Source organism: Legionella genomosp. 1 (assembly GCF_900640215.1).
Classification (GTDB): Bacteria; Pseudomonadota; Gammaproteobacteria; order Legionellales; family Legionellaceae; genus Legionella_C; species Legionella_C quinlivanii_A.
On sequence record NZ_CAAAJH010000015.1, the window covers coordinates 1 to 94,348 of the forward strand.

Here is a 94,348-nt window from a genome sequence, read left to right on the forward strand (position 1 = left end):
TTCTCAAGCACTCAAATCTCTTCAAGCGCCCACACAGTTTGTCTTCATCTTCTTAATCAACTCGCCCCGAAGGCGTGATGCGTATTCTACGGATTTCGCTTCCCTTGTCAAACACTTTTTGCAAAAAAGTTTAAATTTCTTTTTTATCACCCTGCTTTTTTAAGAAGCACCCTGGCAATTCTTCGCTTACCCACCTGAATAATAAAGCTTTTTTCCATTTCCATTAACAATGCCGCATCCGCCAGACGCTCACCATTTAACTTGACTGCGCCCTGTGCGGTCATTCGAATGGATTCGGAAGTACTTTTTGTTAAATCGAGTTGCTTTAAAATCTGGGCGACACTTAAAGGCTCTGAACAGATAATGATTTGTTCGGGTAAATCATCAGGAATTTCATTTTTGCGAAAACGCTCAATGAAAGACTGTTCCGCCAAATCGGCTTGTTCCTTATTATGGAAGCGTTCAATAATTTCCTTGGCCAATCCGATTTTAACATCACGTGGATTATAGCCCTCTTCAACCGCTCGTTTCATTTTTGCGATATCGGCAGAGGATTTAAAACTTAACAGATTAATATAACGCCACATCAATTCATCGCTAACCGACATAATCTTTCCAAACATACTATCGGCAGTTTCTTCTATACCTATATAGTTGTTTAAAGATTTAGACATTTTCTTAACACCGTCTAATCCTTCTATTAATGGGGTCATCATAATGACTTGCGGCTCATGGCCGAAATGTTTCTGCAATTCCCGGCCCATTAACAGATTAAACTTCTGATCCGTACCTCCCAGTTCAATATCTGCTTTAAGCGCTACTGAGTCATAGCCCTGTACTAATGGATAGAGAAACTCATGAATGGCTATCGGCTGTCCTGTACTATAACGTTTACTGAAATCATCGCGCTCCAGCATCCTGGCCACAGTATGCGTGGCGGCAAGACGAATCAGGTCGGCTGCGTTCATTGCCCCCATCCATTGAGAATTAAAACGAACGATTGTTTTCTCAGGATCAAGAATCTTAAATACCTGTGCTTCATAAGTTTTGGCATTCTCAAGTACTGCCTCCTGGCTTAAGGGCATGCGTGTGACATTTTTTCCTGTCGGGTCACCGATCATGGCGGTGAAATCACCGATCAAAAAAACAACCTGATGCCCAAACTGTTGAAATTGCCGAAGTTTATTCAATAATACGGTATGGCCTAAGTGTAAATCAGGAGCAGTCGGATCAAATCCTGCTTTAATGATCAGAGGTCTATCTTTGAGCAATTTTTTTTCAAATTCCTGAACAGGAAGGATTTCTTCACAGCCTCTTTGCAGTTCGGCATTCATCGATTCATCAATAATCATACAAGTAAAACCTTTTTTAGTGATTGACCTAAGTTGTTCCAGCGAGTATCTTAGCCCGGTTATTGTGTTCTCGCTAGAGGATGAATAAACAGGACAGCTTTTTAGGCATGAATGCCCCAGTTGGCGAACCGTATAACAGAACAGATTATATGTTCAGTGGGTAACCAAATTTTAAAAAACGTGCGATTATTATTTCGCCGTTTTATTGGGATGGTAATAATAAACCTAATTATCACTGTAATAATAATTTTAACATCACTCTAGAGGTTAGCAGTAGCAAAAGGCGAAACATGGATCAACGACCCAATGTCTCAATAAATAATACAAACAAGCCATCCAAGCTGTTGGCTCTTATCGCATTGGCGATTGCATTTGCCTTGCCTTTCATATTGGTCAAGACATTTCCACACAAGATTAAGCCACCTGTAAGCAGCAAATCAACGACCTTATCTGAACTTGAAGAACAGGAAAAAGATATTCCTGATGAAGAGGAAGTTCCGGTTAATGAGGAAGAGCAAGAGGATACAGAAGAAGCTGAAGGAGGCGAAACCATTCCAGCGCCCTCATCTATTATAGAGAAAGCGGAGCATATAGAGAAAGCTGATCCGCCGAAAACCAGTCTGGAAGCAGCTAAAAAACTGGCCGAGGTAAAAAAACCGGAAATCAAAACGGCTAAACCGAATAAGCCCGTGGCTTTACCCCCTGAAAAAGATTGGAAAATCATTAAAACCCGTCCGGGTGACTCCCTGGCACTGGTATTCAATCGCGCCGGTGTAAGCCAGAAAGTGTTGCAAACGATTCTTCATGATAATCCGCATACCTCGGCTCTCACCCGATTGAAGCCAGGGCAGGACATTCAACTTCAAATTAAGAATAAGGTTCTTGAGCGAATGATGCTTCCTTTTACCAGCACTCAGTTTCTGGTGATCTATCGTGACGGCGCCCATTATAGAAGCAAAATCGATGCAAAGAAAATGAACAGCCATAATCATTTCGCAACTGCCGTCGTGAATGGCTCCCTTTATGGAACGGCCAAACGTTACAATATCCCGCCAAAACTGGTTAAACAAATGACCGATATCTTTACCTGGGATATCAATTTTGCCAAAGATATTCGTGCCGGGGATCGATTCACTATTATTTATCAGGCGTTTTATATCGATGGCAAACAAGTCGGAACTGGCGATATTGTCGCGGTATCTTACAAGAATCGTGGAAAAACATTTCAGGCGGTAAGACATACTAACCGCGATGGTCAGTCTGATTATTACACCCCCGAAGGCAGAAGTCTGAAAAAAGCATTCAACCGCTATCCGGTCCGTTTCAGCCACATCAGCTCTTCCTTCAGTCTTTCAAGGTATCATCCTATTTTACATTATCGACGAGCCCATAAAGGCGTCGACCTCGCTGCGTCTATTGGCACACCAATCATGGCCACAGGCTCAGGGAAAATTGAAATTATTGGCCGCCAGAATGGCTATGGCAATATGATTAAAATCAAGCATGACAAAAATTACAGCAGTGTGTATGGCCACATGCTACGATTTGAGAAAGGCTTATCACGCGGTGATTATGTCAAGCGCGGCCAGGTGATCGGTTACGTGGGCCAATCCGGACTTGCCTCAGGCCCTCATTGCCATTATGAGTTTCATGTCAATAATTTTCCCCGAAATCCTACTACCGTTGACTTGCCCAGAGGTTTGGAAATTTCCGCCAGAGAAATGGCAAACTTTAGGGCAAACACCAGAACCCTTCTTGCACAATTAAAGATGTTTGAAGAGGCACAGCTTGCAAGTGCAGCTAGAAAAAACAGTAACAATAAAAAAGCATAATCAAGATTTAAGGACAAACGAATGAAAAAAATGTTGTGGGCGGCCCCACTGGCTTTAGGATTATTGACTTCATGCGATACATTCGACAAACCTGATGTGATAACCGATGATGCCGGATATCCTCATTACACTACTCCCTACCAGGACGATACCCGCGGCCAGAATGCTTTTCCAATGACCTGGAATACGAACGGTAAAAAGCTGTTTGTGTTTGATCCCAAAGCCTATGCCTGGGCAGCTTATGACGCACAGGGTAATCGGGTGATGACTGGCAGCGCTTCCGGTGGTATGGATTTTTGCCAGGATATTGATGAATCATGCCGAACCGTAGTAGGCACATTCCAGGTATTTAATAAAAAAGGCGCTGACTGCAAATCCAGTGAATTCCCAATTGCCAAAACTCCAGGCGGCAAAGAAGGTGGCGCTAAAATGCCCTATTGCATGCACTTCCACGACGGCTATGCCATTCATGCAGCCTATGAAGTACCACGCCGCAACTCCAGCCACGGCTGTATACGCGTTTTGCCAGGAGCGGCCAAATGGCTGAATCAGAACTTTATCGATGTAGGCACAACGGTGTTGGTTCTGCCCTATTCCAAACCAGAGAATTGATTGTGTTTTTGGCTGGGTATAGATCCAGCCAATTTCTATCAAGTAAAGAGATAACGACAAACGACAATGCTGGCAATGATCCCGGCCAAATCAGCAAGTAAACCGGCGGGAATAGCATGTCTTGTTCGTTTGATCCCTACCGCACCAAAATAAACGGCAATCACATAGAAGGTTGTTTCCGTACTGCCCATCATAGTTGCCGCAGTCTTGGCAATGAATGAATTGCCGCCGTGATCATGGATCAGTTCCGCCATTAAACCTGTTGATGCACTGCCGGAAAATGGGCGAATTAATGCCAGGGGTAATAAATCAGTAGGCATGCCCAGCTTGGAAAGTACAGGGGACAACAGACTACTCAGCAGCTCAAAGAAGCCAGAAGCGCGAAGCATACCAATTGCGACCATCATTGCGATTAAGTAGGGAATAATGCTGACACTGGTTTCAAAACCCTGCTTTGCACCATTGATAAACGCTTCAAAAACGTCGACTTTTCGCAGAGCTGCATAAGCCGGTATTCCTACCACGAATGCAAGAAGCATCCAATTGGATAGTTGATTAGCAAAATCACTCATGAGAAACACTTAATTTATTTATTCGGTAAACAGGAAGTTTGGCAAGCTGTTTGACAGCTACAATACCCACTATCGTTGAACAAGTAGTAGCCAAAAGCGAACTGACGATGACAGAGCTGGGATGCAAAGCACCATTAGCAGCCAGAAAGGCGATTGCCGTTGCCGGAATTAACTGAACACTGGAAGTGTTAATCGCGAGAAAAGTACACATCGCATTACTGGCTTCCTGTGCATGTTCATTCAACCGTTGTAACTCTTTCATCGCCTTCAATCCAAAAGGCGTTGCGGCGTTGCCAAGGCCCAGCATGTTGGCGGCAATATTCATCACCATAGCGCCCATCGCCGGATCATCCACAGGGACTTCAGGAAATACAGGTTTCATGACAGGCTTCAATAACCTCGCCAAACGATTAACCAGACCAGACTCGGTGGCGATATTCATTATCCCCAGCCATAAGGCCATAATACCGGTTAAACCTATCGCAATTTCAAAACCTAGCTTGGCAGAGTCTGTCACCGCATTGACCAGTTGATCCACTCGCCCTTGAATCACCGCAACGCATACTGAAAGCAGGATCATTCCGAGCCATATTGCATTTAGCATAAATTTCCCTCAAACTGTTTGCCTGCTACACTTACATTACTTCAAGCGAACTATGGCTTCTTTAAAAAAATTGATGCTTTTATCCAGCTGTTTAACGCTGACCTTTAATGTCTTTGCTATAAATGATCTTCCCCAAAAAGAGTTAGACCTAAGCATTGAGAAACTATATCACACTATCCCTGACATCTCTAAATTAAACATGCAGGCCCGTTTGGATAAACTAAGCAGCTCTTTTGTAGGAAAACCCTATATTCTCGGTTCGCTTGGCGAGGGAGATAACGCTTATTTTGATCAGATGACACTCTACCGTTTCGATGGTTTTGATTGCGAAACTTTCGTGACTTCGGTTTTGGCTTTCGCACTTGCAGATAACCCTCCGGAGTATAAAATCTGCCTGCAAAAATTAAGATATCAGAATGGTAAAATTGGTTTTATTAATCGAAATCATTTCACCGCCCTGGACTGGAATACCAATAATCAGCAGCAGGGGTATGTAAAAGACATCACGCGCAATTTTACTGATAAAAACAATCAGCCAGTGTACAAAGTTGCTGAAGCTATAGTAGATAAGCCCTCCTGGTATCAGCACTTAAGCAGTAAATCCATTCGTTTAAACTCTCCCGACACTAAAGAAACCGAGAAGCGCTTAAGCAGACTTAAACAGCGGGGCAGCAAGCTTGCTGTGGCCAAAGAACAGATTGATTATCTGCCTCTAACTGCTTTATTTGATGCCAAGGGTGTCCCCAACCTTCATCTTTTCAAGCAGATTCCTGATGCAGCGATTATCGAAATTGTTCGACCGAACTGGGATTTGACACAGGCTATTGGCACCCATTTAAACGTTTCCCATCTCGGATTCGCCTTCTGGAAAGGTGATCAGTTAATTTTCCGACAAGCATCCTCCAATTTTGGAAAAGTAGTTGATGTGCCATTAATGGATTATCTTAAAGAAGCCTTGCCGAGTCCCACTATTAAAGGGATTAACGTACAGATTGTTTTACCAGAGAAGCCCCTGAATGCACAGTGCTTGGCAAAATAGCAGGCGGGGCTATATGAAAAAGTACGTTCCGATAGCAATAGTACGGTTGTAAGGCAAATTATAGAACTCGATATTCAGATTAGCCGAGTAGTTTCGCATCAGAAACGCAAACAATTTCTCCTGCCAGTAGAAGGTCAGTGTTTTGATTCGTTTGGATGCCATTACATTTGGGATCTCAACCAGATAAGTTGCAGAATCAACATTCAGCTCATAAGGCAGCAGTTTTTTTTCATTAAGGGCTGACAGGGCATGAGGAATGGAAATATTGTCCATAAATCCATAATGCAGGGTCAACTGGCAGATTTTTTCATCAAGCTGGGTCAGTTCAAAGCGTTTGCTGTAGTGAACTCTGGGCTTATTTTCCACCTGATAATTCACAATCAGAATATTCTCAGGAACTGCAAGACTTAGTTTAAGAAAATGTAAAAAGCTGCCGCCACTGCGATCATAAATGTCGGTCAGAAAAATTGCAGTAACACCCGGCAGATGATTCAAACTTTTATAATGCAACTGTTTGATTATCTTTAACAAATCGCCTTTCTGCATGTAATAGTGTTCCTTGAGATGCTTAAGACCCGTACTCCAGGTGTACATGACAATGGCAACCAATAAGGCAAAAAATACAGGGGCCCAGCCTCCGGTAAGAAACTTATGTGAATTGGCTCCCAGAAATGCGAGGTCAATGATTAAAAACCCGGTGAAAACCAGGGCAATGCGCAAGATTGACCACTTCCATACCGTGCGAGCCGCATACACCACCATTGTTGTTACTAATAACATATCCAGATTAACCGCGATCCCATACGCATTGGCCAGTCCGTCAGTACTTCTGAAGAAAAATAGCAAGGCCATCGTACCGATTAGGAGAAAGAAATTCATTTGTGGAATGTAAATCTGCCCCTGATGTTCGGATGAGGTCTGCACAATCGGCAGTTTAGGATACAAACCCAGTAGAACTGCCTGTTTGGTTAATGAAAAGGTAGCCGATATGACAGCCTGGGATGCGATAACTGTGGCCAGCGTGGAAATAATCAGCAAAGGCATAAAAAACCAGGAAGGAGCCAGCAGATAAAAGGGATTTTCTATTGCTTCAGGATGCAGGAGCAGATTGGCGCCCTGGCCAAAATAGTTGAGTAATAATCCTGGAAGCGCTACAAAAAACCAGCTATAGCGAATTGGATTTTTACCAAAATGGCCAATGTCTGCATACAGGGCTTCTCCGCCTGTTACTGCCAGGAAAACCCCTCCCAATAGCAAATACGCTCGCCAGCCATTTTCATAAAAGAACTCATAGGCATAGTAAGGGTGAACTGCCTGAAGCACTTGCGGGTATTTAAAAATCTGCACTAAACCTAAGGCGCCAATCGTTATAAACCACAGTAAGATTAGAGGACCAAAGGCAGCACCGATGCGCCCTGTTCCTTTGGATTGCATTAGAAACAAACAAATCAGAATAGTGGATGATAATAAGGTAATATAGCTGTCAAATTTGGGCGACAATAGCTCGAGGCCTTCCATCGCACTGGTAACGGAAATTGCAGGGGTCAGCATGCCGTCCCCAATCAACAAGCCCGCAGTAAAAATCGCAATGAGGTAAAACCAGTGCCGATGCTTGCTCTGTTGCTGTTTGAGCAAGGCAAGTAATGCCAGGCCTCCACCCTCGCCTTCATTATCCGCGCGGAAAATAACAATTAAATATTTTATTGAGATAATGATAATCAGCGACCAAAAAATAAGCGATAAAACGCCAAGCACATCAACTCGATTGATTGGCAGATCACCCAATGTTTCCTTAATTGCATACAATGGACTGGTTCCAATATCGCCATACACGATGCCCAGGGCAGCGAGTGCAGTAGAAAACGTTACTTTTTTTTCAGTCATTGTTCGACTTTTTTAATTAAGGAAAGGATAACTATACCCAAACTCCTTGCTTCTGCGTAGTTTAATCAAAAAATTTTTCCTTATTTCTCAAGGAAAGCACTTCTGCTCGTTGCGAAATTGCAAGGGATCCTTAATAATGGAAAAATTGTTCTGTTCAGGATTAGGAATGCCTTTAATGCGAAATGCCCGGCGTTTGGTTTTTGCAGGTCTGCTGGCTTTTGGTTTGAGCAGCTGTTATCAGCCTCCCTATAACAATTTTAAGCCTTATAATCGAATGTACAAAGATACCGCTACGATTGGTGGGTTTGGAACTGTCGCAGGAGCCGTTGCTGGTTCAACCTTAACTGGAACAGGGATTGGCGCTGCCGCCGGCATATCCTACAGTATTTACAAAGACAGTCGACGTTCACTGCTGAAAGCACTGGAAAGAGAAGATATTCAGTATATCCAGTATGGGGACACGATGACTTTAATCGTTCCCACTGATCGCTATTTCATGTTTAACTCGCCCAAGCTGAATGATTTGTGTTATGAAGGATTGGTAAATATCGTTAAACTGCTTCGATGCCATGTTAATTGCTCAATTTATGTAGCGGGCTTTACAGATGATATTGGCTCGCGAGAACATAAAAACAATTTATCCCAGGCACGTGCCGAAGCGATGTTAACGTTCCTGTGGGCAAATGGCATTCCGGCGCAGCAGTTAAATGCAGAGGGCTATGGCGATAAACATGCGGTTTCAGATAATAAGATTATTCATGGCAGCGCTCAGAACCGCCGCCTGGAAATTCAATGGTTTAATTGCTCTGCACTGAGTCAACCTGCTGCTGCAGCAACAAAATAACTGACATGGAGTGTTTCTGATGGATTGATTATGATGAACTCAAGATTTATTGGCGGTATATTACTTATTGTAGGAACATCAATAGGCGGCGGAATGCTGGCCTTACCGGTAGCGAATGCTGCAACCGGATTCTGGCAGTCTTCTCTTTTCCTGCTGTTCTGCTGGGCTTTAATGACGCTTGGCGCTCTGTTTATTCTTGAGGCGAATCTTTATCTTCCACCAGGCAAACACATGGTTTCTATGGCTGAGGCCACTTTGGGGATTCCTGGACTTTTAGTTGCCTGGCTTAGCTATCTTTTTTTATTGTATTCCTTGCTTGCCGGCTATATTTCGGGGGGCGCAGATGTATTTTCAAGCCTGCTCAGCTTTATTAACATTCATCTGCGCGAATGGCAGGCCATTGTCTTATTTACTTTCATCTTTGGTATGATTGTATATGGCGGCATCAAAAAAGTGGACCTCTTCAATCGTCTGCTAATGTTTGGCAAATTGGGGGCTTACTGCCTTTTGGTCTTACTCATCGCGCCTCATGTAAAACCTGCGCATCTGGTATCAGGAGATTATCGATTCATCACTGGTACGGTGATGATTCTGATTACCTCATTCGGATATGCGATTATCATTCCTAATCTGCGGGATTATTTTAATGATGATTTAAAGACGCTGCGCAAAGTCATTCTAATCGGTTCCTGTATTCCTCTGTTTTGTTACCTGGCCTGGGATGCCATTATCATGGGAACTGTACCTACCGAGGGTAATCAGGGCCTTGCCGCTCTTTTACATGATGATCATACGACCAGCACTCTGGCCGATATATTAAGCAGAACCGTCAATAGCCAGTTAATCACTTCCATTTTTAATTTTTTTACATCTATCTGCATGCTAACCGCCTTTCTGGGAGTATCGCTCTGTTTAATCAGCTTTCTGGCCGATGGATTCAAGGTAGAGCAAAAAGGACGTGCCGGCCTAATGCTATTTATACTGACATTTCTGCCCCCGCTGCTCCTGGTTATTTACTCTCCAGGTATCTATATACGCGCTCTTAATTATGCCGGCATTTTTTGCGTCATACTGCTTCTTTTATTGCCCGCGTTGATGACGGTTTATGGTCGAAAACGCTATGCAGGGCGTTATACTGTTCCAGGAGGAGCAATCACTCAGTGGCTAGTAATTATTTTTTCCGTTATTTTAATGATAAATGCAATTTGGCAATTACTCAGTCATTAATCTAAAATCATAACTTAACGCCTAAGGCATTAAAGGAAGGCTTAGGCTTAGGCGATAAGTTTCAAACAAGAGCGCAATGGATAGTTTTTTCTTTTGTTATGGCAAAGAACACATTGTTTATGGAATAATCCTATTGACATTGCATCCATTGTTATTTAACATTTCTGAATGAAATTTGATCAATATGGATAAATTAGTGACCAACTCAAAATTACTCGGCGGAATTCTTCTTATTGTAGGAACTTCTATTGGTGGCGGTATGCTGGCTCTCCCAGTGTCAACCGCTGAAGTTGGATTTACCAATTCCATCTTTTTTCTAATACTCTGCTGGCTCATTATGACTGTGGGGGCTTTCCTGATTCTCGAAGTCAATTTGCGGCTCCCTCCCGGTAGCAACATGGTATCTATGGCCAGGTCAACCCTGGGCTTGCCTGGGCAAATTATTGCCTGGATCACTTACTTGTTCTTGCTTTACACGCTGCTGGCAGCCTACATATCAGGGGGCAGTGATGTATTAAATGGCATTTTCGCAAGGCTAGGCATCGCTTTTCCCAGTTGGATTACTTCATTGATTTTTACTTTAGTATTCAGTCTGGTGGTTTATGCAGGGATCCGTGCGGTTGATTATGTGAACCGTGGATTGATGTTCGGCAAACTCGGGGTTTATCTGTTATTAGTGGCTATTATCAGCCCGCATGTGGATACCAGCAGTTTAAGCGGCGGCTCAGTGAAAGCCATTACGGGTAGCCTTATGATTCTGATTACCTCATTTGGTTTCGCATCAATAGTACCCAGCCTGCGCGACTATTTTAATGAAGATGTTGCTTCTTTAAGACGAGTTATTTTATACGGTTCACTAATTCCCCTGGCTTGCTACATTATATGGGATGCGGTAATTATGGGTGTCGTATCTCGTGACGGTGATGAGGGTTTATTAAGTCTGATGACAACCGAACATGCGACTAGCGGCTTAACTAATGCGCTGAGTAGTGCAGTTCATAGCCAATGGATCACCGGCTTTTTTGGCTTTTTCACCTCCATTTGTATGGTTACCGCATTCCTGGGAGTCTCAATCGGGTTATTTGATTTTCTGGCTGATGGCTTGTCCTTAAAGAAATCCGGACTTCAAGGTAAAGGGACTCTGGCGCTGACTTTTCTGCCTCCCCTTTTCGTAGTGCTAATCAATCCAGGAATTTACCTGCATGCCTTGGGTTATGCCGGGGTTTGCTGTGTTATCTTATTATTGCTTATGCCCGCAGTAATGACCTGGAGTGCGCGCAGAATTGATAACTCAGACAGCCTGCAAATTGTGCCCGGCGGCAATGCTATGTTGAGTTTGGTGGCTTTGACTGCGATTTTTTTACTGACCATTGCGTTTTAGAGTTTGGTAGGCGATACTTGAGCCTTTTGGACTGTGATTTGAATAGTTTATTCGATCTGAAAGCTTATGGTTAGATATCGTCCCTTTCTTAAATGGGCAGGCAATAAATACCATTGCTTAAACCATATACTAACTCATCTGAAACCAGCAAGGCGTTTAATAGAACCCTTTACGGGTTCTGGGGCCGTGTTCATAAACTCTGTATATGACAGTTACCTTTTAGCAGAAAATAATCCCGACCTGGTTCATCTTTATCAAATGGTACAGAATGAAGGCGATCGGTTTATTAGCGATTGTGCCGAATTGTTTACAGCGGAAAACAATGTGGAAAGTCTCTATTATCAGTATCGTGATGAATTTAATCACTGTACTGACATCAAAAGACGCGGTGCTTTGTTCTTATATCTCAATCGGCATGGCTATAATGGCTTGTGCCGCTACAACAAGAGCGGTATTTATAACGTACCCTTTGGACGCTATAAAAAACCCTATTTTCCAAGAAAGGAATTACTGAATTTTTATCAGCAAAGTCAGAAAGCTGAATTTCTTTTAGCAGATTTCAGAAGTACTTTTGCTCAGGCAAAAGCGGGTGACATCATTTATTGTGATCCCCCCTATGTTCCACTTTCGAGGAGCTCCAATTTCTCCTCTTACACCAGGACTAAATTTTATGAGCGGGACCAGATTGACCTGGCTATTCTGGCTAAGCAAAGCGCAGAACAAGGGATTACCGTACTTATTTCAAATCATGATACGGAATTTACTCGTCATCACTATAAAGAGAGCCAGATTATCACCCTTGAAGTTCCCCGTATGATTAGCTGTAATGCCGAAAACAGGCAAATGGCTAAGGAACTGATTGCGGTTTTTGACGGTTATTCCAGCTAAAGCCCAAAGCTGTCATATTGACCAGGACCTTTCTTGCATGGCAACCAGTAAAATTCTGGTTGCCAGCTTCGCCTATTGAATAGTTGAGCGAAAGTCCTTCATAAAGAAAGCGAGAATCATCACCATTAGCAATGAAAGCGGCAGAACTGAAAGAGCAAGCTGATAATCCACGATGCTGTAGATATGCTCCCCTGCGACCACATGACTATCACCAAATGTATCCAGTAATTTACCAACCAGGGGCTGAAACACCACACCGCCAAGAGTGACAATCATGTTAACTGCTGCAAATACAGTGCCGGATAATTTGGCGCCGCTATTTTCCTTACCCATAATAAATACAATAATCTCTGTCGCGCTGAATACACCATAGAGAAAGAGCAGAATATTTAAGGTGGTATACGATAGGCCTGGATAATACAGCACGATGCTAATGCAAATAAGACTTAAAATAGCACCGGCCACCAGAGGAAACACCCTTCTGCCACTAATATCAGAGAAATAACCGGCTATCGGCGCACCGACAGCCCATCCCAGAAACATAGCTGAAACGGTTCTTGCCGCCTGCACTTTTGTGAGGTGATGAGCCTGTTCGAGATAGGTTTTCCCCCATAATTCCCCAAATACAGACAGGGAGGTGTAAAGGCAGGCACCTACAAAGCCGATAAGCCATACTTGCGGAGAAGATAAAACATGCCAGACATTCGCGAAAAACTCCGGCCACGGTTGCTTGTTAGCGATATGTCCCTGAGGGCCATCGCGCACGACCAGGAAAGTAATTACACTAAGTACTGCGCCAATAATGATCATCATCCACAATACATGCATCAGACCTAAGGACACTGCCATATCGGTGATTTTCACTTCGCCATACACTAATCCGAGCATGCCAAGAGTAGTGATTAACCCGGCAACCAGTGAAAAATAACGACGGGGCAGCCATCGCAAAGCCAGAGACAGGACGCCCACAAAGGCAAATGAGGAGCCAAATCCCACCAGAAAACGACCGCTGCCCGCGATGAGCATGGAAGAGGTGTTTGTGAACATCCATGAGCCCAGAGTACAGCAGAGGCAGGCGAAGGTTAACAGTCTGCGCGGACCGTAGCGATCCATCAGCATGCCTACAGGAAGCTGCATCGGTGAATAGGCAAAATAGTAAAAGGCAGATAATTGGCCAAACGTGGTAGCTGAAATATGACCAAAGGCAGCACTAAGCTCGCTTTGCAATGCGCCTGGTATAATTCTCAACACAAATTCATAGCAGTAGAAGAAAGCTCCTACAGTACAAATTAATATTCCCAACAGGGCTTGTCTTCTACTAATTGATTCAATCATTTGTATTCGCATAAGTTTCTTTGAGGAAAAAAGTCAGGATAGCTGCGATTATTATTCCAAGCGGAATAATGGACAGCGCAAACTGATAGTCATCCGCTGTATAAAGCTGCTGCAATTTATCAAGCGATAAGGTGTCAATATTGATTACGCCCGCATGTGAAGCGAAACTCATATCCAATAGCTCGCCCACCAGCGGCTGCAGGAACATGGCCCCCAGCATAACAATCATGTTGGTCATCGCCATCGCTGTACCCGCTGCTTCAGTCGGGCTTAATTCACGGCCTACTGCAAACACAATACATTGCGCGCTGTATAAAAGACCCAGCATAAACATCAGGACACTGATGCTACCCTCATTCAAGCCGGGGAAGTAGAGCACAATCATCATAATGATGGCAGCACCCGTTGCTCCAACTAACATCGGCAACTTGCGGCGTTTGATTTTATCAGAGATGAGCCCCATAACCGGCGCACCGATTGTGAAACCTAAAAACAGCAGGGAATTGGCAAAGTCCGCCCCTTCCTGAGTGAGTCCATGGGCGTGTTTCAAATAGGGTATGCCCCAAAGTTCAGCAAATACAGTGGTAGGCAGATAAACCAGGCAGCCAAACAGACCATTAATCCAGATTTGGCGATTGCGCGCAATAATACCCAGGTCAATCATACTTTTACGGAAATTATCAACCGTTCCGCTACGTCGCTGGTGACTCTTCTTATCCTTGATACCGAACCATAGAACAAAGATCAACGCAATGCCCACATAGGCGGTCAATTGCACGGTATACTTCCAGCCCATCTTAATAACCAGAATACCCAGAAGATTGTCGCCAATCATGGCACCAATTGTACCAAGAGCAGCGGCCATACCGGATACCATTGCCAGCTTATCTTCAGGCAACCAGATAGTCGCCAGTTTTAAAACGCCGACAAAGGCAAAGGCGGAACCAAAACCAACCAGAAAGCGACCTGTTGCCGCTACCCAGAAGACATTGGTTCCTGCAAAAATAAAGGTACCCATTACGCAGATAAAACAGGCGATGGTAATTAGAAGGCGTGGACCGTAACGATCCAGCAACACGCCGACAGGAATCTGTAATGGAACATAGGCATAGTAGTAAAACGCAGATAACAAACCAAAGCCGCTGGCGGACAAATTAAAATGTTCGCGCAAAGCAGGTTCCATAACACTCGGTGATATTCTTAAAAAATACTCGTAGCTATAATAAATAGCACCAAGACCACAAATCAACCAGGCACTCAATAAATACCTTTTATCATTTTTACTACTCAAAATGAGCTCCTTAACGACGGTTAAGCACAAATTTCAAAAAGATGGATTAACGCTTTTTGATCTGACTAACGCCACTTGCTATTGCTGCTTTTGCCACAGCAGTGGACACTTGTTCTTTTAAGCGAGGATCGATAGGCTTGGGAATAATGTAATGAGGACCAAATTCCCAACATTGATCAAGCCCGGGATAGTTATCCTTCACCACTTGAGGTACAGGTTCATGCACCAGCTTCCGAATTGCTTCGACTGCCGCCACTTGCATGGCCTGATTAATACAGGTTGCTCTGACATCGAGAGCACCACGAAAAATGTAAGGGAAACATAGGACATTATTAACCTGATTAGGGTAATCACTTCGGCCGGTTGCAATGATGATATCATCGCGGATGGCATGCGCCACTTCAGGTAAAATCTCGGGTATTGGGTTGGATAAAGCAAAGATGACCGGTTTCGGAGCCATCAGGTTCAATAAATTACCGCTTAGTAAATCAGGTTTTGCAACACCGATAAATACGTCTGCGTCAACCAGGGCATCCGCCAGGGTTCTCGCTTCCGTTGTTCTGGCAAAGGCAAACTTATAGGCATTTAAGTCATCTCGCCCGGTATGGATTACGCCTTTTGTATCCAAAAGGGTCATATTTTCTTTATTAGCGCCTAAAGCAACTAATAATCGCATGGAAGCAATACCTGCAGCACCTGCACCAATACAGACAATACGCGCGTCTGCCAGTTTCTTATTCTGAAGTTCCAGGGCATTCAATAAAGCAGCCGCCACTACAATGGCAGTACCATGCTGATCGTCATGAAATACGGGGATGGATAATTGTTCAACTAAAGCTTGTTCAATTTCAAAACACTCAGGGGCTTTGATATCTTCAAGATTAATACCGCCAAAAGTCGGCGCGATTCGTTTGGCCGTAGCTATAAAGGCCTGTGGATTTTCTGCGTCAATTTCAATATCAAACACATCGATATCAGCAAAACGCTTGAAAAGGACTGCTTTTCCTTCCATAACGGGCTTGCTGGCTAATGCGCCTACATCTCCCAACCCCAAAACAGCAGTGCCGTTGGTCATAACTGCAATTAAATTGCCTTTGGCTGTATATCTGAAAGCATTTTCCGGATCTTCTGCGATCGCCAGTACCGGCTCTGCGACTCCAGGTGTGTATGCTAAGGACAAATCCTCCTGAGAATTGGTCGGCTTGGTTACATAAACCCCAAGTTTTCCAGGAGTTGGAAATTCGTGATATTCCAATGCGCGTTGCTTTAAGACCTCTTTATCCAAAATTCTCACTCACTTTTCGGGAAATCGGAAAAAATCATATAGAAAAAGCAAGAGAAAGAACAGTCATTCTGCAAAAAAAAGGCGCATAGTGTTGCGCCCCCTTATGGATCCTGTAATCTCCACGTTTCTCTTAAATATTCTCAGCCAATTATTGTTCACGTTTCTTATAACGATCCAGGAATTTCTGAACACGTCCTCCAGTATCAACCAGTTTTTGTTTACCGGTGTAAAAAGGATGGCAATAAGCACATACTTCAATATTTAAAGGCTTGCACAGTGTGGAACGAGTTTCAAAACTGTGACCGCAGCTACAGGTAACTTTAACTATTTCGTATTGGGGATGAATAGAAGCATTTGTATCACTACTCACTTTGGCATTCATATCACTACTCACTTTCATTACGGTATCGCCACCTGAACCTGAAAGTCAGGCACCATACCCAGTTATTTAAAGACTGTGCAGATTACCAGAAATACCCGCCCAAATCAATTTTAACGTATAGTATAGACCAAATTCAGAACGGCTTGAGAGAAATAATTGATAGAATATTGAATTAAATTTATCCAAGGATTAACCCGCTCCTGTCAAAAATACAATCTCAATTTGCTTTAGCCTGATATTTTTGCCAGAGCTTCTGCACAGGACCACTGCTGTTTAACAATTCATCAGTACATCCATCGGCAATAATTTCCCCCTGCTCGAGCAAAATAACGCGATCAAATTGCGGCAACAGATGCAGACGATGGAGAGTGACTACAAGCGTTGCCTCGCGGTATGTCTCGATAATACCCGAAAGAATTTGCTTTTCAGTGGGCAAATCGACACTTGAAGTTGGCTCGTCCATCAGAATGAGAGAACTGAATCGCGCCGCAAATAGCCCTCTTGCCAGGGCCAGCCTTTGCTTCTGCCCTACCGATAAATTAAGTCCTCTTTCACGTATATCGGTTAACAAACCTTTCGGCAGTTTTTCAAGCACAGGTTTGAAGCAGGCCAGCTCAATTGCTTTATCAATCACTTCCCGACTCGTCTCAATATCCATTGTTATATTAAATTCAATCGTGTTTTCAAAAATTTCCGGCTCCTGAGGGATTAAAGTTGTTATCGCGTGAAGCGGCTCCAGGGAATGAAAACTAACCCCGTCGATTTGAAGTTCAACCGTTTGCGGGTGATATAAACCTGACAATAAATGGAGCAGCGTACTTTTTCCCGCCCCGCTTGAACCTATTAATGCAATTTTATCGCCACGTTTAATATCAATGCTAATAGGTTGAGCAGGCATTTTTTTATTAGACTCAGAATGAGTAAATGTTAAATTTTTAATCGATAAACTATGCCATTGCTGAGCCAGGGCTTCTCCCGGTACCGGATGGGACAGAGCTTCAAGATCCTGAATAATCGGTTGAATACTCTTTACATCTGTATCCATGCGAACCAGATCGCTATAGTGCATACTCAGCGCATAAAACACTTCAGCCAGATCCCACTGATAACGAAAAATCATTACCACCGTTCCAATCAAAATGCCATCAGTGGTTTGCAAATGATAAACGATATACACAATCAGAATAATCGACTGAACCACGGTCAGAAGCATGCCCATAATGAACCACTTCAACTCGTTGACGACCGACTCCTTCCTGAAAAATGGCCAGATGGCTATGAGACGCTGGGAGAGGTTATTGCGTGTAAACTGAGCCAGTCGAAGCGTTAAAATAGTTGTAATATTACTGATATAGTCAAAAAGACCAGCGCCCACATGATTCTCCACCTCATTTTCTGATTCATAAAGCGGAATTAGTTTGCGATCAAACAAGATCACCATAATGGCTGCGGCTAGACAGGCAAGAAAACTGAATACTCCGACCGGCAAAGAAAGCCAGAACAGGAAGACAATAGACACCAGAAACTTGATAATCGTCTCAATATAAATAAATTGTTCTTCTGCAAAGCGTCTAAGGGCTGTCGAGGCGCGATTTAACCGGGTGATAATATTTCCTGAATGATGATCCTGATGCCATTTAAGAGGTAATTCAGTGAGCTTCTCATAAATTTGCAACTGGAACGCCTGCTGTATGCGAAGCGCAACCCGTCTCTCAACAACCCGCGCCGGGCCATGAAAAAGCCAGAACAAGGGAACTAGCAGCACTCCCATGATCAGCCAGTACAAGACTTCCTGTAACCGCCCAGGCTCAAAATGTTGCAAAACATCAATGGTTTTTCCAAAGGCATAAGGACTTAAGCTCATACAGGCCTGGGCAATAATATAGGCGATGTAATATCCGATAATAGCTCGGCGCCAGGTCTGGCCATGCGCCCAGACGGTTTTAAGCAGGTTAAAATAGGGATTTTGCATGCATGCTCTCCGCTTGGCGATTCCTGAAAACACTACCTTGAGCCACTATAATAAGTTATTTTTCACCGAAATTGAGAACCAAGCTATTGTCTCTGTCATTTCCGCGCAGGCGGAAATCTATCAATAATTTGGCATAGTGCGGCAGATGAAATAGATTCCCGCCTGCGCGGGAAGGCGTTGTTGCGTAAATGAAGATAGGTGCATAAAACCGTCTTTGCGAGCGTTAGCGAAGCAATCTAGCTCTTTACTTTGTTCAAGCTTCGATCTGGATTGCTTCACTTTGTTCGCAAAGACAACAGATTTGCTGTTTGGTTCTATTTACGCAACAATGCCGCGCGGGAATGACTCAGTTTGCACCCAAATTGAGGATAATTTTGCAGGATACCTGAGGCCGAAAGGAATTGGATTTATAGATTTTTACAATTATATTCCGGATGCATCTCCATTATATTTTTATAGATTTGCAAACTTAAATCTTTGATGCCATCCCCTTGCGGCGAAGAAGGATTGCCCTCACCCGCTTTGCTATTTAGCGCGACGGCCACTGTCAGATTACTGCATTCACTCCATATATAGGCCACTCGATAACCGAGGGTGCTGCCTTCGTAAGCCCAGAAACGGTTTTCCAGTTTTGGCTCATAAAAATATCCGACGCCTAAGCCAAATCCATCTTTTTGTTGGGCATCGATATTTGCAATCTCCTTGCCGCCAGGAATGGAAACTACTGTCTTAAGTTCTCTCAGGGCTTTCTGGCGATAATTTTCACCAAACATTTTGCCATTGTACAGCGCCTGCACCCAGTGAATTACATCGCTTATATCGGATACAATCGCACCGGCAGCTCCCGCCCAGGATAAATTATTTTTAGTGATATCAATTAATTTTTCTGTTTTCTCATCATAAGTGTATCCATGCGCCATCAGCGGTATTAATTTTTCCAAAAGCACCTGGCCGTTTTCTCCGGCAGGATAGTAGCTATTCATTAACAATAAAGGCGTTAACAAACGCTTTTGCAGTTGATCTGCAATTTTCGTATTGCTTACTTTTTCCACAATCATTCCCGCGAGGATATAATTGCTGTTGGAATAATCAAAGTGGGTTTCGGAACGCGGAGCAATCGGTTTAGCGGGATCAGCATACTGTAACAATTCAGCATCTGACCACTGACGGGTCATGTCTTCTTCCATAATTTTATCGAATTGCTCATTAGCACTGTAATTCGGAATACCACTGGTCATATTCAATAAATCTTTTATTTTTACATCCTTCCATTGAGGATATTGCGGTAACCATTTGCCCACGGGATCTTCAATAGACAGTTTGCCCTCGCCCTCCAGTTGTAATAGCAGGGCTGCTATAAACGATTTGGTTATACTGCCGATTTCAAACAAGGTTTTTGCAGTAACTGGTTTATCAAATGGCGCCTGTCCTTCATTGCCGGCATAAAAGCTCTGAATCGTGCCTTCCTGAGACCCTATTTTCTGCGGCAGAAAGACGGCAACAGCAATCCCCGTTAAATGCTCAACTTTCCCTCTTGTGGCAAGATAGTTATCCACCGTGGATTGAATTTTCTGATGGGCAAAATGGAGTGGTTCGGTGCTGGCGGCACTCAGGGAAAACGATGATAAACTCAACAATGCAGAAACCAAAATCCTTTTCATAAGCATTAATTCCTCTCAAATTTATATTGATACCTTTTTATAAGATGCGCGCAGGCTCAGGAGCAAAAATCCAATTCCTCTCTCGCCAGACTAAGTGCCTGGGTTCGCCACACATCCAATAATCTGACATTCTCCAGACTTTCCTGAAGCGTTACTCGTTCCAGTAGTTTGGCAGAAGGCTCAATAATTAATGTATTCATCGTATTAATCTGATAGGTATAGGCAGACAATGGACTTGTCAGCTTTATTTCCTGCGGCTTCTCCTCATTAGACCGATAAACACGGAAAACCTGCTCCCCATTGTTCGGGAACCAGGGATTGCTAAGCATCTCCAGTCGTCCTTTAGTACCCCAGATAGCAAATTGCCAGCTCATATCCAGGTCATCAGAAACAGTGATGGCAGCCAGGGATTGATCGTCAAAACTTAGAATAGCTGATGAGCGAGTATCATTATGGGAATGGTTCGCATTCCTTATTCCAATTGTTTTCAAATTGACTACATTAGCCATTGATAAATAGCGGATCAGGGACAATGGATAACAACCCAGATTAAAAATAGCTCCACCTGCTACAGGGTTAGCCAGATGGGCTATTTTGGCTGTGTAAACTGCCTGGAATAATTGAACATGGCCAATCAGGTTCTGCTGCAAAATGGATTTAATTTCCTGTATCAGCGGATGACAACGATACATAATGGCCTCCATGCAAACCAGACCCTTTATTTGCGCAGTGGCCATTATATCGAGCGTTTCTTCTTCATTGAGGGCCAGGGGTTTTTCACACAATACATGCTTACCAGCCTCCAGGCTTTTGACTGCCCACTCTTTATGCAAATGATTCGGCAAGCCTATGTAGACCGCATCAATCTCCGGATCAGTCAGTAAATCAGCGTAATGATTGTAAGGTTTGGAAATGAAAAATTCTTTGGCAAAGTCTTTAGACTTCTCCGCGTCTCTCCCGGCAACCGCGATGACCTGTCCATTCCTTGATTCAGCAATAGCCGCTGCCATATGCTGAGAAATAGAACTTGTACCCAAAATTCCCCATTTAATTGTGTTCTGGTCCATGAAAATTGACTCCTTATCAATCTAATCCCATTCAAAATATTCGTCGATTAACTTTTCAATCGTGGTTTTATCTTTCTTTACCAGTTTTTGCTGCGGTTGTGCAAAGTTAAATGTTTGCAAGGCTTCGTCCAGTGTGACGAAGGTATAACCATGTTCACGATACAGGTTAATAATGTCGGGCAGCACATAAGCATTCAAAATATTGGCATGAATTAATAGAATCTGTGCCTGATCTGTTTTATGGTTATAACGATTATTTTCTTCGGCAATCAAAGTCTGCTTCCAGATGAACTCCAGATAATCATATTTCACTTCTTCCAAATAGGCTCTTCGGTCATCCTGCGGCACCGATAAAAGTCGCTGGTTAAATATAAAGTCTTTGCTGTCAATAGTAATCGGAGCAATTTTATAATGCTTCGATGCGAGGTATTTCAATACCTTTTCCTTTTTTTTCTGTTTTCCCATCGCCAGATAGGGATAGCGGAAGTATTTAGGCTCTGTGAGCACCGGCGCCAATATCTTGTCGGCCTCCTCGATCTCCTGGATATACCTTTCAGTCTTCACCTTATTTAAATTAATGTGAGACATGGTGTGGTTACCCACCCCAAATCCCGCATCGCGGAATTTATGAAGCATCGGCCAGTTGTCCTGTCGCACATTCCCAGCAATTACGAAGCCCGTGACTGGAATCTCATTATCCTTAACAAGCTTGATAATCCGGTCCAGGTGAAAATTTTTATACTCGCCTACAAAAGGCAAGTCATCGATGGTAATCGCTATTTGACGCTGCGTGTAACCAGAGGAAGTAAACACCATTAAAGTTATTAAAATTTGTAAAACTATTTTCATAAATACTATCATTGATTGAACCGCCTTGGCGGCATGTCGTCAAACCTTAAAGAAAATGCAGCGATCCCGTTGCCGGATAACCGGGGACCTGTCATCGGTGCCATAAGGTTAAGGAATTTGTCATTCCCGCAGAGGCGGGAATCCATTCGTCAACTGGCATTATAGCTAGCTCAGAGCTGGATCCCCGCCTCCGCGGGGATGACAGTTTAATATAACTTAATAGCAAGTCCCGGCCCGTAACGAGGCATGCCGCAAAAAAATAGCATTTCCCCTGTGCAGAAATAACAGGCGTTAAGAGCAATCTCTTTTTCAGGATTATGAAATGATAACAGCTAAGAAGCCAGCAAACAAATTGAATACATGAGTTTTCAGAGCAAAGACGCCATTTAGTTTTCGCTTTGTATAATTTCCAACACTTTTTCTTGCGGCAAGACATTAAAAGTCTTGCGAATTTGCTCGAGAGGCTGGTCCATTACTTCCCAGTAATCCCAGTTATCAAACAAATCGATGTTCATCAGACTTCCTCTTTTTAAAGCGAGGAATTGCTCCTCCGGATTAAAATTACCGGTCATGCGCGGGACATCAATGGGAACGGTTTTAACGCCTAAATGGAACTGGCTGATAATAAACAATAAAATCCAGGGTCTGCCCACATTTCTAAATCCGGCTGTGAAAGAGGCCACTTTAAGCTCACCGGCAGGTGTCGTGTCGTAACCACCAACAACATGCGCCATGTCATGATAGGTCATCATCACCGGAGTGCCGTATTTTTCTCCCGGAAATATAAACTGATGCTCATCATAAAATCGCCAGAACTCCTTTCCCAGCGTACCATCAGGAAATTCTTTTAATTCATGGTATTTTTTAGCGAGTTCGGCATCCTGATAAAAACCCTTCATTCCACCCACAATTTTATAAATCCCTTTGAACTTTTCTTTTGCCCAGGCCTTGGAGATTGTTTCACCAATATACATATGACGAACGACATCAAAGGCATAAAGAACTCGGTGCTGGTTAGCGAGCTTTTGCAGAGCATCCACTAAACTGCTATCGACCTGAAGCGCTTTTGTATAAGCTCGTACCAGATCGACCTGCTCCGCTTTAGGGGTTCCATTTACTGTAGAGACAACCACCATTGCCTCAGCAAATTGCTTCCTTAATGCAGGATCAATAAATTGCTGCGCCAGCTCTTCGGGTTCAACCGACTCGCTGAGTTCCTCTAAAGGAAAATGGGTATCGGTAATGAATTTTTGAGCAGCATCGAGGGTTCTGATTTGAAGCTCCGTTAACTCCTTAATTTCAGGATCGGCCAGCATTATCGCTCTGAGCACTTTCAGTCCGGATTTCGCTTGCTCAGCGGAAGGTTTTAACAGGCGCATGTCTGCCTCTCCAATCTCTTTATTACTAAGTTATAGACTTATTTTGAGCAAAAATCGATACGGTTCATCAGTTTACTTGCCAGTGAGTCAGACTAAAGCTAGGATGAAATTAATTCACCGATTTCTGAGGACAGAGTAAGGATATGCCACTCATTGAAACGCAGCATATTAATGCAAGCCATGAAGATTTTTCAGGTAATAACGGCATTGGCCGATACATTTTTCTGACCGGCTCTGATGAGCGGGCACGAGAGCTCAGTGAGCAATTTGAAGAGGTAGTTATCAGAAAACATCCCCGACAGCATAATTTTTACATGGGAAAATTACTAAACCAGGGCAAGGCGATTGATGTCGCAGCCATTTCCACAGGAATGGGAGGACCTAGCGCCGACATTATTATTAATGAACTCATTATGCTCGGCGCTCGGCGGTTGCTTCGTATCGGTACTGCGGGCTCACTGCAACCGGATACTATTCATGTGGGCGATATTGTTGTGGCCACTGCAGCGGTTCGTGACGATAAGGCGTCCTGGGATTATATTTATAGAGAATATCCGGCGATTGCTTCCATGGAATGCCTGATTGCCGCCCACCGCGCTGCCAGGCTTCTGGCTCATCAATTCCCTGTTCATTTCGGTATTGTCCATTCTAAAAGCTCGCTGTATGCGCGTGAGTTTCACTATTCATTCATGGAAGAGAATGATCAGTATATGAAAACCATGCATTTGGCAGGTATTCTGGCAACCGAGATGGAGTGTGCGCAGCTATTTACCTTAAGTTCATTAATGAGTGCTAAATTAATTAGTACAGAAACCAATCCAATTCCAATTTTTTGCGGCTGTATACTTGCTATTGTGGGGGATAAAACCTCATTTTCTGATGATAAACAGAAAATTAAACAAAGCATTGATTTTGCAATGAGCTTCGGATTGGAAACCGTGAAAGCCCTCTCCATTATTGATCAGGAAACACATCACGATTTTTAGCACCCGTTAAGCTCTTATTTGACCATTTCCCCAGACCAGCCATTTGTAGCTGGTCAGGGCATTTAGGCCCATGGGCCCTCGGGCATGCAGCTTTTGCGTACTGATGCCGATTTCCGCACCCAGACCAAATTGCCCGCCATCAGTAAAAGCGGTAGACGTATTGACGTAAAGTGCTGCAGCATCCACCGTCTGCAGAAAATGATCTATTACGTCGGAGTCTTCGGCAATGATCGCTTCGCTATGACCTGAACTGTAACGATTAATATGTTCAATGGCCTTTAATGGAGAATCCACTGTTTTAATCGACATTTTATAATCTAAAAACTCCTGTCCGTAATCCTTATCTTCAGCCCTGTGAAGCAAGTGTTCCGGGTAAAATGGGTGCAGACTTTCAAAGCTTGGCGAATCCGCAAAAATTTCTACTTCATTTTTTGCCATTGCTGCAACAATTTGCGGAAGTTCGAAAAGCCGCTCAGCATGAATGATGAGTGTATCCAGTGCATTGCAGACACTGACTCGCCGGGTTTTCGCATTGTAAATAACCGGCACAGCTTTTTCCAAATCACCACTTTTATCAAAATAGGTGTGAACAATCCCGGCACCAGTTTCAATAACCGGGACGCGCGCATGCTCTCTTACGAAATCAATCAGGCTCTGACTACCACGCGGGATACATACATCGATATAGTCATTGGCATTGAGCAAAGTCGGCAATACTTCCCGTTCATTAGGGAACAAATACACAACATCTTCGTCCACTTCGTTTTCTCGCAGCACTCTCTTGATAATTGAAACCAGCATGCGGTTGCTATGCTCCGCCTCCTTCCCTCCTTTCAAAACACAGGCATTTCCAGACTTGAAACATAAGCCAAATACATCAATAGTGACATTGGGCCTGGCCTCATAAATGACCGCCACCACTCCCAGAGGAACCGAGACTTTTTGAATTTTTAACCCATTCGGTCGTTGTTTCTCCTCAAGGATCTGATGCAAGGGGCTTGGAAAATCAGCTACCGCGATGACATCATCAGCCAGAGAGTGGAGTCGTTCCTCAGTCAGCAATAATCGATCGTAACGCGGGTCCGAGGAGGACATTTGCAGCAGATCCTTTTGGTTTTCAGATAAAACCTCGGGAATCGATTGCCGTAAAGTGTTAGCCAATGAATGCAGAATCGCGTCGATTTTAGCTTCGCTCAAAGCCGAAAGTTTTCGGCTTGCCTGTCGCAGTGTTTTTAATTCAGAAATAATATCCTGCTGCATTTTAAATCCCCTCCCTACGTGTCGCGACTTTATCGGCATTTAGACTATCAATGACAGATTACTAAAAAATATGTAAATGGTCATAATGAATAAATTCGGGCTTGCCCTTTTGGCCCAGAAATTCTTTCAATTTTTTCGCGTCATAGCGGGCAATGCCAATGCCGACTTTCATATGCTCGAATAAAATTTCGACTAAATCCCCTTTCCTGAATTCGCCAATACAACTTTCAATCCCTACAGGCAGCAGGCTAATCACTCGACTATTGTCTTTAAAAATCTCAAATAAGCCCTTATTAATGCATATCGCCCCATGCGGCTTTTCCGCATTGTAAGCGATCCATCGTTTTATGTTGGACGCATTTTTTCGTGGTAAAACCCTGGTGCCGATAGTTTCGCCTGCCAGAATTTTTAAAAGAATATTTGGCTCATCCATACTGGCAATGTGCGTGGCGATACCCAGTTTTGACATTTGCGTGCAGTGGACAACTTACCAGCCATTCCCCCGCGCCCCATCGTGCTTTTGAGACTGGAAACTCTTGGCCAATCATTGTCGTTTTTAATTTCAGAAATAAGACACGCCTCAGGACTGTCCGGATGATGACTAAAAACACCTGCAATATTACTCAGAATAATCAATTTATCAGCATTTACCTGTGCGGCAATTAATCCGGCTAATTCATCATTATCGGTAAACATTAATTCCTGAATCGCTACACTGTCATTCTCATTAATGATGGGAATAATATTGCGGTGATTTAACAATTCTCTGATTAACCGGGCAATATTTAAATAATGCTGACGGGTCTGGAAATCCTGTTTGGTTAACAGCAGCTGTGCTGTAAGTAGTTGATGTTTGCCAAAAAGAGAAGAGTAGGTTTTCATCAGTTCAGGCTGACCAACCGATGCCAGTACCTGTTTTTCAGCAATGGAATGCCCGTATTGGCGGGCCAGATAATCTTTACTTATTTTTCGCCCCGCGCCAACTGCGCCGGAACTGACCAGGATGACATGATTTTCCTGCTCCTGCAGGTGAACAATTTGTTCAACCAGATGCAGAATGACAGGCTCGTTGGGCGTTCCATCGTTTGTCAGAATGCTTTGTGTACCAACCTTAACTACAATAATCATTTAAAATCCAGGGAGCAATATACCTGCTATTGCATCTCATCAAATCGCTGCTTAACGGCATCAATATTGTTCACTGCCTGGAGAATGACATCGTTGAATTGTTCTAACTGCTCTTTATTCTGCTGCTGAAAACTTTCCTTTGTCACGCCTTCCTCCAACACCATCGATACCAATCCCCTGATACTCTCCCGCGCCTTATCAATTTCACTCAGAAGTGTTTGGAGAGGAAGCACCAGCGCATCACCTTCCGCTATAACAGCAAGTTTTTGCTGAACTTCCACAGCCATGCTCTCTAATTTGCTATCGAGATTGACGATATTGAGCTGTGCGTCGCTATCCATTAGATTTAAAAACAATTCGGGTTCCTGCTGTTCATCGTTTACCATACCTGCTCCAGATTACCTAAGGATTGCTTCACTTGTCGAGCCTATAATTAAATTTTATTATTTTTTCTTATATCGTAGATGAATTTCTTACTCTTCACAAATAATGCTATCATGCCCTTTTTTTAAGCATTAAGAAAAATATGTTGCTTGATGGATTATTTATTATCGGTATTGGAATTGAAGCCATTACTGGCGCTCTGTCAGCGGGCCGCAAGAAAATGGATTTTTTTGGTGTGATTGTTATCGCCTGTATCACCGCCTTAGGCGGCGGCACGGTCAGAGACGTACTCTTTGACACCTATCCACTCACCTGGGTCACCCATCCTGAATACCTTCTTTTTACTGCAGCATGCGCGGTTATGACCATTTTTATCGCGAATCCCTTACTCAAAATTATGAAAATATTTTTAATCCTCGATGCCCTGGGATTATCCACTTTTGTTATTATTGGAACACAGAAAATTTTAGCCAGCGGTTTCCCACCCCTGGTAGCGGTCATTGGCGGTATGTTAACAGGAGTCAGCGGGGGGATGCTTCGGGATATTTTATGCAATGATATTCCACTGGTATTAAGAAAAGAACTCTATGCCATGATTGCGCTGGCTGGGGGTTTGCTTTTCATTGGTCTGGAGCATTTTAAGGTGCCCGTCAATATCAATATTGTGACTACCTTTATGAGCATATTTACTGCCCGCTTACTGGCTATTTTTTATCACATCGAAATGCCTAAGTTTGAAATAATGGGGACAAGAAGAAAAGGGAACTAAGAGGCCGGGCTTTGCAGCCCAGCTCCATTATTATTCTTCACGTATACCGTGAATAATGACTTCTTCCACCGGCACGTCTGAGTGACCCATTTTATTGCCCGTTTTCACCTTGGCAATTTCATCAACAACATCCATGCCCTCTACCACTTCACCAAATACGCAGTAACCAAAACCCTGGGCATTTTCCGCTTTAAAATCAAGAAAGCCATTATCGACCACATTAATGAAGAACTGTGCGGTGGCGGAATGGGGATCCATTGTTCTTGCCATCGCGATGGTACCGCGCTTGTTAAGCTTCGCTGTTTTCGCTTCATTCTTGACCGGGCTGTTAGTCTTTTTTTGTTGCATATCAGCGGTTAATCCGCCACCCTGAATCATAAAGCCTGGGATAACGCGGTGAAAAATGGTGTCGTTGTAAAAACCACTGTTTACATAATTTTTAAAGTTTTCCACCGTCTCAGGGGTTGTATCTGCGTGTAACTGCAAGTGAATATCACCCTTGGATGTGTTGATAATAATCATGAAATCTCCTGTTGAAATAATTTTAATTGCGAGTTTCGTTAAGAATCAGATTTCGCATTTGCGTGCAAACTTCGTGCATGACATGCACATTATGAATGCTGGCCAGTGCGGTGAAAACATTGGATTTCTGTTTAAACAAATGATGCAGATAAGCTCGTGAATGCGTTTTGCAGGTATAGCAAAGGCAATCTTCCATGATCGGAGCCAGATCATTGGCAAAGCAGGATTTTTTGATTTGCAGCCGATGATTATCATACTCACTGGCAAAACGCAGCCAATGGCCATCTTTAACAATTTTACCAGAGTATAAGGCTCCATGTCTTGCATTACGGGTGGGGGCTACGCAATCGAACATATCGATTCCTTCCGCTACTACATCGAGCAAATCCTGGGGCGACATGCCAACCCCCATTGTATAGCGGGGTTTATGTTCCGGGAGATATTCTCTCACCCACTGGATGATCTCGACTGTTTTCTTCATATCGAAACCCACGGTTTCACCACCAATAGCGATACCGTCCAAATCCATACTGGCTACAAACCTTGCACTTTCAGAGCGCAGCTCCTGGAAAATACCGCCTTGAATGATCCCGAAAAGCGCCTGTCTGGCACCGTAGCGCGAAGCAGGATATTGCTGGTGATAATCAATGGACTGCAAAAGCCAGCGATGTGTCCTTTCCATAATATGGCGTACTTCTTCAAAGCTGGATGCATCAGGTGTGCATTGGTCAAAGGCCATGATGATATCCGCGCCAATTATTTTCTGGGTTTCCAGGGACATTTCCGGTGTCATATGAATCAGACGGGAATCCCCCGGCAATTGAAAATGAGCACCCTCTTCATCAATACTACAGATTTCCTTGTTTTTGGAAAGGCTAAAAACCTGAAAGCCGCCGCTGTCTGTCAGCATCGGGCCATCCCAACCCATAAACGGATGCATGCCGCCCGCCTGTTCAATAACTTCCATACCCGGAGCACAAAGCATATGATAGGTGTTACCGCCTAAAATAATCTGGCTGCCTGCTTCTTTCAGCTCTAAAGGCATCATGTTATTAACGCCTGCGCGAGTGCCTACCGGCATGAATACCGGGCTTATAAATTCCCCATGAGGAGTGGACACGCGAACAATACGCGCATTGTTGCGGGAATATCTGGCAATTACTTCACAATTAAATGTTGACATGAAAACTATCTAACCTGTTATATCAATTCCCAATAGCGCATTTCAATGGAATAAACACTATTTCAATTTAAATTCCAATTTGCCGACATTATACGTCAATCGTTGGGAATTTATGCAAGTCTGATTTTATAATGACTTTTCATTCAGATAATAAATAATCATTGATCCGATAATAATGAATAAAAAATATAGAGCAGACCAGGCTGGCATTGATAAGCCCAGCCATTGCCAGTTCACTTCAGCACAATCACCCGATCCCCAGAACAGGGCGTGCATCACATCTTTCAGTGGGAAATATTTCACCATCACATCAAGCCCGGGCAAACAGGCCGGAACCTGATCAGCAGGCAAAGACTGAAGCCATAATTGCCGGCCTGCAAAAAAAAGCCCGGCGCCGGCAAATACAATCTGCAGCAATTGCATTTTCTGCACTCGCAAAATGGCCTTGATAAATAACATAGCAATACCGATGCAAACTATAATGAGCACGCAAATCCGCTGCATAATACAAAGTGGGCAAGGCTCCATACCTTTTATATATTGAAAGTACAGAGAAGCACCAAAAACGAGCAGGCTAACCAATAGCAATACATATTGAAGCTGTTTAGGGTTTATCAGTTTCATGATGGCGGCAACATATATTGAATGGCTTCTTTCATATCCTGTTCTGTACAGGACTGGCATGTGCCCTTAGGCGGCATTGCATTAAGACCTTTGATAGCAGAGGCAGTCAAGCCGTCGATTCCCTTGCTTAAACGAGGTTTCCAATCGGCGGCGTCATGCAGTTTGGGAGCCCCGGCAACACCTGCCTGATGACATACTGAACAGAATTGTTCAAACGTCTCCTGGCCTGGCTTTTTGGCAGCCGCTTTTTCTACCGCCGGTGCCGTTTTCTGAGTTGAGGCACTCCCCGCATCCTCCTCAATATCCACACTGCCTACCGGCTTAATCCGTTCCTCAATCTGCTGACGATCGAAATCCTCGAGAGCCCAGCTTATCGGGCAAACCGTGAATAATAATATCCACAACACATAAGGCATGCTGATTCCTTTTATACTTAACTTCCAAAATGATAACGCCATATGCCAATGATTTCCAGTTAGGAAACAGGTGAAACTACTGATTAAACCCTTTTCATGTCAGGCATTTTTTATAATAATTAGCCCCTCATTAGCACAGATAAGATTAAATTTGATACAATCTCCTCATTAACGCGTTATTGTACATTTAGGTTAGCAGTCATGAAGTCATACTTAGTCGCAGCATTTTACAAATTTGTTTCTATACCCAACCATGAAACCCTAAGAGAACCTTTGTTGGATAAAATGGTGGAACATGGCATTAAGGGCACAATCATTCTCGCCCACGAGGGCATTAATGGTACATTCGCAGGATTGGAGAATGAGGTAGAGGCATTCATTGAACATTTGAGAAGCTATTCCGGCTTTGATGATCTTCACTTTAAAAAAAGCTATGACGAGACTAATCCCTTCGACAAGTCCAAAGTTAAATTACGCAAGGAAATTGTATCCTTCGGAATTGACGATATCGATGCAGCCACTCAAGCGGGTATTTACGTAAAACCTGAGGAGTGGAACCAGCTGATTCAGGATCCTGAAGTACTTACTATTGATACGCGAAATGACTATGAAGTCAGTCTTGGCAGTTTTAAAGGCGCAATCAATCCAAAGACCTTAAACTTCAGAGATTTTCCTGAATACGTGCAGAATAATCTGATGCAGGACAAGCACAAAAAAATAGCCATGTTTTGTACTGGCGGTATCCGTTGTGAGAAATCAACCGCTTATCTTAAGAAGCTGGGCTTTGAACAGGTTTATCATCTGGAAGGCGGCATCCTCAATTATCTTGAAACCATCCAGGAAAATTCCTTATGGGAAGGCAGTTGTTTCGTGTTTGACAATCGCGTTGCGGTCAATGCAGACCTCGAACCTTTGGAAGAAGGTACAGTAGATCTTGAATGGAAAAATAAATGCCGGCAACAGGCATTGGAAGGGGAAGAATAATTTCCCAGATTTTTCAACCTGCCGCTGAAGCATTCTAAAAACTTTACTACCTTATTCCCACCAATCCCGCTTTGCGCGGGACTGACATCTATACCCACCGAGTTCTTAATATTTCATTAAGGAAACCTCTCTAAAATTACCTGACTTCCATGCTTTGAGGTATCTCATGTATTCTGATTCTTTTCCTAAACTTCGCCAAAAGTATAATTTCGATAATTTTGAAGAAATCTTTGAGGCGCTCGAAACTCATTTTCATGGGCTTTTCAACCTCCCGGTTTTGGAAGAAGAAATCAAACATAAACGAAAAGGAAGTTATACAGAATTATTTGACAAAATCATCTCTCAGCTCAACTCCAGAAAACTCTTTACTATTGGCGAAATCAGCCAGACCATTTCAGAAATTCTTCAATCAGATCAATCCGTGAGGAAGTGTTTTCTGGAAAAAATGGTTTTTGTGCCTCCTTTTGAAGGAAAGCCCTCTCTACAACCAGGCTTTTTGGAGAAAACCGCTACCGGACAACTAAAACCAGCGGAGCCCGTCACCTACCTGGATATGCTGCGATTAACTGAACACATTAAACACCGAGCCGCTCATAAAGGCAGGCATTTCGAGTTCAATGTATTCAATCTTTTGAATATTCAGTCCGAAAACGCACAGGCAATCAAATTACGTAATAATGCGCTCATCGTCAATTTTAATCGAGATCCCAAAGGCCTTGCTAAATGGGGTGTTGTTGATCTGCGCAATAAAATGAATCCTCAGATTTATTGTGAAACTCCTCTTCTTGAAGAAGAGAAGAAGGAGCTGGAAAAACGACTGGCCATTGAATTTCAGGAAGTGAGTGCGAGAAAAGCAGTCAATCTCATTTCAACGGGCTATACTGCAATTGCATGGCTGGATCAGAATATCAGTAAGACCTGGCTTTTTGACGTATCCTCCGATTTCAATTTTTTATTAGGATGCTATGTATTTACCCAGTTTCGTGGAGATGATGACGTAAAAGGGGTGCAATACAGCTGTCATGAGCAGGAATATGAGCGCTTTTGTACCGAAGAATTTAAAAAATTAAATAAAACGCTTCAAAAAGAAATTCCTCATGGGAAATGGCATGGCTACCTCCCCATAAAACTAGCGGCCATTTCCGCATTACCTAATGTTGCTGGCAAACCCATCACTCCCAACAGTCTGGTCGATGTCATTCGCATTTTTGGCGAAAATCAATATGGAAGAAATGAATTCGATGCGCATTGGGAGCCTGCCTATCGCTCAAATATTCCCGGTTTAGTTCCAGCCATGACTCGATTTGGCTACCCTCCTGTTCTCAGAATTGAAAACGAATTGACTACATTGGTTGTACCTGACCACATTGATCAATACTCTTTTCAGCAAGAGCATAAAAAAGCTTGCCGCGAAACCGAAACCAATGACGTTTTTTTTAATTACATGGGGCTTAATAGAAGCACACAGATTATTCCTCAAAGAGATATAGCAACTGCGATGGTACTCAATACCTTTCGCGGTCAGTCGAAGCAGCCAAAACTGAAAATTCACTTGCCAGCGAAGTTTAATCTGAATCTGGAAGAATCCTTACTCATCAAGAAACAAGTACAGGATAATGCACACATCACTGAGTTGGTAATTAATGAAGCAAATAACTCACTGAGTCAATTGCGAGAGGAGTTATTACCAGTTCTTGGCCGTAACCGCTGGCTTAAGGAATCCGGATATTTACCGCCAATGGTCGACAACTACTGGCAACGGGTCGCACGTTTCTGGTTACTGCATCTGAATGAAGCAGATGATCTGGCTGCCAATAAAAAAGAGCATAAAATATTCAAGCAGTGTATTGAAGACATGGGCGTCAAAGGACTATCCGAAGTGCTGTCTTTTTTGAGAGATTCAGATCTCAGTGAAAATCTGCTGAGCATCTATGGCCGCAATCGTCCCTTATTCTATCTCTCCTGCCAGCAGCATGAAGTCAGGGAATATCTTGCCCTGTTATCAGATCATTTACGTAATGGTTATTCCTTTCCCTTTAATCAAATCAGTGCAGCCTACCAGCCAGGCAATGACAAAGCCTATATTGCCTTGCTTGAGCACATTAATGAAAAAGACTGTTTTGAACAAATTAATCTGGCTCAATGTCTGCGTCATAAACGCGAATTCGCGACTTTTTTGAGTGAATTGGCGAGAGCCGCCCAGAGAGGCCGCTGGACCGGACTGATTGTCATTCCCGAACTTGAGGGAGATAAGACCACCACCGAAGAATATCGTGAGCTGCGTTCCCTTTATCGTCAATTGAATAATGTGATTCTTAATAACCGACACCTGAAACAGGGGGCGATGCTTTCATTGCAAATCAGGGAGAATAGTCGTTTCGATCACGCCAAATCAGATAATGCCTTCGCTGAACCCAAAGCCCTCCACCCATCGGCTGAATCAATTAAACTGCACTTTGACGATGCAGATAAAGGCCCCTGGCCTTTGCAGCGAGGCAGCGGTGTGCAATTGCAAATGCAACAGCAGCAGGAAATTCAGCAAAACCGCCAGATACAACAGGAACAACAGCGAATGGGTCTTCAGGTAGTTGAAGAAGTTATTACTGGTGAGCTGGTCACTTATGACAATATCGACCGCTTACTGGGGAAATACTATCAGGACTACATCGCAGAAAATCAATGTGATGTTAAACGTTATGCACCACTTGGTACACCTGAAGAAACTCCTTTGCAGGCGTTTTTCCATACCTGGATTAATGCAGAGCCCAGAGTCAAAGCCCCGCATGTAATATCGGCCATGACTCTCGATGCGGCAAAGGTGATGCTGCGTCATCATACGCGCCTATCTTCTGGTCCCAAAACAAATAACACACCGAAAGGTATCTACACTCAGCGCTCCAAAGATGGTCAGCTGATTCTCTGTTACAATATTGAAATGGGCTATGTCTGCGGCGTACCAACCCCGCTTACAGTTGACTTGCAAGTAACTAAACCCGTTCAGGAGTTTTGGGAAGGAGACTTTCGCCAATTCAATATTGATTATTATCTTGAACACAGGCCCAAACTGGAAACTGCAGATGATTTCCAGCCTCTCGTTCTCTTTGAAGTGTTGCAGCCTGAAAAAGACTATTCCGAAGAATGGAAAACCTTTTCAGTAAAAAATCCTGAAATAGCAGCAATGGTGAGAGACGTTCCCCGTGTCCTTCGACACTGGCAGGTGTTTATTCAAGCCTGGCAATACGGTGGACCTCAGGCCATCACAGCATTTTTCAAAGTAAAAGAGCAGGATCTACTACTAAAACTTCCTCGCGCCTGTGACATTTTATTCTCCCGGCAGCCTGAGTTGGCTGAATGGACCAAAATGTGGGCTAAACGCGGGCAAGCGGATATCAGCACCCTCCGCGCTCTTGGCCAGGTTTATTATCGTAATGGCGAGGAAACGCTTGGCTTGCTGATTGCCAAGTTTCGCCAGATTGAGAACCAGTTAGGAATACAGTTTTTCGATGCATTTCACTCTGAGGTATTAAGTAAAGCTGAAAACTATAACTTCTATATTAGTTCTGCTTTCTTCACTGCCATTGACAGCATGATTGAACATTTGGCTCCCGCCAGAGCCCAGCCGCACAGAGAAGCCTGGCTGGGCTTTTGCAGTAAACATTTAAATCATGTGCCTGCTGAACACACTGAAGTACTATGGAAAGCCTTTGATTATCTGGTCAAAGAACTCGCCAAGATGGATCTTTCTTTATCTGGCGATGAGTTTTCGCAGCTTGAACCGCGAAATATGCTGGTCGAAGTCGATCGAATACTCGATTCTCTGCGCAGCCTTCCTGCCCAGGAGGAAAAAACGCGCTTTTTAAAATCGCTGCATAAAATGGATTTAACCCATGGCGGCGTGCACTATGCTATTCAGCAAGAACACTTCAAATATTTTGATGAGGAGCTTAAGTTATCTCATTTTAAACATGGAAAGCCAACTTACGCCCCGGAATTATCTTCAATCTTCAGCTGGACCTCAAATGAGGCAGCCTTGAATATTCGCAGGACGTTAGCGTCACGCGCACAATTCAGCCACGAAGATTACAGTCTCATTAGTGAAAAACTCGCCAATAATGATTTGCTATCGCGCCATCAGCTGCTCTGGCTTCTTTATACCCAATATGACACGCGTCAAATGCCTGCCATCGTTGATCGAGTGCAAAGCCTTCCAGTCCCCTTAGTGACCAGTATTGCCAGCCATTTACATGAAGCTATTTTTCGTTTGGGCCATGCTCAAATCAACATTACGCTCAATACTCTGGATGCAGCCAAGGACATTTTACAAACCCGGCGGGGACAGGCTTTACTGGCAGCTTACCCACATGGAAATTTCCTGGAGGCCCTGGATTTATTGATGGAAGGCGGCAATCAGGCAAAAATGCAGGATTTGCTTAATCTCTTTGAGATTAAACTTGCTTCTAAAGCCAGTTATCCTCAATTTCTGCAACTGGCTGCCTACAAAGCGGCTACCTTATTTGGTGCCTTTACCGAAAAGCAATTACGAGACTTTATACAAGCGACAGAGGGTTTAACTTTAGCCGTAATGAATGAGCTGGATTTGTTATTAAACCATTTATTCTCCGTTAATTTTAATCAGGGTAACCCCCAGGCATTGCATCAGCCGAAAAACTGGGATGATTTTCTCAGGACTATCGGGGAAATGAACAATAGACCGGTCAATCGTACAGCGATTCGTCAGCAGTTTATTAGCAGACTTTCTGATCAGAACATTCTATTTAAATACTCACGCTCAGGAGAGTTTCGCAATCTTGTTGAAGAAGAACGTCCTGCAAAATTAGGCCTGTTCGTCGATCACCAGCATCGTTTGTGGACTTTTCTTAAACACCATATTGTCATTCCCACCCAAGGTGATGCCACAGAAGCTTTACAACCGCTGATTGCTTTTTTTACCAGCTTACAGTTAAACCGCACCTATTTGAATGAGGTGGAGCCTCTGCTGGCCATCCTCGAAAAAACAGCGAAAGATCAGGTATGGAGTGCCAGTTACTTCAGTAAGATTCTGGATGTATTAAAACCTGAAGATGAACAGGTCCCATTTCCATTGGATATGTTGCAGGTTATTCTTACTGACGAACTATTAAAAGCAAAACCAATTGATAATGCGGAAAAAGATTTTCCACAGGATTTGATTATTCCTTTAAAAGGCATTCTGAAGAACACCGTTTTCAGCCGACCACAGCAAACAGCGCTATGCCAGCTAGCTCTGCATGAATATCAGTACGCGCGCACTACCAGCCTGCTGACCGAAGCCATCAATCTTTTATCCTCCGAGCAGCATGCTGCCAGTCGTGATTCAGCTTTGCAAATATTGAATAGCAGCCTTAATAAAGTGAGCATGGAAAATCGTTTTGCCAAACTAAGGCAATTATTGAACCATCCTATGCCCAACCAGTCTGTGAAAGAGGCCTGGCACAAATCTACAGCGCTGTGGCTAAAGGCGATAGCGGCAGATCCTCGTGAAGAAAACCTGTTCAATCAGGTCATGGCAAAATGGGGCGACGAGCGAAGTGCTGAGCGTGCCCTGGTATTTCACATTATCGCCTGGAGTTGTCTGCAACCCGGTTTGCGTGACAAGGAAGTCTATGAATATGAACTGGACCGCAAAGCACCTAAACTCATTGAGCGCTTAAGCAGATTGTCCCTGGATGAGCTGACTGTTCTGGCGGCGACTTATCCCAAACAGCCATCACCTGGTGCGGATGATTTAATACGTTTGCTCAAACGAGCCGATATAAGCCATGATTTTAAAAAGGAATTATCTAACTTTCTTAAAAACCCTCATCCAGAAATACGACCAGACCACAGCCATGTGCCTAAAACGCGCGCAGCTGATTTGCGGCGCATGTTTACTTCAACCCGGGTTACTGACGGAAAGGTCAATCGTCCTTTGACCGCAACGGAAATTGCCAGAATCAGCCTGATGTTTGCTGAATTAAAGCGGCTGGAAACCGGCGAAGCTTTTGTTGAGGGTTGCAACAAGGCGATTGCGGATCTGAGCCGGAATGAATTAGCTGAAGCATTTCATCGCCTGTGTAAGAGCCCTGCGAGCGATAGCCGACAGGTGCAGATATGGGCACTGGAATTTCATGCTCTTGGCTTAACTACCCGCAAATATCCGCACATGGCTCAGCAATTCGCCTTGATTGCCAATGATGTGGCCGTCACCTCATCCAGCCGGGTGCTGCGCTTGGGCACTGGTGAAGGAAAAAGTCATTTCGTGGCCATGCGCGCCGCCAAAAAAGCAGCGCAAGGACAAACTGCCACCGTCTTTACCGCCAAACGCAGTTTGGCTGAGCGGGATTTGGAAGATTACCAGGCCTTTTATGACTACTTAAATATAAGCACTTCGACAATCACTCCCAAATCCAGTCGAGAGAGTTATACCGGGGCTCAGGTTCATTATACAACACTGGGAGATCTATCCCTGTTTCTTGATGAACAAAGCTTCCAGGGCCAACCGATTGATATTGATCCTGATAAATCGGAAGGCTTGGGCGATGAATTCGATGACACTTATTTTGGTCAAGGCCGGAAAATGGCATTTAACTATGCCCGCCCAACCGGACGTACTCCTAAGCAAATGATTTGGTTTTACCGGGCATTAAATGATTTCTATGAAGCGTATAAAGACCGCTTTAAAATAGAAGAAATCACCAGGGAAAGTGTCGAGGCATTATTAGAATTTCTGATTGAAAAAGCGCAGGATGATGAAGAAAAAACTAAATACCTGGTTTTACTGGCGCGTGACGGTTTACAGTTGGTCAGCTGGATTCAATCTGCTCATGAAGCCATGTCGCTGCAGCGTGGCGAAAAATATTCAGTTCTGGAAGACAATGTGCCGATCGGCGGCGCTTCTTATCTGTTAAAAGAAATTGTTCCTCTTACAACCAACAATCATAAAGCGACTGGCTCTACCTTTAGCGCAGGAGTTCATCAGCTAGTAGCAACGAACCTCAACGAAGAAGCGAAAAAACAGAATGAAGCTCAAAACTATCATGTGCTTCCAGAGAGTCATATTATCAGCTCACAAGTCGCCTCGACACTGATACCCCGTTTATGGAAACGCTGGGAAGGCTTCACAGGGACAATTTCCACTTCACAAGCGCAGGCATTGAATCAGGAACATGGAACGCAGGTATTGCATGTATCAACCAATCAAAGCGATTTACGGTACTGGCATAATGCCAGATTTTATCGAAACCAGGAGCAGCGGATTGAGGCCATGTTGCAACAGCTCAGGCTTTGCATGGCAGAAAAGAAATCGGTACTTTTTGCTTGTAAAAACGATAAGAAGGTTCTTGAAATCAAATCCATTCTTAGCGCGCGATTAAGCAAAGAGGAATTGGAAAATCTCCTTTTCTATACCAATGAAGATAAAGAAACCAGCAGCGAAGTGCTTGCCAACAAACAAAGGATGGAAGAATGGAAGGGAGGCAAAAAGCAAAAAGGGATCGCTCTGGTAGCATCAGGCTTTGGCCGTGGTGATAACGTCGGCGTTGAAGCCGTATTTATTTTCGATACCGGCGATGTCAATGATTTATTACAGACCGGTGGTCGTACCGCTCGAAACGGTGAAGAAGGTCAAGTGTTTCAGTTTTATCTCGAAGACGAGCTGCAACAGGAACGCGAGCAGTTATTGCGAATTATTGAGGCCACACCAGGACTCGAACACGGCAAGATCAAAGCGAGTTTACAGGAAGTTCCTGGTAATTCTGAAAATGAAAAACTGTTTGAGCAGGTTATGCTTTTACGTGAATATGTATTTACCTTGCAAAATGCAGCCACACAGGGTTTTCGTACAGGCATCGCTCAATTTTCCGGTTGGGGAATGCACCTGATTTCCACTTTCATTGATCCGGGACAAGCCTCAGATTTTACCAGCATGCTGACTCGCCATCTCAATAGTCTTGAGAAAAAATGGCTGAGTATTTCCGCCTTGAATCACTTAACTTCTTTAGAAAAGATTCGTCTTATCGAAGAGCGAATTGGTGAAGCGGCCAAAGATTTACAGGCGAATTATGAGGAGTTATTGGGCAAAGTGAACATCACTCCCTTCAACTTCACACCGGCTGCGGAAATTACTTTGCTTATTCAGCTGGAACAATTCCAACCCGCTGACAAGAGCACTTATAACATGGCTAATCTGGGTGCAATCCTCTCTGCCCTGCCAGTTGGCACAAAGAGCCATGAGATTCTTAACAGCATTCCCGAACAGCTGGCAATCCTGGCAGCTCAAGCGGATATTTTAGAAAGCTTCACCCATGATGCTCAGGAATTCGTGAGTATTGAGCAGTTCAGTGAACAATTAAAAATCCGCGTACAGCAAATAACAAAGGCCTCCCCAATACATGACCAAATCAAAGCCGGCGGCCTGCTTACTCCCAACGCGGATGATATTTTAAAAGCTGTGTCATCCGAAATCCGCCAGTCATTTGTACGCTTAAGTGGAAAACTACACCCCTCGCTACAACACATCCTAAGCCAGTGGATGACTGGACCTGGTCTTCTGGAAGATAAGGACCGCGTAGGCCGGATCCTGCCTCTGCTCAAATATTTAGGTCAGTTTTCAGAATATGAACAACTGCGCTGGGGTACGCTGTATTTGGAAAACATTGATAATCTGCTTCATGATACTCCGATGACCGATATGTCAGACCGCTTTTCCGGTGGAGCAATGAGTTATGAAGACAATGAAAGCCTCTGGCATTTGGCGCATAGCTTCCCCAATGATGAAGGAAAATTGTTTACTCAACTGAAAGAAGCGACCCAGAGTAACTATGTTCAGCGCATTCGAATGCTGCGTCACTGTGAAGACTTGATGACTCAGCTGCCTGAAGAAGATCGCGAATTATTTCTGCAGCAGTTTGCCAAAGTCATGCAACAGTTTTCTGAGGGCGTTAACTGGGATTCATTTAACACCCTGGTAAAGAAAACCGAACGCTGGTGGAATCTTAATGAAGGTCAATATCGGGCCGAACTGCGAGCCCTGTGGAGCTCCCTTGCCGAAGGCATGACAAACGCAGCACTTCCGGTGATTAGCAGTCTCCTGAACGAGCAAGGAAAAGGCTGGTATCAGTGCTTGCAACTAGCGGTTATCTCACCTGAAATGGCGGCCAATTTGCAAGTTTCTGACCTAAAAGTTTTAAACCAGCTGTGGGTTAGCAAACACCATTTCTCTCCAGAACAGCAGAAACAGTCGGCTAACGTGATCAATCAGATGTTGGCCACCTGGAAATCGGAAGCAAACGTCAGAGACCAGGCGGGGCCGATGCTTAAGAGCTATCAACAATTCCTGGAGGCCGCAGAGCAGCAAGGCCATACCGAACCCGGCAATGCCTCGCTCTGGTATTTATCCAGCCTGCAAAAAATGCCCTCTGTCCAGCAAGAGTTGGATCGCTTTGTTCTCAGACCGCCATTTAAGCTGCAAGATTTGCAGGCGCAGTTTGAGAAACACTCTTTTGACGAAGCCGGAATCGAGATTTTACTTCATAAAGCAAACGAGCAATTGATGAGTCTGGAAGACTTTAGTCTATGCTGCCAATCTTTAGCTGAAATTCGCTGGTCTAAACAAAGAGAAAGTAAAGAAAAGCTAAGACAAGGTCTGCAAACCTATACTCAATTTTTGCACTCCGCAAAAGCTCAGGGTCATTCCAATCTGGCCGCAGGTTCGCAGTGGTATCTGTCAATGCATGAACAAATGCCGATAGCCAGTCAAGAGTTAATCCGCTTTACGAATAATCCCCCTTTCAGCCTGGAAACATTACAGGAAATTCTTGCACAGCATTCATTTAGTGATGCCGGCTTAAAGCATCTGTTGCGCCTGGCTAATCAACAACATATGACTGCCGAGCTGTTCAAAATTTATTGCCAGGTCCTGGGCTCTATCAACTGGTCATCACAGCAGGAATCCAGCGAGCAACTCAAAGAACTCTTGCAGGCATTAGAACAATTCCTGCAAAGAGCAAGGCATGAAAGGCACAGTGATTTGGTAAAAGGCGCTCAGTGGTTTGTCTCGCTATTCTATAAGATGCCTGCTTTAAGCAAAGAATTGCAATCCCATGCAACCAATTGTTTATTCAGTCTCGAAGATTGGCAGACCGCGATGGGAGATCTCTCAATAACCCAAACAGATGTCAGCGCCCTTTTGAGGCTCGCCCGTCACTTAAATCAAAACCTCAGCGACTTCTCGGCTTGCTGTCAATCATTGAACAGCATCAGAAAAATTGTTGAAGAAAGCTCTCTTCTCAATCTTGGCGATAAAAAAGCCTTTGATCAGAGCTTGCAAACATTGCCTGCAAGTTCCTTAGCTATTTTGCTCAAAGCATGGAGCAGCTTCCAGGCCAATATTCAGGCTAATCCAGCCAGTCTGATGCAATCGCTGCATTATGCTAAGAACAGAAACATTAGAGACAGGGAATTAGAGCCTCTTTTAAGGGCATTATTCATGGCGGTGGGCAGCGAACCTAAATCCAGCCAGCAGGAATTGGCTTACATTTTTGAAGGAGTTAATCGTTTTCAGCAAAACAACTCTGTCGAAATTGAAAAACTGAATGCTATTCTGCAAAGCACCAATAAACTGCCTCAAGAACAATATTTGCACGATAATCTGGCGGTCTATCTGAGCGATACTCCTGATGAGCAGCAGGATGCCGTAAAGGATATGGCTGAGTGGTTTTACAAAAAAGCCTCTGACTGCCGTGGTGACGTGGAGTTGATGAAAGAAAATGTTCGACAGGAAAGCTGGTATCAATTTGATAACAAAACTGCCAATCAGACTCGTAACCGCGTGATGTGGCTGCATATGCTAAATCACCAGGCCTTCGTCAATGCCAGACAGAATGAGACCCGACGCATTAATTGGTCCGACAAGAAAAATGAAATGCTTTTGGAAGATGGCCTTAAACACTATACTCAGGAAAGCAGACGGATTTTAGCGCAAAAGCCCTCGAGCAACTTGCGTCTGGTGCGCGACCTCAGTCCGGTGCAGCAGCAAGGCTTATTCCAGATAGCCAATGAATTAGCAATTATCGGCAAACCCAATCTGGATTTAAATGCTCTTCATGGCAAAAAAGAGAGTAAAGCTTTATTAATCGATCTCGAAAAGAACTTGACTCTTCTGGGTAAACAATACAAAGGAGCCTGGTTTAAATCTGAAACGCGTGATCAACAAATCAATTCTTTGCTCGTAAGACTTAATAATAAAGAAGCAGCAAGCTCCAATCGCTACATTGAACTTCTGAATGTTCTTCGCGAAACCCGTAATAACATACTCGATGATGATATCGCGAAAAATCAGCAACGAAGCGGACGTAAACTCAATCAAAGCGGGCATAGCCGCTTGTTAAGTACAATAAACCAGATGGAAGATCAAATTGTACGACACTGGGTACAGGATACTACGGTGCTGCAGGATTTTCAGGCTTATGAAGTTCGTTGCAAAGAAGATATTATCGAGTTGACGGCTAAACTTGAGACAATGGCTAAAGATTATCTTGATGATATTTTTTCCAGAAACGGCTTTATGGACAGAACCTTTTGGAAAACAGCCAATGAAAAGGAAAATCTCAATGTATCAAACCTGAGGAACAAACTTAATCAATTTATCCGAACCCATGAAGGGAACCTGAATGATTTGGGCGGTGAAGAATTAGCCGGCTTAATTCAAATATTAAAAGAAGAGAAATTTTCCAGCCATTTGCAAACGATAGGTCAGGAAATATTAAGCCGGGCCGAGTCTTTAAGTGCCTATCTCATACAACGAAAAGAACAGCCACATCCAGCTCAGGAACTGGATAGAGGTTATGCCGGTTAAATTTTGGATTAGAGTTTAAAGCATATACCCGTCCTTTGCGAAGGCAAGGACAGGCATTGCTTGACTGGCTGCTTTAAAATTACCAAATTCAATCAGGTTAATTCTGGCTCATCTGTCCCATCCCTAGCAGCTTAGCGCTCTTGGTCCCTGAGAGGCCTCCTCACCTTCCTGAATCAACATCTCCTCTGCTCCCAAGTCAGCCATTTTAGCCGGTGGAGGTACATCTTTTCCTGACAAATGGTATTTTTCGGCCACTTTCTGTTTAATGGATAACTGCTCTGGAGTTAATACGTATTCCCCCTTGAAAAAGAGAGCTCTTGTTTCCCTGGTAAATAATGAGTCAGCTGCGGCCATGTCCAGGGAGTAATAACGGGGATCTCGATGACTGCTCGAAGGCTCCTTACTGCTTTCTATAAATTGCGCTCCTTTGGAGGATAACTGAGGAGCGATATCTTCATTAAGGGTCTTTAAGGCATAAAAGGGAGGCGTTTTCCCTTTGGCATTACCCACATTCACCAGCCCTCTATTTTGCTCCAGACAAGCAGTAGCCAATGCCAGGTTCTCTGCTTTCTCTGCCTCATTCAAGCTGCTTCGTCTGGCAGTAATATGTAAAGCAGTATCCCCTGCTTTAATACAGCCCAGGTGATCTTTACCATCATTGACTTTTACAGATTCACTGATTGAACTATATGAGCTGATGCTAGAATATGTTTTCATTCTTACGCTTGGAAAAACAGGCGTTTGGGCCTTCGCTCCTGATTTAATCAGCAGTGTAGCAGTAGAGATATGTTTATTTAATAAGGCTTGTTTAATAGCAAGCTCACCCGCTTGCCCGGTAAAATCAGCCCCTCCTGCTTTCAGTTTTTCAAGCATTGCATTATCGCCCTTCTGAGCGGCGTAGACGATAGCGGTAAATCCTGATGCGTCTGCGATATCAGGATTGGCTCCATGAGTTAACAAAAGCTCCACTTTGCCTAATTGTTTCTGGATAACCGCCTGAATTAAAGCGGTCTTTCCTGAATCGTTTTTAGCATCCATTATCGTATGATTAACCCGACGGCTCTTATCCTCAGCTTCAGGGTTAACTATGGATAAGATAGTGGTTAATTGCGAAGCAGTGATCTTCGTATTGTTTGACGCAGCATGAAGCACTGTTTCCTTGTTCCCGGTTAATTTTTCCAGATGAAGACCTTTTAGCAAACTGCGCAGCTCCTCTTCCGTCAGACTGTCAGCCTGCTTGTGGCTTACAGCCAGAAATGCGGCAGTCTCCCCTCGTTGATTCTGCAAATTTCTGTTGTAGTCGTATCGCATCAACTCCCGCAGGATGCCTAAATCTTCTCTATGTAAAGCATAGTGAACGGGAGTACTCAATCCAGGGAAGGTATGAAGGCCTTTTGATGCAAAAGAAGAAGCTTTTATAGTAGCCTGATTAGTATTGATACCATTCGCCAAGAGCATTTTTACATTTGGGAGGCTTCCAGCAGCAACCGCATAATGCAAAGGGTTTTCACCCTGCGTGTTCAATGCGTTAAGCGTCTCTTTGCTCCAGATCAAGACATTTAAATCCACATCAGCCGCAGTTGCTGCAAAGTGAATAGGCAATTCACCCTGTTTGTTAGCTATTGTGACGGAAGCCTTATGATTTATCAGCGTTTTCGCGGCTTCATAATGATGCCCGCGGGCCGCAAAAAGTAATGCAGTATCCCCAAGGTCTGTCTGAGCATCAACCAAGGCTGCGTCCTTTAACAGCTCATCCATAAGTTTACTATTCCCAACTCTCGCTGCGCGATGAAGTGCAGTTTCTCCCTTGGGATTTTTGTCATGAACAGGCATGACCGTAGCTTGCGAAGCCGCAGGTGCTTTCCGAAACAGACTTAACATAGATATCCTTAACTATTAAAAAACTCATTATCTTTTGAAACATTCGGAATGGCAATCAGGAATGTTATTCAGTTCTTTTTCATTAGGTGTTGCATAAAGCGCTTACGCAGGCATTAGATGCGAAAATGTGCTTGTAGGTGCGTTTATTCTAATTTGACAAGCAGTCAATGCTCTGCCAATCTTATTTTTAATAAATTCTATGGCCTTAAAAAAATCCAACTCCAAATCTCAAAGGGAATTATCATGACCAAAGTCCATGCCTATGCAACCAGAGAAAAATCCAGTCAACTTTCTCCTTTCGAATATGATTTAGGTGAAATTGGTGCAGATCAAGTGGATATTAAAGTGGAATCATGCGGCATTTGCCATTCAGATCTGGCTATGATTGATAATGAATGGGGTTTCAGTAATTATCCGATTGTTCCTGGTCATGAAGTCATAGGCACGGTTAAGACTGTCGGAGATCATGTTAAAAATCTGAAAATCGGACAGCGTGTAGGCCTGGGTTGGTTTAGTGGAAGCTGCATGCATTGCCATCGTTGTCTCAGTGGTGATCATAATCTTTGTGGAACGGCAGAACAAACGATAATCGGACGACACGGTGGATTTGCAGATACGGTGCGTTGTAACTCAGAATGGGCAATCGCATTACCCGGTGCGATTGATGCTAAAAATGCCGGTCCATTATTCTGCGGCGGAATTACTGTATTCAATCCTATTGTGCAATTTGAAGTGCGCCCTACTCATCGCGTAGGCGTTATTGGTATTGGCGGGCTAGGTCATTTGGCATTACAGTTTCTCAACAAATGGGGATGCGAAGTTACAGCCTTTTCGTCTTCACCTGGCAAAGAAGCAGAAGCCAAAGAGATGGGCGCGCATCATGTCGTTAATTCAAAAGATCCAAAAGCAATTGAAGCACTTGCAGGACAGTTTGACTTTATCATGAACACCACTAATGCTAATCTGGATTGGTCAGCCTACATTAATGCGCTTGCTCCACATGGACGCCTTCATACAGTTGGTGTAACCTCCGCGCCTATTCCTGCACAATCAATGCAACTGATTATGACTCAGCGCAGTATCTCAGGCTCCCCTCTCGGCAGCCCCGCTACCATTCAAGACATGCTGCAATTCTGCGCACGACACAACATCATGCCCATGACTGAACACTTTGCAATGAAAGACGTGAATAAAGCCTTGGATCATCTCCGCTCAGGTAAAGCACGATATCGTATTGTTTTGGATAATTAGAGTCTGTTGACATCTGGCCGATGATTAATTCTTCTGCCTTTGATTTATATGTCATGGGTGCAGCATTAGTTCATCAATTGCCACCAGACAGGATATACAAACTTGGTAAAACGAGGTGATGAAGCAACTTCGATGAAGGCAAATACCGAAATTGTATTACCCCTGAAACTTGAGAGTAAAAAGATGATTCTAATAAGGCATTAAGAGACTCATCTGCCAGACATTCGTTTTTTAATACACAATATGCTTAATTACTTAGCCACTTAAAGTCTGATCTGAAATTTTGAGAATTATTTCCATTAGTACTTTGGGGTCTAACCGTAGAATATCCTCATTAGCGATCTTAACACTAAAGTGAAAAGGAAGAGCAGCTAACTCAGGTATAATATCCTGGTCAGCTCCATGGCGAGTGCGAAGTTCATTATTGATGATCTTATAAAATTGAACAAGATCCTCTAACAGAGCGATTCAAAGTTCCATCCATATAAGTTTTACCAGAAAGAGTGTGAGTGAGTTCATGCCATAATACGACCAATTAAATGAATCTGAGGCTTTGAGAGAGGATAACAATGATTATCCTCAATTTTATCATGAAAATGCACAGTCTCTTTACGATTATCCATATTAGTGAATGATAATTTATATACCAAAAACGATCCCGCAGCATAAGCATACCTGCTAGAGATCTCAAGCGTATCTCAGGTTTTGATCTGAGAAAAAACTCTTGCAAACGCAATAAATCAACTTCTTTATTAACTGATGTTTTTTTGATAAATAACTCTGCCCGCTTAACCAAACCAGGAGCCTCATGATTCAACAACGAGACTGCAGTCACACGTGCTTTCAAAGTATCAACCATATCTGCAGGGTGGTATGATTCATCTACAATTTTTTCTTTGAATTCGCTAATAATCAATTCTGGTAATAGTTTCACGGTAAAATCCTACAATAATCTGGGTAATAGTGAACTTTCCACAGAACTAGCAGCAGTTATTCCACCGTAGATAGCTTCTTCTTTATTCATCAAATAAGCCCATAATTTATCACCATATGAAAAATGCCACCATTCTTGTGGATAGTTAACAAATTCCTGTTCATACATGATTTCAAGTAGGATTTTTCGATTTTTTTTTGCCTCATCAGAGATATGCTGCGAGGATGTATGACAAATTTCAGGCGCCACTTGACTCCAATCTTTAATTTCCATACCAAAATCAACTACATGACCAGTTGAATCAATCACCTCCAAATCGACAGCCCCACCCGTACTATGAGGGGGTACGTTAGGATCGCCATTAAAAAATTTTACAGGAGCTATTAATAAACTAGCTTGTTTAAAAAGCTCTTCCTCCGCTTGTACAGAATTTTTCAGTTTTAAAGATTCATAAAATGAATCAAATAGTACTTTTTGAACATTTAAACTGCGCAACCCCTCATAAATTCTAAATTTCCAACCATTGGGCAAATTATTTTGGGCCTGACATAGTTTTTCATAAACAGTTTTCCGTAGCCTTGTGTAATCATTCTTGGTTAGAGGCGTATCAGGAGGAGGACCATAAGCCAACTCGCTTTGCTCTTTTAAATCGATAAGCGGTTCATTATTTTCACAAATGGGAATATTATTAATTTCTTTTTCATTAATATTGAATTGATTAAACACATTTATCTCTAATTCCTATGGCCCTATCATCCATGAATAAACACCTGCTCAAGGGCAACTTTATTAATCCTGAATAATCAAGGTTAATAAATATTGAAAAGGTTCTAGTCGTATGGGCGCCACCAATCTTTGTCATAAGTAATTTTCATAACATAATCCATCGACTCGAAGGGCAAATTGTTCAAATCCAATCGATAATCTCTGTTTTCGGTAAATGCGCTGCTAACTTGCGCCCTATAACGCTCGAGGCTATGCTGAAATTTTTTCGGCTGCCATTTGAATTTTATAGTTTTTGATTGTAAAAACTGCACAAAAATATCCAGTATTCTAAATTCCGGATTGCATTCCTCAAGCCAGAGAATTTGCCTGTCATCATGGGCTTCATTAAAAATATATTGTCCTTCACTATCGCGGATAAAGCTGAAAGAGCCATAAACCAAGCCTAATTTTGACATCAGCAAACGCAATTTCTTTTGTAACTCTTCAGGGGCTTCATAAGGCTCAACTTCAACTTGGCCTTGAGCAATCGTCTGCCAATTTAATGCAGAATTTTCAGGAGAGCGATCTACAAGTTTCGCGGCAACCATAAAATCACCAAAGCAATTAACTACAATCTCATAATCCTTCTTAACTTCCATCTGGTAAATCCCGGGAGTCAATTGCAGAACCTTATTGGGAGGTAATCCCAAAAATCTGACTTGTGATGGATTAGTCATTTTGATTTGCTTTTCTTCATGCCAGCAAGAAGTAGTCAAGGGCTTATAAATGACTCCAGTCTTATCTTCGTTGTGAATGACAAAGTGACGAATCTCCAAAGGATCATTCGAGCATAAGGTGTAGGGTACCAATAGCCCACATTCCTGAGCTAATTTTAATTGTAATAATTTGGAACGTGCTCGATTAGAGGCTTCTTTACTATTCACCCACCAGGCATCATCATTCAAGTTTTCAAACAAAGAATCATAAAACAAGGCATTTTCTTTCAGAGTGAACTCATAATCATCAGCATGCAAAGCCTCCCGTGGAATGAATGTTCTAATTCCGCGCCACCATACCACATCATAGTGATTATTGAGGACCGACTCATAGCAATCCGAACAACGCCACTCATATTCCCCTTTTTTGATATACACTGAGTTGGTCTGCCGAGTGGGGAAATCAGCTGGATAGAGCAATCTCACTTCATGATTAACACGCTCAAGAGCAAACTTCACAAACAAGGTATGGGTATCATTCAAATCGGTGGGAATTAAAAACTTCATTACTTCTTCCTTAAAGCTAATTGTGACAATTTATATAAAATAAAAATGACTGGAGGGAGGAAAAATCATAGTCAACATCTTCTTCTGATTATCCCTGACCCGAGCTTCCAACAAATGACGAAAACTACGCCGATCACAACGCCGAGCCACTTTCATCAACGCTTCATCATCAATCGTTAAAGCCAACTGATACGCCAAAACACGCTCTGGTTGCTCATCCATATTTTTTCTCCTTTAATTTTTAAAACGAGGACAGTTTAATACAGAAGAATTATTTTCAAATTTAATAATTTGATACGTAAAATTTTATGATAAAATATCCTCCTAAAATTGTTGGGCAAAAAAGAACCTATTTATTATGGATAATATGAGTAATCTCGAGCTGGAACGATTGTTTTGGCCCGACATCAAACAACAAATAAAAAAAGTAAACAAAGAATTTTATGATTTAGTCGAGGAAATCAATCCTGGTACAGATTACCCAATCTACAAATTATATTTCCCATACGGAGTATTAATTGGAGACGAATTAAGCCAGTTTATTGCCATAAAAAATAAGAGCTTACTTAGATTAAATTCATCCCAATTACCCGAACTTTTAAAAAGCGAGATCGGTTATGGTTGTAATAGTTCACCAGTTGCCATGGTATTAGATAAGTCTCTAGAATGGTATGTTGATCTACCCCAGAAAAAAATAACCATCCCAATCCGGATGCAAAAACCTGGCGATTTTTTTAGTTATACAAAACTTTTAGATGTTAACGGAGCTCATAATTATTCCCCAATGGGCGTTTTATCTGTTATGTCAGGTGCTCGCACCACATTCATGCTGCCTAGTATTGGTTGCCAGAATAAGTTAATAAAACTAGGAAGAGAATTAAACATTAAAATTAAATCACCACAATTTTTATATAATCAATTTGATTTATTTACCACAATACTTAATAAATTAAATAGTACGTGGAGGTCTAGTATAATTTATTTCTCTGAGAAGTGGGTGAATAGCATTAAATTGGATTCCAAATGGTATAAAATTCAGAGATATTTTTATAAACTTTTCGCGGCAGACGCACTCTATCAGAAAAACTTACCACACTATCAAACGGCCTACTCTCTTTTACTAGAAAGAACAAATCAAAAACCTAATCCATATTTAATGGACACCTTCAAGCATTTAATGGATATCATGGCTGGGGAAATGCCAGGATTTAAACCTCTAACTGACAATCGGTTAGTTCCAATCGAAAACCTACAAGATGTTTTCCTACAAGTATATAAATTAAAAAATACTGTCCCTACTGTTATGGGTCCCGATTATTTTCATCTTAAAAATTCTTCTGCAGAGCCTATTTACTATTCTCTGCAGTTTCCAACCACTAGAACATTCTCACCAGCCTCAAAACAATCTAGCACAATGTCCGCCTTGAGAGATTTACAAGATATTAGCCAAGAGCTTATCATGGAGTTAGTGAAAGAAAATCACTTTTGCTCCAATACCATAATTCAAGATATTGCTAAAAGTATCGATATCTCTTTTTTTCACAACTCCAATGATATCGACGGCGAAGTTAATGGTATAGAGACGTTATTAACTTCTGATCCGAGATTTCAATTTTCGTCCCTTACTCAAACTACCTTGATTCCATCCAAAGATTCAAAATTTTTTCGTGGGTGTATTAGGTTTTCTCATAAATCCCATATAGATTGATATTAGATTTATAATAGTTCAGCACCAGCAGCCCCCCCACAATTCCAAGGCAAGAGGACATGCCCCATAGATGGCCATAGCTATAATTTTGAATAATAATTCCGGAGCAATATGATCCGCATACCTTAGTGAGAGAATATGTAGCTTTATACAGACCTATTATCTTCCCCCTTTTATTCTTTGGAGCAAAACCAAATGCAACGGACTGAGCATGAGTTACTGTCAAGATCTCTCCAACTGTCAAAAAAACGATCGAAAGTAAGACAATAAGAAACGTAGGCGAAAAATTAAGAGTTAAGAACGAAAGAGCAAACAATGCCAACCCAATCGCAATTGAGAGCACTTCATTTTTTGTTGAAAACCGAATAATAGTTTTTTGAAATAGTAGTATAATTAAAGGATTTAAAGCCATTAAAAACCCGGTACTTATGTTACCAAAATTTTCATCTAAGTAAATTGGGAATCCTATACGATGTGAGGCAAACAACAATCCAACAACCCCTATCGTCCCTATTCCAAGTAAATAAAGATAATTGTTCACCAGAAAATTATCCAAGTGACTACTTTCGTATCCTTTTTCCTCGAAATTAGTTTGTGAAAATGGCTTTATCAAGATTGCTATAACAACAAGGGTAATAGATATGGCAGCAAAAATTACACTGTAATACCCATCAGTACTATAGCCCATTAATATTGCAGCTAAGAACATCCCTATATTTGATATGATGTGTTGGTCTGAAATAATTTTTGTGCGGTTTTGTTGATCAATGTTAAATTTTGAGTTGAGAATGTAATTACTAGAGGTAACATATAAATAACTCCCAAACCCCATCAGCATCATGATAATCAAAATATGCTCATATTTCTGGAGAAAAATCAGTGAAAACAGTGCACTTCCCTGAATTAATAAACCTATTCTTAAATTGTAGGAAGCATTAAATTTATCGCAAAGAAATCCACCTATATACCCACCAGCTATATTACCTGCGGAACCTAAGGATAGAGCCAGCCCAATTTGAACAGGATTTAACTGAGCATGACCATTTAAAAAAAGCGAAATATAGAAAGCGGTACCACCACAAACCGACTGTATTGCATAAATAAATAGTAATTTTCTTGTAAGCAAGCAATAGCGCATATAATTCCTTGTACTATAATGCAATATTTGGATATATATAAAGTGTTGAAAGCCTATTAAAAACTCCATTTTCAAGTTCAGAAATCGTAGTTTTTTGTAACTTAGGTGAGAGGTGTGGATACAACGAAGCTTCATAAATAATACAAGGATGCTCCTTTTCATATGAGGTGAGCAATTTGTTTTTAAGTTTGCGGAGAGATGAACTATTAAAGTTATTTATGGTGCCCGGATCTTCCAGTATGCCTATTTGCCAGATAATTAGGTGGTTTGTTGGATCTAATGAACCAGCTTTTTTCAACAACTCATTGGCTTCTATGCAATAGCACCCTGAATTGGAATCAATTTCAAGATCAGCTAGCAGACAATCAAAAGAAGAAATGCCAGGTTGTATAATAACCTCTACAATCTCTCTATCTATTTTCTTTAGTAAATAATCATTGATGCTCGATAATAATAATGGATGACCATATACAACAAAGGCAACGTTATTATAATTTTGCAAATAAACTTGTACTTCTTCAGCTATTTTTCTATAACTTTCGATACGCCTATCGGATGAAAAATAAATATCATTTAAAGAAAAGACCTTTTTCGCATTCTTCTCAATCCAATTTAATATCATTGGTTCATTTACTAAAGATAATACTATTGCGGCTTGTTGGATTGCGGCTATATTTTCTTTTGTTAAATGAGCAACTGATTTAATCCCTGCCCCCAATATTATTAATTTCTGTTTGTTCATGAATGCATATATAATTTTAAATAGAAAATGTAGAATCCATTTGTGCATCAGGGAACAGAGATGAGCAAGAAATTATCTCTCTTAGTTGATTAGAAGGTATAAATTGATAATCTATTTTATAGAAGGCCTTAATATTTGCTAATATATCCGAAATGGAAACATTCTCAAATGCAGACAATTCCGCCAGTTGTTCAAAATAATTGCAATTATCCATAATTTACTTCTTAAAGTTACTCCCCCCGAATCCTATCACTTCATTCATTGAAAAACCAGAAAAAGTAATTTCACATTAATCATGGTGCTCTGTGTTTAGCTCAAAAGGTGCACTTAAACACCCGACAGCCCAAGCCATTACTTACCGCCCTATATCAAAATCTATTAAATTGCGTCCATATTTAGTTATTTAGATACCTCGATGATTTACATGTCCATCAAAAAGGGTGAGCTTTAATTCGCCATAACGCTCTAAATTTTCGCTCATATAAATTTTTTCATTATTGTGAAGTGTAATTAATAAATGACTTTTGTCTTTCATAAAGATATTTGAACCTTCAGTGAGAAACCAAGTATTTTTAAGTTCTCTAATTGATTCGATATCAGTAAGCAAATACCTCTTGATACGTCCTGAGAAAAACCTAACTTTTATTGAGTCACTATAAATACATACTTTCTGTGCAGTTTTAGTTGCAAGAAATATTGTTCGCAAGCTAAGTAAGATCATAGCTGTAGCTAAGAGCATCCCCCAAATGATCATAATACTCTCAATAAAAGTCAAACTGCTCACAGAGAAACTAACAATCCCCCCTAAAAAGAAAAGAGTAAAGAACATACTACATGGAATTGTCAGCCAAATTTGCCTCCCTTTTTTACCATAAACATGGTCGACAAAGTTTAATTCCTGTTTGCCTTGTTTCAGGCTCTGATTAGTTTTTGTCAATAAAATAACTTTCAGCTCGCTGTATCCTTCTATATTATCCCCTATATAAACTTTCGATTTAGGCTTTAATAATAATTCCATATGTTCACCGCCAACCTTAAAAATAGGTGACTCGGTAATCAGCCAATTATTTTTTAAATAGGTTACCTCCAATAGTGTATCAATGTGGAAGCGACTCTTATGTCCCAAAAAAGATCTAAAATAAAGGTAATCTCCATGCACTATTATTTCCTGAGCACTTTTAAAAGCGAATATTAATGCACAACTCACTCTGAAAAGAAAATAAGAAAATATCGCCCCCCCTATCAACTCTCCCAAAGCCTCGTCAACTCCTCTAATGTGTATTAATGAATTCATACACAAAGTCAGTATAAATAAGATGAAAAATAAAGCAGGAAAAAATACCCATATCAAAAAACCTTTTGGTCCAAGGCTTATATCAATAAACTTAAGATTTTGTTTGGTGATATCTGTCATACACCTCTTCCCCTATTTTAATTAATGGCGTTTCTGTTTGAAATCTAAACATCGCTGCTGTAATTACGGGCATGCCAAAAGTCCAGGCAGCTCCCAGACCTGTAAAACAAGCGTTGATTATAACTTTAGTTACACTTACAGGTTTTCCAGTTTTGTAATTATTGATTTTCTGATTAGTGTAACTTATGCCTCCGCCTGCGAGAACATTCATTGCAGTGGCAGTGGATCGACTAGGGTTTACTTTGTATCCAACTGCCAATCCAATAGCTGAAGCCAGTATAGCTGTTTGTATGGGATGCTCATCCCCCGTTGACACAGCTGCACCATAAGAACTCCCACCAGCTATAGCTGCATTTGCTGAGTGTCTTATGATAGTTGCTTTATATGTTGAAATCACTTTTCCAGCCTTAGTTTTACTCAAAAACTTAACTGTTTTGATGAGTGGTTTGGCGAGGGGAATTAGGGATAGAAGAGCCATACTGCCGTTCATTTCCTGGAGACTTACCATGTCTCGGCCGGTGTAAAACTCCATGCCTCCTTTAATTTGGCCTACTACGGGTATGAGATCAATTCCAAACGAGACGACATCTTGGCGCCAGCTGGGAGTATTGTCAATTGGCTCAGGCTTTAAATCTCGTAATATGTCATAGAAGTGGGATCTGACGTTGTATTCTTTTTCCAGGTCGTTCAGGCCTTGGGTTAAGCTGTTGTATCTATCCATTACTGAGTTCTTTCCATAATTGTATAGATCCGTGAGAGTGTTTCTTAAGTCCAATTCGTTGTTGGTTGCCAAGGATAAGGGATCTGTCGGTGGAAGAATAGATTGGGCGGTTGAATTTTCGTTGAGATTCAGAAGAATACTCTCTCCATTGTCGAGATAGAGGGATTCGATGCTGTCTTCGGGGCTTGGACTTAAATCCTCTGTGTTTAGCTCATTACTCTCAGAATCTTGAATTGCTGATTTCATAATGCCCTGACCTATGCTATCTCCCAGATTGTCTTCCAGTATCTGCAAAGTGTTGATGCTTTGGCCGGTCAGAAGGGCGTGGCTGCCTTGATTTAGTAATGAATTAAGCTGGGTGTTAATCATTTCCGTTTTATCGATTGCTCTTAAGGCATTACTGACCCTCCCCCCTGCCTCTCCTCCCATTAGACCTGCTGTTACGCCACTGGCGGCCAGCCGTTGCCAGTCGAAATGCTTTTGCTGGTTGGCAGCGAGCGTTATTCCCTGGCTGAGTGCATTTTGACTCATCATTTCTGCTGCAGAGGAAAAATTAAATAGCGCAGGCGACTTGTCACTTAAAAAGCCTAGGGCATCTTTTGCTAATCCATCCATTTTCATGCCGCGCATTAAACCGGCACTTGCCATTGTGGCCAATGCGGTGGTCAATGCAGCGCCCCAATGCATTCCTTCCTGTAAACCGGCCATACTGGCAACGCCCTGGCTGGCCATATTGCCAATAAAACCGGCACTTAAGCTTGCTCCTAAACTGCCCCCCAGAGAAGATCCGCCCCACAGAGTGGATAATCCCAGTTTAAAGATACCTCCCAGGCCGTTAATCGCCAGGGCAGAAGGGGCGAAGATACTTGCAACGGCTGCCGCCGCTAAAACAGTAATTATGGTGCCGACTACTGCAGTCAGTACTTTGCCAAGTAATTTATGATGCTTTCTTTGAACAGGGGATGAGTCCGTTGATAAAGGCTTGGGCATGGGTGCTGTCGCACTGGTGTTGCCTATAAAATAATCTTCTGTGAGCACGTTGTGCGTATCTGCACTATTATGCTGATTGGAGAAAACAGGAGGCAGGACCAGCCGCTGTCCTGCGTGCATTTGTGAAGAACTTCCCGCCCGCTCCTCACGACTGGTGATGCCATTGGCATCTGCAATTAAATACCATAGGCTGCTATCGCCATAGACCTGAAGGGCGATTGACTCCAAAGTATCTCCTGCACTTACGGTGTAACTTCCTAAATTATCCTGAGGACTATTGGGACTTATTACATCATTCGGCTCGTTTCGGACTTGCATGGATTCCGCAGTCGTTCTGCCGTTCTGAAAAAAGGCGTTGAAATTTCCATAACCAGCGAGGGGGTTCCATATCCAGGGGTTGGTTTTTTGTGCAGGATAGGCGCTGCCTTCCGGAGTAAAACCGCCATAGACTGTCAGCGTTTGCCTGCCGGTGGTGGCATCCTGTTTTATATCCGCAATGTGTTTCCCATTCACACTGAGATAACTGGTTTTACCGGTTTGGTCTTCCCGCGAGCGGATGCCGTCCACAGCACTGCTGGAGTAATGTGCGCTGTTGGTTCTGCCGCTGGAGTCGGGCTGTTGATCAATCGCGTCCTGTAGCTGACCATTGACATCATAAATCCGCATGCTCAGACCGTGGGTTGAAGCCTGATTGTCAATGCTCAATGTAGCCCGATCTTCCGAGCGGCGATAATCATCCCACCAGTCAAAACTATATGCATGCGTGAGTGTATATCCCGCATTTTGCCCCTGTTTCTCCACCCGCAGCATTTCTGCAGTCAGGTTTTCTGCAACATCATAATAGAACTTGTTTTGGCTCACTAGATGCTCAAGGTTTCCTACAGGGCGGGTGGTAGTCACATAATCCAAAAAGCCGTTTTTATAACTCGAGCGATTAATCTGGGCGACATTTCCCTTCGCATCAAAGAGGCGATCCTCAATGATTTGTCCCGCCTGATTATACTTTCTTGACTCCAGAGTTATATTATCTTTTTGTGTCCATTCCAGTTGATTGCCTTTATTGTATCCATATAAATAATGATGCAGGATCCCCTCCTCATATTTATCCGCACCGGTTAAATTACCAGCGGCATCATAATCAAGAAGGCTTCCGTGATCTTTATCAATTTGTATATTGCCCTCGATCAATTTTCCTTTACTGATTTTAATGCGATTATTTTCATCATAACTGTAGTATTCATCACTACTGGCTTTTTCATATCCTCCGTAGTTAGCGGTGATAAGACTATGCCTTAAATTACCGGCCGCATCGTATTGATAATCGATTGATAACAGGCTTTTATCCTGCTGCGGGAAACGGCTATCCACATCATCGGCATGGGCTCGCCTGACAGAAATTAATCGCCCAAGACTGTCATATTCATAATGATCAGACTCAAGCAACCAGCCGTCCTTTCCTGGATTGATGCGAGAGCTTTGTTTGCTGCTGACATTTCCCTCATTGTCATACTGGTAATTCAACACCTCGCCGCGGGTGTTATCCACGTATTGTTTAAGACTTCCATCGCCCTGGTAATGATAGTCTATCGAGCGTCCAGAACCCGACTCAGAAAGCAGCAAACCGTTACGGTTATACCGATAAGTGGTCTGGTGCTGCCCCAGATCAGTATGCGAAATCAGTCGCCCATCCTGATAGCTCCAGCTTTGAACATGGCCAAGCTCATCCGTTTCGGCCAGTTTATGACCGGCATCGTCATAGGTCATTGATCGCCAATACCCCAAGGTATTTCGTTTGGCAATTAAATTTCCCAATTCATCATAAACAAACAACGAAGCATTGTTTTCGCCATCTGTTTGCTGCAGAAGCTGACCCGCCTCATCGTAGAAATATTGCTGCTTACTACTCGATGTCTGAATTCCGGTCAAACGATTCGCCTTGTCGTAAAGATAAACCGTAGAGCCGCCCAATTCATTGATGCTCTCTTTCAGCCGGCCAAAAATATCATAGTGTTTCTGCCTCAGCCCTCCTTTCGCATCTCGTTCCTGTATTACATTCCCTGAGGCATCCAATACTTTTGTTACCGTATGTCCATTGGCATCCGTAAAACCAATCAATCGACCCAGGCGATCGTAGGCATAGAGCAGCCGAGGATTGATTAATCGACCGACACCATGTTCATCATAGGCCATTACCTGGGGAAGCTCCTGTTCAGTGAGCTGGTTTAAGCCGTTATACTGGTAATTCGTTTCATAGCCATTGGCATTACGATGGCTTAACACATTTCCCCAGCGATCATAGCTATACGTCTGATTTATGGTTTTCAGATGGACACTATCGTTAATCGTTAGCGGATTTTCTGTCGACTCACGGCTTTGCGCCAGCAAATTGCCCAGTTTGTCATAGAGATTATTCTGACGCTGAAGATCAAACTCCCAGGATTCCGTTTGAAAAGATCGCGCAGTTTCAAACTGTTTATCCGACAGATCCAGGCCATCTTCTCCGGCAGCCGGACGAAAGGCGTTGGTAGAGGTTATGATTTGCGTCACTTTGTCGCTCAAATCATAGATGAACAATTGATAATAGCCCGCGGAGTTAGTGCGCCATAAACGCCCCGCCTGATCGTAGTCATAATGGATATTAAGTTGTCCATTAATTCCCTTATGAGCCACTTCGCCAAACACATTATATTGGCTATCCTCACAGGCCCAGTCCCCATTGGCTTTTCGAGTAGCCGCTCGCAGCAAATGGCCGCCGGCATCATAAAAATAGCGTTTGTCAATAAGCCGCTGGCTTCCGTCAATCTGGGAAAGTAACTCCCAGGCACGGGCTATATTCCCTTGTTCATCATAGCTATAAAATTTAAGATGCCCCATCGCATCCTGCTGCAGGAGCAATTGATCATTGCTGTCATAAAAATCAAGCGTATGGAGGTCATTGGCTGATGCTGCCGGGAGAATAAAACCCTCACTGTCGAGTTTGGCTCCATTCGCATGTTGAATAGTTTCGATAAGATGCCCAAGGCCATCATAGGTATACGATACAGCAGCACGCCCAGACTGTGTTTGCGGGCCCATTTTGGCTTTTAACTGCCCAAGCGCATCATAGCTGAAATAACTGCTCTGCCCCTCGGCATCGGTCATTTTTACCAAGTGCCCCATGCTGTCGTATTCGTAGGAATTAACAATATCCGCGGTTAAATTCACCAGTTGCCCATTGCTATTCAACTGTTGATAAGTCACCTGACGTTGTGTTTTTTTCTGGACTCTTCCCAAAGCATCATATTGATATAGAAACACTCGATCCAAACTGGCGTTTGCCGGTGGTTTAACATCAAATTCATCAAAATAACTGGTTCGCTCGGCGTACTCGGTTTGCTGGCTTAATTCACCAAAGGCATTGTATTGATACTGGGTTAAATAATTTTCAGCATTTAGTTCTCCAGTGAGCAAACCATCTCTATCGTAGTATCGACGGCTGGAAGCATAGAGTCCCTCGTGCAGCAAAACAGCGGTATTGATGACTTCCCCGAAGGCATTGTATTGATAACGGGTTGTTGGGGTAGAGAACTCATAGCTGCGGCTAGACGCGTTGAACGACCGCATACTGTCTTTTTCTGTTTTAATTAGCCGATTCAGCCGGTCATACTGATAAAACTCATGGCGATCCAGGACGTTGGTTTTACGAGCATCAGCAAGCAGTGTACCGTTTACCTCACTACCGGGCTTGAGGTAAATACCTGTGGCATATGTGGTTTTTCCAGCCAGCTGGCCCAAATCATTGTATTCATACTCAGTTAAAGCGCCCAATTGATTCAATGAAAACCGCAGATGTCCTTCGCGATCATAGGTAAAATATTGCCAGTTACCAGCCCGATCAGACTGAGCCTCGACCTCACCGAAAGCATTATAACGAAATGTTTCGTTCAAGGTTTTCCTTAGTTCCTGCCGGTTCATTGAGCCGTTTAAGTCGGCTTTATTGATGGCTACATCGGGATAACTGATTTGTACACAATGATTGTTTGCATCAAAAGTATATTCACGAATTTGGCAGAGTCCTTCTGCATCCTTGACCGTTTTAATAATATTTCCAAAGTTATCGTACAGGTTTCGAGTTATGATCGAACGGCGCTGTGATTGATAACCCAAGGCGACATCGACTTCGGGGGAAATGGTGGTAATTAATTGATTGGACGCATCATACTCGTAACACCAGATCGCTCTATTCGCTTCTGTTTTGGAGATGAGATTGCCATTCGCATCATAGTCATATACTGTCTGCTGATTTTCGGCATCTGTTTTATTCGTCAGGCGCCCGTTGCTGTCATATTGATAAGCTGAGGTTCGCCCCTGGATATTTTGCAGCGCCAGCGCCAAGCTCTCTTCAGAATATTCTGATAGATTGAACCTGGCGGCATAGCTGGTCTCGGAGATAATATTTCCAACCGCATCATATTGTCGGCCAATAACACGTCCCTCGGCGCTGACTCGATAAATTTCCCGGCCAGCCGCGTCAAACACTGAACGAGTAATACGATCATGACTATCTGATTTGAGAGCAGACAGCCAGTTTTCATCAAATACGCTGCTTATTGGTATTGCAAAACCCTGCGTGGCAATAAGATTACCCAGACGATCATATTGATATTTAACGGCAAAGCCTTCAGCATTTAACTCAGCAAGCAGTCGGCCTGCCTGATCATAGCTATAACGGCTGGTTTGATCAGACTGCGGATTTCTGGATATCGATTTTTCAATCTCAGCCTGATTGAATTGATTCAAATTGAAGAGAAAGCGATTGGCAAATCGGGTTTTAGAAACCACTTCGCCAGCTTGATTATATTTAAACTCAGTCAGATGATGTTCGTCATCCAGCTGATAACACAGGCGGTTTAAACTGTCATAGGCCAGATGCTGTACCCGACCAGCTTCCGTTTTTCCAAAAACCGGAATGATCCCGTTCTTTAAATCCTCAAGTGATGCCGGTTTTGCATAACGTATTATCCGAGTGGCATTGCCTTGCACATCATAAGTGTATGCAGTCGCATAACCCATTGGATCAAAGCTTAATAGCACATGTCCATCGGAATCAAATTGCTTGAAGCTGTAGCGATCCGCACTACTGCTTTTAAGCAGCAGCCTCATGTCGTTTTCTGTAGCCGCAGCATTTAGCCGTACTTCATTGTCATATTGGATAGTGCAAATATTGCGGCCATTCTGATCATATTTAAACTCAGTGACACAACCCCGCGCATCAATCTGGAACCGGCATTCATCCATGACATCATAGATCCAATAACGGGTATTGCCCCGAGGATCAGTTTCACTGCAGAGATTGCCCTTGGCGTCGTAGGTATATTGCGTCACCAGGGACAGTCCCTCAGGATCAATTATTTTTTGGGTACAGCGTCCTAAAGCATCCCATTCATAGGCAGTAATCTGGTTTTTGCCGCCGGAATTAAGGATTGTTTGCCTGGTCAGCTGATTCTGACTGTCATATTCATACTCGGTGATTAAATTCAAACCCAAAGGATCAATGCAACTACGAATACAATTTCCAGCATTGTCGTAGCGGTATTGTTTAACAATCTGATCAGGGCCAATGACCTCCAGTTGACGACCTATACCATCAAAATGATAGCGAGTGCTGAGATTCAAACCCGCAGGATCGATGGTTTTACTCAATACTCTTCCCGCCGCATCATAACTGTATTGCGTAATACGGCCGTCTTTTGATTCCTTGATTAATTGCCCGGCGCGATCATAGGTATAAAAAGACTGAAGACCCAAGGGTCCATTTTTTTCGATTAATTGCCCATTCACATCATATGTGAAAGAGGTAATCGCACCATTGAAATCAGTAAAGCTAATTTTGTCGCCAAAGGCATTAAATTCTGTCTTGACTTCTCTGCCTTTATCCGGCTGTCTGATCGTTACGCTGCTGTTGCTGTCATCATATTCATAAATGGTCCGCAGCTGATCAAATTCATACACTACCCTTGAAAACGCGTCATAGCGCATGGTTTTCTCTTTACCTTTCGCATTGATGACGGCGGTGCATTCCCCTCGCTGGTTGTATTTATAACTGGTCTTATTTTGATTGGCGTCAACTGCGGTCATCAGTCGTCCAAAACGATCATAACTCCAGGATTGCGGTTTATAAATTCCTGTGACACTGTCCTGTTGTTGAACGAGAAGCCCTCTCTTATCATAGAAATAATTAGTTGTGAGCGGGGATTTTCCCTGTGCATCCTGAATCAGTTGTTCCACTTCGCCAAAGGCATTGTAGCGGGTCGCTGTTTCCAGGCGAGAACCTTTACAGGTTCTGATAACTTGTCCGAGATGATTGTATTCATACTCAGTTACTTCATCTGCGGGATCTTTGTGCAATGTCAGGTAATCGTGTAAATTGCCAGCATTCATTTCAAAAGGCAGATTTTTAAAATGTTTGCTGTATTGAATGTAACGTGTCAGATTCCCAAAGTCATCATATTGCTGTTCCCTGATTTCCCCGTCCGCATTGAGAATAAACGCCAGCCGGCCCTGCTCATCGTAAACATAGCGTTCTGTTTGCCCAAGCGCATTGATTTTCGTCAGTAAGGAATCATTATTACTGTAACTATAATGGATAGCATGCTGCTGCCAGATAGCGGCAATTTCCTCTTTTGAAAGCTCGATATTGCGCAATAGCTTTTCGCCTTCTGCACTGAGACTTGCTATCAGTCGACCTCGCTCATCGTATTGATAACGTGTACCGCGGATTTGATCCCGGAAACGATCGAAAGCTCTTTTTTCGAGCATTAAGCCGCTATTGTCGTAGAAATAATTTAAGGTTAAACCGCCTGACTGATTTTCCTCGATTAATAACTGCCGTTCGTCATAGCGATAACTGGTTATCCTGTCTTTGGGATGACAGTTGGGTTTTTGATCCTCCCAGGATTTATCAAAGTTCAAACGCAATGGCTTGGATAAAGCGGTAAAATATTGTCTTTTTTCAAGCAGCATACCCGCGTTATTGTAGTAATAGCTGGTGGCAAAGCCTTCGCTATCAATGTCCGCTTCCTTTAAACCCGCCGAATTATAAAATGAGTAATTAACGATATCTTTGTCGGAAACAGCCGGCTCAATATCCCCCCAGAATTTCAGATCGCTGGTAATTGCCTTGTTGTAAAATTTACGAACTTCAATACAGTTTCCCAAGCGATCATACTGATAGCCGATTGCAGCTCCCTCAGCATTAACTTCAGCCTGCAAACGCCCGGCAATATCATAATAGTATCGGTAGCGCCGATCATTAGCATTTTCAACCGGGGTTATCCTTCCCGATTTTATGGCATCAAACAAATTAGTTATTGCTATACGCTCTGCATAGGCGATTTTTTCAGTCAATTGGCCTTGTGCATCGTAGCGATAACCAATAATTGCCCCGGTGGCATCAACCTGATAAGCAATTTGATTGTATTGATTATAAAACGTCCAGTTATAGCGATCTTTACTTGAGTGAGTAGGGCGAATTAATTCCAGGTTAAGACCGCCAAGCTCCTTTTCATTTACTTTCTGGGCATATTCGATGGACTGAATCAAACGGCCCTCGGCATCGTAGCGGTATTCCTTTAAATGATGATTATTATCGACTTTAGCGCAAAGCAACCCTGCCTTGTCATAAAAATACCAGCTTTTTCGCCCCTCCCAATCGGTTTCCGAAGTCAGACGTCCTGCTTTATCATACTCAAACCGCTGTACTCCGAAATCACGGTTATTAGTACCCAGCTGCTGCTTTGACAAAAGAAGCCCGCTTCGATCATAGAGATAAAGCGTTTTTAGACCCCTGCTGTCTGTTTGAATTATTCGCTGATGACTGTCATCATATTCATACTGATTGATAAGACCCAAATTATCTCTGGAACAGATGAGACGACCCAAATCATCATAAAAAAAATAGGTTTTGTTATCACCCCATTCAGTGGGTACTGTTTTTTCAATCAAACGTCCACGTGCATCATATTGATAGTAAGTTCTTAATGCATTTTGCTCAAAACCGTTTCCTGCAGCGTCCACTGATTGATAGTGGATTTCCTGCTGCAGTTGTCCGCGCCAGTCATATTGATATTCGACCAGGCTGATTTGTGCGGCAGTCTGGCGCTTGCTCCAGGACTCCAGATCACTTAAATCAGGCTGTCCTGAATCCGAAAGGCTTAAATCAAAAGCTGATTTTAAATAGACTCGGCGATTGAGGCATGCACCCGCCTCGTTATAGCGATATTCAGTAACCGTTCCATTATCAGAAATTGCAAAGCGCAAATGCCCCTTCGAGTCATAGATATAATGGGCTGTCGCTGTTTGTCCTGGATGGTTATTTCCGTTAAATATGGATGATTTGCTTTCAGACAAGAGGCGATGCTCGGCGTCAAAGGTTCTTTGAATAATCTGTCCATCAGGCTCCTCGGTACGTATACAGTCTCCTGCCTCATTATAAATAAAGTTCCATGCCAGTCCGCCCTTCACAATGCGACTCAGGTAATTGCCCTGGTATTGATAGCTGATTGTATTATTGTCCGGACCTCTGATTACTGTGAGACGATCCTTATCATCAAATGAATAGCACCACATTTCCCCCAATTGATTGCTTACTTTTGTACAGCCCGGCTCATAATCGAATCGAGTTATCCTGCCCTCTCCATCGGACATACTGCTTATCCGGTTCTGCTCGTCATAGCTGAAATGCAGCGCACAGCCATCGCTCTGTCGGATTGATTCGATGAGATCGGAATCATCCTGATAATCGTAAGCCACCCAGGAGCTCTTGCCATCGTTCTGATCCTGGATAACTAATCGAAGACGGCCAGAGTCGTCATAGCTATAGTGGAGGTGATGGACTAGCAAACCCTGATCATAAAAACTGATATCCTGTAGTAATCCCTGCTGGAATTGCCAATGGATATTTTGCTGGCCAGTGCAATCAAATATATCGCTTAGCTGGCCATCTTTATACACATAATTCAAGCGATGCCCATCCCGATCGCTCCAGGCTGTCAGCAATCCTTCCGTATTGTATTCACAACTGACTGCGGATGCGCCTTGAGAATATGACCATCCACTGCCCGTCCATTGTATCCTTTCAGTACCGCCGTCCTCGGGCAGATAGGTCTTGCTCGCCGAATCAAAAACAAAGCGAGTGTGATGGCCATCCTCACCGATACGGGTCAGGCTCCCACCCGCACTGTTTGGCTCGCCATTGATAATCAGATGAGTTTGGGTATTAAACAACCAGCGATCTGCTTTTTTTCCTTGAGCGTTATAGGTTGAAAATAAGTTGAAACCGATTCCCTGACTCGCCAGGAAACCATCGGATTGTTTTAATATCAGATTGCCATTGGCTGCATTGATATACAATGAAAGGCCGTTCTGGCCAAAAATAGCATTGCCCTGTGGACCGTAAGCACCTAATTGGCTCAAAGAGGAGCCTTGCAGGCCCAAGCCTGTACCTGTAAAAATCTGCGACATTTTTTTTCCTTTTGTCTACAAATTGTTTGCGATGCAAGATTTGCCTTCCAGACTTATCGGACATCGCCAGCATCAGAATACCAAACCGTTAAAAAGGCCTGGATTTTCCAAACTGGGCTAACAATACAGGGAGGTACTATTTTTAATAAAAGAAGAGATAAAGTTGAATAGAAAAACGTGATAAAGAGGACTTGCAAAGCTCATGATTGTTCCTAATTTCCATAAACATATCCGGTAACAGCGGCATGATAATGAAAGTATTTTTGGAAATCAATTCTGAAAAAATGCCCAATCAGGATATAAAATGCCACTGTGATTACAACAGATATTTTATGATTATTTAAAGCGCATATTTGGCCGATTTAAGGTAATTCCGGGGGCTTATTTCCAGGAAGAACTCTGGTTACATTTTTTTCCTCTGAACTCCAGAATGTTACATTGATGACAGAGGATATTTCACTTGCCTTGGCATTGACCACTTCTTCTGATTCCTCAATCACTGGTTCAGGCGCCCCTTTAGAATCGTCCGTTAAACTATCATCTGAAGGCGGGAAAAAACTCAGGATGAACCCATCGTTAACGTCCTGATTATCACGTAGAAAATCAGCCTCCTGTTGGATAGCGCTTTGCTCTTGCAGGGCATATTCTTCTTCAGAGAGAAGCAATTGCTTCTTGATAATATCCCCGATGTGATCTGCGGTGTAATGCGAAGCCTCATAGCCGCCGTGGCCGTCATAAAGACCAGACATCCCGTAAAAAAAGGCGTATTTACCGCTGCGTTTCACAATTTGAACCGACACGGATATGTTGTCCCGAGATCCCTTGGCAAGAGCCGTTCGGGTGAGATAGCTGGCTATTTCTATAGGATCACAGCGTCCCGGTTTGCCCTTGTTCAATGCCTTTAAGCAAGAATCTAATAATTCTTCATGGCTCTCTTGCGTGTCATACTCAGCCGCATCCGTAAACCCATCACAGCTGCTGATAAGATGTACACTGTATTCCTTCGGAATATCCCCCACATAGGTAATCATTAAATCAGGATCAGGAATAATCCCTTTAACGTCTTTATCGCCAAAGGCTCGCGAGATAGCTAATCTGCCCTGCACCCGCCCTTCCTTAACATCGATGCATGAGCCGGCTGCGTAGATCCTGTCTCGCTCTGATTGCACCTCGGGTTTATGGACTCGTTGATTGAGCCTGCTAACACCAACAAGCTCCCCTTTTTCATCATAAATAGCGATAAAAACTGCTGCATCAGCGACTAGAGCGCCAATCAGATACTCCCCGTTAAAAATGGTGGTTACAGCGGTAGTTCCGCTTTGATTTATTTTGTTTAAAATTTCCAGGTTAATGAGACGATAAGAAGTCCATAAGCGTTGTGCTATTTGGAGCGGTGTCAGATCCTCAAATATGGATGGCTCGAAAACTTCCCAGGCTAAAGCATCCTCCTGTTCATTTCTACGACCCTTTATTTCGTCATATCCAAAGCCATAGAGTATACTTTCACCTTGGCTATTGGTTACAGGTCTTGAAACAATCCTTTTCTTATCCAAGTCATGCATTTAGCTATCTCTGTGTCCATTGTTTAATATATTATACCAAATTTTAAACATTCAATATTGGCGAAAATAAAATTTTTCCAAATGCATGAGGCGGTGAGATAAGGGCATTGATATACTTCAAAATACGCTTCCATTCTGTTTTGGTTCATTTATGAAAGAAATTGTACTGGCCACTTCCAACCAAGGAAAAATTAAAGAAATTCAAGCTATCCTTTCCCCTCTTCAATGCTTAAGCATGGCTGATTTTGAAATCGAAAGCCCTGAGGAAAACGGTTTAAGCTTTATTGAAAACGCCTTGATTAAAGCTCGTCATACCAGCACCCAGTCAGGAAAAGCAGCATTGGCGGATGATTCAGGGCTGGTGGTTCCTGCACTCAATGGTGCGCCTGGTATTTATTCCTCCCGCTATGCGGGAGAAGATGCAACGGATGGCGATAATATCCAGCAGCTCTTGCACAATATGAAGGATTTGAAGCAAGAAAAACGACAAGCGTATTTCTTTTGTGCTATTGCTATCCTGCGTTTCGCAGATGATCCCGTACCTCTTTTAGCTTATGGCAAAATCGAGGGGCAGATCATTTTTGAACCCAGAGGAAGCAAGGGATTTGGTTATGATCCAATATTTTATATTCCAGAGCAGCAGTCCACCGCCGCTGAATTGTCTCCTGAAATAAAAAACAAAATCAGCCATCGGGCACGCGCCTTATCTCAGCTTCGGGATCAGCTGAAGGAGCTACTATGATTACCAGCATCCAATCATTCAATGAACTCTCAACCCAGGATTTATATGACATTCTGCAATTGAGAAATGCTATATTTATAGTGGAGCAGCAATGTCCCTATCAGGATCTGGACTATAAGGATCAACAGGCCTTACACCTGTGTATGCGCGAAGGCCAGACTTTATTAGCCTATGCGCGAATTCAACCCGACTATGATGCCAATATCTTAAGTTTTGGCCGTATTGTCACTGCCGCAATCGCGCGAGGCCAGGGATTGGGGAAACAATTGCTAAACAATGTCATGGATTATCTGCAAACTCATTTTGCCGGCAAAATGGTTCATATTCATGCGCAGTTTTATTTAAAACGCTTTTATGAATCTTATGGATTTTCGAGTGAGGGAGAACCTTTTGATGAGGATGGAATCCCGCATATTTTAATGGTCAGATCACTATGAATGATGATGAACTATTTGAGAAAGCTTACTCGCTTCATTATGGGGGACAATTGCCGCAGGCGATTACCCTCTACGAGCAGCTGCTCAATATCAATCCTCAGAATGAGCGCGCCCTGCAGTATATAGGCTTAGCCTATGCACAGTTGGGCGATATGGCCAATGCGGTGCTCTTCATGAAGCAATCCCTGCAATTAAAACCTGATAATCCGGTGCTTCTTAATAATCTGGGCAATGCATATAAAAATATACATGATTTTGATCAAGCCATTTCCCATTACAAGGAAGCACTTCATTATAATAATGAGTATGCCCAGGCCCACTGTAATCTGGCAGGTGTCTATGCTATCCAGGGAGATTATCTTCAAGCGCTCGAGCATTATCGCCAGGCTGTTCATGCCGAGCCTGATTTTATACTGGCTCACTTTAATTTAGGCTTGTTATTACTAAAAAATAATCAGTTAACCCCTGCAAAAATTCAATTTAAAAACGTCCTGGCATTGGATCCTTCTCATGTTGAGGCGCAATTCTATCTGGGCGTACTGGAACTCGAAGCCAATCGACTGAAAGAAGCAGAACATGCTTTTCAAACCGTTTTACAGGAAAATGAAAATCATGTGCAGGCGCTGACTAATTTGGGGGTGGTCGCCTTGAAGCAGAATAATGGACAGTTAGCGGTTGATTATTTCACACGTGCACTAACTATTGATAATGATCACATTGAAGCACGCAACAATCTGGCCGCGACATTTATCCATCACGACCGCTTCGAAAATGCATTAATGCATTATGATGTTTTGCTGCAACAGTTTCCTGATAATAGTGAATACTTATACAACTCAGGCGTTGCGCAAATGGCTTTAGGTCATTTAAACGAAGCCATTGCTCATTTTGAAAAAATTCTCGAAACAGATCCTCGTCACTTTGCCGCTCTTAATAATCTCGCCGCTATTTATCTTCGTCTTGAAGATAAAGAACGGGCCAAAAAATTACTGCAGCAGGCCTTGCTTGTCAAGCCGGAGGATAAATCAAGCCGGCATATGCTGAATGCTTTGATGAATAATCAACGAGCGGAAACAGCGCCAGAATATGCGGCCAATTTATTCAATAATTACGCGCTTTATTACGATCAGCACCTAAAGGATTATCTTGGTTATTCTTTACCAGAACGAATTCGAAAATTCCTCAAAGAGGCCGATATTCAGATTGTCGAACGGGTATTGGATTTAGGTTGTGGAACTGGACTTTCCGGAGCCAGTATTCGTTCATTTTGCCAGAAACTTATCGGCGTGGATATCGCTGCAAAAATGCTTGCTCAGGCGCATGAAAAAGGGATCTATGATCAGTTGGTTGAAGATGAAATTATTCATTTTCTGAAAAAAGATACAGCCTTGTATGATTTGATTATTGCTGCGGATGTCCTGCCTTATTTTGGCGATCTTTCCGGGCTATTTGAGCTAATCAGTCAGCATTTACTCACAGGAGCCTATTTCATTTTCAATACCGAAATCTGCTTCGAACCGCCCTGGCAATTACAGGCGAGCGCACGTTTTAGTCATCATCTGGACTATTTAAAGCAATTAGCCTTAAAATCTCATTTTCGCTGGATAAAGCAAGAGGAAATAGCCAGCAGAAAACAGGAAGATAAACCACTGTTGACCCGTCTCGTTATTCTTCAAAAAGAGGAGGCACAAACGTAACTTCCCAGGTAGGTCATCCTGAGCGTAGCTAAGGATCTCAAACTGCTTGGAACTGAGCCAGATTCATGAGATCCTTCACTGCGTTCAGGATGACGTTTAAAGGATGGTTCAGGATGACGTTTAGAGGATGGTTCAAGATGACGTTGAGAGGATGGTTCAGGGTGACGTTGAGAGGATGGTTCAGGATGACGTACTCGGGGTGTCGTAAAGATATTGTAAAATTCTGCTGCTCCTGTGAAGTTGAATTGGCTTTTTAAATATAATTTCAAACATTGCTAATCAAGTTTAAATCAGGATGCCCCATGCCAGAAGCCCAGCAAAAGACTACCCCAAGCCTGAACGAGAAGGCCTCAAGCTCCTCCATCACCATGGTTTTACAACGATTCAGGAAAAGTGAAGAAGAAAAAGAAGCGGCCGCGGAGTCAGCCAAAGTACGCTGCAAGACCTGTTTTAAAGAAATTGCGCCAACTCCCCGTTGTTTTGGACATGGCGGAGGCGGCGGTGGCGGCGGGGCTGAAGAGTCATCAGAGAATACCAGCAGCCAAAACCTTGAGTTATCACTGACAAATTTATCTCCCTTAGCCGATGATGAAGATTTCCTGGTTGAGTTTACTCCAATAGAGAATAGTGAAGAAGCTGAGTCAGATGAGGAATTATTTGATCCCGAGGTAATTGCTGAGTTAATCGAGCGAGGCTTATTGCTGGTCCATACTGATCCTAAATCGCTGACGCTGACCATCAAGCTTCAATGCGAGCCAGATGCTTTATCTGAAAAGCAAAGAAACGAATTAAACAAGTTTATGACCGCAGTTATTAAAGAGTTCAATTCATTTAAAAAACAGCATCATTTAAGCGATGATTGCATCCATCTGGTTGAAGATACGAAAAAAAATATACTCTCCTTACGTATTAATCTTCCTGCCCGCTCTTTATACGATGCCTTTATTCAACAGTTAGCGAACAATCTCTTACCGGTCCCGAGACCCGCGGTAATCAATGAGAAATCACGCGAGGAAAAGAAGGGTTTAGTTTTATCGCCATTGGCAATGGAACCCAAACCCGATCTGAAGAAGGACGACGTAGAGCAAGACGAAGAAAGGGCAGAAGATAAGCTGACAAACTTTAATCCCTCACCTTTTTCAGTCGACTGTAAGCCCTGGTAATCCAGGATTTACATTAGTTTCTGTGAACCAATTTTAATTGTGGCTGCAAATAGCTAAGAGAGGGCAATGGTGCTGGAGTTGCTGGCGGCCTTCCCTTCTTTCTCCGGCTTTCTGCGTTTGGGACTCGTCTGTAAAGGGCTATCCCAATGCCCATCGCTTTCAATTTCAATATCCCCGGATTCCCTTTTAGCATCCACCCCCATTTTTGCAGTCATCTTTTGATAAGAGCTTGAGGGAGTATTCTCTTTATTGGCCGCCTTCCATAAGTCACGGTAAAATTGGCAATTCCCTATTAACTCCTCATGGGTTCCCTCAGCTATGACCCTTCCGCCGTCGATTACAATAATCCGATCGGCAAAATCTCGTGCTTCGCTCAATTCGTGCGTAATCATCAAAGCCGCATAGGGCTTGAAATATTTCTTAAAGGCCTCCATCACTTTTCTTGCTGAGCTAGCATCCAGAGCAGATGTAATTTCATCCAGGAGAAAAATACCGTCCCTATTTTTCATTAAGCCGCGAAGGATAGCGATCTTCTGTTGCTCGCCCCCTGATAAGCCCTGCCCCTGGTCACCCACATCCGTGTCCAGTTTACTGGACAAGCGATTTAAGAGTTCATCAATACCCAATAATTCAGCCAGGTTGAAGATTACAGTATCCACATCCTCCACCGGCTCCTGAGCACCAAACAGGATATTCTCTTTGACTGATCCTTTAAATAAGCCCGCCTTTTGAGAAAATAAGGTGATAAAAGCCTGCCGCGCCTTGAGACTTATACCATCGACATCCTGCCCATTAATATAAATAGAGCCTCCACTTTGTGTGGAATGGCCAAATAACAAGTTGAAAAGGGTACTTTTACCCCCGCCACTGGCACTGACAACCGCAACCCACTCTCCTTTTTGGATCCTGGTTGAAATCCCTCTCAATATTTTGCGCTCTTGCTCATTATCCTCGTTTTTGGGATATCTAAAGCGAATGTCTTTAAACTCAATGGCGGGATGATCGTTTTCAGTTAAGTCCAGTTTTACATCAGGATGTTTGTCTATTATCTGTTTGCTGTTATCTATAAATTGACCATAGACCGTTTGTAAGTCTGGCATTAAAGACAATAGACGCGTGAAGGCCGCCCCAAAATCGGGAGCCATCTGGCATAATTGATTGAGATAGCCAAGGATGAAGATAAAGCTTTGAGGGCTAAGCGCTCCTTCTCTTAGCTGATAGGCGGCATATACAGCACCCAAGAGCATACCTGTTCTCGAAATTGCAGTATATCCCTGGCTGGTTCTATGCTTTATTTTATCCATTTTAACCAGTGCTTCACCGAAGGTTTTGTTCGCCCCTGAAACAAGCGCCCTGGCGGCAGCTTTTTTATCAAAATTGTCTATTATTCCCTTGTTGGCCAATGCGCCAAGAAACGTTTCCCATACTTTATTATTTTTCTGTATATATTCTGATTTTGCCTCGACTATAGTGTTCACTCTGGTAGCAGCAAAAAGCCCACAGGCAGTAAAAATGGACACAGCGCTGATTCCCAAAGCCGCGGAGTGAGTCAATACTGCCATGAGGGCGCTTCCCAGAATAGCTATATCGGCGGCACTAAGCGTCTCGCCAAATAGAGCTTCAATCAACTCTTCAATCCCCATGCTTTTTTGAATAAGCTGTATCTGAGGATATGAACCGAGCCGAATGCTCTCTTCAAGAGTAAGCCCTACTTGTCTTTCAGTTGCTTCAGTGACCACCCGTTCAAAGGTATCGGCACGGGGCCCTGTGAGAAGTATTTGCGCCTGTGTTTTAGCAAGTCCTCCTAGAGCATAAATGCAGGTAAGTGCTGCAACAAGGGACTCAACTGAATACTCTACACCCATTATTTCAATTGATTTTTCATCCGTGAACGATGCTTCGGCAATTTTCGCGAACAAAAAAGAACTGGACCCATTTGCAAGCGCCTGAATCAGATTCATGACTTGCGCAAGACTTATGTCTGGAAGATTTTTTCCAGTACAAATATAAGAAATGAAATAGGAAAATGCACCCCAGAGTGATGTCTTTTTTTCAGGAGCAGGAGCAGACTTTGCTCCATCCAGAATGGGATTGGATTCTCCTGAACTTTCAGCCTGAGGGGGATTATTTTTCTCTAAATTATTTTCAATGTCGTCATCGAGTTCATCAATGAGATTAGACTGACCGCCTAACTTAACAAACGATTTGACCCATTGCATAATTCGCATACGCACTCCTGACTTGCCCCCCTATCTCCTGGGAATGACATTATAATGACCTGTGTGAACAGCAATAGTACCTTGCCACAATTGATTTGTAAAAAAAATTGGCATTACTTTCAATTAGCTCCAATTCCATGATTCACTGCGGCTGATTTCGGACTATACTTCGTTTAAACAACAAGGACAGGATAGCTATGAAAGGTTTTTTTGGACCAGCGAGCTGGGAAACACGCCTTCGACAATTGCAGATCAATCCTGATGAAATCAATGAGCGCGATCTGGAAACAATTGTCAATTATTTTCGCAGAAATATTAAAAGTGATTTACAGCCCCAGCAAACTATCACCGCCCTTAAACACTTGTATGAAAGTTATGAGCGAATAAAAAATAAAAACGCTTTGGATGAAACCCTTGATTTCGATTCATCTCTGATAGTATTCAGCTATGCCGCTAAAAATGGGATGGATCGATTTCTGATACAGGCCTGGCCGCACAGTAATAACGAGGTCAGGAAAAACTGCCTGCAACATGTGAATAACTTTAATAATTCAGCGCTGCATCTGGCTTCAATTAATGGTCATCCTCGGGTCATACGGTTTCTGCTGCAACTGAATATGTCAGCCATGCAAGCGAATATGGCAGGTAAGCTGCCAATCATGCTGGCTTTGCAATGCCACAATATTGCCATGCGACAAGAGTGTTACCGAGAGTTCTCTCATACCTTGCCTGAAATTGTTCAGCGATTGGATGCTGCAGGTGAAAATATCCTGTTCTATTTGCTGCGAGCCCAAATGGAGGATGAAGCATTGGACGCGCTTCAGAAAAATCCGTCGGCATTGCAAGCAATCAATGATGAAGGCGAAACATTACTGCATGTGGCCTTGTTACTTGGATTAAAAAAAATATATCAGCCCTTGTTAAGAAATAGAGCGATGGTTGAACATCGAACGCTTCACAATCAAACTATTCTGCATTATGCCGTAGCCGGAGGTTATGCTGAAGCAGTAACAGCGGTGTTAACGGGTAAATTCAATTTAATTGATAAGCAAGACCGTAAACTCAATACCGCTCTCCATTTAGCTGCCGGGCAAAGCAATGGAAAAATGATTGAACTACTTCTTGCACATGGCGCAAGAACCGATTTATGCAATGAGCATAATAAGCTGGCAGCGGATCTTGCATCCAATGAGTATCATCATCTGTTACAAAATAGAACACCCGGTATGAGTATCCATTAATAGCAAACCTGAATCCGTATTCTACACTGTAGTTAAGGGAATGAATCGGAGTATGTATGCTCACACCAATCCAGACGTCCGGAAAACTGGCCGAAATAAACACACTGAACTCGCTTATCCGTTTGTATGATCAGAAAAGATCAGACAGGCGGGAACAGGCTATGCTTCTGGCGCAGATACATACTTTATCTGAAACAGTTTTTATAGACATGCAAACGAAACATGACCCTAACTTTGTGGACAAAGATATCGATAATTATCTTAACTGGTATTCAAGCAGCCTGGTGATGGAAGAGTTCGCATCATTTGAAACAAGCGTTTTCCCTGGAACCTCTGGCGAAAAAAGCGTTCTGGAATTGGCGCAGCATCCCACACCTCTTCCAACCGTTAAAGAGTGGACGAAGCACACAACGCCTCGGAATTTTTTAGCTGCAAGGAATGAATTATATGCAAAAATAGACCCTTTACTGCTGGCGGTCCATCAGCAACGTGCAGGGCAGCATGAGAGTGAGCAAGCGAAGATCAGTTACTACAATGCCCTTGAACAACTAAAAAATCATATACTGCTTCAGCTAAACCACCCTACTGAAACCAGTAGAAAGCCAATTGCCCAGCATCGGCTGCGTAATTTATTGAGTGCCGTTCTTTTTGAAATGAATTATATTTTTGAAACCCTGGAAGATAAAAAAGTTGAGTTCGAACATCAGAAGCATGTGGCAGCCGACCTATTGGGCTTCCGCTCTCCTCAGAATCGAGCACTGCTGGAGCTATCAAAACAATTATCCAGCAACCAAATGGATATTATACCTGGTTTTGAGACTAAGCGATTGGGGCCTCAAGGGGGTGGCAATAACAAAAACTGGGTAACCACCAATCTGGAAACAGGACAATCTTATTTAATCCGCGTGGCTGACGGGAATGATTACAAACCCGGTCTGATTAACCAACTACGCCGGGATCCAGAGATTAGCAAGTTTCTTACTCAGGATTATTTGCGTGCCGTCACCCCTTTATTGGCAATGGGGAACAATAATCTGATCACCGTATCTGAATTTTGCCAGAATGGTGATATTTTACGATACCAATCCCGGCACGCCAAAGCAACGCCCGAACTTTCAGTGAGCATGGCTTTGCAAAGAACTCAGGAGGTTGCGGAATTTGTTGCTCTGTTGGCGAAGAAAGGCTATGGTCATCCGGATATTAAGGCAGAAAACTTTTTAGTCAATGACAAGTTGCAGCTGGCGGTTTCTGATATAAAATTTATTCGCCCTTTAAAATCTGATGGCACATTGGAAAAATATGAAGAAGTGAATACTACTTATTCTTTTGCCGCACCCGAATATCTTAGAGATCTATCAAGCAATGTGCATATAAGCATGGATAAATTTTCCAGCTATCAGCTGGCAGTCATGTTATACGACTTACTGACCATGCAGCAAGGCGATGAAAAATTATCCTGGGCCTCAAAACTTCAGCTTGCAGGCTGTGACTCAACGGTCAGTAATACAGCGGATGCCCTTGACTTTACAGCGGAAATTTTCCAAACCGAGCCAGGAAAGGCAGCTAGAGAACTCATTCAAATGAGCTTGCAGGCTAATCCAGACTTACGACCCGGAGCTAATGATTTTATGAGTTACTTAAATCAAATTTCTCTTATTCAAGACTCAGAAATAGCAGAGGATTTACCTGCAAATATGAAGCCGACAACAGCGCCTGCGAGTTTGATTATGAAAGAAAATCTGAATCACTTAAAAAATCAGGGTGCTGAGCAAAGCCTCTCATACGAGCACTCAAATAAAACTATGTAATATTTTAGTTAGGGCGAAAGTGTATGGTCATAGGCCTTTTCGCCGTGCTCAATGATATCCACCCCTTGAATTTCTTCCTCGGGGGTTGAGCGGATGTTTATCAGCTTTTTCAAAGTAAAGAGAATCAATGCCGTGCCGATTATGGAGATGGCAATTGCAACAATGACTGCTATCAACTGGTAAACTATCAGCATAGCGTTTCCAGCCAGTAAACCGTCCTTACCAGCGGAATTCATAGTTACCGTGGCAAATACACCGGTCAGAACAGAACCAATCACACCCGAGATGCCATGACAGACAAAGACATCCGCCGCATCATCGACCGTCTCGAAACGATTGAGGAAATCCAGGCAAAACTGCGCAATGATTGCTGTAATACTGCCAATAACGATGGCGCCCATAGGGGTAACGAAGCCCGATGCAGGCGTGACAGCAACAAGGCCAATCACCGCGGCAGCTGATGCGCCAACTGCAGAGGGCCTTTTTCCCCGCGCCCATAATAGCAATGTCCAGGTTGTAACCGCGGAGCTTGCAGCCAGCATCGTGGTAATGGCTGCGCAAATAGCTAAATCATTGGCAGCAGAAGCTGAGCCTGCGTTAAATCCAAACCAGCCAAACCATAACATTGAAGCACCAAGAACCACAAAAGGGATATTGTGGGGACGATTTTTTTGCTGCGATAAGCCAATTCTTGGTCCAAGAATAATCGCAGCAATCAATGCAGAAAATCCGGCACTGATATGAACCACGATTCCGCCGGCAAAATCAATTGCGCCAATTTGTGCTAACCACCCATTAACACCCCAAACCCAGTGCGCCAAAGGAATATAGACAAGAATGGTCCAAAAAAATACAAACAAAATGTAACTGCTGAATTTCATTCGCCCTACCAGCGCACCGGAAATTATGGCCGGAGAGACGACTGCAAACATCATTTGAAATAACATAAACAGCGGGATGGGAATAGGCAAACTCTTATTTTCCGCAGAAAATAAACCCGCGAGTCCCAGATAATCCATATTTCCCAGCCATTGATTACTCCCGCCGTAGACTAAAGAATAGCCAAAGACCGCCCATATAAGCGGGATGATCGCCAGACAAATAAAACTCATTTTGATTGTATTTAATGTGTTTCGTACTGGGCTTAAGCCAGAGTAAAAAAAGGCAAGGCCAGGCGTCATTAGCATTACCAGAGCACAGGATATTAGCATCCAGGCTATATTTCCATGATCCATAAAATATCCTTATAAATGAGGGCCCTGCTTACTTATCTTAGCCGGTTCCCTGGATCCCGCGAACAAGTCGCGGGACGTAGGAGGTCTTAAGAACAATTAAAACGGTAACTCCAATGCCGGATTAATCTGGTTTATCTGTTTACGAAACAGCGTTTTGATTTTTTCCAGAGCATTTTCATCCTCAGCCTCAAATCTTGCAATCAGACAAGGTGTGGTATTGGAAGCTCGCAATAAACCCCATCCGTCCGCAAACTCCACCCGTAAGCCATCAATCCCAATAACGCGCCCTTTGGGAAATTCTGCTTTTTTTTCAAACTCCTGCATAAACAGAAATTTGTCTTTCTCTTCCATCGGGATTTTAATTTCCGGCGTATTGACACTTATCGGGATTTGCGCAAACTGCTGACTGGGGCTTAGCGGGCTTTGACTTAAGAGCTCCAGCAAGCGGCAGGCGCTGTATAAAGCATCATCAAAGCCAAACCAGCGATCTTTGAAAAATAAATGCCCGCTCATTTCACCAGCCAGAATAGCGCCTTTTTCTTCCATTACTGATTTCACAATCGAATGGCCCGTGGGACACATTTGCGCCACGCCGTCACCCTGTTCAATAATCCGGGTTAGAAACGCAGAACATTTCACATCAAAAACGATGGTCGCATTTTTTGTTTTCTTCAATAGATCGCGGGCGTAAAACATCATCAGACGATCGGGCCAGATCATTTCTCCTGTTTCGGTAATTACACCCAGACGATCCGCATCGCCATCAAAAGCCAGGCCAATATCAGCCTGATGCTTTCTGACCGTATCTTTTAACTCTGCTAAATTTTCTTCAATGGTGGGATCGGGATGATGATTGGGAAAATGCCCATCTACCTCGCAATGCAGAGGAATCACCTCACAACCCAGGCGCTCCAGAACTTTGGGAACAAGCGGGCCTGCGATACCATTGCCGCAATCCACAACTATCTTGAATGGTCGAGCGACATGCACATTTGAAACAACCAGATCGGCATAGGCATCCAGAATATTCAGGAAAGAGCTTTTTCCCTGCCCCTCTATGAACTGGCCATTCTGGATGATTTGGTATAAATCCATGATTTCAGATTTGGTCAGCGTTTTACCCGCCAGGACCATTTTAATCCCATTATACTCAGCTGGATTATGACTAGCGGTCACAATGAGGCCCGAATCTGATTGCGGCAGATGAGTGGCATAGTACAGCACAGGACTGGATACCGCCCCGAGTTCTATCACATCGATTCCACTGCCAAGCAGGCCGCATTTTAATGCTTCTGCCAGGCGCTCACTAGTCAGGCGCCCATCACGAGCAAGAAAAATACTGCTGCGATTCAAAGCTTTCATGCGTACGCTGAGTGCTTTGCCAATGCTATAGAAAGCATCCTCATTAAAGTTTTCATCAATTACGCCGCGAATATCGTAAGCACGAAATACCAGCGGGCTTACTTCTTTTTCAACATAAGGCATCAGCCTCTCCCCGAGCTGCCAAAACCGCCCTCACCTCGTGGGGTTTCGATAAAAGCATCCACCAATTTAAACTGGCACTGAACAACCGGCAGGAAGACCAATTGGGCAATACGTTCACCAGGATTCACAGTAAAATGCTCCTGATTGCGGTTCCAGCAGGAAATTTTTAATTCCCCCTGATAATCAGAATCAATAAGCCCCACGAGATTACCCAGCACAATACCGTGTTTATGCCCTAAACCAGAACGAGGCAGGATAACAGCCGCCAATTGCGGGTTTGCGATGTAAATAGCCAGGCCGGTAGGCAAAAGAACCGTCTCACCGCCAGCAATTTGCAAAGGTTCATCGATACAGACCCGTAAATCAAGACCAGCAGACCCTTCAGTAGCATACGATGGCAACGGGATACTGTTCCCAAGACGGGGATCCAGGATTTTAAGTTGAATTGCGTGTTCCATCAGTTATCTCCAGAAACTTCAGATGAGGCGACATTTTGAAGAGTTGAAGCCAGGATTGCAATAAGATCAGCCGCCAATCGCTGTTTATTGTTCAAAGGCAAATGGATTTCTTCTTTTTGCGAGATAACCACCACCTCATTTTCCAGGCGATCAAACCCTAAGCCGTTCCCCACCTGATTTGCTACAATTAAGTCAAGCTGCTTATTTTTTAACTTTTGTCTGGCATTTTCGATTAAATTATCGGTTTCTGCGGCAAAGCCCATCACCAGCCCCGCCTTTTTGGACTGCGCAACACTGCTTAAAATATCCGGATTAAGCTGTAATTCAATGACTGGCTTTTGGCCCTGCTGTTTCTTGATTTTTTGCGAAGCCACGGCAACAGGCGCATAATCAGCCACAGCGGCGCATCCGATAAATAAAGTTCCAGGTTTTAAATGCTGCATCACCTCGTCAAACATTTCTTTGGCAGAAATCACCCGATGGCATTCGATATTGGATGGAGGCGGCAAATCAGTGGGTCCGGTGATCAATACCACCTTAGCCCCTGCCATACAGGCCGCTTCAGCCAGCGCATAGCCCATACGTCCTGAACTATGATTGCTGATGTATCGTACAGGATCCAGTGCTTCCCGGGTGGGGCCAGCAGTGATAAGAACGTGTTGCCCTGCCAGAAGCCGGCGAACTTTCAGCAGGCGTAAACTGCTGATTACAGCCGGTGCTTCCGCCATTCTTCCCGGGCCAAACTCCCCACAAGCCTGCTCTCCTTCATCGGGCCCGACAAAAACAACGCCGCGCTGCTTCAACAGCTCACAGTTATCGCGAGTCGCCGGATGATTCCACATGCTGTGATTCATTGCCGGGCATACAAGGACTGGAATATTGGCCACCAGATACAGGGTCGAAAGTAAATCATCAGCCAGCCCCTGAGCCATCCTGGCCAGACAATTCGCGGTCGCTGGTGCGATGACTAAATAATCGGCCCAACGCGCCAGTTCGATGTGTCCCATTGAACGCTCGGCTTGTGGATCGAATAAATCCATGCGTACTTCTTTGCCGCTTAGGGCTTGAAAGGTCATGGGAGAAATAAATTCTGTGGCGGCCCTGGTCATTACCACCTGCACCTCCGCACCGAGTCGGGTCAGTTCACGAACTAAATAAGCAGATTTATAGGCGGCAATACCCCCGCAAACACCTAACAGTATTTTTTTATCTTCAAAATCTTGCATGCTTGAACAGTTTTGATAAGAATAATCCCCGATCAAAACACAAACCTCGCTATAAAGGAATAAGAATGACAAATTTGTTTAACGCGCAATCCCTGGATTTGCGCGAAAAACTGGCAACTATTGGCGCTGAAAAGCTGTCCGATACGGAGTTGCTTGCAATTTTTATCAGCTCTGGTAACGGCAAACGCTCTTGTCTGCAGTTAGCTCAGGATTTACTTAAAACATTTGGTGATTTGCGTGCGATTCTTAATGCAGATATACAAGGATTCAAGTGCATTCCAGGTCTTGGGCAAGTGAAATACCTGCAGCTACAGGCGGCGCGTGAGATTTGCCTGCGCAGCGAATTTATCACTTTGAAAAAAGACCAGCAGCTTGGCAATACAGAGCAAACTTATCGCTATATCAAGCGTCAGCTACGCGACAAGAAAAATGAGATTTTCGCGGCTATATTTCTGGATAGTCAATACCGGGTTATCTGCTATGAAGAATTATTTCACGGCACTATCAATGCGGCTACTGTGCACCCGCGTCCCCTGGTGGAGCGCGCACTCAAACTGAATGCTGCCGCAGTCATCATTGCCCATAATCACCCATCAGGATTATGTGAAGCAAGTCAGCAGGACTATCGGGTTACTGAATGCCTGAGTCAGGCGCTGAAGCTGATTGATGTCCAGCTGCTCGATCATCTGGTGATTGGTGATAATGAAGTGTTTTCCATTCTGGAGCAAAGAAAACAGGCTTGTCATTAACCTGAAAAAAGGTTTTTTGTCAAATTCAAAACCAATTTGCTATAATTTATAACATGGTTATTTTCTATCTCAAGCGACTATGGATAATTTATCACGAGAGGGAATATTGGAGTTATCGGAAGACAATCCGGTAGGGCTCATTTATTCGCCGACTGAATTACATCAATACCTGGTTGAGTTAATCGCAAACCACAAGACAGATTATTTGCACAAGGGAACTGACCTGGCTTCATTTGCAACGCTGGATGATGCCATGCGGGAAGCCAGAAAGCGGGGCGCAAAATCTTTTTTTCTTTGTCTGGATAATACTTACGATGAATGCGGTTCTGAATGTCTGCAAAGTTATTTCAACTACCTGCCCGTTTATCCTCATTAATCTTGATTATTTCCGGAAGAGTTTGTAGAGTCTGTCCTATCGAACTGCTATAACAGGAACTATTAATGCGGACCTATTTATTTCTAATGTTATCTACCTTGTCTTTCCTGGTCAAAGCAGACACTATTGATCATTATATCAACATTTCAAATAACATCCCGCAGATGGAAATGAAAGCCGATGCCCAATCCCAGGCCTGGGCGCGTTCAGCCCGGAACGTTTTGATTATTACTGCAGAAAGTATTGCCGAAACACTGACTCAGGCCAATGATTTAGCAAAAAGCCAGGGGCGTCAGTTATTTTGCCTGCCCGAAGGAAAAAAACTGGATGCAATGACGATGAATAACATCATTGTTCAAACCTATAATGGTATCTCAAGCCAGGAAAGCGACAAAAGTAAAATGACCGTTTCTCAGGTCGCCTGGCTTGGTGTAATGAAAAGCTTTCCCTGCCAGGGGAATGCAGCCGCTCCAGCTGCTTCATCCAATTCAGCTACCGGAAAAACAGCGCGCATGCAGCATATGAGTTCAGTTTTGGGCTTGCCTTCCTGAACGGCTTTCAATTCTTATATAAAATTCTGCCAAAATCCCCTCCCAGCTTGGGAGAGAGTTAGAAAGAGGGTTTAAAAATCAACCCTCACCCTAGCCCTCACTGCCATTAAATCAAGGACTTCTGTCATTCCCGCGAAAGGCGGGAATCTATTCCTCAGTTACTATTGTGGCTAGCTCAGAGATGGATCCCCGCCTTTCGCGGGGATGACAGTTTAATATACAATTGAGCTTAACTTAATGGCAGTAACCCTCTCCTGACTGGGAAAGGGGATTTTTTCTAATAGCCTGACACTCTCAGGCACTAAACTCTTCAAAGGCTTCCAATGCTTCTGCGGCATACATTAAAGACGGCCCGCCGCCCATATAAATAGCCATCGCCAAAGTTTCCATCAATTCTTCACGTGAAGTTTGTAATTTAACCAGAGCTTGTGAATGGAACCCGATACAGCCAGGGCAATGATTGGCGACAGCCAGAGCCATTGCGATGAGTTCTTTCGTTTTTTTATCCAGCGCGCCATCTTTGGTAGCGGCCTGAGCTAAAGAAGAAAATCCGGCCATAACGTCAGGCATTTCTTTGCGCATTTTGGCGAGTTGAGTGCTAATTCCTTTGGTTACGTCATTAAATTTTGACACAAAAATCTCCTGTTAAATGATTACCCTTCTGATTTATATCATGGCAGCGACCCGTCGACAAATCCGGCTTGCTGAAAAGTTATTAAAAGAGAAAATTGCGATGTTGCCAGCAGGCTAGTGAAGCCCGCTGCTCGTCGTAAATGTTTTGGAATGCAATTCGACACATCCCTGATGATAGGCAATTGAATAATTGTGTTTCATAAAACCGACATGCGAATTTAACAACTCGCCTAATCTGCCGCTTGAAGCAAAAAACGCCCGATCTACTACTTTCTCATTCACTTTTTGCGCGGTTACCAGCATTTTAGCCATCAGCTTGGCCCGCGTCTGCTCAGGTAATTCTTTTTGATTGAGTCGGGTTAAATTGGTGAGTAATGTTTCAGCAATATTCAGCTTTTCATGCATAAGATTATAGTGAACCATATATCGGGGACTGAAAAAGCGAAACTGATTTTTTTTATAATTATTCAAGTCAGACTTCATACCTAGAATATACACTTTTAAAGCATCTTCCAGTTGCCCGGCTGAAGATAATAATCTGGTCTTAGGTTCTCCGTGCTCACCAATCAGGCTTCCTCCCCGACTTTTGGTTCCGGGTTTTGGATTTAAAAGAAGATAATTTAACTCCTGTACATCCGAACGGGTTTGCAGGCGTTCGGCGAGACAATTACAAAGAGCGTAATATTTCTTTAGATTATCATTAGTCGTGCCTTTCGGTGGAACGGCTGAGGATAATAATTGTTTTAAGCCCTTCAAATCATTCAGGCTGGCTCGCTCAACGATACTAAGTGATAATTTGGTCGCAATATGCAGCTCTTTATCTGAAAGACTTTGCTGTAATTCCAGCATTCTCAAAATGATACTTCGCAGCACCTCTTTGGTGATAACAGGCTCAGCCAGCTCAGGGTGGCTTAACTTATTTAGCCAGGAATGGGTGAGTCGATCCTCACTTAATAAATTATTCAGCACAATTTCCCAATTTGCACGGCTTTGTTTGGTAGTACAGCGTTTATAGCCTGACATGATTTGCAGCAGGCGTTTTGGCTCTTCCTTAATCAAGGGATGGGATAAAAGAGCCACAAAATCTTCAACAATAAATTGATTAAGATAGGGTAAAGATTGACGGAAACTGGCTGAAAATTTAATGGCTTTCTCGAGATGCTCATTTTTTTCAAGTAGCTGCTTGCGGTTATGGGTCGACAGCACGGGCTGAGCGTCTCTCAATTGCGCTTTAAAATTATTTTCTATCCGGATGAGCGCGGCATGAAGCCTGGCTCTGGGGATTTGTGATTTTGCCAGTTTAGGTGAGGTTTTTTTACACTCAATACCTTGCTGAGATAATGCTTTTATCAAGCGGTCAACATTACAATCTTCCCAGCGAATGCCAGATGTCAGTCTGGTTTCATCCAGGCTGCCATTATCCGCATGATGAACTAGAATGGTTTGCTCTGGGTTATGGGGCAAAGCCATTCCTTCCATCACACTAACCCCGCCGCCCCGCTGAATGACCAGATTACTTCGGGTAAGTAATGGCGTTAAACTGATATCATCCTGATTTGTCGATACAGGAATGATGAGGCTACTGAGATGCGGATAACGCGAACTAATTTCCTCTATTTCTTTTTTAAATTTATGACCACCCAGGACAAAGATTTTCTCATAGCCATTTGTTAAAAGGGTTTCAATGTATTTAACTGTGTCATTACCCGCCTGGCTACCGAGAAGAATAGTCGCGATCTGCTCGTGGGCAGCGACAGAATAATCAGATTCGCTATCATCCGGATTTTTGAGACTTATTTTGCAAGGCTCATGAAAATATCGACTATAATCCAGGTCAGGATTCTTAAATCCTGGACGAACCATCGGATTGTCCTTCGCAGGCACATCATAAATGCCGGCAAAATGTTCTCCCTTGGGAAAATGAAAACGAATGATTTCGTCCGTCATTCCAACACCATACAACCGCATTTGCTGCTGCTGCTTTTTATTCAGGCGAGCTAAGGGATTAAAAAAATGAACCGCCCCCTCAGTAGGTAAATCTGTAAAATACTGCTGGACTACTAACTGATTATAACCGGGGTAATTTAGCATGATCCATTCATTGTACTCTCGTGCTGCATCACAAAGCGCTGGCAATCCCATTGCCTGGGTACTAATAATTTCTGTGTAAGGCTCACCTTTAATTGCTGCCGCCTTTAAATCTCTCAGCAATCGTTCTTTAACTGTGGAATAATTTTGATCATCGTTACTTTTTTGTAAGTCAATCAGCTTTCTTAACTCAGAAACGGCGTCCTCTCGTTGTAATATGTTCCAGATCCCTGCACTTTCATATCCGGCGTCATAATAATCCAGCAACATATCGCGATAGTATCGATTGAGCTTCTTTTCAGCGTCATTTAAACGGGTGGTTTCTTCGAGCAGGCTTTCCCGTGACGGAATTATTGGGATAGGTGTGAGCGCGCTGATTTTTTTTAGCAGAGGAGATATTCGATAATCGTATAGCAGACCCTGTCCTCTGAGGATCAAGTCGCGAGACGGGTTGTTGCCTTTATGTTCCAGTAATACCGGCTCATATTCGGGAAAATCAAACTCAATTCCCGCTTTCGCATATTCTCTTTCTAAATACTTATGAATCCCTTTAATCGCTGAGATGTGTCCACCGCCACCGCTGCAACCCAATAGAAAAGGTCGTCTCTTGCCTTCACATTCAAGGCTGATATAGCTAGCCCTAACAACACTCATTCAATACTCCTAAATTTTGAAGCAAGGATTCTGACGCATTTTTATGTTCCTAGTTTATACGCTTAGTATTATCAAAACATTAACTGAGTAACATTTTTCTATTAGTTTGTAAATGAACAAATTGGAGTAATTGTTTCAACAACTGTATCATTTGTTGGCAGAAAGAAACGTTTCTTTCTTTCACGAATGAATAAGTCTGTAAACATTCTCAATTGGACACCTGAGAGAGCACTTGATTAGCGGCAATTAAACATCAACTTACCAATTCAAAAATAGATTCATGGCTAAAACATTGGCTTGGAAATTATTGGTATTCACACGTCTGATGTATTGATTCAAGTAACCGATTTCCGTTGTGAGTGCGGAGTTTAGCTTGTAATTAAAACCAATAAAAAAACGGTTCTGATCAAAACCACGATTGTTTAATCCATTGAAATTATTCAAATGCCAAAAAACCTCTTCAGTACTGGCGAGATTAAGTTTGGCCGTCGGTACCAGAGGAACCATCAGCTTAAAATATTGTCGGTAGCGGTAAGCGGTATTATCACTGGTTTCCAGATAGCGTTCCTCAAGACGGCAACGTATTGAAAACGTCAACTCCTGAAATTTTTTAGTCCAAAAAAGCTGCTGCCAGATACGGTTCTCATGAAACGGATGTCTTGTTAAGGGTTCTTCCGTATACACCCAGGCATAACCGAGCCAAAGAGTGGTATCCTGATTTACGGCGTAGCCCAGGCCAGTTCTTAGCAATGTTTGCGTGGACCGCTCTACATTATCCCCTGCGCGCTCTTGCGCTTCCAACCAGAGCTTGAATTGCTCAAGCTGCCCTTTGCCTAAAGACCCCATGCCAAGCACTGTCAGCCAGCTTTGAAAATCCTTGACTGTATCTGCCGCAAAAGCAGCTTCCGCACTTAGACAGATTAAAAGTACGCTTTTTAAAATAAAACCTGCTAATTTACGCATAGTACTGATCTATTTGAAAATTTCTTGAAGAAAATTTTTCATGGCCTGCATGGATCGTTTGGCAGCTATCGGATTATAAATCGTTCCCAAATCAGGATCATGAGCGTTGGGATTGGTGAACGCATGTTTTGTCAACCCATACTGATGAACTTGCCAGTCAACCTTTGCTTCCGTCATTTCCTGACAAAAATCATTTAGTTGTTGCGGGGGTACCATTGGATCGTCATAGCCGTGCAGAGCAAGCACTTTAGCCTGAATCTTTTGATTGGGAATGTGTTTTGGTTTATCGAGTAACCCGTGAAAGCTGACCACACCAGCCAGTTCCGCACCGCTACGCGCCAAGTCCAGCACACATAAACCGCCAAAGCAAAAACCAATAGCCGCAACCCTGGTACTATCCACCTCAGACATCGCAATCACTGCATCAAAACCCGCACGGATACGATCACGCAACAAACGCCGATCCCCGGCCAATGGCTGCATCAAAGCGATTTTTTCATCGGTCGTGTATCCGATACGTCCATGCCCATACATATCGAGGGCAAAACCAACATAGCCTAACTCTTTCGCCAGCATCTCCGCCTTGTGGCAGGCAAATTCGTTTCGCCCGCTCCAGTCATGAGCAATAATCACCGCAGGACGAGGCTGGTCAATGGAATCATCATAAGCAAGAAAACCATGTAACTCCTGTTCACCGTGATGATAGAGATAATTTGAGCTGTGCATGAAATTTCCTTTTTGAAGCAGTAGGTATTGCTAAAGTCTAAATTGAGACTGACTAAAAGTCCAATCCCATTCTTAAGATAATGCTATGAATTTGAAAGGAATATAACCTCATAGTTCTCATAATTGTCAGTAAAACAAAGATTTGAGACAGGGCCTTGCAGTTTGTAATTATCAATCGGTTTGGCTAGTCATAAGACAAAGTGCTAAACTTTAATTAGAGAATGAATGATAAAAAAAGACGTCTTATATCATCTGAATGAATTAACCTGCTGGCGGGAAATCTCGATTTCCACGTGCCAATTAAATGTTAGTTACTGACAGGACAGTGATCATGATAGTCAATACTTTAACTGAAGTGAAAGATTTCTTACAGGCACAGTTCTGCTATCATTTTTTTATTACCCCCTTACCTCTGCCGCTCGAGAAAGAATATCGGGATTTTGCAGCTCGTGCCTGTGAGTTTGTAGCTTCTAAACGAACCGCCGTGATACATAGAGATAAACCACGCCATCACGTAATACACCGCTTTGAACAGCCAGGCAATCCGCAAGCGAAAAAAGTATTGGTAACTCATGGCTGGATGTCCAGAGCAGCCTATATGGTTCGAGTAATACGGGCACTCCATCAACAGGGCTATGATGTCTATGCAATTGATTTTCCTGCGCATGGCGAAGCCCGCGGATGGCAGTTAACCTGGCTGGATGCGGTAAGTATTTTAAAAGAAACACTTAATGAACTTGGGCCTTTTTATGCGGTGTTAGGACACTCCTTTGGCGGCTCCATGTTGCTAAACACTTTAAATCTTGCTCATCAGCTACCCGAATGGGAAATAGAACACATGCCTGACAAGGCCATTCTCATTGCCTCACCCACCCAGATGAGAACGCCGGTGAGTAAATTAGCCAGACGTTTGGGGTTAAACGGCTCTGCCTTTTTGCAATTGCGAAATGTGATTAGGCAAAACTCCAAAACCAGCATTGATCATTTAAACTATCGGCGAATGATTAACAGCTGTGAAATTCCTATTTTATGTATTCATGGAAAAGAAGATGACTCGATTAGCCCGCAGGAGTCCATTATATTTTGTCGGCGATATCCTTTTGCAAGCCTGACTTTACTGCCTGGAGTGGATCATGTGGGCGTTTTGATTGATTCGCGAGTTGAAACACGAGTTGTCCAATATCTCGAATCAGATTAAATAAAAGCACAATATTAATCCAGGGTTTGCCTGTATCGCTTAAATGCAATAAGCAGAATAACGACAGTAAAAATCATAATAGGGATGGTTTCTCGCCATACATCAAGGAAACCATTGCCTTTGAGTAATATTCCCCGAACAATGATCAGATAATGCGTCAGGGGTAAAGCACTCCCTACCCATTGAGCCCAAACAGGCATGCCCCGGAAAGGGAACATAAATCCTGATAATAGAATGGAAGGCAAAAAGAAAAACATGGCACTTTGTACTGCCTGCAACTGGTTGGTAGCAACAGTAGAAAAGGTCAGACCCATTGCAAGATTTGCAGCAATAAATGGCAAACTTAAGAAAAGAAGAAGAAATATATTTCCTTCCATTGGCACATGGAATAAAAATCTGGCCATCAATAAAATCAGTAAAGCCTGGACGTAACCGACTATAATATAGGGCAGCAGTTTTCCGACCATCACTTCCAGCGGCCTTAAAGGGGTAGCGAGCAGATTTTCCATTGTACCCCGTTCATACTCGCGGGTGATTACCAGAGCCGTTACAATTACCATTGTCATTGTTAAAACCACACCTAAAAGTCCCGGCACAATATTATAGGCGGTAATCGCCAAAGGATTGTAAATGGTATGAACAAGAGGTTCATAGGGAGGCCCCTGATCAGCTAATGATTCCAGAGGCCCCTTAAGTTCTTCGGTTAATGCCAGAGAAGCCATCTGCGTGAAGACATCAACAGCGCGGCTGGTCGCCGCAGGATCAGTCGCGTCCGCTTCCAGTAGAACGCCAGGCTTGAGCCCTTTGACCAATTGCTTCGAAAAATCAGGAGGAAAATTCACTACGAACTGCACTTCTCCTCTTTTAATCAGCCGCCGTGCTTCTTCCTCTGAACTGGAGGGACTGATAAACTGAAAATAGGTTGAGTTTTGCATACTCAGAAGAATACGCCGTGTAAACTGGGAAGGTTCAGGATTAACAACGGCCGTAGGCAGATGACGGGGATTGGTGTTAATCGCATAACCAAACAAAATCAATTGCATAAGAGGAATAGCCAGAATCATCCCGAACGTAGCCTTATCGCGTCTCATTTCAATGAATTCTTTGACCATAATACCCAGCAAACGAGAAAACCCCTGATGAATCAAGCGCTACCTCCTTTTGATTTTTTAACCATACTGATAAAGGCGTCTTCCAGTGTGGAGTCAATTGGCTGCCATTTTACCCTATGGCGTTGGGCAAGCTGCTGCAATTCGGCTTCAATCTCTTTTGCCTGATACCCGCTTACATGAATTTGATTGCCAAACAAGGCAGCCTGCATCACAGCCTTCATTTCTTTAGCTTCCTGTAATAAACTGGTAGTTACATCACCAGTAATCTTCCAGGTTAGTAACTTTGTAGATGCAATAACTTCACTCACTGTTCCAGTAATCAGCAAATCGCCATAGGCCAGATATGCCAGACGGGTGCAGCGCTCAGCTTCATCCATATAATGTGTTGATACCAGGGTGGTAATGCCTTGCTGACTTAGTGAGTGAATTTTATCCCAGAACTCGCGGCGTGCCAAAGGATCAACTCCGGCTGTAGGTTCATCGAGAAGCAGTAACTCTGGCTCATGCAAGAGACAGGCTGCCAAGGCTACACGCTGCTTCCAGCCACCCGACAGCTCACCGGTTAACTGCTTGCGCCGATGAGTCAGTCCTAAATCCTCCAAGGCCCGTTCAACCCGTTGTTTTCGATTATCCAGATTATAAACACGGGCGACAAAATTAAGATTTTCTTCGATACTCAGATCAGTGTAATAACTGAATTTCTGAGTCATATAGCCAACATGCTCTTTAATCCTGGCCGACTCTCGCAAAATATCATAGCCTAGACAAGTTCCGCTGCCAGAATCCGGTGTCAGCAAACCGCAAAGCATACGGATGGTTGTCGTTTTTCCACTGCCATTAGGACCAAGAAAGCCGAACACCTCTCCCTTTTTAACATACATGTCAACCCCATTGACCACCACCTTGCCATTGAAACTTTTACATAAATCATGGACATCAATAATGGCTTCATCAGTCATGGTATAAACACCGTCACTGGCTGACCCGGCTTAAATTCATTAAATTCCCGCAGATCGGCCTTGATTCGGAAAACAAGCTTATCGGTGTTCTCTCGGCTATATACCAGAGGGGGAATATACTGAGCTTCTGGTGATATATAACTAATCAGCGCTTGCGCACGTGTACGGCAGCCATCACAAAGAAATTCAATTTTCTGCCCTACTTTCAGCGCAGCCAGCAGTTCCACTGGAACAAAAAATTCAATGCGAACATTGGCAGGCGTTAACAGGGATAGAACCGCTTTCTGGCTGCCTACAAACTCACCCACGCGATAATAGGTATCAAAAATTAAACCATCTGCTGGTGCATACAGCCGCTTTTGCTCCAGCTGCCATTTGGCAACTGACAATCTTTCCGCGAATGAAGCAATCTGGGCTTTTTGCGCATTGATCTGCTCTTCTCGACTGCCAAGTCTCGCCAGACGAAGATTGGATTCATATTGCTCTTTCAGCTTGACCTGCTCCTGATAGACAGCAACGGCCTCATCAAGGACATCCTTTGATGCCGCCTGCTTGCGGTATAATTCCTGATAGCGTCTGACTCGCACCTCGGCCAGTTTAATTTGCGCTTCGGTTTGTTCAATTTGTGCCTGAATAGCCGCTATTTCCGGCTTTCGTCGCGGATTTTCCAAATCCTTCAATAGATTTTTAGCTTGCTGTAAATCGGCTTCAAACTGTTTAATTTGCAGGAATTCAGGATTTTTATCCAGCTGGAAGAGTAAATCGCCTTTTTTCACCATTTGTCCGCGTTGCACCGCAAGAGTCTCCAGAATCCCCGAATAAGGCGATGCCAGATAAATATTTTCACCTTCCACATAACCTTGTATCTGGCGTTCTTGTGATTGGTGGCAAGCTATTAAACTGCCTATAGTCAATAAAATCAGGAAAAATTTCCGCATAATGATTTGCTAAAAAAATGATTGCTTTATAGTGACCTGAATTTTTTATTTGAGCAAATTCTATTTATACTAAAATACTTCTAATTGAGTTTAACTAATAAGGCGCATAGATGAATTTTGATTTAATCGTTATTGGTGGGGGCAGCGGGGGAATAGCGAGTGCTGTTCGAGCTGCAAAACACGGGGCGAAAGTCGCCGTTATTGAACAGCAGCATCTTGGAGGAACCTGTGTTAATCTGGGCTGTGTTCCTAAAAAAATAATGTTCAATGCTTCAAGCATCGCCGAAATCATGGAAAAAGCTCCTGATTATGGTTTTGACCCCTGCTCAGTTAAACTGGATTGGTCAACATTAATCGCCAGACGAAAAGCTTACATTGAGCGGCTTCGTGAAAATTATCTTGCTCGCTTCAAGCAATTTAATATTATACGGCTTAACGGGCATGGACGCTTTGTCGGAGCAGATCAGGTTGAGGTAAACGGGCAGATTTATCAGGCACCGCACATAATTATTGCAACTGGAGGACAGCCCTCTATGCCGGCTGATCTTGAGGGAATTGAACTCGCGATTAGCTCGGATGGTTTTTTTGCCCTGGAAAAACTTCCTCAAAAAGTAGCGGTCATTGGCAGTGGATATATTGGGGTTGAACTCGCAGGAGTACTCAATGGTCTGGGTTCTGAAACACATCTGTTTTTACGAGGTAAAGCACCCCTTAGCCGATTCGACTCTATGCTGGGCGAGACTCTTATGGAGATAATGCTCAACGATGGATTACAGGTTCATACGAACCATCGTGCCCGAAAAATTGAGTTACAAACCGATGGCAGGCGAAGTATCCATTGCCAGAGCGGTTCTGTTCTCAGTGACTTTGATGTCGTCATCGCAGCCGTTGGCCGTTCTCCCCGTACTGATCAGTTGAATCTGGATGAGATTGGGGTTAAACGGGATCCGCGAGGGCTTATTGAAGTCGATAAATTTCAGCAAACTAATATTAAAGGTATTTACGCTATTGGAGATGTCATCGATGAGCCTGCACTTACACCAGTTGCCATCGCTGCCGGCAGAAGGCTGAGTGATCGTCTTTTTGGGGGCCAGGCTGAAGCCTTTCTCGATTACAGCAATATATGTTCAGTTGTCTTCAGTCACCCCCCGATAGGCAGTGTGGGCATGAGTGAAGAGGAAGCGGTCGCAAAATATGGAGCAGAGCAAATTAAAACCTATCAAACCCGATTTAATCCGATGTTTGATGCGTTTAGCGAGCATAAAAAGCCCACCGTCATGAAACTAGTTACCTTGGGTAAAGAAGAAAAGATCATTGGCTTACATATGATTGGTTACTATGCCGATGAGATACTGCAAGGATTTGGGGTTGCTGTAAAAATGGGGGCTACCAAAAAAGATTTCGACAACACAGTCGCAATCCACCCTACAAGCGCCGAAGAATTGGTAACGATGGTTTAGGTGCGAGAGTGAGCTTATGAATTTAAGAGCATTTAATAAGATTTCCCCCTCCCTGGGGGAACGAGTCTATATTGATCCGGCTGCCTCTGTAATTGGCGATGTAAGGATTGGCAATGACAGTTCTGTCTGGCCAATGGCGGTGGTCCGGGGCGATGTGAACTCCATTGAAATTGGCCATTCATGCAGTGTTCAGGATGGTGCTGTTTTACATGTGACGCATGATGGTCCATTTACTGCCGGTGGCAGGAAGTTGATTCTGGGAAATGGGATTACAGTAGGCCATCAAGCCGTTCTGCATGCCTGTCACATTGAAGATTACTGTCTGATCGGCATGGGAGCATTAATACTGGACGCTGCGCATGTGGAGCATCATGTTATGATTGCTGCAGGCAGTGTAGTGTCACCCGGGAAGCGCCTTTTATCCGGCAATTTATATCTTGGTAATCCTGCGCGGCAAGTTCGGCCGCTCACAGAGCAAGAGTTGGAACAACTCGAATATTCAGCCAAACATTATGTCAGATTGAAGGATAAGTATTTGGGAGAGTGATATGGCACTTGCTTAAGAAGAAATCGTCTCACGTCATCCCGAACGCAGTGAGGGATCTCCCTTGCCTGGAGCGGTGCACATTAAGGAGATCCCTCACTACGTTCGGGATGACGTGCTTAAGTGCCATTCGGCCTTGGCCCAAGCTACGAGCGCGCTTTTTGGTTTTTTAGGCAAAAAAAAAGCGGCTCGAAAGCCGCTTTGCAATAAAGCCCTGGCGATGACCTACTTTCACATGGAGAAACTCCACACTATCATCGGCGCAAGTCTGT

The 94,348-nt window shown here is 43.3% G+C and carries 68 protein-coding genes; 25 read left to right on the plus strand and 43 right to left on the minus strand.

The annotated features are described in order from the left end of the window. Positions 1-146: 146 nt before the first annotated feature. Complete coding sequence (tyrS, locus tag E1O89_RS12655; protein WP_133140458.1) at positions 147-1,352, minus strand: tyrosine--tRNA ligase; 1,206 nt, start codon at positions 1,350-1,352, stop codon at positions 147-149. 290 nt (positions 1,353-1,642) lie between these two features. Between tyrS and E1O89_RS12660 the strand changes: the two genes are divergently transcribed. Together E1O89_RS12660 and E1O89_RS12665 are read left to right on the plus strand one after the other, a co-directional pair. Then, positions 1,643-3,184 carry a M23 family metallopeptidase gene (locus E1O89_RS12660; RefSeq protein WP_133140459.1) on the plus strand — a complete coding sequence of 514 codons (1,542 nt, stop codon included), beginning with the start codon at positions 1,643-1,645 and terminating at the stop codon, positions 3,182-3,184. Positions 3,185-3,205: 21 nt separating this feature from the next. After that, positions 3,206-3,796: a L,D-transpeptidase gene (locus E1O89_RS12665; protein WP_133140460.1), complete on the plus strand. Its 591-nt coding sequence runs from the start codon at positions 3,206-3,208 to the stop codon at positions 3,794-3,796. Positions 3,797-3,834: 38 nt separating this feature from the next. On the opposite strand, the gene E1O89_RS12670 is transcribed toward E1O89_RS12665, so the two are convergent. Both E1O89_RS12670 and E1O89_RS12675 read right to left on the minus strand, forming a co-directional pair. Then, a complete protein-coding gene (locus tag E1O89_RS12670; protein WP_133140461.1) occupies positions 3,835-4,368 on the minus strand; it encodes a spore maturation protein in 534 nt (177 codons plus the stop codon). Further along, a complete protein-coding gene (locus E1O89_RS12675; RefSeq protein WP_112220513.1) occupies positions 4,361-4,972 on the minus strand; it encodes a nucleoside recognition domain-containing protein in 612 nt (203 codons plus the stop codon). The genes E1O89_RS12670 and E1O89_RS12675 overlap by 8 nt, the downstream gene beginning before the upstream one ends. A gap of 52 nt (positions 4,973-5,024) precedes the next feature. On the opposite strand from E1O89_RS12675, the gene E1O89_RS12680 reads away from it, so the two are divergent. Continuing rightward, positions 5,025-6,011, plus strand: coding sequence for an N-acetylmuramoyl-L-alanine amidase-like domain-containing protein (locus tag E1O89_RS12680; RefSeq protein WP_133140462.1), 987 nt, complete (start codon positions 5,025-5,027; stop codon positions 6,009-6,011). Positions 6,012-6,020: 9 nt separating this feature from the next. On the opposite strand, the gene E1O89_RS12685 is transcribed toward E1O89_RS12680, so the two are convergent. Beyond that, positions 6,021-7,895 (minus strand): potassium transporter Kup, encoded by a 1,875-nt coding sequence (locus E1O89_RS12685; protein ID WP_133140463.1) that lies wholly within the window; start codon positions 7,893-7,895, stop codon positions 6,021-6,023. Between the two features lie 136 nt (positions 7,896-8,031). On the opposite strand from E1O89_RS12685, the gene cmpA reads away from it, so the two are divergent. From cmpA to E1O89_RS12705, 4 genes are all read left to right on the plus strand, one after another. Next, positions 8,032-8,739, plus strand: a complete 708-nt coding sequence (gene cmpA, locus E1O89_RS12690) for a C-OmpA-like family protein CmpA (RefSeq protein WP_253255873.1) — start codon at positions 8,032-8,034, stop codon at positions 8,737-8,739. Positions 8,740-8,772: 33 nt separating this feature from the next. Beyond that, positions 8,773-9,966 carry an amino acid permease gene (locus tag E1O89_RS12695; protein ID WP_133140511.1) on the plus strand — a complete coding sequence of 398 codons (1,194 nt, stop codon included), beginning with the start codon at positions 8,773-8,775 and terminating at the stop codon, positions 9,964-9,966. 196 nt (positions 9,967-10,162) lie between these two features. Beyond that, the gene (locus E1O89_RS12700) at positions 10,163-11,347 is read left to right on the plus strand and encodes an amino acid permease (protein ID WP_165483155.1); all 1,185 of its coding nucleotides are present in this window, start codon (positions 10,163-10,165) and stop codon (positions 11,345-11,347) included. 66 nt (positions 11,348-11,413) lie between these two features. After that, positions 11,414-12,235, plus strand: a complete 822-nt coding sequence (locus tag E1O89_RS12705) for a Dam family site-specific DNA-(adenine-N6)-methyltransferase (RefSeq protein ID WP_133140465.1) — start codon at positions 11,414-11,416, stop codon at positions 12,233-12,235. A 72-nt stretch (positions 12,236-12,307) separates the two neighbouring features. On the opposite strand, the gene E1O89_RS12710 is transcribed toward E1O89_RS12705, so the two are convergent. From E1O89_RS12710 to E1O89_RS12750, 9 genes are all read right to left on the minus strand, one after another. Beyond that, positions 12,308-13,570: an MFS transporter gene (locus E1O89_RS12710; RefSeq protein WP_262337517.1), complete on the minus strand. Its 1,263-nt coding sequence runs from the start codon at positions 13,568-13,570 to the stop codon at positions 12,308-12,310. Then, complete coding sequence (locus E1O89_RS12715; RefSeq protein WP_133140466.1) at positions 13,563-14,861, minus strand: MFS transporter; 1,299 nt, start codon at positions 14,859-14,861, stop codon at positions 13,563-13,565. The genes E1O89_RS12710 and E1O89_RS12715 overlap by 8 nt, the downstream gene beginning before the upstream one ends. 46 nt (positions 14,862-14,907) lie before the next feature. Beyond that, positions 14,908-16,146 carry a malic enzyme-like NAD(P)-binding protein gene (locus tag E1O89_RS12720; protein ID WP_058506339.1) on the minus strand — a complete coding sequence of 413 codons (1,239 nt, stop codon included), beginning with the start codon at positions 16,144-16,146 and terminating at the stop codon, positions 14,908-14,910. 148 nt (positions 16,147-16,294) lie between these two features. Next, positions 16,295-16,546: a 50S ribosomal protein L31 gene (gene rpmE, locus E1O89_RS12725; protein ID WP_410054773.1), complete on the minus strand. Its 252-nt coding sequence runs from the start codon at positions 16,544-16,546 to the stop codon at positions 16,295-16,297. Positions 16,547-16,745: 199 nt separating this feature from the next. Continuing rightward, on the minus strand, positions 16,746-18,500 hold the full coding sequence (locus E1O89_RS12730) for an ABC transporter ATP-binding protein (RefSeq protein ID WP_133140467.1): 1,755 nt from the start codon (positions 18,498-18,500) through the stop codon (positions 16,746-16,748). Between the two features lie 407 nt (positions 18,501-18,907). Continuing rightward, positions 18,908-20,161 carry a serine hydrolase domain-containing protein gene (locus tag E1O89_RS12735; RefSeq protein WP_165483156.1) on the minus strand — a complete coding sequence of 418 codons (1,254 nt, stop codon included), beginning with the start codon at positions 20,159-20,161 and terminating at the stop codon, positions 18,908-18,910. 56 nt (positions 20,162-20,217) lie between these two features. After that, positions 20,218-21,228: a Gfo/Idh/MocA family protein gene (locus tag E1O89_RS12740; RefSeq protein WP_133140469.1), complete on the minus strand. Its 1,011-nt coding sequence runs from the start codon at positions 21,226-21,228 to the stop codon at positions 20,218-20,220. Between the two features lie 21 nt (positions 21,229-21,249). Then, entirely contained in the window at positions 21,250-22,077 is an 828-nt protein-coding gene (locus E1O89_RS12745) for a polysaccharide deacetylase family protein (RefSeq protein ID WP_262337518.1), read from the minus strand. 386 nt (positions 22,078-22,463) lie between these two features. Then, a complete protein-coding gene (locus tag E1O89_RS12750; RefSeq protein WP_133140471.1) occupies positions 22,464-23,456 on the minus strand; it encodes a hypothetical protein in 993 nt (330 codons plus the stop codon). Between the two features lie 143 nt (positions 23,457-23,599). Here E1O89_RS12750 and E1O89_RS12755 point away from each other — a divergent pair, with 143 nt between their 5' ends. Further along, the gene (locus E1O89_RS12755) at positions 23,600-24,442 is read left to right on the plus strand and encodes a nucleoside phosphorylase (RefSeq protein WP_133140472.1); all 843 of its coding nucleotides are present in this window, start codon (positions 23,600-23,602) and stop codon (positions 24,440-24,442) included. Between the two features lie 6 nt (positions 24,443-24,448). On the opposite strand, the gene E1O89_RS12760 is transcribed toward E1O89_RS12755, so the two are convergent. From E1O89_RS12760 to E1O89_RS12770, 4 genes are all read right to left on the minus strand, one after another. Beyond that, positions 24,449-25,702 carry a glutamate-5-semialdehyde dehydrogenase gene (locus E1O89_RS12760; RefSeq protein ID WP_133140473.1) on the minus strand — a complete coding sequence of 418 codons (1,254 nt, stop codon included), beginning with the start codon at positions 25,700-25,702 and terminating at the stop codon, positions 24,449-24,451. A 61-nt stretch (positions 25,703-25,763) separates the two neighbouring features. Then, entirely contained in the window at positions 25,764-26,135 is a 372-nt protein-coding gene (locus tag E1O89_RS15685; protein WP_262337519.1) for a PUA domain-containing protein, read from the minus strand. Further along, complete coding sequence (gene proB / locus E1O89_RS12765) at positions 26,111-26,830, minus strand: glutamate 5-kinase (RefSeq protein WP_262337520.1); 720 nt, start codon at positions 26,828-26,830, stop codon at positions 26,111-26,113. The genes E1O89_RS15685 and proB overlap by 25 nt, the downstream gene beginning before the upstream one ends. A 26-nt stretch (positions 26,831-26,856) precedes the next feature. Next, positions 26,857-27,216 carry a hypothetical protein gene (locus E1O89_RS12770; protein ID WP_112220528.1) on the minus strand — a complete coding sequence of 120 codons (360 nt, stop codon included), beginning with the start codon at positions 27,214-27,216 and terminating at the stop codon, positions 26,857-26,859. Between the two features lie 140 nt (positions 27,217-27,356). Between E1O89_RS12770 and E1O89_RS12775 the strand changes: the two genes are divergently transcribed. Further along, the gene (locus E1O89_RS12775; RefSeq protein WP_133140474.1) at positions 27,357-27,983 is read left to right on the plus strand and encodes a trimeric intracellular cation channel family protein; all 627 of its coding nucleotides are present in this window, start codon (positions 27,357-27,359) and stop codon (positions 27,981-27,983) included. Between the two features lie 30 nt (positions 27,984-28,013). Here E1O89_RS12775 and E1O89_RS12780 read toward each other — a convergent pair whose 3' ends face one another. From E1O89_RS12780 to E1O89_RS12795, 4 genes are all read right to left on the minus strand, one after another. Then, on the minus strand, positions 28,014-28,505 hold the full coding sequence (locus E1O89_RS12780) for a peptidylprolyl isomerase (RefSeq protein WP_133140475.1): 492 nt from the start codon (positions 28,503-28,505) through the stop codon (positions 28,014-28,016). 22 nt (positions 28,506-28,527) lie between these two features. Beyond that, positions 28,528-29,688, minus strand: a complete 1,161-nt coding sequence (gene tgt / locus E1O89_RS12785; RefSeq protein ID WP_133140476.1) for a tRNA guanosine(34) transglycosylase Tgt — start codon at positions 29,686-29,688, stop codon at positions 28,528-28,530. A 126-nt stretch (positions 29,689-29,814) separates the two neighbouring features. Beyond that, complete coding sequence (locus tag E1O89_RS12790; protein WP_133140477.1) at positions 29,815-30,312, minus strand: disulfide bond formation protein B; 498 nt, start codon at positions 30,310-30,312, stop codon at positions 29,815-29,817. Next, complete coding sequence (locus E1O89_RS12795) at positions 30,309-30,728, minus strand: c-type cytochrome (protein WP_133140478.1); 420 nt, start codon at positions 30,726-30,728, stop codon at positions 30,309-30,311. The genes E1O89_RS12790 and E1O89_RS12795 overlap by 4 nt, the downstream gene beginning before the upstream one ends. A gap of 201 nt (positions 30,729-30,929) precedes the next feature. Here E1O89_RS12795 and E1O89_RS12800 point away from each other — a divergent pair, with 201 nt between their 5' ends. Next, positions 30,930-31,712: a rhodanese-related sulfurtransferase gene (locus E1O89_RS12800; protein ID WP_133140479.1), complete on the plus strand. Its 783-nt coding sequence runs from the start codon at positions 30,930-30,932 to the stop codon at positions 31,710-31,712. A 166-nt stretch (positions 31,713-31,878) separates the two neighbouring features. Further along, a complete protein-coding gene (locus tag E1O89_RS12805) occupies positions 31,879-43,584 on the plus strand; it encodes a hypothetical protein (protein ID WP_133140480.1) in 11,706 nt (3,901 codons plus the stop codon). Between the two features lie 123 nt (positions 43,585-43,707). Here E1O89_RS12805 and E1O89_RS12810 read toward each other — a convergent pair whose 3' ends face one another. Beyond that, the gene (locus E1O89_RS12810; protein ID WP_133140481.1) at positions 43,708-45,465 is read right to left on the minus strand and encodes an ankyrin repeat domain-containing protein; all 1,758 of its coding nucleotides are present in this window, start codon (positions 45,463-45,465) and stop codon (positions 43,708-43,710) included. A 243-nt stretch (positions 45,466-45,708) separates the two neighbouring features. Here E1O89_RS12810 and E1O89_RS12815 point away from each other — a divergent pair, with 243 nt between their 5' ends. After that, the gene (locus E1O89_RS12815; RefSeq protein WP_133140482.1) at positions 45,709-46,716 is read left to right on the plus strand and encodes an NAD(P)-dependent alcohol dehydrogenase; all 1,008 of its coding nucleotides are present in this window, start codon (positions 45,709-45,711) and stop codon (positions 46,714-46,716) included. A 535-nt stretch (positions 46,717-47,251) separates the two neighbouring features. On the opposite strand, the gene E1O89_RS12820 is transcribed toward E1O89_RS12815, so the two are convergent. From E1O89_RS12820 to E1O89_RS12835, 4 genes are all read right to left on the minus strand, one after another. After that, positions 47,252-47,650, minus strand: a complete 399-nt coding sequence (locus tag E1O89_RS12820; protein ID WP_133140483.1) for a hypothetical protein — start codon at positions 47,648-47,650, stop codon at positions 47,252-47,254. 9 nt (positions 47,651-47,659) lie between these two features. Continuing rightward, the gene (locus E1O89_RS12825; protein ID WP_133140484.1) at positions 47,660-48,376 is read right to left on the minus strand and encodes a M15 family metallopeptidase; all 717 of its coding nucleotides are present in this window, start codon (positions 48,374-48,376) and stop codon (positions 47,660-47,662) included. 104 nt (positions 48,377-48,480) lie between these two features. Beyond that, complete coding sequence (locus E1O89_RS12830) at positions 48,481-49,638, minus strand: hypothetical protein (RefSeq protein ID WP_133140485.1); 1,158 nt, start codon at positions 49,636-49,638, stop codon at positions 48,481-48,483. Between the two features lie 30 nt (positions 49,639-49,668). Then, a complete protein-coding gene (locus E1O89_RS12835) occupies positions 49,669-49,860 on the minus strand; it encodes a hypothetical protein (RefSeq protein ID WP_112220541.1) in 192 nt (63 codons plus the stop codon). A 145-nt stretch (positions 49,861-50,005) separates the two neighbouring features. Here E1O89_RS12835 and E1O89_RS12840 point away from each other — a divergent pair, with 145 nt between their 5' ends. Continuing rightward, complete coding sequence (locus tag E1O89_RS12840) at positions 50,006-51,346, plus strand: hypothetical protein (RefSeq protein WP_133140486.1); 1,341 nt, start codon at positions 50,006-50,008, stop codon at positions 51,344-51,346. Here E1O89_RS12840 and E1O89_RS12845 read toward each other — a convergent pair. From E1O89_RS12845 to E1O89_RS12865, 5 genes are all read right to left on the minus strand, one after another. Next, positions 51,315-52,484, minus strand: a complete 1,170-nt coding sequence (locus E1O89_RS12845; RefSeq protein WP_165483157.1) for an MFS transporter — start codon at positions 52,482-52,484, stop codon at positions 51,315-51,317. The two genes, E1O89_RS12840 and E1O89_RS12845, sit on opposite strands and share 32 nt — an antisense overlap. Positions 52,485-52,497: 13 nt before the next feature. Next, a complete protein-coding gene (locus E1O89_RS12850) occupies positions 52,498-53,226 on the minus strand; it encodes an SAM-dependent methyltransferase (protein WP_165483158.1) in 729 nt (242 codons plus the stop codon). Positions 53,227-53,629: 403 nt separating this feature from the next. Further along, complete coding sequence (locus E1O89_RS12855) at positions 53,630-54,640, minus strand: hypothetical protein (RefSeq protein ID WP_133140489.1); 1,011 nt, start codon at positions 54,638-54,640, stop codon at positions 53,630-53,632. Next, complete coding sequence (locus E1O89_RS12860) at positions 54,612-65,852, minus strand: LysM peptidoglycan-binding domain-containing protein (protein WP_133140490.1); 11,241 nt, start codon at positions 65,850-65,852, stop codon at positions 54,612-54,614. The genes E1O89_RS12855 and E1O89_RS12860 overlap by 29 nt, the downstream gene beginning before the upstream one ends. 362 nt (positions 65,853-66,214) lie before the next feature. Beyond that, positions 66,215-67,414, minus strand: a complete 1,200-nt coding sequence (locus tag E1O89_RS12865; RefSeq protein WP_133140491.1) for a PP2C family serine/threonine-protein phosphatase — start codon at positions 67,412-67,414, stop codon at positions 66,215-66,217. Positions 67,415-67,565: 151 nt separating this feature from the next. On the opposite strand from E1O89_RS12865, the gene rdgB reads away from it, so the two are divergent. From rdgB to E1O89_RS12885, 4 genes are all read left to right on the plus strand, one after another. After that, positions 67,566-68,156: an RdgB/HAM1 family non-canonical purine NTP pyrophosphatase gene (gene rdgB / locus E1O89_RS12870; protein ID WP_133140492.1), complete on the plus strand. Its 591-nt coding sequence runs from the start codon at positions 67,566-67,568 to the stop codon at positions 68,154-68,156. Continuing rightward, complete coding sequence (locus tag E1O89_RS12875; RefSeq protein WP_133140493.1) at positions 68,153-68,593, plus strand: GNAT family N-acetyltransferase; 441 nt, start codon at positions 68,153-68,155, stop codon at positions 68,591-68,593. The genes rdgB and E1O89_RS12875 overlap by 4 nt, the downstream gene beginning before the upstream one ends. Then, on the plus strand, positions 68,590-70,290 hold the full coding sequence (locus tag E1O89_RS12880) for a tetratricopeptide repeat protein (protein WP_133140494.1): 1,701 nt from the start codon (positions 68,590-68,592) through the stop codon (positions 70,288-70,290). Before E1O89_RS12875 ends, E1O89_RS12880 begins: the two co-directional genes overlap by 4 nt. A gap of 302 nt (positions 70,291-70,592) precedes the next feature. After that, entirely contained in the window at positions 70,593-71,453 is an 861-nt protein-coding gene (locus E1O89_RS12885; protein WP_133140495.1) for a hypothetical protein, read from the plus strand. 53 nt (positions 71,454-71,506) lie between these two features. Here the strand turns inward: E1O89_RS12885 and E1O89_RS12890 are convergent, their stop codons facing one another. Further along, positions 71,507-73,681, minus strand: coding sequence for an ATP-binding cassette domain-containing protein (locus tag E1O89_RS12890; protein WP_133140496.1), 2,175 nt, complete (start codon positions 73,679-73,681; stop codon positions 71,507-71,509). Positions 73,682-73,869: 188 nt separating this feature from the next. Here E1O89_RS12890 and E1O89_RS12895 point away from each other — a divergent pair, with 188 nt between their 5' ends. Together E1O89_RS12895 and E1O89_RS12900 are read left to right on the plus strand one after the other, a co-directional pair. Beyond that, positions 73,870-74,913: an ankyrin repeat domain-containing protein gene (locus E1O89_RS12895; protein ID WP_133140497.1), complete on the plus strand. Its 1,044-nt coding sequence runs from the start codon at positions 73,870-73,872 to the stop codon at positions 74,911-74,913. A 56-nt stretch (positions 74,914-74,969) separates the two neighbouring features. Further along, positions 74,970-76,721 (plus strand): protein kinase domain-containing protein, encoded by a 1,752-nt coding sequence (locus tag E1O89_RS12900; RefSeq protein WP_133140498.1) that lies wholly within the window; start codon positions 74,970-74,972, stop codon positions 76,719-76,721. Between the two features lie 8 nt (positions 76,722-76,729). Here E1O89_RS12900 and E1O89_RS12905 read toward each other — a convergent pair whose 3' ends face one another. The 4 genes from E1O89_RS12905 to coaBC all read right to left on the minus strand — a co-directional run bounded on the left by E1O89_RS12905 (position 76,730) and on the right by coaBC (position 81,125). Further along, positions 76,730-77,956: an ammonium transporter gene (locus tag E1O89_RS12905; RefSeq protein ID WP_133140499.1), complete on the minus strand. Its 1,227-nt coding sequence runs from the start codon at positions 77,954-77,956 to the stop codon at positions 76,730-76,732. Between the two features lie 96 nt (positions 77,957-78,052). Beyond that, positions 78,053-79,441, minus strand: a complete 1,389-nt coding sequence (locus E1O89_RS12910) for a phosphomannomutase/phosphoglucomutase (protein ID WP_133140500.1) — start codon at positions 79,439-79,441, stop codon at positions 78,053-78,055. Further along, positions 79,441-79,899, minus strand: a complete 459-nt coding sequence (gene dut / locus E1O89_RS12915) for a dUTP diphosphatase (RefSeq protein WP_112220558.1) — start codon at positions 79,897-79,899, stop codon at positions 79,441-79,443. The genes E1O89_RS12910 and dut overlap by 1 nt, the downstream gene beginning before the upstream one ends. Further along, entirely contained in the window at positions 79,899-81,125 is a 1,227-nt protein-coding gene (coaBC, locus tag E1O89_RS12920; protein ID WP_133140501.1) for a bifunctional phosphopantothenoylcysteine decarboxylase/phosphopantothenate--cysteine ligase CoaBC, read from the minus strand. The genes dut and coaBC overlap by 1 nt, the downstream gene beginning before the upstream one ends. Before the next feature lie 65 nt (positions 81,126-81,190). Between coaBC and radC the strand changes: the two genes are divergently transcribed. The 3 genes from radC to E1O89_RS12935 all read left to right on the plus strand — a co-directional run bounded on the left by radC (position 81,191) and on the right by E1O89_RS12935 (position 82,801). Continuing rightward, entirely contained in the window at positions 81,191-81,874 is a 684-nt protein-coding gene (gene radC, locus E1O89_RS12925; RefSeq protein WP_133140502.1) for a RadC family protein, read from the plus strand. Positions 81,875-81,953: 79 nt separating this feature from the next. Continuing rightward, positions 81,954-82,250 carry a hypothetical protein gene (locus E1O89_RS12930; RefSeq protein WP_133140503.1) on the plus strand — a complete coding sequence of 99 codons (297 nt, stop codon included), beginning with the start codon at positions 81,954-81,956 and terminating at the stop codon, positions 82,248-82,250. A 65-nt stretch (positions 82,251-82,315) separates the two neighbouring features. Further along, entirely contained in the window at positions 82,316-82,801 is a 486-nt protein-coding gene (locus E1O89_RS12935; RefSeq protein ID WP_233012449.1) for a phosphatase, read from the plus strand. A gap of 294 nt (positions 82,802-83,095) precedes the next feature. Here the strand turns inward: E1O89_RS12935 and E1O89_RS12940 are convergent, their stop codons facing one another. The 4 genes from E1O89_RS12940 to E1O89_RS12955 all read right to left on the minus strand — a co-directional run bounded on the left by E1O89_RS12940 (position 83,096) and on the right by E1O89_RS12955 (position 87,865). Continuing rightward, positions 83,096-83,383 (minus strand): carboxymuconolactone decarboxylase family protein, encoded by a 288-nt coding sequence (locus E1O89_RS12940; protein WP_058508053.1) that lies wholly within the window; start codon positions 83,381-83,383, stop codon positions 83,096-83,098. 165 nt (positions 83,384-83,548) lie between these two features. Then, positions 83,549-86,176 carry a hypothetical protein gene (locus tag E1O89_RS12945; RefSeq protein WP_133140504.1) on the minus strand — a complete coding sequence of 876 codons (2,628 nt, stop codon included), beginning with the start codon at positions 86,174-86,176 and terminating at the stop codon, positions 83,549-83,551. Between the two features lie 258 nt (positions 86,177-86,434). After that, positions 86,435-87,139, minus strand: a complete 705-nt coding sequence (locus E1O89_RS12950; RefSeq protein ID WP_133140505.1) for a DUF2490 domain-containing protein — start codon at positions 87,137-87,139, stop codon at positions 86,435-86,437. A 9-nt stretch (positions 87,140-87,148) separates the two neighbouring features. Beyond that, positions 87,149-87,865 (minus strand): dienelactone hydrolase family protein, encoded by a 717-nt coding sequence (locus tag E1O89_RS12955; RefSeq protein WP_133140506.1) that lies wholly within the window; start codon positions 87,863-87,865, stop codon positions 87,149-87,151. A 331-nt stretch (positions 87,866-88,196) separates the two neighbouring features. On the opposite strand from E1O89_RS12955, the gene E1O89_RS12960 reads away from it, so the two are divergent. Then, positions 88,197-89,063 (plus strand): alpha/beta hydrolase, encoded by an 867-nt coding sequence (locus tag E1O89_RS12960; RefSeq protein ID WP_112220565.1) that lies wholly within the window; start codon positions 88,197-88,199, stop codon positions 89,061-89,063. Between the two features lie 14 nt (positions 89,064-89,077). Here E1O89_RS12960 and E1O89_RS12965 read toward each other — a convergent pair whose 3' ends face one another. From E1O89_RS12965 to E1O89_RS12975, 3 genes are read right to left on the minus strand one after another with little or no spacing between them, the layout of a single operon-like run. Beyond that, positions 89,078-90,211, minus strand: a complete 1,134-nt coding sequence (locus E1O89_RS12965; RefSeq protein ID WP_262337521.1) for an ABC transporter permease — start codon at positions 90,209-90,211, stop codon at positions 89,078-89,080. After that, positions 90,208-91,134 carry an ABC transporter ATP-binding protein gene (locus tag E1O89_RS12970; RefSeq protein ID WP_133140507.1) on the minus strand — a complete coding sequence of 309 codons (927 nt, stop codon included), beginning with the start codon at positions 91,132-91,134 and terminating at the stop codon, positions 90,208-90,210. Before E1O89_RS12970 ends, E1O89_RS12965 begins: the two co-directional genes overlap by 4 nt. Continuing rightward, the gene (locus tag E1O89_RS12975; protein ID WP_133140508.1) at positions 91,131-92,072 is read right to left on the minus strand and encodes an HlyD family secretion protein; all 942 of its coding nucleotides are present in this window, start codon (positions 92,070-92,072) and stop codon (positions 91,131-91,133) included. The genes E1O89_RS12970 and E1O89_RS12975 overlap by 4 nt, the downstream gene beginning before the upstream one ends. Positions 92,073-92,182: 110 nt before the next feature. Between E1O89_RS12975 and gorA the strand changes: the two genes are divergently transcribed. Both gorA and E1O89_RS12985 read left to right on the plus strand, forming a co-directional pair. Beyond that, positions 92,183-93,532: a glutathione-disulfide reductase gene (gene gorA / locus E1O89_RS12980; RefSeq protein WP_133140509.1), complete on the plus strand. Its 1,350-nt coding sequence runs from the start codon at positions 92,183-92,185 to the stop codon at positions 93,530-93,532. 16 nt (positions 93,533-93,548) lie between these two features. Continuing rightward, positions 93,549-94,079, plus strand: a complete 531-nt coding sequence (locus E1O89_RS12985) for a gamma carbonic anhydrase family protein (protein WP_133140510.1) — start codon at positions 93,549-93,551, stop codon at positions 94,077-94,079. The last annotated feature ends 269 nt before the right edge of the window (positions 94,080-94,348 follow it).

Coding starts and splice junctions, on each gene's coding strand:
- tyrS (WP_133140458.1), bottom strand. CDS start 1,352: ATGATTATTGATGAATCGATGAATGCCGAACTGCAAAGAGGCTGTGAA.
- E1O89_RS12660 (WP_133140459.1), top strand. CDS start 1,643: ATGGATCAACGACCCAATGTCTCAATAAATAATACAAACAAGCCATCC.
- E1O89_RS12665 (WP_133140460.1), top strand. CDS start 3,206: ATGAAAAAAATGTTGTGGGCGGCCCCACTGGCTTTAGGATTATTGACT.
- E1O89_RS12670 (WP_133140461.1), bottom strand. CDS start 4,368: ATGAGTGATTTTGCTAATCAACTATCCAATTGGATGCTTCTTGCATTC.
- E1O89_RS12675 (WP_112220513.1), bottom strand. CDS start 4,972: ATGCTAAATGCAATATGGCTCGGAATGATCCTGCTTTCAGTATGCGTT.
- E1O89_RS12680 (WP_133140462.1), top strand. CDS start 5,025: ATGGCTTCTTTAAAAAAATTGATGCTTTTATCCAGCTGTTTAACGCTG.
- E1O89_RS12685 (WP_133140463.1), bottom strand. CDS start 7,895: ATGACTGAAAAAAAAGTAACGTTTTCTACTGCACTCGCTGCCCTGGGC.
- cmpA (WP_253255873.1), top strand. CDS start 8,032: ATGGAAAAATTGTTCTGTTCAGGATTAGGAATGCCTTTAATGCGAAAT.
- E1O89_RS12695 (WP_133140511.1), top strand. CDS start 8,773: ATGAACTCAAGATTTATTGGCGGTATATTACTTATTGTAGGAACATCA.
- E1O89_RS12705 (WP_133140465.1), top strand. CDS start 11,414: ATGGTTAGATATCGTCCCTTTCTTAAATGGGCAGGCAATAAATACCAT.
- E1O89_RS12710 (WP_262337517.1), bottom strand. CDS start 13,570: ATGATTGAATCAATTAGTAGAAGACAAGCCCTGTTGGGAATATTAATT.
- rpmE (WP_410054773.1), bottom strand. CDS start 16,546: ATGAAAGTGAGTAGTGATATGAATGCCAAAGTGAGTAGTGATACAAAT.
- E1O89_RS12730 (WP_133140467.1), bottom strand. CDS start 18,500: ATGCAAAATCCCTATTTTAACCTGCTTAAAACCGTCTGGGCGCATGGC.
- E1O89_RS12735 (WP_165483156.1), bottom strand. CDS start 20,161: ATGAAAAGGATTTTGGTTTCTGCATTGTTGAGTTTATCATCGTTTTCC.
- E1O89_RS12740 (WP_133140469.1), bottom strand. CDS start 21,228: ATGGACCAGAACACAATTAAATGGGGAATTTTGGGTACAAGTTCTATT.
- E1O89_RS12745 (WP_262337518.1), bottom strand. CDS start 22,077: ATGAAAATAGTTTTACAAATTTTAATAACTTTAATGGTGTTTACTTCC.
- E1O89_RS12750 (WP_133140471.1), bottom strand. CDS start 23,456: ATGCGCCTGTTAAAACCTTCCGCTGAGCAAGCGAAATCCGGACTGAAA.
- E1O89_RS12755 (WP_133140472.1), top strand. CDS start 23,600: ATGCCACTCATTGAAACGCAGCATATTAATGCAAGCCATGAAGATTTT.
- E1O89_RS12760 (WP_133140473.1), bottom strand. CDS start 25,702: ATGCAGCAGGATATTATTTCTGAATTAAAAACACTGCGACAGGCAAGC.
- E1O89_RS15685 (WP_262337519.1), bottom strand. CDS start 26,135: ATGGATGAGCCAAATATTCTTTTAAAAATTCTGGCAGGCGAAACTATC.
- proB (WP_262337520.1), bottom strand. CDS start 26,830: ATGATTATTGTAGTTAAGGTTGGTACACAAAGCATTCTGACAAACGAT.
- E1O89_RS12770 (WP_112220528.1), bottom strand. CDS start 27,216: ATGGTAAACGATGAACAGCAGGAACCCGAATTGTTTTTAAATCTAATG.
- E1O89_RS12775 (WP_133140474.1), top strand. CDS start 27,357: ATGTTGCTTGATGGATTATTTATTATCGGTATTGGAATTGAAGCCATT.
- E1O89_RS12780 (WP_133140475.1), bottom strand. CDS start 28,505: ATGATTATTATCAACACATCCAAGGGTGATATTCACTTGCAGTTACAC.
- tgt (WP_133140476.1), bottom strand. CDS start 29,688: ATGTCAACATTTAATTGTGAAGTAATTGCCAGATATTCCCGCAACAAT.
- E1O89_RS12790 (WP_133140477.1), bottom strand. CDS start 30,312: ATGAAACTGATAAACCCTAAACAGCTTCAATATGTATTGCTATTGGTT.
- E1O89_RS12795 (WP_133140478.1), bottom strand. CDS start 30,728: ATGCCTTATGTGTTGTGGATATTATTATTCACGGTTTGCCCGATAAGC.
- E1O89_RS12800 (WP_133140479.1), top strand. CDS start 30,930: ATGAAGTCATACTTAGTCGCAGCATTTTACAAATTTGTTTCTATACCC.
- E1O89_RS12805 (WP_133140480.1), top strand. CDS start 31,879: ATGTATTCTGATTCTTTTCCTAAACTTCGCCAAAAGTATAATTTCGAT.
- E1O89_RS12810 (WP_133140481.1), bottom strand. CDS start 45,465: ATGTTAAGTCTGTTTCGGAAAGCACCTGCGGCTTCGCAAGCTACGGTC.
- E1O89_RS12815 (WP_133140482.1), top strand. CDS start 45,709: ATGACCAAAGTCCATGCCTATGCAACCAGAGAAAAATCCAGTCAACTT.
- E1O89_RS12830 (WP_133140485.1), bottom strand. CDS start 49,638: ATGAAGTTTTTAATTCCCACCGATTTGAATGATACCCATACCTTGTTT.
- E1O89_RS12835 (WP_112220541.1), bottom strand. CDS start 49,860: ATGGATGAGCAACCAGAGCGTGTTTTGGCGTATCAGTTGGCTTTAACG.
- E1O89_RS12840 (WP_133140486.1), top strand. CDS start 50,006: ATGAGTAATCTCGAGCTGGAACGATTGTTTTGGCCCGACATCAAACAA.
- E1O89_RS12845 (WP_165483157.1), bottom strand. CDS start 52,484: ATGCGCTATTGCTTGCTTACAAGAAAATTACTATTTATTTATGCAATA.
- E1O89_RS12850 (WP_165483158.1), bottom strand. CDS start 53,226: ATGAACAAACAGAAATTAATAATATTGGGGGCAGGGATTAAATCAGTT.
- E1O89_RS12855 (WP_133140489.1), bottom strand. CDS start 54,640: ATGACAGATATCACCAAACAAAATCTTAAGTTTATTGATATAAGCCTT.
- E1O89_RS12860 (WP_133140490.1), bottom strand. CDS start 65,852: ATGTCGCAGATTTTTACAGGTACAGGCTTGGGCCTGCAAGGCTCCTCT.
- E1O89_RS12865 (WP_133140491.1), bottom strand. CDS start 67,414: ATGCATGACTTGGATAAGAAAAGGATTGTTTCAAGACCTGTAACCAAT.
- rdgB (WP_133140492.1), top strand. CDS start 67,566: ATGAAAGAAATTGTACTGGCCACTTCCAACCAAGGAAAAATTAAAGAA.
- E1O89_RS12875 (WP_133140493.1), top strand. CDS start 68,153: ATGATTACCAGCATCCAATCATTCAATGAACTCTCAACCCAGGATTTA.
- E1O89_RS12880 (WP_133140494.1), top strand. CDS start 68,590: ATGAATGATGATGAACTATTTGAGAAAGCTTACTCGCTTCATTATGGG.
- E1O89_RS12885 (WP_133140495.1), top strand. CDS start 70,593: ATGCCAGAAGCCCAGCAAAAGACTACCCCAAGCCTGAACGAGAAGGCC.
- E1O89_RS12890 (WP_133140496.1), bottom strand. CDS start 73,681: ATGCGAATTATGCAATGGGTCAAATCGTTTGTTAAGTTAGGCGGTCAG.
- E1O89_RS12895 (WP_133140497.1), top strand. CDS start 73,870: ATGAAAGGTTTTTTTGGACCAGCGAGCTGGGAAACACGCCTTCGACAA.
- E1O89_RS12900 (WP_133140498.1), top strand. CDS start 74,970: ATGCTCACACCAATCCAGACGTCCGGAAAACTGGCCGAAATAAACACA.
- E1O89_RS12905 (WP_133140499.1), bottom strand. CDS start 77,956: ATGGATCATGGAAATATAGCCTGGATGCTAATATCCTGTGCTCTGGTA.
- E1O89_RS12910 (WP_133140500.1), bottom strand. CDS start 79,441: ATGCCTTATGTTGAAAAAGAAGTAAGCCCGCTGGTATTTCGTGCTTAC.
- dut (WP_112220558.1), bottom strand. CDS start 79,899: ATGGAACACGCAATTCAACTTAAAATCCTGGATCCCCGTCTTGGGAAC.
- coaBC (WP_133140501.1), bottom strand. CDS start 81,125: ATGCAAGATTTTGAAGATAAAAAAATACTGTTAGGTGTTTGCGGGGGT.
- radC (WP_133140502.1), top strand. CDS start 81,191: ATGACAAATTTGTTTAACGCGCAATCCCTGGATTTGCGCGAAAAACTG.
- E1O89_RS12930 (WP_133140503.1), top strand. CDS start 81,954: ATGGATAATTTATCACGAGAGGGAATATTGGAGTTATCGGAAGACAAT.
- E1O89_RS12935 (WP_233012449.1), top strand. CDS start 82,316: ATGCGGACCTATTTATTTCTAATGTTATCTACCTTGTCTTTCCTGGTC.
- E1O89_RS12940 (WP_058508053.1), bottom strand. CDS start 83,383: ATGCGCAAAGAAATGCCTGACGTTATGGCCGGATTTTCTTCTTTAGCT.
- E1O89_RS12945 (WP_133140504.1), bottom strand. CDS start 86,176: ATGAGTGTTGTTAGGGCTAGCTATATCAGCCTTGAATGTGAAGGCAAG.
- E1O89_RS12950 (WP_133140505.1), bottom strand. CDS start 87,139: ATGCGTAAATTAGCAGGTTTTATTTTAAAAAGCGTACTTTTAATCTGT.
- E1O89_RS12955 (WP_133140506.1), bottom strand. CDS start 87,865: ATGCACAGCTCAAATTATCTCTATCATCACGGTGAACAGGAGTTACAT.
- E1O89_RS12960 (WP_112220565.1), top strand. CDS start 88,197: ATGATAGTCAATACTTTAACTGAAGTGAAAGATTTCTTACAGGCACAG.
- E1O89_RS12970 (WP_133140507.1), bottom strand. CDS start 91,134: ATGACTGATGAAGCCATTATTGATGTCCATGATTTATGTAAAAGTTTC.
- E1O89_RS12975 (WP_133140508.1), bottom strand. CDS start 92,072: ATGCGGAAATTTTTCCTGATTTTATTGACTATAGGCAGTTTAATAGCT.
- gorA (WP_133140509.1), top strand. CDS start 92,183: ATGAATTTTGATTTAATCGTTATTGGTGGGGGCAGCGGGGGAATAGCG.
- E1O89_RS12985 (WP_133140510.1), top strand. CDS start 93,549: ATGAATTTAAGAGCATTTAATAAGATTTCCCCCTCCCTGGGGGAACGA.